General features: G+C 50.5%; 107 protein-coding genes (2 of these 107 running past the window's edge). 68 read left to right on the plus strand and 39 right to left on the minus strand.

What is annotated here, in order from left to right:
- The 3 genes from AC50Y3_RS09305 to AC50Y3_RS09315 all read left to right on the plus strand — a co-directional run.
- A protein-coding gene (locus AC50Y3_RS09305) for a carbohydrate ABC transporter permease (protein WP_494818475.1) crosses the window boundary here: on the plus strand, positions 1-84 show its 3' portion. 852 nt of this gene lie to the left of the window's left edge; only the last 84 of its 936 coding nucleotides appear in the window; its start codon lies beyond the left edge, outside the window; the stop codon is at positions 82-84.
- A gap of 8 nt (positions 85-92) precedes the next feature.
- The gene (locus AC50Y3_RS09310; RefSeq protein WP_494818476.1) at positions 93-1,142 is read left to right on the plus strand and encodes a carbohydrate ABC transporter permease; all 1,050 of its coding nucleotides are present in this window, start codon (positions 93-95) and stop codon (positions 1,140-1,142) included.
- A gap of 130 nt (positions 1,143-1,272) precedes the next feature.
- Positions 1,273-2,535 (plus strand): copper amine oxidase N-terminal domain-containing protein, encoded by a 1,263-nt coding sequence (locus tag AC50Y3_RS09315; RefSeq protein WP_494818477.1) that lies wholly within the window; start codon positions 1,273-1,275, stop codon positions 2,533-2,535.
- 78 nt (positions 2,536-2,613) lie between these two features.
- Here the strand turns inward: AC50Y3_RS09315 and cyoD are convergent, their stop codons facing one another.
- The 5 genes from cyoD to AC50Y3_RS09340 all read right to left on the minus strand — a co-directional run bounded on the left by cyoD (position 2,614) and on the right by AC50Y3_RS09340 (position 7,138).
- Positions 2,614-2,952: a cytochrome o ubiquinol oxidase subunit IV gene (gene cyoD / locus AC50Y3_RS09320; RefSeq protein ID WP_494818478.1), complete on the minus strand. Its 339-nt coding sequence runs from the start codon at positions 2,950-2,952 to the stop codon at positions 2,614-2,616.
- Positions 2,953-3,579: a cytochrome o ubiquinol oxidase subunit III gene (gene cyoC, locus AC50Y3_RS09325; RefSeq protein ID WP_494818479.1), complete on the minus strand. Its 627-nt coding sequence runs from the start codon at positions 3,577-3,579 to the stop codon at positions 2,953-2,955.
- On the minus strand, positions 3,579-5,549 hold the full coding sequence (locus AC50Y3_RS09330) for a cbb3-type cytochrome c oxidase subunit I (protein ID WP_494818480.1): 1,971 nt from the start codon (positions 5,547-5,549) through the stop codon (positions 3,579-3,581). Before AC50Y3_RS09330 ends, cyoC begins: the two co-directional genes overlap by 1 nt.
- 17 nt (positions 5,550-5,566) lie before the next feature.
- Positions 5,567-6,601 carry a ubiquinol oxidase subunit II gene (cyoA, locus tag AC50Y3_RS09335; RefSeq protein WP_494818481.1) on the minus strand — a complete coding sequence of 345 codons (1,035 nt, stop codon included), beginning with the start codon at positions 6,599-6,601 and terminating at the stop codon, positions 5,567-5,569.
- Positions 6,602-6,892: 291 nt separating this feature from the next.
- Positions 6,893-7,138: a hypothetical protein gene (locus AC50Y3_RS09340; RefSeq protein WP_494818482.1), complete on the minus strand. Its 246-nt coding sequence runs from the start codon at positions 7,136-7,138 to the stop codon at positions 6,893-6,895.
- A 442-nt stretch (positions 7,139-7,580) separates the two neighbouring features.
- Between AC50Y3_RS09340 and AC50Y3_RS09345 the strand changes: the two genes are divergently transcribed.
- Complete coding sequence (locus AC50Y3_RS09345) at positions 7,581-8,360, plus strand: SDR family oxidoreductase (protein WP_494818483.1); 780 nt, start codon at positions 7,581-7,583, stop codon at positions 8,358-8,360.
- 510 nt (positions 8,361-8,870) lie between these two features.
- On the opposite strand, the gene yhbH is transcribed toward AC50Y3_RS09345, so the two are convergent.
- From yhbH to AC50Y3_RS09360, 3 genes are all read right to left on the minus strand, one after another.
- Complete coding sequence (yhbH, locus tag AC50Y3_RS09350) at positions 8,871-10,031, minus strand: sporulation protein YhbH (RefSeq protein WP_090981871.1); 1,161 nt, start codon at positions 10,029-10,031, stop codon at positions 8,871-8,873.
- A gap of 206 nt (positions 10,032-10,237) precedes the next feature.
- Positions 10,238-10,771 (minus strand): GDYXXLXY domain-containing protein, encoded by a 534-nt coding sequence (locus AC50Y3_RS09355; RefSeq protein ID WP_494818484.1) that lies wholly within the window; start codon positions 10,769-10,771, stop codon positions 10,238-10,240.
- A complete protein-coding gene (locus tag AC50Y3_RS09360; RefSeq protein ID WP_494818485.1) occupies positions 10,764-11,999 on the minus strand; it encodes a DUF2157 domain-containing protein in 1,236 nt (411 codons plus the stop codon). The genes AC50Y3_RS09355 and AC50Y3_RS09360 overlap by 8 nt, the downstream gene beginning before the upstream one ends.
- A gap of 213 nt (positions 12,000-12,212) precedes the next feature.
- Here AC50Y3_RS09360 and AC50Y3_RS09365 point away from each other — a divergent pair, with 213 nt between their 5' ends.
- The 6 genes from AC50Y3_RS09365 to AC50Y3_RS09390 all read left to right on the plus strand — a co-directional run bounded on the left by AC50Y3_RS09365 (position 12,213) and on the right by AC50Y3_RS09390 (position 20,539).
- Positions 12,213-13,388, plus strand: a complete 1,176-nt coding sequence (locus AC50Y3_RS09365; RefSeq protein WP_494818486.1) for a GntR family transcriptional regulator — start codon at positions 12,213-12,215, stop codon at positions 13,386-13,388.
- 209 nt (positions 13,389-13,597) lie between these two features.
- A complete protein-coding gene (locus tag AC50Y3_RS09370; protein WP_494818487.1) occupies positions 13,598-15,013 on the plus strand; it encodes an extracellular solute-binding protein in 1,416 nt (471 codons plus the stop codon).
- Positions 15,010-15,966: a carbohydrate ABC transporter permease gene (locus AC50Y3_RS09375; RefSeq protein WP_494818488.1), complete on the plus strand. Its 957-nt coding sequence runs from the start codon at positions 15,010-15,012 to the stop codon at positions 15,964-15,966. Before AC50Y3_RS09370 ends, AC50Y3_RS09375 begins: the two co-directional genes overlap by 4 nt.
- Positions 15,967-15,983: 17 nt before the next feature.
- Positions 15,984-16,874, plus strand: coding sequence for a carbohydrate ABC transporter permease (locus tag AC50Y3_RS09380; RefSeq protein WP_494818489.1), 891 nt, complete (start codon positions 15,984-15,986; stop codon positions 16,872-16,874).
- A gap of 47 nt (positions 16,875-16,921) precedes the next feature.
- Positions 16,922-19,687, plus strand: coding sequence for a glycoside hydrolase family 38 N-terminal domain-containing protein (locus AC50Y3_RS09385; RefSeq protein ID WP_494818490.1), 2,766 nt, complete (start codon positions 16,922-16,924; stop codon positions 19,685-19,687).
- A gap of 63 nt (positions 19,688-19,750) precedes the next feature.
- Entirely contained in the window at positions 19,751-20,539 is a 789-nt protein-coding gene (locus tag AC50Y3_RS09390; RefSeq protein ID WP_494818491.1) for a phytanoyl-CoA dioxygenase family protein, read from the plus strand.
- A gap of 71 nt (positions 20,540-20,610) precedes the next feature.
- Here AC50Y3_RS09390 and AC50Y3_RS09395 read toward each other — a convergent pair whose 3' ends face one another.
- Positions 20,611-21,057 (minus strand): hypothetical protein, encoded by a 447-nt coding sequence (locus tag AC50Y3_RS09395; protein ID WP_494818492.1) that lies wholly within the window; start codon positions 21,055-21,057, stop codon positions 20,611-20,613.
- A gap of 80 nt (positions 21,058-21,137) precedes the next feature.
- Here AC50Y3_RS09395 and AC50Y3_RS09400 point away from each other — a divergent pair, with 80 nt between their 5' ends.
- Together AC50Y3_RS09400 and AC50Y3_RS09405 are read left to right on the plus strand one after the other, a co-directional pair.
- Positions 21,138-21,518: a DUF423 domain-containing protein gene (locus tag AC50Y3_RS09400; protein ID WP_494818493.1), complete on the plus strand. Its 381-nt coding sequence runs from the start codon at positions 21,138-21,140 to the stop codon at positions 21,516-21,518.
- Positions 21,519-22,074: 556 nt separating this feature from the next.
- Positions 22,075-23,979: a putative bifunctional diguanylate cyclase/phosphodiesterase gene (locus tag AC50Y3_RS09405; RefSeq protein ID WP_494818494.1), complete on the plus strand. Its 1,905-nt coding sequence runs from the start codon at positions 22,075-22,077 to the stop codon at positions 23,977-23,979.
- A 36-nt stretch (positions 23,980-24,015) separates the two neighbouring features.
- On the opposite strand, the gene AC50Y3_RS09410 is transcribed toward AC50Y3_RS09405, so the two are convergent.
- Positions 24,016-24,543 carry a hypothetical protein gene (locus AC50Y3_RS09410; protein WP_494818495.1) on the minus strand — a complete coding sequence of 176 codons (528 nt, stop codon included), beginning with the start codon at positions 24,541-24,543 and terminating at the stop codon, positions 24,016-24,018.
- A 207-nt stretch (positions 24,544-24,750) separates the two neighbouring features.
- Here AC50Y3_RS09410 and AC50Y3_RS09415 point away from each other — a divergent pair, with 207 nt between their 5' ends.
- Complete coding sequence (locus AC50Y3_RS09415; protein ID WP_475781982.1) at positions 24,751-25,056, plus strand: YunC family protein; 306 nt, start codon at positions 24,751-24,753, stop codon at positions 25,054-25,056.
- Positions 25,057-25,138: 82 nt separating this feature from the next.
- Here the strand turns inward: AC50Y3_RS09415 and mtnA are convergent, their stop codons facing one another.
- Positions 25,139-26,203 (minus strand): S-methyl-5-thioribose-1-phosphate isomerase, encoded by a 1,065-nt coding sequence (gene mtnA / locus AC50Y3_RS09420; RefSeq protein ID WP_494818496.1) that lies wholly within the window; start codon positions 26,201-26,203, stop codon positions 25,139-25,141.
- Between the two features lie 21 nt (positions 26,204-26,224).
- Positions 26,225-27,445 (minus strand): S-methyl-5-thioribose kinase, encoded by a 1,221-nt coding sequence (mtnK, locus tag AC50Y3_RS09425; protein WP_494818497.1) that lies wholly within the window; start codon positions 27,443-27,445, stop codon positions 26,225-26,227.
- 133 nt (positions 27,446-27,578) lie between these two features.
- Between mtnK and AC50Y3_RS09430 the strand changes: the two genes are divergently transcribed.
- The 6 genes from AC50Y3_RS09430 (at position 27,579) to sufB (ending at position 33,550) form a co-directional block, all read left to right on the plus strand.
- Positions 27,579-28,178, plus strand: coding sequence for a DUF1802 family protein (locus AC50Y3_RS09430; protein ID WP_494818498.1), 600 nt, complete (start codon positions 27,579-27,581; stop codon positions 28,176-28,178).
- Positions 28,179-28,374: 196 nt separating this feature from the next.
- Complete coding sequence (sufC, locus tag AC50Y3_RS09435) at positions 28,375-29,154, plus strand: Fe-S cluster assembly ATPase SufC (protein ID WP_494818499.1); 780 nt, start codon at positions 28,375-28,377, stop codon at positions 29,152-29,154.
- A gap of 20 nt (positions 29,155-29,174) precedes the next feature.
- Positions 29,175-30,482 carry a Fe-S cluster assembly protein SufD gene (gene sufD, locus AC50Y3_RS09440; protein WP_494818500.1) on the plus strand — a complete coding sequence of 436 codons (1,308 nt, stop codon included), beginning with the start codon at positions 29,175-29,177 and terminating at the stop codon, positions 30,480-30,482.
- Complete coding sequence (locus AC50Y3_RS09445) at positions 30,479-31,705, plus strand: cysteine desulfurase (RefSeq protein ID WP_494818501.1); 1,227 nt, start codon at positions 30,479-30,481, stop codon at positions 31,703-31,705. The genes sufD and AC50Y3_RS09445 overlap by 4 nt, the downstream gene beginning before the upstream one ends.
- Complete coding sequence (gene sufU, locus AC50Y3_RS09450; protein WP_475781975.1) at positions 31,692-32,117, plus strand: Fe-S cluster assembly sulfur transfer protein SufU; 426 nt, start codon at positions 31,692-31,694, stop codon at positions 32,115-32,117. Before AC50Y3_RS09445 ends, sufU begins: the two co-directional genes overlap by 14 nt.
- Positions 32,118-32,152: 35 nt before the next feature.
- A complete protein-coding gene (gene sufB, locus AC50Y3_RS09455) occupies positions 32,153-33,550 on the plus strand; it encodes a Fe-S cluster assembly protein SufB (RefSeq protein ID WP_494818502.1) in 1,398 nt (465 codons plus the stop codon).
- A 76-nt stretch (positions 33,551-33,626) separates the two neighbouring features.
- Here the strand turns inward: sufB and AC50Y3_RS09460 are convergent, their stop codons facing one another.
- Together AC50Y3_RS09460 and AC50Y3_RS09465 are read right to left on the minus strand one after the other, a co-directional pair.
- Complete coding sequence (locus AC50Y3_RS09460; RefSeq protein ID WP_494818503.1) at positions 33,627-34,679, minus strand: HD-GYP domain-containing protein; 1,053 nt, start codon at positions 34,677-34,679, stop codon at positions 33,627-33,629.
- Between the two features lie 154 nt (positions 34,680-34,833).
- Positions 34,834-35,568: a molybdenum cofactor biosynthesis protein gene (locus AC50Y3_RS09465; RefSeq protein ID WP_494818504.1), complete on the minus strand. Its 735-nt coding sequence runs from the start codon at positions 35,566-35,568 to the stop codon at positions 34,834-34,836.
- Positions 35,569-35,679: 111 nt separating this feature from the next.
- Between AC50Y3_RS09465 and moaA the strand changes: the two genes are divergently transcribed.
- The 12 genes from moaA to AC50Y3_RS09525 all read left to right on the plus strand — a co-directional run bounded on the left by moaA (position 35,680) and on the right by AC50Y3_RS09525 (position 47,060).
- Positions 35,680-36,681 carry a GTP 3',8-cyclase MoaA gene (moaA, locus tag AC50Y3_RS09470; RefSeq protein WP_494818505.1) on the plus strand — a complete coding sequence of 334 codons (1,002 nt, stop codon included), beginning with the start codon at positions 35,680-35,682 and terminating at the stop codon, positions 36,679-36,681.
- 31 nt (positions 36,682-36,712) lie between these two features.
- Positions 36,713-37,195, plus strand: coding sequence for a hypothetical protein (locus AC50Y3_RS09475; RefSeq protein WP_494818506.1), 483 nt, complete (start codon positions 36,713-36,715; stop codon positions 37,193-37,195).
- A gap of 22 nt (positions 37,196-37,217) precedes the next feature.
- Positions 37,218-38,660, plus strand: a complete 1,443-nt coding sequence (locus tag AC50Y3_RS09480) for a bifunctional metallophosphatase/5'-nucleotidase (protein ID WP_494818507.1) — start codon at positions 37,218-37,220, stop codon at positions 38,658-38,660.
- A 72-nt stretch (positions 38,661-38,732) separates the two neighbouring features.
- Positions 38,733-39,578, plus strand: coding sequence for an undecaprenyl-diphosphate phosphatase (locus AC50Y3_RS09485; RefSeq protein ID WP_494818508.1), 846 nt, complete (start codon positions 38,733-38,735; stop codon positions 39,576-39,578).
- A gap of 236 nt (positions 39,579-39,814) precedes the next feature.
- Complete coding sequence (locus AC50Y3_RS09490; protein WP_494818509.1) at positions 39,815-40,924, plus strand: HD-GYP domain-containing protein; 1,110 nt, start codon at positions 39,815-39,817, stop codon at positions 40,922-40,924.
- Positions 40,925-41,101: 177 nt separating this feature from the next.
- Positions 41,102-42,238, plus strand: a complete 1,137-nt coding sequence (gene yfkAB, locus AC50Y3_RS09495) for a radical SAM/CxCxxxxC motif protein YfkAB (RefSeq protein WP_494818510.1) — start codon at positions 41,102-41,104, stop codon at positions 42,236-42,238.
- Between the two features lie 46 nt (positions 42,239-42,284).
- Positions 42,285-43,631: a hemolysin family protein gene (locus AC50Y3_RS09500; protein WP_494818511.1), complete on the plus strand. Its 1,347-nt coding sequence runs from the start codon at positions 42,285-42,287 to the stop codon at positions 43,629-43,631.
- A 207-nt stretch (positions 43,632-43,838) separates the two neighbouring features.
- The gene (locus AC50Y3_RS09505) at positions 43,839-44,063 is read left to right on the plus strand and encodes a spore coat associated protein CotJA (RefSeq protein ID WP_494818620.1); all 225 of its coding nucleotides are present in this window, start codon (positions 43,839-43,841) and stop codon (positions 44,061-44,063) included.
- Positions 44,056-44,319, plus strand: a complete 264-nt coding sequence (locus AC50Y3_RS09510) for a spore coat protein CotJB (RefSeq protein ID WP_494818512.1) — start codon at positions 44,056-44,058, stop codon at positions 44,317-44,319. The genes AC50Y3_RS09505 and AC50Y3_RS09510 overlap by 8 nt, the downstream gene beginning before the upstream one ends.
- A gap of 40 nt (positions 44,320-44,359) precedes the next feature.
- Positions 44,360-44,929, plus strand: a complete 570-nt coding sequence (locus AC50Y3_RS09515; RefSeq protein WP_494818513.1) for a manganese catalase family protein — start codon at positions 44,360-44,362, stop codon at positions 44,927-44,929.
- Between the two features lie 235 nt (positions 44,930-45,164).
- The gene (locus tag AC50Y3_RS09520; protein ID WP_494818514.1) at positions 45,165-46,310 is read left to right on the plus strand and encodes a phosphodiester glycosidase family protein; all 1,146 of its coding nucleotides are present in this window, start codon (positions 45,165-45,167) and stop codon (positions 46,308-46,310) included.
- Between the two features lie 48 nt (positions 46,311-46,358).
- A complete protein-coding gene (locus tag AC50Y3_RS09525) occupies positions 46,359-47,060 on the plus strand; it encodes an HAD family hydrolase (RefSeq protein ID WP_494818515.1) in 702 nt (233 codons plus the stop codon).
- 369 nt (positions 47,061-47,429) lie between these two features.
- Here AC50Y3_RS09525 and AC50Y3_RS09530 read toward each other — a convergent pair whose 3' ends face one another.
- The 6 genes from AC50Y3_RS09530 to AC50Y3_RS09555 all read right to left on the minus strand — a co-directional run bounded on the left by AC50Y3_RS09530 (position 47,430) and on the right by AC50Y3_RS09555 (position 54,279).
- On the minus strand, positions 47,430-48,596 hold the full coding sequence (locus tag AC50Y3_RS09530) for a YheC/YheD family endospore coat-associated protein (RefSeq protein WP_494818516.1): 1,167 nt from the start codon (positions 48,594-48,596) through the stop codon (positions 47,430-47,432).
- Between the two features lie 121 nt (positions 48,597-48,717).
- On the minus strand, positions 48,718-49,167 hold the full coding sequence (locus AC50Y3_RS09535; RefSeq protein WP_494818517.1) for a GNAT family N-acetyltransferase: 450 nt from the start codon (positions 49,165-49,167) through the stop codon (positions 48,718-48,720).
- A 16-nt stretch (positions 49,168-49,183) separates the two neighbouring features.
- On the minus strand, positions 49,184-50,332 hold the full coding sequence (locus tag AC50Y3_RS09540; protein WP_494818518.1) for a YheC/YheD family endospore coat-associated protein: 1,149 nt from the start codon (positions 50,330-50,332) through the stop codon (positions 49,184-49,186).
- Positions 50,332-51,708, minus strand: a complete 1,377-nt coding sequence (locus AC50Y3_RS09545; protein WP_494818519.1) for a YheC/YheD family endospore coat-associated protein — start codon at positions 51,706-51,708, stop codon at positions 50,332-50,334. Before AC50Y3_RS09545 ends, AC50Y3_RS09540 begins: the two co-directional genes overlap by 1 nt.
- Positions 51,705-52,892, minus strand: coding sequence for a YheC/YheD family endospore coat-associated protein (locus AC50Y3_RS09550; RefSeq protein WP_494818520.1), 1,188 nt, complete (start codon positions 52,890-52,892; stop codon positions 51,705-51,707). Before AC50Y3_RS09550 ends, AC50Y3_RS09545 begins: the two co-directional genes overlap by 4 nt.
- A 19-nt stretch (positions 52,893-52,911) precedes the next feature.
- Positions 52,912-54,279: a YheC/YheD family endospore coat-associated protein gene (locus AC50Y3_RS09555; protein ID WP_494818521.1), complete on the minus strand. Its 1,368-nt coding sequence runs from the start codon at positions 54,277-54,279 to the stop codon at positions 52,912-52,914.
- A 254-nt stretch (positions 54,280-54,533) separates the two neighbouring features.
- Between AC50Y3_RS09555 and AC50Y3_RS09560 the strand changes: the two genes are divergently transcribed.
- On the plus strand, positions 54,534-55,877 hold the full coding sequence (locus tag AC50Y3_RS09560) for a DRTGG domain-containing protein (protein ID WP_494818621.1): 1,344 nt from the start codon (positions 54,534-54,536) through the stop codon (positions 55,875-55,877).
- Here AC50Y3_RS09560 and AC50Y3_RS09565 read toward each other — a convergent pair.
- From AC50Y3_RS09565 to AC50Y3_RS09575, 3 genes are all read right to left on the minus strand, one after another.
- Positions 55,874-56,170 (minus strand): YtpI family protein, encoded by a 297-nt coding sequence (locus AC50Y3_RS09565; protein WP_494818522.1) that lies wholly within the window; start codon positions 56,168-56,170, stop codon positions 55,874-55,876. The genes AC50Y3_RS09560 and AC50Y3_RS09565 overlap by 4 nt on opposite strands.
- A 100-nt stretch (positions 56,171-56,270) precedes the next feature.
- Entirely contained in the window at positions 56,271-56,780 is a 510-nt protein-coding gene (locus AC50Y3_RS09570; protein WP_494818523.1) for a sporulation membrane protein YtrI, read from the minus strand.
- Positions 56,781-56,783: 3 nt separating this feature from the next.
- Positions 56,784-57,110, minus strand: coding sequence for a YtrH family sporulation protein (locus AC50Y3_RS09575; RefSeq protein ID WP_494818524.1), 327 nt, complete (start codon positions 57,108-57,110; stop codon positions 56,784-56,786).
- A 133-nt stretch (positions 57,111-57,243) separates the two neighbouring features.
- Between AC50Y3_RS09575 and AC50Y3_RS09580 the strand changes: the two genes are divergently transcribed.
- The 8 genes from AC50Y3_RS09580 (at position 57,244) to AC50Y3_RS09615 (ending at position 66,997) form a co-directional block, all read left to right on the plus strand.
- Entirely contained in the window at positions 57,244-61,038 is a 3,795-nt protein-coding gene (locus AC50Y3_RS09580; RefSeq protein ID WP_494818525.1) for a DNA polymerase III subunit alpha, read from the plus strand.
- Positions 61,039-61,290: 252 nt separating this feature from the next.
- On the plus strand, positions 61,291-61,785 hold the full coding sequence (locus AC50Y3_RS09585; RefSeq protein WP_494818526.1) for a phosphatidylglycerophosphatase A family protein: 495 nt from the start codon (positions 61,291-61,293) through the stop codon (positions 61,783-61,785).
- Positions 61,786-61,963: 178 nt separating this feature from the next.
- Complete coding sequence (locus AC50Y3_RS09590; protein ID WP_090981787.1) at positions 61,964-62,158, plus strand: glutamate decarboxylase; 195 nt, start codon at positions 61,964-61,966, stop codon at positions 62,156-62,158.
- A 173-nt stretch (positions 62,159-62,331) separates the two neighbouring features.
- Positions 62,332-63,204 (plus strand): acetyl-CoA carboxylase, carboxyltransferase subunit beta, encoded by an 873-nt coding sequence (gene accD, locus AC50Y3_RS09595; protein ID WP_494818527.1) that lies wholly within the window; start codon positions 62,332-62,334, stop codon positions 63,202-63,204.
- Positions 63,194-64,198, plus strand: a complete 1,005-nt coding sequence (locus AC50Y3_RS09600; RefSeq protein WP_494818528.1) for an acetyl-CoA carboxylase carboxyltransferase subunit alpha — start codon at positions 63,194-63,196, stop codon at positions 64,196-64,198. The genes accD and AC50Y3_RS09600 overlap by 11 nt, the downstream gene beginning before the upstream one ends.
- A 49-nt stretch (positions 64,199-64,247) precedes the next feature.
- Positions 64,248-66,002 carry a pyruvate kinase gene (pyk, locus tag AC50Y3_RS09605; protein WP_091220766.1) on the plus strand — a complete coding sequence of 585 codons (1,755 nt, stop codon included), beginning with the start codon at positions 64,248-64,250 and terminating at the stop codon, positions 66,000-66,002.
- A gap of 82 nt (positions 66,003-66,084) precedes the next feature.
- Positions 66,085-66,603, plus strand: coding sequence for an acyl-CoA thioesterase (locus tag AC50Y3_RS09610; protein ID WP_494818529.1), 519 nt, complete (start codon positions 66,085-66,087; stop codon positions 66,601-66,603).
- A 1-nt stretch (position 66,604) separates the two neighbouring features.
- Positions 66,605-66,997 (plus strand): FxsA family protein, encoded by a 393-nt coding sequence (locus AC50Y3_RS09615; RefSeq protein WP_494818530.1) that lies wholly within the window; start codon positions 66,605-66,607, stop codon positions 66,995-66,997.
- A gap of 676 nt (positions 66,998-67,673) precedes the next feature.
- On the opposite strand, the gene ytvI is transcribed toward AC50Y3_RS09615, so the two are convergent.
- Complete coding sequence (gene ytvI / locus AC50Y3_RS09620) at positions 67,674-68,795, minus strand: sporulation integral membrane protein YtvI (protein ID WP_494818531.1); 1,122 nt, start codon at positions 68,793-68,795, stop codon at positions 67,674-67,676.
- A 200-nt stretch (positions 68,796-68,995) separates the two neighbouring features.
- Between ytvI and ppk1 the strand changes: the two genes are divergently transcribed.
- Entirely contained in the window at positions 68,996-71,059 is a 2,064-nt protein-coding gene (gene ppk1, locus AC50Y3_RS09625; protein ID WP_494818532.1) for a polyphosphate kinase 1, read from the plus strand.
- Here ppk1 and AC50Y3_RS09630 read toward each other — a convergent pair.
- Positions 71,050-72,579 carry a Ppx/GppA phosphatase family protein gene (locus tag AC50Y3_RS09630; protein ID WP_494818533.1) on the minus strand — a complete coding sequence of 510 codons (1,530 nt, stop codon included), beginning with the start codon at positions 72,577-72,579 and terminating at the stop codon, positions 71,050-71,052. The genes ppk1 and AC50Y3_RS09630 overlap by 10 nt on opposite strands.
- A 300-nt stretch (positions 72,580-72,879) precedes the next feature.
- Between AC50Y3_RS09630 and citZ the strand changes: the two genes are divergently transcribed.
- The 8 genes from citZ (at position 72,880) to AC50Y3_RS09670 (ending at position 82,284) form a co-directional block, all read left to right on the plus strand.
- The gene (gene citZ / locus AC50Y3_RS09635) at positions 72,880-73,992 is read left to right on the plus strand and encodes a citrate synthase (protein ID WP_494818534.1); all 1,113 of its coding nucleotides are present in this window, start codon (positions 72,880-72,882) and stop codon (positions 73,990-73,992) included.
- A 199-nt stretch (positions 73,993-74,191) separates the two neighbouring features.
- Positions 74,192-75,484, plus strand: coding sequence for an NADP-dependent isocitrate dehydrogenase (icd, locus tag AC50Y3_RS09640; protein WP_494818535.1), 1,293 nt, complete (start codon positions 74,192-74,194; stop codon positions 75,482-75,484).
- A gap of 140 nt (positions 75,485-75,624) precedes the next feature.
- Entirely contained in the window at positions 75,625-76,566 is a 942-nt protein-coding gene (gene mdh, locus AC50Y3_RS09645) for a malate dehydrogenase (RefSeq protein ID WP_091220745.1), read from the plus strand.
- 94 nt (positions 76,567-76,660) lie between these two features.
- Positions 76,661-78,895, plus strand: coding sequence for a DNA helicase RecQ (gene recQ / locus AC50Y3_RS09650; protein WP_494818536.1), 2,235 nt, complete (start codon positions 76,661-76,663; stop codon positions 78,893-78,895).
- A gap of 75 nt (positions 78,896-78,970) precedes the next feature.
- On the plus strand, positions 78,971-79,402 hold the full coding sequence (locus tag AC50Y3_RS09655) for a hypothetical protein (protein WP_494818537.1): 432 nt from the start codon (positions 78,971-78,973) through the stop codon (positions 79,400-79,402).
- Positions 79,403-79,423: 21 nt separating this feature from the next.
- Positions 79,424-80,380, plus strand: coding sequence for a sugar kinase (locus tag AC50Y3_RS09660; RefSeq protein WP_494818538.1), 957 nt, complete (start codon positions 79,424-79,426; stop codon positions 80,378-80,380).
- Positions 80,381-81,184, plus strand: coding sequence for a DeoR/GlpR family DNA-binding transcription regulator (locus AC50Y3_RS09665; protein ID WP_494818539.1), 804 nt, complete (start codon positions 80,381-80,383; stop codon positions 81,182-81,184). It begins immediately after the preceding gene.
- A gap of 167 nt (positions 81,185-81,351) precedes the next feature.
- The gene (locus AC50Y3_RS09670) at positions 81,352-82,284 is read left to right on the plus strand and encodes an NHL repeat-containing protein (RefSeq protein WP_494818540.1); all 933 of its coding nucleotides are present in this window, start codon (positions 81,352-81,354) and stop codon (positions 82,282-82,284) included.
- 102 nt (positions 82,285-82,386) lie between these two features.
- Here the strand turns inward: AC50Y3_RS09670 and nagA are convergent, their stop codons facing one another.
- Both nagA and nagB read right to left on the minus strand, forming a co-directional pair.
- Positions 82,387-83,568 carry an N-acetylglucosamine-6-phosphate deacetylase gene (gene nagA, locus AC50Y3_RS09675; RefSeq protein ID WP_494818541.1) on the minus strand — a complete coding sequence of 394 codons (1,182 nt, stop codon included), beginning with the start codon at positions 83,566-83,568 and terminating at the stop codon, positions 82,387-82,389.
- 3 nt (positions 83,569-83,571) lie between these two features.
- Positions 83,572-84,294, minus strand: coding sequence for a glucosamine-6-phosphate deaminase (gene nagB / locus AC50Y3_RS09680; protein WP_494818542.1), 723 nt, complete (start codon positions 84,292-84,294; stop codon positions 83,572-83,574).
- 195 nt (positions 84,295-84,489) lie between these two features.
- Here nagB and fni point away from each other — a divergent pair, with 195 nt between their 5' ends.
- The gene (fni, locus tag AC50Y3_RS09685) at positions 84,490-85,554 is read left to right on the plus strand and encodes a type 2 isopentenyl-diphosphate Delta-isomerase (RefSeq protein ID WP_494818543.1); all 1,065 of its coding nucleotides are present in this window, start codon (positions 84,490-84,492) and stop codon (positions 85,552-85,554) included.
- 38 nt (positions 85,555-85,592) lie between these two features.
- Here fni and AC50Y3_RS09690 read toward each other — a convergent pair whose 3' ends face one another.
- The 3 genes from AC50Y3_RS09690 to AC50Y3_RS09700 are packed head-to-tail and all read right to left on the minus strand — an operon-like array spanning position 85,593 to position 89,124.
- Positions 85,593-86,693: a Ger(x)C family spore germination protein gene (locus AC50Y3_RS09690; RefSeq protein ID WP_494818544.1), complete on the minus strand. Its 1,101-nt coding sequence runs from the start codon at positions 86,691-86,693 to the stop codon at positions 85,593-85,595.
- Positions 86,690-87,799, minus strand: a complete 1,110-nt coding sequence (locus AC50Y3_RS09695; RefSeq protein ID WP_494818545.1) for a GerAB/ArcD/ProY family transporter — start codon at positions 87,797-87,799, stop codon at positions 86,690-86,692. The genes AC50Y3_RS09690 and AC50Y3_RS09695 overlap by 4 nt, the downstream gene beginning before the upstream one ends.
- Positions 87,796-89,124, minus strand: coding sequence for a spore germination protein (locus AC50Y3_RS09700; protein ID WP_494818546.1), 1,329 nt, complete (start codon positions 89,122-89,124; stop codon positions 87,796-87,798). Before AC50Y3_RS09700 ends, AC50Y3_RS09695 begins: the two co-directional genes overlap by 4 nt.
- Positions 89,125-89,294: 170 nt before the next feature.
- Between AC50Y3_RS09700 and AC50Y3_RS09705 the strand changes: the two genes are divergently transcribed.
- The 4 genes from AC50Y3_RS09705 to AC50Y3_RS09720 all read left to right on the plus strand — a co-directional run bounded on the left by AC50Y3_RS09705 (position 89,295) and on the right by AC50Y3_RS09720 (position 93,190).
- A complete protein-coding gene (locus tag AC50Y3_RS09705) occupies positions 89,295-90,047 on the plus strand; it encodes a class I SAM-dependent methyltransferase (protein WP_494818547.1) in 753 nt (250 codons plus the stop codon).
- On the plus strand, positions 90,044-91,054 hold the full coding sequence (locus tag AC50Y3_RS09710; protein ID WP_494818548.1) for an MBL fold metallo-hydrolase: 1,011 nt from the start codon (positions 90,044-90,046) through the stop codon (positions 91,052-91,054). The genes AC50Y3_RS09705 and AC50Y3_RS09710 overlap by 4 nt, the downstream gene beginning before the upstream one ends.
- 79 nt (positions 91,055-91,133) lie before the next feature.
- Positions 91,134-92,450 carry a CapA family protein gene (locus tag AC50Y3_RS09715; RefSeq protein ID WP_494818549.1) on the plus strand — a complete coding sequence of 439 codons (1,317 nt, stop codon included), beginning with the start codon at positions 91,134-91,136 and terminating at the stop codon, positions 92,448-92,450.
- 5 nt (positions 92,451-92,455) lie between these two features.
- Positions 92,456-93,190 (plus strand): glycerophosphodiester phosphodiesterase, encoded by a 735-nt coding sequence (locus AC50Y3_RS09720; RefSeq protein ID WP_494818622.1) that lies wholly within the window; start codon positions 92,456-92,458, stop codon positions 93,188-93,190.
- Between the two features lie 56 nt (positions 93,191-93,246).
- On the opposite strand, the gene AC50Y3_RS09725 is transcribed toward AC50Y3_RS09720, so the two are convergent.
- Positions 93,247-94,404 carry an HD domain-containing phosphohydrolase gene (locus AC50Y3_RS09725; RefSeq protein WP_494818550.1) on the minus strand — a complete coding sequence of 386 codons (1,158 nt, stop codon included), beginning with the start codon at positions 94,402-94,404 and terminating at the stop codon, positions 93,247-93,249.
- A gap of 124 nt (positions 94,405-94,528) precedes the next feature.
- On the opposite strand from AC50Y3_RS09725, the gene AC50Y3_RS09730 reads away from it, so the two are divergent.
- The 6 genes from AC50Y3_RS09730 to ssuE all read left to right on the plus strand — a co-directional run bounded on the left by AC50Y3_RS09730 (position 94,529) and on the right by ssuE (position 101,885).
- Entirely contained in the window at positions 94,529-95,377 is an 849-nt protein-coding gene (locus AC50Y3_RS09730; RefSeq protein ID WP_494818623.1) for a DUF92 domain-containing protein, read from the plus strand.
- Between the two features lie 220 nt (positions 95,378-95,597).
- The gene (locus tag AC50Y3_RS09735; protein WP_494818551.1) at positions 95,598-96,320 is read left to right on the plus strand and encodes an ABC transporter ATP-binding protein; all 723 of its coding nucleotides are present in this window, start codon (positions 95,598-95,600) and stop codon (positions 96,318-96,320) included.
- A complete protein-coding gene (locus AC50Y3_RS09740) occupies positions 96,298-97,344 on the plus strand; it encodes an efflux RND transporter periplasmic adaptor subunit (protein WP_494818552.1) in 1,047 nt (348 codons plus the stop codon). Before AC50Y3_RS09735 ends, AC50Y3_RS09740 begins: the two co-directional genes overlap by 23 nt.
- A gap of 32 nt (positions 97,345-97,376) precedes the next feature.
- On the plus strand, positions 97,377-100,253 hold the full coding sequence (locus AC50Y3_RS09745) for an ABC transporter permease (protein WP_494818553.1): 2,877 nt from the start codon (positions 97,377-97,379) through the stop codon (positions 100,251-100,253).
- 3 nt (positions 100,254-100,256) lie between these two features.
- Positions 100,257-101,141 (plus strand): ABC transporter ATP-binding protein, encoded by an 885-nt coding sequence (locus tag AC50Y3_RS09750; protein WP_494818554.1) that lies wholly within the window; start codon positions 100,257-100,259, stop codon positions 101,139-101,141.
- Positions 101,142-101,324: 183 nt separating this feature from the next.
- Positions 101,325-101,885 (plus strand): NADPH-dependent FMN reductase, encoded by a 561-nt coding sequence (ssuE, locus tag AC50Y3_RS09755; protein WP_494818555.1) that lies wholly within the window; start codon positions 101,325-101,327, stop codon positions 101,883-101,885.
- 71 nt (positions 101,886-101,956) lie between these two features.
- Here the strand turns inward: ssuE and pepF are convergent, their stop codons facing one another.
- The 3 genes from pepF to AC50Y3_RS09770 all read right to left on the minus strand — a co-directional run bounded on the left by pepF (position 101,957) and on the right by AC50Y3_RS09770 (position 104,444).
- Positions 101,957-103,747 carry an oligoendopeptidase F gene (pepF, locus tag AC50Y3_RS09760; protein ID WP_494818556.1) on the minus strand — a complete coding sequence of 597 codons (1,791 nt, stop codon included), beginning with the start codon at positions 103,745-103,747 and terminating at the stop codon, positions 101,957-101,959.
- A 187-nt stretch (positions 103,748-103,934) separates the two neighbouring features.
- A complete protein-coding gene (locus AC50Y3_RS09765; RefSeq protein ID WP_494818557.1) occupies positions 103,935-104,114 on the minus strand; it encodes a hypothetical protein in 180 nt (59 codons plus the stop codon).
- A 96-nt stretch (positions 104,115-104,210) separates the two neighbouring features.
- On the minus strand, positions 104,211-104,444 hold the full coding sequence (locus tag AC50Y3_RS09770; protein ID WP_494818558.1) for a hypothetical protein: 234 nt from the start codon (positions 104,442-104,444) through the stop codon (positions 104,211-104,213).
- Positions 104,445-104,645: 201 nt separating this feature from the next.
- Here AC50Y3_RS09770 and AC50Y3_RS09775 point away from each other — a divergent pair, with 201 nt between their 5' ends.
- From AC50Y3_RS09775 to AC50Y3_RS09785, 3 genes are all read left to right on the plus strand, one after another.
- Positions 104,646-105,590, plus strand: a complete 945-nt coding sequence (locus tag AC50Y3_RS09775) for a methylenetetrahydrofolate reductase (protein WP_494818559.1) — start codon at positions 104,646-104,648, stop codon at positions 105,588-105,590.
- Between the two features lie 120 nt (positions 105,591-105,710).
- Entirely contained in the window at positions 105,711-105,908 is a 198-nt protein-coding gene (locus tag AC50Y3_RS09780; protein ID WP_090981718.1) for a cold shock domain-containing protein, read from the plus strand.
- A gap of 172 nt (positions 105,909-106,080) precedes the next feature.
- Positions 106,081-106,806 carry a YebC/PmpR family DNA-binding transcriptional regulator gene (locus AC50Y3_RS09785; protein WP_494818560.1) on the plus strand — a complete coding sequence of 242 codons (726 nt, stop codon included), beginning with the start codon at positions 106,081-106,083 and terminating at the stop codon, positions 106,804-106,806.
- 60 nt (positions 106,807-106,866) lie between these two features.
- Here the strand turns inward: AC50Y3_RS09785 and AC50Y3_RS09790 are convergent, their stop codons facing one another.
- Together AC50Y3_RS09790 and AC50Y3_RS09795 are read right to left on the minus strand one after the other, a co-directional pair.
- Entirely contained in the window at positions 106,867-108,081 is a 1,215-nt protein-coding gene (locus AC50Y3_RS09790) for an MFS transporter (RefSeq protein WP_494818561.1), read from the minus strand.
- 7 nt (positions 108,082-108,088) lie between these two features.
- A complete protein-coding gene (locus AC50Y3_RS09795; protein WP_494818562.1) occupies positions 108,089-109,417 on the minus strand; it encodes a multi antimicrobial extrusion protein MatE in 1,329 nt (442 codons plus the stop codon).
- A gap of 113 nt (positions 109,418-109,530) precedes the next feature.
- On the opposite strand from AC50Y3_RS09795, the gene AC50Y3_RS09800 reads away from it, so the two are divergent.
- From AC50Y3_RS09800 to AC50Y3_RS09820, 5 genes are all read left to right on the plus strand, one after another.
- The gene (locus tag AC50Y3_RS09800; protein WP_494818563.1) at positions 109,531-109,845 is read left to right on the plus strand and encodes a hypothetical protein; all 315 of its coding nucleotides are present in this window, start codon (positions 109,531-109,533) and stop codon (positions 109,843-109,845) included.
- A 32-nt stretch (positions 109,846-109,877) separates the two neighbouring features.
- Positions 109,878-110,960, plus strand: a complete 1,083-nt coding sequence (locus AC50Y3_RS09805) for a tetraprenyl-beta-curcumene synthase family protein (protein ID WP_494818564.1) — start codon at positions 109,878-109,880, stop codon at positions 110,958-110,960.
- A gap of 58 nt (positions 110,961-111,018) precedes the next feature.
- A complete protein-coding gene (gene pfkA / locus AC50Y3_RS09810; protein WP_494818565.1) occupies positions 111,019-111,987 on the plus strand; it encodes a 6-phosphofructokinase in 969 nt (322 codons plus the stop codon).
- 97 nt (positions 111,988-112,084) lie between these two features.
- Entirely contained in the window at positions 112,085-112,288 is a 204-nt protein-coding gene (locus AC50Y3_RS09815) for a DUF3906 family protein (RefSeq protein ID WP_494818566.1), read from the plus strand.
- A gap of 71 nt (positions 112,289-112,359) precedes the next feature.
- Positions 112,360-112,890 carry an NADPH-dependent FMN reductase gene (locus AC50Y3_RS09820; RefSeq protein WP_494818567.1) on the plus strand — a complete coding sequence of 177 codons (531 nt, stop codon included), beginning with the start codon at positions 112,360-112,362 and terminating at the stop codon, positions 112,888-112,890.
- 87 nt (positions 112,891-112,977) lie between these two features.
- Here AC50Y3_RS09820 and AC50Y3_RS09825 read toward each other — a convergent pair whose 3' ends face one another.
- The 3 genes from AC50Y3_RS09825 to AC50Y3_RS09835 form a co-directional block, all read right to left on the minus strand.
- Positions 112,978-114,216 carry a putative glycoside hydrolase gene (locus AC50Y3_RS09825; RefSeq protein WP_494818568.1) on the minus strand — a complete coding sequence of 413 codons (1,239 nt, stop codon included), beginning with the start codon at positions 114,214-114,216 and terminating at the stop codon, positions 112,978-112,980.
- A 173-nt stretch (positions 114,217-114,389) separates the two neighbouring features.
- Entirely contained in the window at positions 114,390-114,584 is a 195-nt protein-coding gene (locus tag AC50Y3_RS09830; protein WP_091220662.1) for a hypothetical protein, read from the minus strand.
- Between the two features lie 145 nt (positions 114,585-114,729).
- Positions 114,730-115,343, minus strand: partial view of a YitT family protein gene (locus AC50Y3_RS09835; RefSeq protein ID WP_494818624.1) — the 3' portion only. Its footprint extends 214 nt past the window's final position; only the last 614 of its 828 coding nucleotides appear in the window; its start codon lies beyond the right edge, outside the window; it ends in the stop codon at positions 114,730-114,732.

Here is a 115,343-nt window from a genome sequence, read left to right on the forward strand (position 1 = left end):
GGCTGGTTGTACAGCGTCATCATCTTGATCCCGATTATCTTGGTGCTGCTGGCTGCGAAACTTCAGAATAAAGGAAGAAGGTGACGACGAAGATGCCGAATCCCAATAGCGAGAAAAGCACCTTGAGTCCGAAAAGCAGTACAGCCGCATTTGAGAAACTGCAAGGTCAGCTCTCGGATTTGTTCGCCCCATGGACCGGAAGAGGGCTGCGTTACTTGAAGCGGGAACATAAGCTGGAGAGACTTCGTGTCTTTATCCTCGGCAGGCAGCTGACGGACGGAGTGATATTCAAGAGCTTGCTATACATTATCTTGACGAGCGTCGCGGTCATTTATTTGCAGCCCGTCTTCTACATGATATCGACCTCGCTCAAGACGCAGTCGGATCTGCTGGACCCTACGGTAAACTTCTTCCCGCGCGTATTGGATTGGGATAACTATGAGGTTGCTATACGGGGGCTTAAATATGTGCAGGCGCTGTGGCAAACGGCGTTAGTTGCCATATTGGCGGCGCTCTTCCAGACCGTCTCCTGCGCGCTGACGGGGTATGCTTTTGCGAGACTGTACATCCCGTTTAAAAATTTCTGGTTTGGCATCGTGCTGCTCACGTTCCTTATTCCGATTCAGACGATGTTTATCCCGATCTATGTGCTTTACGCCAAGCTGGGCTGGCTGAATACGCCGCTGCCTTTCTTGATTCCGGCTTTGTTCGGCCAAGGGCTGAAAGGCGCGCTGTTCGTCATGATCTTCCGGCAGTTCTTCGCGACGTTTCCGAAGGAGCTGGAGGAGAGTGCGCGTATGGACGGCTCCGGCGCATTTCGCACTTTCTACAAAATCATGCTGCCGCTCTCGCGTCCCGCCATGCTCGTTGTCGGCTTATTCTCCTTTGTGTGGCACTGGAACGATACCTTCGAGCCATCGATGTACTTAAAGGATGTCAGCTTGCTTATGATGGGCAATCAAATGGCGCAGATGCCGACGAACCTGCAGACCATTGCCGGGAATGCGCTGGTGCCGTTTGATCTCATTGAGACGCAGATGATGGCTGCGGCGTTTCTCGTCATCTTACCGCCTTTGCTGCTGTACGCCATGGCGCAGCGCTATTTTGTCGAAGGGATCGAGCGAACGGGGATTGTGGAGTAAAATAGGTGTTGAAGGAGCTGACCTTGCGGGGTCAGCTTTTTTGTGCGAACGTTTTGCGCAACTTTTCCCGGTTGAACTCGTCTTAGGAGGATAGAATTCATTGTGCGTTGGGAGTGCGAGGAGGCCGAAAATGAAACAGATTGAGCAAATGATACGGAATAAAACGAGGCAGGGGAGCTCTGGGAGGCTATTTGCCGGATGGCGTGCCGCTATGCTTGGCGCTGCGCTGTTTGCATTATTAACGCTTCCAGCGCTTGTGGCTGGGGACGGAGTAGTGCATGCAGACACTGCCTTACAAGTGTTGGACAGTAACAGCTTGGCTGAGAAGGCCAATGATTGCAAGCCGGAATTGATTATGCAGGTTTATTCGAGTTTAGGAGATAACACTTACATCCCATTGTTCGGAGCCCGCAAAGAGGATCAAAAGCCATTATCCGTGGTCTGCAGCATTTTGCAGCGAATCGCGACTAAAGGCAAGGCCGAAGCGGTGCCGGCACCTGAGGATGGGCATAATTTCCGGAATCAAATGGACATCCAATTTACGGACGGCGGCTACGTCACTGTTTATGAGGTTTGGAGCGGGAATTTGGCTATCGATCAAGGGAAGCAGCGTCTTGTCATACATGACCCACAGGCTTATAAAGACTTTATCGGACTTGAGGTTCTACCTGATAATTCGCCTGCTATAGCCCAATCGGTGCATTTTGGAGAACCGCTGCATGTCACGGGAAACAACGTAGCGAGTGAATCGTTCGAGATCCAAATTTTCTGGACAACTACATTGAACAATCGCAGCTCGGTCCTATCGGCTAAAGGCGTTCATTTTCCATCCAAATCGTCATTGCTGCTCTATTCGGGAGCGCACAAGTTTGGCCGTTACGACGTTACGTTTACAATGCCGGCTTACGGAGAAGCATTCGACGGTTCTCTACAGCCGCTTCTTCCGGGGGATGGCGTTCTTTCGATCGAAGCTGCAGTTGGAACAGGCTCAGTAACCGGAGGAGTAACGTCCGGGATTAAACTGCTTCCCGCGGCTAAAATTTTTCTCTCGGTCAATGGTGTTCCCGCAGTGGATCCGTCGCTAACGCCGCTGCTCGCAGACGGACATGCACTCGTTCCGGTACGCGCCATTGCGACGTTATCGAAGGAGAACGTTGTGTGGGACGCGGTAACTAAGAGCGTGCTAATCCGCACGAAGCAGGCAGCCGTGAGCGAAATCTCCAGCGATAGTCCTCAACTGTGGATGGATGGGATGAAGGCCGCCGCAGATTTGCAGCCAATTATCCATAATGGCAGAGCGTACGTGCCGATTCGCGCGGTCACAGCCGCATACGGACTGCCAGTCGTATGGGATGGCGGCACGCGGAGTGTTAATGTGACTGTTAGTGGTTAATGATTGAAGGTACAGTTCCGAAAATATAAAAGCAGTGCAGGGAAACCCTGCACTGCTTTTTGTGTGAACGTTTATAGATTACATCCCATTGTTCGTCATGATCCAGATGGAGCCGATTACGATCGTAATGACGACGACTAAGCCGAGAAGGAGCGTCATCAGATTATAACGAGGTCCATTCTCTTCACGCAGATGCATAAAGAACAGAAGCTGGAGCACAAATTGCAGGACCGCTGTGCCAATCAGCACGGCGACCGCAGCTTTTCCTTCCATCCAATGGTTTAAAACAATAAGCAGCGGAATGATCGTCAGAATAATGGAAAGGACGAAGCCTGTGACATATTCCTTCAGTGAGCCATGGCCGCCTGTACTAGCATGAGCGTGTTCACCATGCAAATCCTTGCCGTGCTGCGCCATTTACAACACCCCCATCAAGTAGACGATCGTGAATACGAAGATCCATACCACATCCAGAAAGTGCCAGTACAGGCTCGTAATCGTTACTTTGCGTGTAGTGACCGGCGTAATACCGTGCCGCGTAAGCTGAATAATGACGCCTGTAATCCAGAAGATACCTACAGTTACATGTAGTCCGTGAGTGCCGACGAGCGTGAAGAAAGCGGACAAGAATGCACTTGTGCTAATGGTATGCCCCTCATGAACAAGCTTAACAAATTCGGTCAATTCAAGCCCGATAAAGCAGGCGCCGAGCAGAACCGTAACCACGAGCCAGCCGATCAATCCTTTGCGGTTGCCTGCATTCATAGCCAGCACCGCCAGACCGCTTGTAAAACTGCTCGTTAAGAGGATGAAGGTTTCGACGATAACGCCGGGCATTTCGAAAATTTCTTTAGCATCCGGTCCGCCGGCCGTGCTATGGTGCAGGACTAGATAAGTAGCAAATAAAACAGAAAACAGAATACAGTCGGTAATAAGGAAAATCCAGAAACCGAATTTTCGAAGCTCTTCCAGATCATGATGTCCATCATGACCTGCCTCGTGGGCAAGAGCCTGCGAATGCGGATGGTTCACATGATTAGTCATTACACAGTCCCCCTTGCCGCAGCTTCCGTGCGTTTGATTTCATCCACTTCGATATAATAATCCGTCTTGTAATTGAATGAGTGCGCGAACATGGTTATAGCGACACCTGCGAATCCTGGGATAGCAATCCAAAGCCAATGGAAAACTAAACCGAAACCGATCATAAACCAGAAGATCGATTGAATGAACGGGATTGCCGAGTTGCGCGGCATGTGAATCGGCTCCAGTGCCGGTTTTGCTTGCGGTGCATGGCCTGCAGCGATACGTTCTTTCTCTTCCCACCATTCGTCTCTATCCGAAACCTGCGGTGTAGTTGCAAAGTTATATAGCGGCGCCGGTGAAGGAATGGACCACTCCAACGTACGAGCGTTCCACGGATCGCCGGTTGTATCCTTCTCCATAAACTTAATGCTGTGCGCGATTTGCCACACTTGGAAGAGGAAGCCGAGACCCATCAGGAAACCGCCGATGGTTGACGTAAAGTTGAGCGGCCACCAGCCGCTGTCCCAGGTGTAGGCGTTGACTCGGCGAGTCATTCCGTCAAGACCAAGGAAGTACTGAGGCATAAAGCAGACATAGAAACCGATGTTCCAAATCCAAAACGCCCATTTCCCGATTTTCTCATTCAGCTTGAAGCCGAACATTTTCGGCCACCAGTAGTAAAGACCGGCGAAGTATCCGAAGGCAACCCCGCCAATAAAGACTTGGTGGAAGTGGGCGATCAGGAAGTAGCTGTTATGGAACTGGAAATCTGCCGGGGCTACGGAAAGCATGACCCCTGTCATCCCGCCTGCAATGAAGCAGGGAATAAATGCGATGGTCCACAGCATCGGCGTACTGAATCTAATCCGGCCGCGGAACATGGTAAACAGCCAGTTGAAGATTTTTACACCCGTCGGAATCGCGATAATCATGGTCGTTATGGCAAAGAAGATATTTACGTTCGCGCCCGATCCCATCGTGAAGAAGTGATGGAGCCAAGTGAAGAACGACATAAGACTGATGCTCATCATTGCAAAAACCATCGAGGCGTAACCGAATAACCGTTTCTTCGAGAATGTCGCTACAATTTCGGAGAATATCCCGAATGCAGGCAGAATGACGATATAAACCTCCGGATGGCCCCACATCCAGATTAAGTTAATGTACATCATGGCGTTCCCGCCACCGTCCATCGTGAAGAAATGTGCGCCTAAGAACCGATCCAGGAACAGGAGCGCAAGTGTTACAGTCAATACAGGGAATGCAAGAATGATCGTGATGCAGCTTGAAAGCACGGACCAGGTGAATATAGGTACCTTCGACCAAGTCATGCCGGGAGCACGCATTTTGACAATCGTAACGATGAAGTTGATCCCCGTCATCAGTGAACCGATACCGGAAATCTGAATGCCCCAGATGTAGAAGTCTTGCCCTACGCCGGGACTGCCGGTCATCTCTGATAGTGGCGGATAGGACAGCCACCCCGCATTCGGAGAACCGCCGATTACAAATGACATATTGAACAGCATGGCTCCCATGAAGAACAACCAGAAGCTAAGTGAATTTAAGAATGGAAAAGCTACGTCGCGAGCGCCCAATTGCAGCGGAACCGCGATATTGAATAGACCGAACATGAGCGGCATCGCCATGAAGAGAACCATGATAACGCCGTGTGTTGTGAACACCTCGTTATAATGTTCCGGCGTTAAAAATTTCATTTCCGGAAAAGCGAGCTGGGTCCGCATCATTAAGGCATCGACACCGCCGCGGAACAGCATGAGCAGTGAGGCAATGATATACATAATACCGACTTTTTTATGATCGACAGTAGTCAGCCATTCGCGCCAGAGCCAAGTCCACTTCTTGAAATAAGTTAATACGAATACAATCGAAAGCGCAGTTAACGTGATTGCGATATCCGCTCCGTAAATCAGCGGGTCACCTGTAACGAAGAACCACGAAACGAATGATTTTATTTTTTCAAACATAGTACTGCCTCCTTTCATTACTTGGTCATGTCCATACCGGACATGTCATGGTCGGAATGATTATTGTGCGGCGCATTATCGGTTGAAGGAGCTTCCTCGGTTGAGGGATCAACATCAGTTGAAGGTTCATCCTCAGAGCCAAGAGCATGCTCATCGCTAAGCGTTTGTGCTTTCTGGCCCAAACCGGCTGGTGCGCCGCGATTCATGGAATAATCGTGTACGATCCGATGGTAAAGACCTGAAGGAATCGAGGCGTACGTGACCTTTCCGGAAGTACCGGGCTTCGCGAGCTTCTGGTAACCTTCCTCGGTCAGCGCATTGCCGCTTGCTGCGGCTTCTTTTTCCCATTTAGCGAAATCGTCCTGTGAAACCGATTTAACCGTAAAGGACATCTTTGCAAATTCACGGCCTGAGAAGTTAGCACCGCTTCCCAAAAATTCACCTAATTCGTCAGCCTGCAGGTGCAAAGTCGTTGACATGCCGGACATGGTGTAGATCATGCCGCCGAGCTGCGGGACCCAGAACGAATTCATCGGGCCGTCAGAGGTTAACTCGAACTTTATTGGCGTATCTTCCGGTATGACCAGATAATTGACAGTCGCAATGCCTTGCTCCGGATATTGGAACAGCCACTTCCAGTCCAGCGACGTGACTTGAATGGTGATCGGCTTGACCTCGGATTCAATCGGCTTAGCCGGATCCAGGTTGTACGTGTAGCGTGCCGTTACGATGCCCAGCACCACAATAATAATAATCGGAATGCCCCACCAAATGGTTTCCAGCTTTGTGCTGTGTTCCCACTTTGGCTGATAAGCAGCTGTGTTATCCTTCTTGTCGCGGTAGCGCCATACAATCCATGCTGCAAGCAGCAGCACAGGCACCAACACGATTAGGCAAAGCAGCATGGTGAAGTAAATCAAGTCGCGCTGCTGGGCTCCAATTGGGCCCTTAGGGTCGAAGACGGCCATCGATTGACAGCCTGAGGTCATTACGGCAATGCCCGCCAATGTAGCCAATCCAGCGAACCTTCGTAAGATCTTTGCAAATTTCATTTTTCTCATCTCCCAACTTACCTTTATGCTCACCGAGATTCTCGTTAGCGAATATGATTGTGATTTCATTCACTACCTTTGCAAAAAGATAGTATCACGTTCGGTGCGCCATGTGTGTGGTGTTAACAAAGGCGTCAAGATAACGACTTATTTCTGTAATAATCTGTTCAACGGATCGACTTAATTGGACAAATAAGAAGAGGACTGCTCCCAGTTGGCTGGAAACAGTCCTCTTATTTGGTGTTGCTGAACGATAATTCCATTCGGCAACTAGATGTTGTTCTGCATGTCTTACTCTGATTCAGAGCTGCGCTTGTGCACTAGACTCATCGCCGTACCAATAATATAGATAAACACGCTGCCTACCATGAAGCCTACACCAGACATCAAGGTCGCATTGCTGTCGCTAAAATCATTAATATTGTACAGACACAGAACCAATCCAACACAAAGTGCCGTCCATGCAGCGATTTTCATTGCGAAAAACAACGACTTTCCGTCCCGCTCTGTCTGCTGCTTTACTACCACATTAGCCATCGTATTATTCACTTCCTCGGAGAGAATGAATGGATCAATAATTAGTTAACTTCAATATAACACAATTTTCTTCGTTTGTTCATACTTTGTTCAATATTTTATCAAAAATCGGACACTTTTATTGAAAGGCAGGATATAAATTGGAAGGGAGTGTATTGGAGGAGGCATGGCATATCACTCCTGTAACGCCTTCCACAACCTTTTATTATCCCAATACTAGATTTGACATTGAATAGAGTTGGAACCCGTAGCGAATTTTCAAGATTAAGTATTGAACCCCGTCCTATAATTGTAGGACACCGGAATTCGTTGCAGAGCAAAACGCCTGGCAAGTTGCAGGATAATTCCACCAAAGTGATGAATAGGTAAGAACAGCTAACGAACGGAAGTGGCGCTGTCAGCTTGCACGATACTCATACAAGGAAAGGTTAGGTGAAGCCGTATGAAAATGAGCGGAAACACGGTTCTAATTACGGGAGGCACATCAGGTATAGGCTTTGAATTTGCAGCTCAGCTGCTAAAGCTAGGGAATACCGTCATTATAACGGGGCGGGATCAAGCGAGGTTGGTTGAGGCGAAGAAGATGCTGCCGAACGTACATACGATTCAAAGCGATGCGGGGGATCCTCAAGCCATTGCTGTTCTGTACGCAACAGTGGTGAAGCAATTCCCTAAACTCAATGTCCTGATCAACAATGCAGGACTCATGCGCAGAATTAATCTACATGATTCGGAAGTCGATCTGGAAGATCTCAACCGCGAGATCGCAACGAATTTAAGCGGGCCCATCCGGATGGCGAAACAATTCCTGTCTCATCTGAAATCGCAAGAGTCGGCAGCGATTGTAAATGTCTCCTCAGGCTTGGCGTTTGTGCCGCTGCCGATCTCGCCCGTGTATTGTGCGGCAAAAGCAGGGCTCCATTCTTATACCCAATCACTAAGGGTGCAGCTCAAGAATACGAAAGTAAAAGTATTTGAACTGGCGCCTCCACTAACAGAGACTCCGCTATTAGACTCATTCGATTCGGTAGATATGGCGGGATCGAAAGCAATGAGCGTTTCTCAATTGGTTGGGACCGCAATTCGAGGGATGGAACAAGAAAAGTTCGAAATTCGGCCTGGGCAGAGCAATGCGTTAAAGCTCATGAACCGGATCGCGCCGAAGTTTATTTTTAGTCAGCTCAGCAAGTCCGTAGACAACATGCTGAAGGCATCAAAGTAAAAAAATGGTGATTAATCGTTCATAAATAAGAAAACGACACAGTTAATGTGTCGTCAGGCTGTCGAGAACGTCTCGACGGCCATTTTTACTATAAATTACATGCGTCACCGCGTTAATGTAGTGTGGTGGATTCCATCTCATCTCGCACTCCGTAAAAATCTAACGAATCATAGAGGCCTTATTTGGTCGAATTTCGGGGTTTCGAAAATCTAACGAATTCTAGAGGTCTTATTTAGTGCAATGGGGCTTCTTGATACCCGAAAACCGTCAAATAGAGCCGCTACGTTTCGTTAGAATTATTTCGGAGCTATTATTGGGCAAATAAGCCCCGTACGATTCGTTAGAGTAATCCAATGTGCAGTTAGCGATTCCGGGGAACGTTTGGCCTCTTATTAGTAATCTGCTGGGGCGCGGAATACGACCTGAAGAGGCAGCGGGCAGTACGAGGTAGCTGTCCCACTAGAAAAGGCTGCCGCAAAAGCGAGAATGCACTTTTGCGGCAGCCCATATTTATACGACCAATTCCCGTTTACGGAAGAACGACTTCAACGCGTTATACACTTCGCCTTTCTCGCGGATAACGTAGTGCATGAAGTTTGGCAAATTGATATGCTTATACGCCGACATGAGCGTACTGGAGCGATTGTACTGGTTAACCTCACCATAGCCGAATAGGTTCGCCCGCTTGAGCAGCTCGCCGATCAATTTCACGCAGCGTTCGTTGTCGCTGGTTAGATTGTCGCCGTCTGAGAAGTGGAACGGATATATATTGTAGAGCGTCGGAGGGAAGCGGCTGTCGATAATATCGATCGCTTTAATATAAGCGGAAGAACAGATCGTACCGCCGCTCTCGCCGCGGGTGAAGAACTCTTCTTCCGTGACTTCTTTGGCTTCGGTGTGATGCGCGATAAACACGATTTCTACATTCTCATATTGATGACGCAGGAAGCGGGTCATCCAGAAGAAGAAACTGCGGGCAACATATTTCTCGAAGGAACCCATCGATCCGCTCGTGTCCATCATGGCCAAGATGACCGCATTAGACTGCGGCTTGATGATTTCTTCCCACGTCTTGTAGCGCAGGTCATCCGGCGAAATGCCGTGAATGCCCGGCACACCGCTCGTCGCATTCCGTTTCAGGTTCTCTAGGATCGTCCGTTTCTTGTCGATGTTGGACATGATCCCTTTCTTACGTATATCGTTGAAGCGGATTTCTTTGGTCTCCAGCTGATCGCGATCCTTCTGCTTCAGGAACGGCAGCTCCAGCTCCTCGAAGAGCATCGTTTCTAGCTCGGCGAGGCTGATCTCGGCCTCTACGATGTCATCCCCCGGCTGGTCGCCGGCATTCTCGCCTTTGCCGCCTTTCTGGGCGGAAGCAGGATCAACGCCGAGCACGTCGCCGACTTGGCTGTCGCCATCGCCTTGGCCTACATGCTTATTTTTGTTGAAATTATAGACGAAGCGATATTCATCAAGGCTGCGAATCGGAACTTTGATGACATGCTTCCCGTCGGACATGACAATGTTTTCTTCCGAGACGAGGTCGGGTAAATTTTGCTTTATGGCTTCGCGCACTTTCTGCTGGTGCCGTGCTTGATCCTGATGTCCTTTGCGATGCAGTGACCAGTCTTCACGAGACACGGTGTAAAGCGTACCTTCATTTTCAGCCATGCCTGGGCACCTCCCCATACCGATTGAGCTTGAAATATCAGCAAGGATAACGTAATGGTATCCTTTTCTGATATTTTGAAGTGAAGAAACGTATCGCGCCTCCCGAGCGGATGGCGGAAGCCATTTCTTCTTATTGTTATTCATTCTATTCAAGTCTCGCACGGTTATGTGAAGCAAAATTGGCCCAATTCTAGCAATCTGGCAGTCTAAGTCTGAATTCTTTCAATGATAGCACTGCCCCAAGGAGCTACTTTTACATGGACGATAAGCTTGCCGGCGCGCTCCTCCAGCTCTTTGCCCGTGTTCTCTTCCACATAATATTGCTCCAGTCCATAAGTGATCCGAAGCGAGTCATCGGTGGTGTACTGCACGCGGCCTTTCAGCACGACCTCACCTGTACCGCGAGCCGGCTTACTGTCGTACACGCCTTTTATTTCGTAAGTTGAAGTGTCTTCATCGCGGGCAAGCAGCACATAAACCGTATCGCCGCCCTCAGCCTTGTCGCCGGTTTCTTTCCAAGCAGACCAAGAGGCATTGTTAATCGCATAATTGAGCTGCACATAATCGCCATACAGCTGATCGCGAGGATCAACCGGAACGGTACGAAGCGTGATTTCCTTGCCAACCCAGAGTGCTGAATAATGGAAGCCGGCGATGCCGCCAAGGAAGAGAAGCTGAACCGCGACGAGAATAATCAGCCAAACATTGCGGCGGGGTTTGATCATGGTTTGGTCATTCATGTGGCTTCTCCTCCTCCTCATGGAGCTCGACCAGAAACTGTTTCTTTCGGCGATTCAAGAACCAGCTCAGAGCAAGCAGGATGATCCCGCCAAGGATGAAAAAGATGGATTTGTCCATAAAATCCCACGCGAGCTTACCGTAAGCCGCCATCGTACTCGTAAGGAACAGCAGCGTGCCAAGGTTGATTTTGACGGCCCATTCTTCTGCGTAACCTCTCCACAGCAAGTACAGGGAGAAAGCGAACAATACGATCAAATAAGCAGCATCCGCGCCGTGAGACAAGTAGAAGAAGGGGAGGGCCAGCAGCCAATCCGGGCTCGACATGAGGCGGTGATTCCGATATTTTCCCGCTAGCGAAAGTGCAAACAATACGACAAGCGCGAGGCCGAACCATAAAGGCTGTGCCGACAGATCCTTTAAGAAGGATGAATCGTTGCTATCGTTCCAGAACAGGACGATAAACAGATTGTGGACAAACGCCGCAACGAGCGGGATCGCTTGAAACGGATAGACGGATTTACGTTCTCGGGTCCAATCCATTAAGCTATACAGCAGCCAGATCGGGATGAAGAACCAGGAGAAAGCCCAGTCATTCACGGTGACAAGAAGGATGCTCTGAATCGTAAAGCTGGCAGCGAGACACCAAGCCAGCAGGGTGCTGGGACGTTTCAGCCAGTAATAGCCTAGTCCAAGCATCATAATCGCAAGAGCCACATAACTAAAATGATTGAATTCTGTCGAATTGTACCATTGCAGTCCACTGAAAATTAGCAAGCTTAGCAGGAACAGGTAGCGGCTCTTGATGAGATAAGTGAGCAGCACCCCGACCGTTCCCCAAACGATAAACGAGGTCACATCGTACGCTTGCAAATGAAACATTTGACCGGTGAGCACGATGCCAGCTCCGAAGGTAAGGAGCCCAAGCCCAATGAGAGCTGTACCTAGCTTCTCATGATCTCTCCTGCGGAAGGCTTCTCCGGCTCCATAAAATCCTACCATAATGACCGCGATAATAATGAGCCGCATAAGCTGCGGGATTTGTCCCCAGTTCGCCGCAACGAAGCTGAGAATCCCTAGGCCGACCAAAATGCTTCCTAATATAGGGATGATCCCGATGGCGCGCTTCTGCTCCGGATAACAAGCGAGAATGCGTTGTAATTGTTCGGGGGTGATGATACCTTGCCGAGTCCAGGAAGGACCCTGTTGCTGCAGCCATTTTCTGCTCATCTGCCGCACCTCTTTCTCTCTTCTTACTTTCAGTATAGTCAACAATATTTCAAAACATAGTACTAACTTTACCTGGTACCGGCGAGTAGCCTTGGTTGGGATATGAACCTAATGTCATGGATGGAAACCCTATTGCATAATATGTTATATTGGTTATAATACAACTATACAAGTTAGTAGGGTGATTGATCCGATCAGATTGGAGGTTTTCATATGCAAGACGGAAGGATTCCGATCTATCAAGTCATACAAGATTTTATTAAGAATCAAATTCAGACAGGCGTTTGGAGCCCGGGCGATAAAATCTTTACGGAGAAGGAGCTCATGGAGAGGTTTGAGGTGAGCCGAATTACAGTATCCAATGCGCTGACGGGACTAACCAAGGAAGGCTGGCTGAACCGGATCCAAGGCAAGGGCAGCTATGTGCACGATATGGCGTTGTCGCTGCGGAACTCGGCGCAATCCGGTACCGGTAGCGCCATGTCCCCGCCTGCAGAACAAGAAGAAAGCCGTAACGTGATCGGACTGATTTTGCCTAACATAAGTGATTTCTTCTCCATGAGAATGAATAAAGGCATTTCCAAGGCATTGAAACAATCCGGCTACAATTTCGTGCTTATGCTGTCGGAAAACTCCAAGGACCGTGAGGCCGCAGCAATCCGAGAGCTGCTGTACATGGGCGCTTCCGGCTTAATTATCTTCCCAGTCGATGCAGAAACCTATAATGAAGAGATCTTAAGGCTGAAGCTCGAGCGGTTTCCACTCGTTATCATTGACCGGTATTTAACCGGCATCGAGACCCATTTCATCGGCTCTGACGGGGTAGAAGCATCTAGACTGGCTGTCAATCATCTCTATGAGCTCGGCCACCGGGATATTGCCATTTGTTCAGATGTTCCGCTGTCTACGACGACCATTGAGCAGCGACTGTCCGGCTATATGAAGGCGCTCAAAGAACTCGGGGAAATGATCAATCCGGCCATGATGCTGACCGATTTCTATGTCGATTACGAGCGTGAGGAGCTCGACGAGCAGCATCCGCTCTTCCGTTACGTCAAGAATGGACTTGCAACGGCGTATATTACGCTGAACGGTACGATAGCGCTACATTTGTACCGGATCGTCCGCCATCTCGGACTCGAAGTGCCGAAGGATATCTCCATTGTGACGTTCGATAATTTATCGCCGAGCCGTGAGTTCAACTTCTTCACCTATATCGATCAGCACGAGGAAACCGTAGGGAGAGTGGCAGCGGAGCAGCTGCTTGAACTCTTGGATGATACGGGGAAGATGAACCAACAGGAGACAAAATATCGGAAACTGCTGATCGAACCTCACCTCGTTTCGAGCGTTTCAACGGCAGCCTGCACGGTTCGCGCCAAACAATAAACGCCTTCAGAACTCTTCCTGCGGAAGAGTTCTTTTTTATGGCGGTTTTCGACAAAAGAAGCCGTTGACAATAAACTTTCTTTGGGAGTAATATATCGACATATCATATAATACATATGTAGGGAGGTGCGGCAGAAAGTCCGCTGACATCATGATTTGAAATTGGTTTGGTCCACAAGCAATTTAAGAGACGAGAGGAGTTTGGGTCAATGAAGGGGAGCAAATGGGTTTCTTCGATCTTGTCCATTTTCGTGGTGTTGACACTCGTTTTATCAGCTTGTTCCGACAATTCAGGCAATAAAAATGAAAGCGGTAACAAAAATAACGCAGCAGCTACAACAAACAACACGACCAGTTCAGATACGGCTTCGACGTCGACAGAGTCGGAGGATGACGGCAGTAATGACACTGCAGCTGCTCCGGCAGCCGAACCGTTCGAGTTAACGGTTTGGAGCCATAATGTTGCCAATGCCATGCCGGAAGCCAACGATCCGACAGCGACGAAGATTTATGACTTCATTCAGAAGAAGATGGAAGAGAAATTTCCGGGCATTACGATTAAATATATCGACAAAGGCTGGGCAGATACACTTCGTCAAGCGATCATGGTTGCCGTAATGGGCGGGAATCCGCCGGATGTAGCAGACGGCGAAGACTTCATTCCGGAATTTGCGCGTATCGGTGCTCTTCTGGAGGTTCCGCAGGATGTAGCCGCTCAGCTTGCTCCCGGTCCAATGAAAGCAGCTATGCATGACGGCAAGCCGTACGCGGTTGCACAGATGACAGGCGTATTCAGCCTTGTCTATAACAAGGATGTTATGGCGAAAGTCGGGCTTGATCCGAATACACCGCCGAAAACATGGGATGAATGGCTCGATATGTCCAAGAAAGCGACTGCGGCAGGCAAAGGTGAATACTTCGGCTCGATCGTTCAGAACATGGGTCTGGGCGGAGCATTCCGACTTGCGCCGTTCATGCGCCAAGTAGGCGGAGACTTCACGAATGCGGATTGGTCGCAGGTGACCTTCGATTCGCCGGAGAACCTCAAAGCGCTGACATTCCTGCGTGAGCTTGCCAAAACAGCGCCTCCGGGCTCTACGTCCATGACGGATGAAGGCCAATTCTTCAACCTGCTGAACAGCGGGAAGGTGGCCTTTGCCGTTAATGGTCCTTGGCATATCGCATGGGGCAAATCCATGGGCTGCACAAACTGCGGCTTTGCACCGCTGCCGGTGCCGGAAGCCGGTAAAACCGGCAACGTCATTGTAGGGAACACGCTCTTCTATGCGCTCAAGCAATCGAAGCACCCTGAGGCTGCGATTGAGTTCCTGACGATTCTGGCGAGCAAAGAATATCAAGAGCTTGAAGCAAATGCTACGGGCCGACTTCCAGCCAATATGGAAGCAGGCAAGAACGCTGACTTGCTCAAAGCCTATCCGGAGCTTCAAGTGTTCAACGATATCGTAGCGAACGAGCAAAGCGCTCCGCTGCCGGTCTATCCGAAGAACGGTCCGCAAATCTGGGAAGCGTGGTATAAAGCGCAGGATATTACGCTGACAACAGATAAACCGATCGAAGACGCATTGAAGGATGCACAGAAAACAGCTGAGGAACAGTTGAAATGAGTACGGTTGAGATCAAGAAGGAGACTCCCCGGGCGATGCCCGGGGAGAATTCCTCGTCCATCCTGCAGCGGCTGAGACCTTTCTATAATCGCCACCGTGACGGTGTGATCGGTTATTCCTTACTTGCGCCTATGTTTGTTTTTTTCGCTGTTTTCTCCTTATTCCCGGTGCTATTCGTTATTTATTTGTCCTTTACGGAATGGAATGGCGTACTTGGGTTGCCGAAATGGGTGGCGCTTGACAATTTTCACCGCTTCTTTACGACCGGCGATTATTTAGTTACCCTGCTGCATGCAGGTTTATATGGGTTGTTAATTCTGGTTGGCTGTATGTCGATCGGCTTCTTCATCGCACTGCTGCTAAATCAGAAGGTGAAGGCGGTTGGCCTGTACCGTACGCTTTGGTATTTGCCTGTCCTCGTATCCTTTGCGGTCGTCGCTCAAATTGCGAACGCGGTTCTTGATCCGGTTACCGGCTTAGCGCGCAAAGTGATGGAACGGTTCGGAATGGAGCCGATTATATTCCAACAAAGCGTCTTCTGGATGACCTTCTGGCTCATTCTCATTTCCATTTGGAAGGGAATCGGCGGCACGGTCATTATCTATTTGGCCGGGTTACAAGGGATTGATACGACGCTTTATGAAGCGGCAAAGGTTGACGGGGCTACGCGGTTCAAAATTATGCTCTACGTGACGCTGCCTTCGCTCCGACCAATCACGATGTATATCGCCATTATGGGTATTATCGCAAGCTTTCAGATCTTCGAGCCGGTGCAGCTCCTGACTCATGGCGGCCCTCAGGGCCATACCAATATTATTTTGCACCGGATCTATCAGGATGCCTTCCAGTCCTTCAATATGGGGATGGCCAGTGCCTCTTCCGTCATGGTGCTGCTGTTCACTTTCACGTTAACGATGATTCAATACCGCATTTCGCAGCGAAACCAAACCTAAGGGAGGAACGCCAAGACATGGTTAATGAACGAGGCAAGCTTGAAAGTTTCGCGGTTTACTTGCTGCTCATTGTCGGAAGTGCCGTCATGTTCTACCCGTTCCTCTTTCAGGTGATGGCTTCCATCGGCTCGAACAAAGATTATTACGATTCGATTCTGCTGCCAATTCCGACTGAAATTAATTTGGACCGCTACGTTCATCTCTTTCAAAACTCGCTGATTTTCCGCTATTTCGTCAACACGGCTCTAAGAAGTATTTACTACATCGCGGTTACCTGTTTTGTGTCGCTCATCGCGTCTTATGTGTTTACCAAGCTTCGGTTTAAAGGACGCGACACGGTGTTCGTCATCTTCCTGACTTCGATGATGATCCCGGGTCAAGTGACGCTGATTCCGACGTATCTGCTGTTCGCTCGTTTTCCTCTGTTAGGCGGCAATGATTGGCTCGGTCAAGGCGGTCACGGCATGATTGATACGTGGGGAGCGCTGCTGCTTGGAAGCGGGATTGTGAACATTGCAGCTATATTTCTAGTGAAGCAAACGATGGAGTCGATTCCGTTCGAATATGAGGAGGCAGCCCGAATTGACGGTGCCGGCGTATTCTGGACGATATTCGGCATCTATTTTCCGATGGTTCGCGCTGTCCTTGCAGTCATTGTCATTACGACGTTTATTGCGATTTGGAATGATTATTTGTGGCCTCTTGTGGCCATTAACAACCCCAATATTCAGGTCATCAATACAGGCGTTACCAGCTTGCTCACGACGATGATGCAAAGCGGCCAAGTGCCGGAATATCCCGATTTCTTTGCTCTGACTGCCATTGTCGTGCTGCCGCCGATTCTGGTGTATTTGCTGCTCCAACGTAATTTCATTCAAGGCTATGCGATGGCGGGGATAAAAGGGTAAGAGCGCCCTGCGGAATAACGCCTATTTGGTCTGTTTAGGAGGAACTCATGACGAAGTTATCTTCCATTAAAACGGTTTATGTCGTATCCCATACGCACTGGGATCGGGAATGGTATCAGGACTATCAAGGGTTTCGCACAAGACTAGTCTATATGATCGACGAGCTGCTGGATACGATGGAAGCCAATCCGGATTATCGTTATTTTCTGATGGATGGCCAGACGATTGTCATTGACGATTATTTGGAAATCCGCCCGGAGCGCAGGGAGCAGCTGACGCAATATATTCGGGAGTCCCGCATTGGAGTAGGGCCTTGGTATGTGATGCCGGATGAATTTCTGGTCAGCGGGGAGTCGCTCATTCGTAATTTGCAGACAGGCTTCCGCGAATCGCGCAAGCTTGGCACAGAGCCGGTCAAATCGGGGTACATCCCTGATATTTTCGGCCATAACAGTCAGTTTCCGCAGCTGCTGCGCGGGTTTGGCATCGATAATGCGGTGCTGTTCCGCGGCTTCCACGGCGACTGCGATCCGGCCGAGATGGAGTGGGAAGGGGCAGACGGAAGCCGGGTGCTCGGTCTGAAGCTGGATGAAGACCGAGCTTACGGCGACTTCTACTTCTTCCTCCGCTGGCCGTTCGTTGACCGGGAATTCCGTTACGAGGAGCCGGAACTTATCGAACGAGCCCGGTCGATGCTGGCTTATAAGAACAAGCGAGCAACGACAGATATCATGATGGGCATGGACGGCGTGGATCATATTGAAATCGAGCCTCGTCTGCCATGGTTGCTGCAAACGCTGAATGAATCGGAATCGCTGGAAGGCGTCAAATTTATGCATGCCACGCTGGAGCAATACTTGGAGGCACTACGAGGCAAAGTCAGCAATTTGAAGCTGTATCAAGGCGAGCAGCGAACCAATGGCTATAACGGCATCAATAACTGGGTGCTGGTGAATGTACTGTCCTCCCGCATCCACTTGAAGCAGCGGAATCAGCAGTGTGAGCTTCTGCTTGAGAAATGGGCCGAGCCATGGGCGGTCTTCGCCATGCTGGAGGGAAGGGCTTATCCGCGCGTCTTTCTGGAGAAGGCTTGGCAGTTTCTGCTGCAAAATCATCCGCATGATTCCATCTGCGGCTGTTCCATCGATCAGGTCCATCAGGACATGATCTATCGGTTTGATCAAAGCCGCCTCATTGCGCAGCAGATGAACCATGAGCAGCTGCACTATTTTGCTAACCATATTGATCCGAGCGGGCTAGTCGGCACCGATATTCTCGTTGTGTACAATCCGATTCAGGATGCCGAAGAAGGCGTCATCATCGTAGATGCGGAGCTCCTGCATGACAGCGCCGGCGGGTTGAAATCTATTGTGCTTGGCGGCAATTTCCTTCAACTGCGCGATGGGAGCGGTCAATTGCTGGATTGCCAGATCGTGGAGATCGCGCGCAATAAAGTGAGACGTGTCCGCAAATATCGCGATATTCCTAGCGGGGAGACAGTGGATCGCCTCAAGCTGGCTTTCAAGGGGAACATTCCCTCCTGCGGGTATGCGGCATTTTCGATTGAGAAAGTAGTCATTCCGGTGCCGGCTTTCGGGGAGTACAGTATGACGTCGCTCGTGCAGCCTCGTCGTCTTCTGGGGACAATGAAGGTCAACGAGACGACATGGAATAACGGCCGAATCGAAATGCGCGTGAATGAGAACGGCACGATTCGAGTGACGGATGTGCAAAGCGGCAAGGCACACGATGGTCTGCTGTTGTTTGAAGATGCGGCTGATATCGGCGAGGGCTGGAATTATGTGGCGCCGGCTAACAATGCGATCTTTCATTCCGCCGGCTGCCGCGCTGTGATTTCAACGGTCACAGACGGGCCGCTGGTCAGCATCGCATGCGTGGAAATCACCTTCATGGTGCCTGCCGGCATTACGCATGATGATACAAGCCGCCGCGACGACAAGGTCGGTTTAGTGATTCGTACCTACCTGGAGCTTCGCAAAGATGATCCCGTGCTGCGCTGCAAAACGATCGTGAACAATACGGCGCGCAATCACCGGTTGAAACTGCTCTTCCCATCTGGGATTCAAACCGACCATTACTATGCGAGCACGCCGTTTGATCTTGTTAAGCGCCTGATAAAGCAGATCGACGCTGCGGCCCACTTGGAAACTGCCCGAGGGGATGCGCCCTATAACGGCGTTGTTGCTTTGCGGGATGATACAACGGGATTAGCGCTGTACTCGAAGGGGCTCTATGAGATGGCGATGAAAGAAGACGAGGCGCGCACGGCCGCGCTAACGTTATATCGCAGCACGGATAAGGAAGTGCTGTGCGACGGCGGGGATGGCGGTCAGCTCCTCCGCGAGATGACCTTCGAGTATGCCATCCGGCCATTCGAGGCACAGACGGTGTCGCTGCCAGCTTTATGGGCGGAGCGCGAGCAGTTTGCCGCCGGCTTGCAGTCGTTAACGGTGCGTAGAGATGACATTCGTTATGAATCGCTGCAGCGGCGAGAGCGCAGTCTGCCGTCCGTCCATTCCTATGTCCAAGTGGACAATGGCTCAATCCGTATAAGTGCGCTTCAGCAAGCGGAGCGGCTGACGAATGGCGTTAATCTTCGTTTGTTCAATGCGTCGGAGAACGCGGAAGCGGCGGTTGTCCGGTTTGACCGTCCTATTGAGTTTGCAGAAGCCGTCTCGCTCGATGAGCAGCCGATTGCCGGCTTCACGGACCTGCATGTGAAGAATGGGGCCATCTCGATTGCCCTTGGCGCCAAACGCATTCAGACGATCCGGCTGACATTCGGCTCGTAGGACTAGCATATAGTTGTTAAAGTAGTATTCCATTTCTAAACTTACAGAAGGAGCGATAGCTCAATGTTAAATCCGGTAGTGTCACCAGGCGAATTAACAGAAATCGATCGTTTTATTTTTGAATCATGGGGATATTTTATCATTCCGGATGTGATGAACGCAGAAGAGGTGAAAGCATGCCTGGAAGCTTCGGAGCGTGTTCATAGAGCAGCAGGGACGGAAGGTTTCGGTCAAGTAGGGCGAGGTTATGAGACAGAGCCGGCGCTCGAGCAATTGATGGATCACCCTGCAGTGCTTCCGAAGATCAGAGGCCTATACGGAGATCGATTCATCATGCAGTCCGGCTGGAATACGAAACAGCCGGCCTTTGGCGGGATGGGCGGATGGCATCAGGACGGCTCGGGCGCTTATGATTTCAAGAAGCTGAGCTTCCCGCAAATTCCGTTGGTGCAGCTGCGGGCTTCGTTCCTTCTCACTGATCAAACGCAGCCTCGAATGGGGAATATGGAACTGATCCCGGGCAGTCACCGCAGCCTGGTTCCGATGCCGGATGCGCTGCGCAAGGAGAAGGGCGATGTTTCGATCGGCCACGTCATTTGTGCTCCGGCAGGCTCCGTTCTGGTATTCCACAACGCGGTTTGGCATCGCACCTATGCGCACGACGGTGACTATGATCGCTATACGATGCACTACATCTATAGTCCGCCATGGGTGAGAGCATCCGACAGGCTGCAAAATTCGAAGGCGTTTCTTGAGCAAACGACACCGCTCCGTCGCGCGTTGATGGGAGAATTCCATCGTCCTGATGCGCCGTTTGGAAGCGGGTATGAGGTTCCGCCATTCGAGGGTTAAATGAAAAAAGAGGAAGAGCCGCGTCGATCGCGCTCTTCCTCTTTGCTTTTCAAGTACCTGTGTTCAAACCGTTAGCCGCCCATTGCAAGACCGATCAGGAATAAACCGATAAATCCGATAGGGAGCAGTCCGTTTGTAACGATTCCAATAATAGAGAAGGCTTTACGTTTATTCTTGGCGCAGACGCCGACGATGCCTAGGATCAGCCCTACAATGCTGGCTCCCATCGAGCAGATAATCAGCAAGCCGGCCCCTATAATTGGCGCGTAAGTTTCGATATCTGCCATATTCGCCTCAATTTCCTGCTGAAGAGTGTTGCTGTCTGCAAAGTTGTGGTTCATAATAAATGATGTTGCAAGAATAATGGCGACGATAAAGCCGATAATGCTGATGAGTCCAATGATAAATGAAGCTATGCCAAGCTTGGATTGCGTTTTGGGCGGCTGTTCCTCATAAGCTGCCGGTATTGGAGTAAAACCGTCTTGCGGGAACTGAGTCTCGCTGCCGTTTTCATTCATTGACTAGATCTCCTTTATCAATCATTTGCTATCGTACAGTTTAACGTATTTTACAGCCATTGGAAAGGATGGAGAATGGGATGTTTAACAAATATGGCGCTTACGGAGCGATCCATGCGTTGCTCGCCGTTGCGTTCGGCGCATTCGGAGCTCACGCCTTGAAAGACCGGCTTACCGATGAAATGCTGAATGTATTTGAAACCGGCGTCCGCTATCATATGTACCACGCCATCGGGCTATTCCTGATTGCGCTGGCCGCGGAAAGAATCGGACAGGGCAAGGGAATCCGCTGGGCGGCCCGATTGATGCATATCGGTATTTTCCTGTTTTCCGGAAGCTTATATGCGCTCAGTCTGTCGAACATAAAGCCGCTGGGCATCATCACGCCTTTCGGCGGACTTGCCTTTATCGTGGCTTGGGCTGTGGCTGCCTATTCCATCTGGAAAGCTAAGAGCAGCTAGATTTGGTTTAATAGGTTATGGAATCGTGAGGCAACTTTCGCGTCTGGCTGCTGTAAAGGCATCCGGGCGCTGAGGTTGCCTCTTTTCATTGCACAAAATCTGCTAGTTAAGCTCTTATGTAGACCTCTGTGTGAGCTTCATTGGCTCATTCCCGCCGTGCATTGGCACAGTATAGCTCCCAGAACCACACTTCATGCAATTCCACAGAAATTTTCCTAATGTATTGCTCTGAGAGCTACTCTTAACTCAATCTCGCCGAGCCTCGCCGAAAGTGTTGCTCCCAGAGCCACACTGACTCGAATTCTATCTCTTTTCGCCGAATGTATTGCTCTGAGAGCAACTCTTCGCACAACCTTATCTCGCCTCGTCGAACGTATTGCTCCCAGAGCCACTCATCATCCATCTTCGCCAAAATTCGACAACGCACGCTTCGGGCTTTCTCTTCTCGCGCACAAAGCCAGTAAATATAGGAAAAAGCTGTATCCAGGTTTGACCAAAATCGTTTATAATAAACGAATGTGACGAATCATGCCGTCGAATGGAAGGAAGATGAAGTGTGCTCGTAAAGGCGGAGACATCTCCGATTCGGCCCAAGCCATCAAGGCGACTTGGAAGCGTTCGCAGCCCGTTATGGATGGCATGCCTATGTACGTTCGTTGGCATACTCATAGGCGGCGTGTGGCGTGATGACTGGGCGATTTGGCTGAAAATTGTAGCAGTGGCGGGCGTGTTCTTTATCGCAATCCGTTTTATGCAAATGAACTTCGCGCGTAAACGCGACGATCACGTTCAATCGATCCATACGCCAATTGTTGAATCTTTGCTTGCGTATAGTCCGATTGCTCTTGCTGTCATTGACCGGCAGGGGCACTTTGTGGAGATGAACGCTGCATCAAGCAGACTGCTTGGCTATGAAGCGGAAGAGTTGCTTGGCCGATCATTTTTTCCGCTGATTGACTCATCTAACCAAGAAGCCACCTCAGCTGCTTTTGAGCAGATACTCGAAGGCCATCTTAAGGATTTGACTATCGATATTAAGCATGCTAACGGCTACACACTCAAACTAAATATTATTACAGCACCCGTTATGCGCAGTGGCAGCTGCATCGGTGTGTTAATTATTAGCCAGGATGTTAGTGACCGCAACCGAGTCCAGGAACGTATCCGCTATATGGCGAATTATGACGACATGACCGGTTTGCCGAACCGGCATTCCTTTATGCGGCTTTTGGATGACCGGCTGACGGATGCTAGGATCCGCAGTGAAGGTGGACAGCTAGCGATTTTCCAGCTGGATGTTGACCGCTTCAAGCTGATCAATGCCTCTTTCGGCCGCGAGTTTGGCGATATGCTGCTGCTTCAGGTAGCCGAGCGGCTGACCCGAGGATTGACAGAGATGGATGCGGCGGCTCGCATGGAAGGCGATGAATTCGCGATTCTATATGCCCATGCCGGAGACGAGCAGGTGCTGGATCGGAAAGCGAAAGAGCTCAAGCTGCTGCTGGATGAGCCGTTCGAGCTGCAAGGCTTTCCGCTACATATCACAGCGAGCATCGGTATTGCCGTTAATCATGCGCTAGACGATGATGCCAGTCTCCTTGTGAAGAAGGCCGATCTGGCACTGGCCAAAGTGAAAGATAGCGGTAAGAACGACTATCTGTTTTATTCCGAGGAATGGGATGACAGCTCGCGAGAGCGTCTGGCGCTTGAGCATGATTTGAAGATTGCGCTCCAGAAGGAGCAGTTTGTTCTCCATTATCAGCCCCAGTACCACCTCGGTACCGGCGAAATGGTCGGCGTAGAAGCACTCGTGCGTTGGGAGCATCCGGAACGCGGGCTTGTACCGCCGGGACAATTCATCCCGCTTGCCGAAGAAAATGGCTTGATCGTACAGATCGGAGATTGGGTGCTGCGAGAGGCATGCCGGCAAAATAAAGCATGGCAGGATGCCGGGCTTCGCCAAATTCCCGTCTCCGTCAATTTATCCATCCGCCAATTTATGCAGCAGAATCTGCATCAGAAAGTTGCGGATATTTTGCGCGAGACAGGGCTTGATGCCAGTTATCTCGATCTGGAAATTACGGAAACGATGACGATGGATGTCACGCATGCCTCACGCTGCCTGCTAGAGCTCACGAAACTCGGCGTAACGATTAGCATCGATGATTTCGGGACGGGATATAGCTCCTTCCACTACCTCAAGAACTTGCCGATCGGCAGGCTGAAGATTGACCGTTCGTTCGTTAGGGATATCCAGCAAGATCCGAGCGATGCCGCGATCGTGGCGGCTATTATCGCGATGGCTCATAACTTGAATTTACAAGTGATTGCCGAAGGGGTAGAGACGGAGGAGCAGAAGCGGTTTCTGCAGGAGCATAGCTGCGATGAAATGCAGGGTTTCTTATGGAGTCCGCCGGTACGCGGCGCTGCGATCATCGATATTTTGAAACAAGCCATATAAAGCAAAAAGGAGCTCTCCGCGAAGGGCTCCTTTTTCTTATATAAACTCGTCAATTTCGTAAAGTTTAAAGGAATAAACCTGCTTCTCATCGACATGATAGACCGTTAACATTTGGGAGGATTCATCCAGATTAATAATTCGGCAAGGGATGTTCAGCTTCACGCCAAAGCCCTTGTTCACCATTAAACGAATCAAGCGATTCTCAGCTATGCACGCTTTAATGCGGTCCGTTACGAAAGTTAAATCGAGTTCAGCCGAAACAGCGACAGCGGCTTGCTTTGGTGCATCAGGCTGCGAGGCGGGCGCGGCTGGATCTGTTTTGGAAACATTTCTTGGCGGCTTCGTTTCTTTGTCCTTCTGCTTGCCGGCGGGACCGGCTTCCAATGCTTCAATGAGACGTCCCAATTCAATGCCGGATTTAATTCGGAAGTCGGCAAAACCCGATTGATTGAGCGCATGAAGCAGCCGCTCCATTGCAATTGCGTTGGTTTCACCTTCTACGAGAATGTCGACATTAAACAGGTGGGAGGACTGTTTCGCTGTAAGTTTATCTGTTAGGTTCATTATGCCACTCCATGTCGTCATAAAGTACTATAACTATATCATTAAAGGATTGATAAATGTAGTGTTTGCCAGAGCAATTTTACCGGAAAAAGGAGAATGTCCAATAGGCATTCCGTTAACACTTCGCGCCACCCGAAAGCATATAGTGAAGAAGTAATTCTGCATGAGGTTGTCTGCGATCTGCTAGGGTGGAAGGAGGTGGTTCGGATGATGCGAATGGTTCCCATTACGCTCGAAGGGGGCGCGACAGCGCTTGGAGTTGAGGTGCTTCTGCCTAAAACAACACTGCTTGCTGTGACGACGGATAAAGGCTATATCATGTGTGGAGCGCTTGATGTCGGACTTCTGAACGAACGGTTAAAAGATAGAGGCATCATTGCAGGCCGTGCGGTAGGTGTAAAGACATTGGAAGAACTGATGGCTGCGCCGCTGGAGTCTATAACGGAAGGTGCGGAGGCGCTCGGGATAACGGTTGGCATGAAAGGCGCGGATGCGCTTCTCTTGATGGTATAGATTAATAATGACAAAAGAAAGGTTGCCTCAGGCAGCGTGCTTACGCTGACCTTTAGGCAACCTTTTTCGTCGTTAATAACGATTATTCGGCTTGAAACAGCTTCTTCAGGTTGACGTTATACGGAGGCTTAATGATGCCTTTCTCCGTAATAATCGCCGTTACATAGTCGTTTGGCGTAATGTCGAATGCCGGATTGTAGACTTTCACGCCGACCGGGGCTGTGCGCTTGCCGAAGCCTTCGGTAATCTCATTCTCATGGCGCTCCTCGATTGGAATTTCAGCGCCGGATGGCGTATTCAAATCGATTGTGGACAATGGGCAAGCCACATAGAACGGAATGCCATGTGCTTTAGCAAGAACAGCAACGCTGTATGTGCCGATTTTGTTCGCGACGTCGCCGTTCGCCGCAACACGGTCCGTACCGACGATGACGGCATCGATCCAGCCTTTGCTCATCACCATACCAGCCATGTTATCGCAGATAAGGGTAACGTCTACGCCTGCTTGCTGAAGCTCGAATGCAGTAAGACGCGCGCCTTGCAGAACAGGGCGGGTTTCATCTGCAAATACCCGGAGCTTGATGCCTTGCTCAAGGGCTAGGTAGAAAGGAGCCAGTGCAGTACCGTATTTGGCTGTAGCGAGACCGCCGGCATTACAGTGCGTAAGGACGCCCATACCATCTTGGAACAACGTTAGTGCGTGTTCACCGATAAGGCGATTCGTTTCTTCGTCCTCGCTTTGAATCGTGATCGCTTCTTGAAGCAGCGACTCCTTGCAGGAGGACAGGTCCGCGCCGCTTGCAGCAAGCGCTTCTGCGCGTGCTGTCATACGATCGAGCGCCCAGAACAAGTTTACTGCTGTCGGACGCGATGTCGCAAGATGAGCAGCAGAGGATTTCACGACTTGCAGCCATTCCGCGATTCCATCTGTTACATCGCGGCTGCCAAGTACAACACCATATGCGGCTGCGATGCCGATTGCAGGAGCGCCACGAACTTTAAGATGACGAATGGCTTCCCACACGTCTTCTGTTGTAACTAGCGGCAAATAGACAATTTCTTCAGGCAATAGCCGTTGATCGAGCAGGTCAAGCTGAGTTCCGACCCAGATGACGGATTGCAAAGCTTGATTGGTTGTAGATTCCATATGAATAATCGTTTCCTTTCGTTATGCCTTAACAGCTGCGTTCGCTGTTTGAACGGCATCTATAAGCTGGTTAATCGAAGTAAAGCTGCGGTTTGAAGTGATAAGCGTTTTGCCGATGCGAAGCGCTAGGCGCTGTGCTCTTTCCCGAACAGCGGCATCTTGGATCTTATCGATATCGGCGACATGGGCAAGACCCACAATGCGGCGAACCATTTTGCAGCCTGCGAATCCGATTGTATCTTGAAGCAAACGCTGCATATAGTTTTCCTTGTAGCCTGGAGCAGAGGCAGCCAAGCGGTCAACACCTCGTTCGTTCCAGAGGGCTAGGAATTTCGCTTCGAATTTCGTCAAAACGTCCGTTACGGTTTGCAGCAAGTAAGCTTGGTACTCCTCGCGTTCTGCTGTTGTCCGATCCCATCCTTCACGGGAAGCAAAGTTTAGGAGCAGGTTCGCGACGACAGCGCCGATATCAAATCCCATTGGTCCATAATAAGCGAATTCCGGGTCGATGACTTTCGTAGATTCCGGGGTGATGAAGATACTGCCCGTGTGCAAGTCTCCGTGCAGCAGCGCTTGCGAATGCGTAAGGAATTTCTCGCGAAGCAGGGCAACTTCAAGGTGAAGCTTGCCGTCGTTCCACAGTGCTTGGGCTTCGTCACGAATTGCCGGATCGAAGTTATTCGTATCGGCATCCGTATAAGGATGATCGAAGATAAGATCCTCCGTTATTTTGCACAGCTCCGGATTAATAAAGCTGCTGGTGCGCAGCTTCTTCTCTTGCTGATTATGCCCGAGATCTGAAGTGAAGAATAACGTTTGTGCAAGGAACGTGGAGATATGCTCGGCGAACAACGGATAACGACCGCTGTTCATGAGCCCTTGGCGCATAATGACGTGATCGCTCAGATCCTCCATGATCGTAAGAGCGAGGTCTTTGTCATACAGATAGACATTCGGTACCAGCCCGGGAGCAAGCTGGCCTTCCAGAATGAGCGCTTCGCTCTCGATGCGTGCACGGTCAAGGGTAAGCGGCCAAGATTCACCGACAACCTTAGCGTACGGCAGCGCCTGTTTCATGATAATGCTGCGGCCTGTAGCCGGATTCGAGATATGAAAAACTAAGTTCAAATTGCCATCGCCGATTTCACGGCTGATCAGCTCCGCACCCGGTTCAAAAACACCTTTAACTGTTCGCGCTATTTCAATAGCTTCTGCTTCACTCAATGGATGATATGTAGACATCAATAGCCCACCTCCGGAATGTAGTTGATGTTTCCTATGCCCAAATAAATATAGTATAGCGAAATTTTTTTCGCGTTGGAATACCTTGCTTTGCTATAATACATGTAATTGTTAAGGAACGAGGGTGATGAAAATGTTAATGAAGACCGATCAATTGCAGCCGATCGCGCTCAAAGAATGGGCGGTTGCGGTAAAAGCATTGACCGAAGGCAAGCAAATTATGGTGCTGCGCAAGGGCGGAATTGCGGAGGAAACGAGAGATTTTCAGCTGAAAGCGCCTCGTTTTTACTTCATGCCCGCATTTGAGCATCAAAGACCTGAGCTCTTGAAGGAGCCATTCCGGAACGACGTTCGCCAAATTATGGAGGAATGGAAACCCGGCGCGGCCACGATCGAGATCAACGCAGTGGCTGAAGCCGTCGAGGATATTGAGATCTTCGATCAGGAAACGCTGAACAAATTAGAGCATTTCCATATTTGGACCGAAACATTTGCCGAAGATAGGTTGAAGTGGAAACGAAACAAGCCGCTTCATCTATTATTGCTGCGTGTAAGTAAGCTTGCGAATCCGCTTACACTTCCTATGCAGGATCAATACACGGGTTGTAAATCTTGGGTGAATCTTCCGGACGATCTGTCTGCCATCGAGGCACAGCCGGTATTGACGGATGCCGAATTTAATCAGAGAATAAGTCAAATTCGTGAGGCACTTGGCCTATCGGGTACAAGCTAGGCTAGGTTATAGGCGCAGTAACATTGATTTAAGTTGAAAACTATACTAAAATATAATTGAGAATCACTGAGAATCAATTTAGAATAATTCTAAAAGAGGAATTGTTTCAATAAGTACAAAACAGTTTCGCCGTCTTAGAGCAGGCAATCTCGTTTTGTGCAGAAACGTCCGAACCATCTGGAGGGAGCAGTTTACCATGGCAACACAATTCAAAATCGATGGGCTTAAAGCAGCCATCGAAGGCAAAGAAATATTGAAGGGCATCAACCTTGAAATAAAAGGTGGAGAAGTTCATGCCATCATGGGTCCGAACGGTACAGGTAAAAGTACGCTGGCTTCGGCTCTCATGGGTCATCCTAAATATGAAGTAACAGAAGGCGCAGTTGAATTGAACGGCGAGAACCTTCTGGAAATGGGCGTAGATGAGCGCGCACGCGCAGGTCTGTTCCTTGCTATGCAATATCCAAGCGAAATCAGTGGCGTAACAAACTCCGACTTCCTTCGCAGCGCGATTAACGCACGCCGTGAAGAGGGGAAAGAAATCTCTCTGATCAAATTCATCCGCCAAATGGAAGGCAAGATGAAAGAGCTTGAAATGAATCCGGAATTCATGCACCGTTACCTGAACGAAGGCTTCTCCGGCGGGGAGAAGAAACGGAACGAAATTTTGCAAATGATGATGCTGGATCCGAAAATCGTCGTTCTTGACGAAATCGACTCCGGTTTGGATATCGATGCGCTCAAAATCGTAGCTAACGGCGTGAACACCATGCGTTCCGAAGAGCGCGGTTTCTTGATCATCACTCACTACCAACGTCTTCTCAACTACATTACGCCTGACTTCGTTCACGTTATGATGCAAGGCCGTATCGTTAAATCCGGTGGCCCTGAGCTTGCTGAGCGTCTGGAAAACGAAGGCTATGACTGGGTTAAAGAAGAACTTGGCATCGTAGACGAAACCGTCGGACAGGTTTAATCGGAGGAGGAGCAAGTGAAATGAGTACACAATTATCAACTCCGGTTAACCGCCAGACAGTTTCTGCTTTATCGAAAAGCAAAGGCGAGCCGGCATGGCTTGAGGAATCAAGAATTAAAGGTGCTGAACTGGCGGAAACGCTGGAATGGCCCACTCCGGAAAAAGTCCGTATCAGCCGTTGGAATCTAGCGGCGATCGGTAACCATAAATTGCAAGCTGCCATCACCTCTGTAAGCGAGCTTCCGGGCTCCATTGGAGAATTGGTCGCAGGTGCACAAGCCGGTCTGGTTGTTCAGCGCAACAGCACAAGCGTGCTTCAACAGCTGTCGGCAGAGCTTGCTGCTAAAGGCGTTATTTTCACAGATCTGGAAACAGCAGCACGTGAGCACAGCAGCTTGGTTCAACAGTATTTGTATAGCGTTGTCCCGCAGGATGAGAACAAGCTGACGGCACTTCAATCCACGATTTGGAACGGCGGCGTTTTCCTGTACGTTCCGAAGAACGTTGAAGTCGAGCTTCCTTTGCAAGCTCTATTCTTCAGTGATGATGCAGGTGCAACTTTTGCTCCGCGTGTTCTTGTAGTAGCTGACAGCCATAGCCGTGTAACTTATGTAGATAACGTAGTTAGCGCATACGGTGAAAGCGCGGAATCTGTTGCCAAACAATCCATTATTGAAGTTATCGTGAAGCCCGGCGCGCATGTGCGTTACGCAACGGTTCATCATATGTCTGCGAATGTAATCGATTTGACGATTCGCCGTGCCGTTGTTGAGAATGACGGCAATATCGAATGGGTCATCGGTGATCTGCATGACGGCCACACGCTTTCGGACACGCAATCGCTGCTTAAAGGCAATGGTTCGAACTCCGACGCTAAAGTGATCAGCATTGGTACAAACTCGCAGCAGATGAGCCTAACTACCGGAGCGGTTCATTTCGGACGCAATACGGAGAGCAACATGGTTACTCGTGCCGTGATGAAGGATTCAGCGACAGCCATCATCAACGGCATTACGAAGATCGAGAAGGGTGCAACAAAGTCTAACGGCGTGCAGCAAGAGAAAGTACTGATGCTAAGCCCGAAAGCGCGCGGCGATGCAAACCCGATTCTGCTGATTGACGAAGACGATGTTAAAGCCGGTCATGCGGCGAGCGTCGGGCAAGTGAATCCGGAGCAGGTGTACTACTTGATGTCCCGCGGTATTTCGAAGAAAGATGCGGAGCGTTTGATCATTCATGGTTTCTTGGCCCCTGTCGTTTCGGAGATTCCGATTGATGCGGTCAGAGAACAGCTCCAGCGTCTGCTGGAAAGGAAGCTGGAAGGATGAATGTAAAAGCGATCAGAGAGCAATTTCCGATCCTTCATCAACAAATAAACGGCCATCCGCTCGTTTACTTGGACAGTGCGGCGACTTCACAGAAGCCGCGTTCTGTTATTGATGCTGTAAGCCGGTATTATGAGATGGACAACGCCAATGTGCACCGCGGCGTTCATACACTCGGCTCCCGCGCTACAGACGCATACGAAGGCGCACGCGAGAAGGTTGCGGCGTTTCTGAATGCGGCAAGTACACAGGAAATTATTTTCACCCGCGGTACGACTACGGCCCTTAATTTAGTAGCTTCGAGCTATGCCAGAGCCGTTTGCGGCGAAGGCGATGAAATTGTCATCACGCAAATGGAGCATCACTCCAATCTGATTCCTTGGCAGCAGGTGGCGAAAGCAACCGGCGCGACGCTCAAATATATTCCGCTTGAGAAAGACGGATCCATCACGCTCGCAAATGCGGAAGCGACCATTACGGATCGGACGAAAATCGTCTCGATCATGTATGTGTCGAACGTACTCGGCGTTATTAATCCAATCAAAGAAATCACCGCTATTGCTCATCGTCATGGCGCTAAGATGGTTGTCGACGGCGCGCAAAGCACGCCTCATATGAAGGTTGATGTACGGGATCTGGATTGTGACTTCTACGCGTTCTCCGGTCATAAGATGTGTGCGCCGACAGGTATTGGTGCACTCTATGGCAAGAAGGCGCTGCTTGAAGAGATGGAGCCGATCGAATTCGGCGGTGAAATGATCGATCATGTGGATCTGCATGATTCCACTTGGAAGGAGCTGCCTTGGAAGTTTGAAGGCGGCACACCGATTATTGCCGGTGCAGTCGGACTTGGCGCAGCGATTGATTTCCTAACTGAAATCGGTTTGGATGAAATCGAGAAGCACGAGCATAAGCTTGCTGCTTACGCGTACGAGCGTCTCAGTACCATCGATGGCATATCGATATTCGGACCTGTCGATAATCGTGCGGGTCTAGTCACATTTAATTTGAATGATGTCCATCCCCATGACGTAGCGACTGTGCTTGATACGAAGGGGATTGCGGTTCGCGCAGGCCACCATTGCTGCCAGCCGTTGATGCGTTATTTGAATGTTTCTTCTACAGCCAGAGCAAGCTTTTATCTATACAATACCGAAGAGGACGTTGACAGGCTTGTTGACGGCCTCCAGCAGACAAAGGAGTTCTTCGGTTATGGAATTGGATGATTTATACCGCCGTGTCATTATGGATCATTACAAAAACCCGCGTAACCGCGGCACCTTGGACGAAGATTCGCTTACGATTAACCTGAACAATCCAACGTGCGGCGACCGCATCACATTACAGCTTCAAGTGGAAGACGGCATTGTGAAGCAAGCGAAGTTTACCGGAGAAGGCTGCTCGATCAGCATGTCCTCGGCATCGATGATGACCGAAGCTGTGACAGGCAGAACGACGGAAGAAGCACTTGCACTTGCGGAGCGATTCTCGACCTTTATCAAAGGCGGGGAGGCTGAGTTTGAAGAGCTGGAAGATATCGAAGCTCTGTCGGGCGTCAGCAAATTCCCTGCTCGTATTAAATGCGCAACGCTCTCATGGAATGCCCTGCGTAAAGGAATTGAACATCAGAAACAATAAAGCGCGGTTACCGCGTATGGTAGGAGGCTATTACGATGGCTAAAGAAATGCCTGATTTAGAAGATTATAAATATGGCTTTCGCGATGAACATAAAGCGATTTTCCAATCCGGTAAAGGACTAACCCCTGAAATCGTCCGTACGATTTCAGAAATCAAGAACGAGCCGGAATGGATGCTTGAGTTCCGTTTGAAGGCGCTGGAGCAGTTTTACAAAATGCCAATGCCTAAGTGGGGCGGCAACATGGATGATCTGGATTTCGACGATATCCAGTACTATGTTCGTCCTTCCGAGAAGCAAGGCAAAACGTGGGAAGAGGTTCCTACGGAAATTAAAGAAACCTTCGATAAGCTCGGTATTCCTGAAGCAGAGCAGAAGTTCCTTGCTGGGGTATCCGCTCAGTACGAATCCGAGGTTGTTTACCACAGCATGCAAGAAGATCTGGAGAAGCAAGGTGTTATCTTCACGGATACGGATACAGCTCTTCGCGAATATCCAGAGATCTTCAGACAATATTTCGGCACGATCATTCCTCCGGCAGATAACAAATTTGCAGCACTGAACAGTGCGGTATGGTCGGGCGGCAGCTTCATCTATGTTCCAAAAGGCGTGAAATGCGAAATTCCGCTTCAAGCGTACTTCCGTATCAACTCCGAGAACATGGGGCAATTCGAGCGTACACTGATCGTAGCGGACGAAGACAGCTTCGTACATTACGTTGAAGGGTGTACAGCACCGATCTACAGCACGAACTCGCTTCACAGCGCAGTAGTGGAAATTCTTGTTCTGAAGAACGCTCGCTGCCGTTATACGACGATTCAGAACTGGGCTCCGAATATCTACAACCTTGTTACTAAACGTGCCGTTGCCGAAGAAAACGCGACAATGGAATGGGTTGACGGAAATATCGGCTCCAAGCTGACCATGAAATACCCTGCAGTCGTTCTGAAAGGCCGTGGCGCTAAAGGCATGGTACTTTCAATCGCAGTTGCAGGTAAAGGCCAGCATCAGGATGCAGGTGCGAAAATGACTCACCTGGCGCCGGATACGACTTCGACGATCGTTTCCAAGTCGATCAGTAAACACGGCGGTAAAGTAACGTACCGCGGATTGGCTTCCTTTGGCCGTAACTCCGAAGGCTCCAAGGCTAATATCAAATGCGATACGTTGATCTTGGATAATGAATCGACGTCGGATACTATTCCGTACAACGAAATCATGAACGACAACATTACGCTTGAGCATGAAGCTACGGTATCTAAAGTTTCCGAGGATCAGCTGTTCTACCTGATGAGCCGCGGACTTACTGAAGCAGAAGCTACGCAAATGATCGTAATGGGCTTCATCGAACCGTTCACGAAAGAGCTGCCGATGGAATATGCGGTAGAAATGAACCGTCTCATCAAGTTTGAGATGGAAGGCTCGATCGGTTAATACGGGTTAATAGCAAATAAAAACTCCGAATCCTCTTGAAGAGGTTCGGAGTTTTTTTTGTTTGATTCTATAGAAATTACATGTAGACTTGTTTAACTTCAAGATTGCGGGTGACGGTAAGATCGATGAAGCGATCTTCAATGCGAACCAATGGACGGAAAAATTCGGAAGGATGAGTCATAATGATGGTTCCTTTCTCGCCGGATACGAGCTCTACCTGTTTACCGATGAAATTCGGAATCATATGTTTGATAAAGGTATGTGCCGTATAGGCATCCAGCTCGGTGAAGCTCATCCGGTAGAGTTCCTTCAGCACGAAGAGCAGATCGCGCTTCTTCTGGTACACGCGTGAGGAGATCATCGCGCTGTATACATCGGCAACAGCAACGATTTTGGAGACGGGATGGAGATCATCGCCCTTCAGGCGATTCGGATAACCTGTGCCGTCAATTCGCTCGTGATGCTGCAAAGCTACCGTTGCGGCAAGCGACTCGCCGAACGAATCTCGAATGATTTGATGCCCGTAGATCGTATGTTTCTTTATCGATTCAAACTCGTCATCAGAGAGTTTACCCGGTTTATTCAGGATTCCGTCTGTGATCTGGCATTTGCCGATATCATGGAGGAATCCGGCTTGTCCGACCTTAACCGCTTCTTTCTCGGAATAACCGAGCCAAGAGGATAAGTAGTAAGAAAGCATTCCAACTTGAACGGAATGCTGATAAGTGTAATCATCCTTAGTATTAAGCAGAAGCAGCATGGATACGACGTCGCGTTCCATTCTGAAGTTGTCCACTAACGGCTGAAAGGTATGTATAACGTCATCCTCGATAATTTTACCGTTCTGCATCGCCTCAAGAAACAACTGTTCGTAACCGTTTACAGCATCCTGGTAGATGGGCTGTACAGTAGGTATCCACTTGGGGTTGATTCCTGATTCTATCGTTCTAGCCGATTCCTCTTGTTTCCTTGAGATAATATCGACATATTCAATTTGATGCTGAAACAGCTTCGAAATTTCTCTGGCATATAATTCAGTACCTTTAGAGAGTACATGTAATCCGTAGCCGTTGAATGTATCGTTACTTAATTTATCTCCGTCTCTAAGCTCCGTCACATGGATCCGCATACATTCACCTCGAATGACTTATCAATTAGGCTAAGCAATGATAAGACCATGGTAGCAATAAAATGCAGAATTGGCAATGAGAGCACAAAAAAAACAGTACTATATACCCTATTTTGATTACCTAAATTCTTACTTTAAAGCTAGAAAAAACCTCTTATAGTGGCGCGACAGGGTTCCAGGGACCTAGCTGATGACCTTTCCATTCTGAACCGTCTTCCCAAATCTCACGTTTCCATATTGGAACGATCTGTTTCAGTCGCTCGATGGCGTATCGGCTTGCCTCGTAACAGTCACCGCGATGTGGGGCAGAGACGGCAATGACGACACTAATTTCAGCGATTTCAACAACACCGATCCGGTGCGCGATTGCGACAATGGCCCCGGGCCAGCGAGCTTCAATTTCATCGCCGATTTGCTCCAAGGTCTTAACAGCCATGGGGACGTACGCTTCATATTCCAGGCGTACGGTTCGTGCGCCATGCGTCCATTCCCGAGTTGTGCCGGTGAATGTAAGGGCAGCACCGTTGTTCGGAACGATAACCATAGCTGTCATTGCTTCTACGGACAGCGGTTGGTCGGTCACGACAAAGCGGCTAACTTGCGCTGCATCAGTGCCGATTGCAGCTTGTTCCGCTTCTCCGCCTGATACAGGAGGGAGCAACGCGAGCTCATCGTTGGCCTGCAGAAGCTGCTCGTCTGCGGCATAGGTCTGATTGCAGGCCATGAAAGAAATCGTAATCAACGAAGCATCAGCAGGGTAGCGCGTGATGAGCTCCTGCTTCAATTGGTGCACGGAGAGCTCGGCTTGATTCAGCTCAAGCGTAATGACATTCGCTCCAAAACGCTCGGACAGACCGGCAAATAGGTGGATATTCCATTTTACAGACATGTGTTTAACCTCTCGCTATCGTAATGTTAATGGTCTCCATAGCATACCATAATGAGTCCAAAAATGTTATGCTAGAGGCAGAGTCTGGAGAACCGAGGAGGTGCGCGGTGAATGACCGCATTAACAGATCGATTTGGACGCGTTCATGATTATTTGCGCATATCCGTTACGGATCGTTGCAATTTACGCTGCTTGTACTGCATGCCTGAGGAAGGTGTACAGTTCGAGCCTGCGGAGAACTTGCTTAGTTATGATCAAATCACAGAGGTCGTGCGCGCTGGCGCAAGCTTGGGCATTTCCAAGCTGCGAATTACCGGTGGAGAGCCCCTCGTCCGCCCGGGTCTTGCAGATTTAGTGCGTCAGCTTGCAGCCATTCCGGGTATTAAAGATATCTCGATGACAACGAATGGCGTTCTGCTCGCCGATCAAGCAGAGGCACTTCGCGAGGCCGGCGTGAATCGTGTAAATATCAGTTTGGACACGCTCGATCCCGCTCGTTTTCAATTCATTGCAAGGCGCGGCGATTTGAAGAGAGTGTTGAAGGGCATAGAGGTCGCGGCTCAAGTCGGTTTTGCTCCGATCAAGCTTAATTGCGTGCTGCTTAAAGGCGTCAACGAAGATGAGATCGCTGCATTTCTAAGAATGGCCCACGATCAACCGCTTCATGTGCGATTTATTGAATATATGCCTATCGGACATGCCGATGACAATTGGAGAAATCATTATTTGCCCCTTACGCGCGTTCTGGAGATCGCACACGAGAATGGCTTGAATATTTCTCAGATTCACGATGTGCAGGGGAATGGGCCATCCGATGATTACCGGATTGAAGGCGGCAAAGGCTCCTTCGGGCTGATCCATCCTGTTAGTGATCAGTTTTGCTCGCGCTGCAATCGACTTCGGTTGACTGCCGACGGCCATATTCATCCTTGCTTATATTGGGTAGATGAATTAAACGTGAAGCCTGCCCTTGGCGACGCGGAGAAGATGGTGGAGCTGTTTAGCAAAGCGATGGCGATTAAACCGCTTAATCATGAAATGGCCGCGAAGCTTTCGAATGAAGCGCAAAGCCATGAGCCTACCGGAAGACGAATGTCTCAGATCGGCGGATAATATTTTTTTCGGGGAAAAGAGAGGGATTGGCATGACCGTTCAATCGGGAAACACTTCGATTTTAATCGCTTATACAGGACAAGAGCCAGTTAGCATGACAGCAGATGAAATGGCCAAACTGGCAGGCGCGAGCTTCCCATTATCCAATCGGATCGCCGGCGGAGCGGGAGAAGCATTCGATTTCGGAGCATGGTTCGAAGCCTGGCGCAGCAGGCAAGGGATTGCTGCTGATGCCCCGCTGCCTACTCATATGAAAGTAGAAGCCGTCGATACCTTCGAGGCTCTTATTCCTTGGGAGCAGCTAAAGGAAGCTGCTGTGCAATATGCCATCGATGGAGCGCCGCTGCCTAAAGGCGGACCGATTCGACTGTATGTGCCCCATGGTTCAAGCGAATGCTTAAATGTAAAAAGCGTCGTCGTATGCAAGTTCATCCATGACGAAGAGAAACGCGGGGAAGTATCCTACGGCTTCAAGCAAACCTTCTCAGCGGAAGAGATGCGTTTAAAGCGGTAGTCCTTGCAACCGGGAGGCAAGCATGAAAGATATGGCAACGGATGCGCCAGATGTCGTTTTACTACATAGTAATGACATTCACAGTCGTTTGGAGCAAGCAGCCAAGATGGCTGCATACATCGAGGAGACACGGCAAGTCTACGGGGCTGAGCATGTATTGGCCTTGGACATCGGCGATCATATGGATCGTATGCGTGTGGAAACGGAAGCAAGCGACGGCCTGGCTAACATTGATTTACTGAATGCTGCAGGCTATGAGGTTGTTACGATTGGCAACAACGAAGGGCTGACTTTTACACCGGAGCAGTTGGCTGAAGCTTACGCAACGCGAGCATCCTTCAAGACGATTTGCGCCAACTTCTATCAGCTTGAGGATGGTAAACGTCCTTCCTGGCTGCTTCCGAACACGATTATTCGTAAGGGAAAGCTGCGCATCGGTCTAATTGGGGTGACGGCTGCTTTCTCTGAGTTTTATAAGCTTCTGGGGTGGAATGCCACTAACCCATTACAGGCAGTGACGGAGCAAGTTACAGTGCTGCGGCCTCAGGTGGATGTATTAGTGGTCATGTCGCATGTCGGCATTACATTGGATCGTCAAATGGCTGCTGAAATTGCAGGCATCGACCTTATCTTGGGCGGCCACACGCATCATTTATTTGAAGTGCCGGAAGTGATTGGCAAGACTTCACTTTGCGCGGCAGGTAAATTCGGCGAATATTTGGGGCATGTGGAGATTAGGATGGAGGCTGCAACGAATCGTCCGATTATCCATGCGAAGATTGTACCGATGGAGTCGCGCAGCGAGCAGCCTGAGGCGGCAGCGCTAATCAGCGGCTTTCAAGTTGACAGCCGGCAACGTCTCAGCCGAGTCATAACTGTGCTGGAACAACCCATGACTGCAAGCAGCGAGCATGAAACATCGCTCAGCAATTTGCTCGCCGCCGGACTGCGCCGCAAAGCCGATGCCGAGATTGGCATCGTCAATACGGGGCAGCTGCTCAGCGGCCTCGCCGCAGGAGAAGTGACGGCAGGCGACTTGCATGCCCTCTGCCCATCACCGATAAATCCATGCCGGATGAAACTAACCGGAACTGAAATTCGCTTGTCGCTTGAAGAAGCGCTTCAACGCGAATTCGTGGATAAACCGATCCGCGGTTTCGGTTTCCGCGGCCTGGTCCTCGGTACGCTAGCCGTCGACGGACTCGAAATCCACTATGCGCCGGAGCGAACGAACTACAACAGAATCTCGTCCATTGTAGTTAATGGCCAACCATTACGGGACGATGGAGTCTATATTGTTGGGACAATCGATATGTTTACCTTTGGAGTCGGTTATGAGAAAATCAAATACGGCACCGACGTTACGTATTATTTGCCTGAATTTATACGCGATGTGCTGGAGCATGAACTGCTTGATAAAGCTGCAATTGCCGAGAGTTATCGGCAGCGTTGGATTGTAGGCTAATGCAGCGACAATGAAATGCCAAGTTAACGAATACGAAGAAGCGTTACTGCATAAACGCCTTAGGAGGATCATATGGGAGACATTATTCACGCGATTATTTTAGGTATTGTAGAAGGATTAACCGAATTTCTGCCCGTATCATCGTCGGGGCATATGATTTTGACCAATAAATTGCTTGGGATTGCATCGGATGATCAGGCGATTGTTACGTTTGAAATTGTCATTCAGCTGGGTGCAATATTAGCGATGGCCATTGTTTATTGGGATCGTATTCTGGATCTGTTTGGTCTGTCGCGCAAAGCGCAATCGCTTGGCACGCTTTCTTCGGGAAGACGTAAAGCGCGCAAATTGAACTTGATCCATGTTGCGCTCGGTATCGTGCCTGCGATGCTGCTTGCTTTTCTGCTGAAGGATATTATCAAAGGTGAGGGCTTCAATCAGACACCGGTCTTATTTTCCCTCGTGGTCGGCGGGATCTATATGATCGCTGCTGAGCGGCTGCAGAAGACTCGTCGAATCAAAGTGGTATCCGAAACGATGGACGATATTTCATACAAGCAGGCTTTCGGTATCGGCTTGCTGCAATGTTTGTCGCTTTGGCCGGGTTTCTCTCGTTCGGGCTCTACAATTGCCGGCGGCATGCTAACAGGGACAAGCTATAAAGCTGCAGCAGACTTCTCGTTCCTGATGGCAATTCCTATCATGGTGGCGGCTACCGGCTATGAAATGCTCGACAACTACAAGTATATTGAAGGCGACAATTTGATGTTCTTTATTGTAGGGTTCCTCGTCTCCTTTGTTGTTGCTTGGCTTGTCATTGTCTTGTTCCTGCGCTTTATCCAGAAGGTAAGACTGACGCATTTCGCTATTTACCGTTTTGTATTGGCGGCTTTGTTCTGGCTGTTTGTGATGAGCTAAGAAAAATAACACGAATATGTCGATATTTGGCGAATCGGTTATTGCTCTTTTTTCTCAAATCCCTTACAGTAACATTACGAGGTTTTTATAAAATACTAGAAAGTATTGGTATTTGAGCGATACTTCACTAGCATTTTCAGGGAAGAAACTTACCACGCCGACACCGTACGGCATAGCATTTCTTCTTACCTAGCCTACAAATTTAGGAAAATAGATGCAAGGCAGGGGTCGATACGATGCGATTATTGCCCACACAGATGTGCCGGCCGGGCATGAGACTAGCTAAAAAGATTTATTCCGAGGATGGACTGGTCCTACTTGGCGAGAATGTCGAATTATCGACAAGATTGATTACCCGCCTTTACGAGTGCGGGGTTCATTTTGTCTATATTCAAGATCCGCGAACGGCCGATTTGGTCATTCCCGATATCATAAGCGAAGAGACAAGACATAGGGCGCTTAGCGAGATTAGGACGAATTTCCGGGATTTAATGGATCGTCCTAATCGGAAGAGCGGCGTAACTTATCCATATATAGCGAAATCGTTCAAACAAATAATGACGATGGTAATCGACGATTTGACGGATCAGAAGGATGCTATGATTATGCTCATGAACATGGGCATCGTGGATGATTATTTGTTCCAGCATTCGCTGAATGTATCGGTCTATACGACTTTGCTCGGCATTGCGAACGGCTACTCCAGGGACGAGCTGATGACGCTTGGTCTCGGCGCCATGCTGCATGACATTGGCAAGACGCAGATCAATATGAACATTCTCAAGAAGCAAGGCTCGCTATCGAGGGATGAGTATGAAGAAATGAAGCGGCACGCGGAACGCGGTTATTATCTGTTGAAGGATGAGCCGAATATTCCATTGCTAGCTGCCCATTGCGCCTACCAGCATCATGAGCGGCTGGATGGGAGCGGTTATCCGCGAGGCATAAAAGGCAATGAAATTCACGAGTATGCGAAGTGGATTGGACTCGTCGATTCTTATGATGCGATGACGACAACTCGTATTTACCGTAATCCGCTGCTGCCCCATGAAGCGGTAGAGTCGCTATATGCCGGTACCGGTACATTATACGAGCAGAGAATGCTTCAGCTGTTCCGAGATAAAGTAGCCATTTACCCGCTTGGCATTACCGTAAAGTTTCATTCCGGCGAGAGCGGCGTCGTAGTAGATATCAATGCTTCTTGCCCGCACAGGCCTGTCGTTCGAATTCTGAACAACGAGCAGGGCGAAGAGCTGAAGGTGCCTTACGAGGTTGACCTATCCAAGCAATTGACGACAATGATTGTAGGCGTGAATGAGGATCAATCATTTGCTGAGGCTTACTGAGGAGTAGGATTGAACGGCTCCAGCAGCCCAATCCAATATGGTAGTCCGGGGAGCCGAGCAGGCTCCTTTTCGTATTTTTGCACCATTCTGTTTGCAACGAGCGACTTCGGACATTACAATAAAAGAAAGCTATTTAAGAGCGTGCGTATATCATGACAAAGTAAGGTGCTGAAACAAATGCAGAATGCTATACCTTTTGTACAACCGAATTCAAAGCTATTATTCACGCCCGCGAACGATCCGTGGGATCCCATTCTTTCCTTGCGCGAGCATGGTCAGCATGTGCTGACAAGTGTTGAGATGACACTATCCAACTTATGCAACATGCGCTGCGAGCATTGTGCCGTTGGTGACACATTAGTGATGGCAGAACCTGCGAAGCTGCCGCTCGATACGTTATTGCGCAGATTAGATGAAGTTGAACATCTGAAGACGATTAGTATTACCGGCGGAGAACCTACATTCTCAGCGAAAGCAGTGCGAGAGTATATGATTCCGCTGCTGAAGTACGCGCGCGGTAGAGGCGTATCCTCACAAATTAACTCCAATGTCACATTGGACTATGGCAGGTACGAGGAGATCGCGCCTTACCTGGATGTGATGCACATTTCATTCAATTACACGAGCAGCGAGGATTTTCACCAAATAGGCTTTGCCAAAAGCGGGCATCCTGTTTCGAAGGAAACAGCAGCGCGTATGTATGACCGCATGATTGAGAATGCAAGACGACTAAGTGACGGCGGACTGTTCGTTTCGGCAGAATCGATGATTAATTTCCGGACTTATAATAAAATGCCGGAGATTCACAAGCTGATTCTGGAAATGGGCTGTAAGCGCCATGAGGTCCATCCGATGTATCCTAGCGCATTTGCAGCGGATTTGCCGGTTATTTCGAAGCAGCAGATGCGAGATGCCATTACTTCCTTGCTGGACAGCCGGGACCCTTCTGTATGGATGCTCTTCGGCACTTTGCCGTTCTACCACTGTAATGAACAAAAGGAAGACCGCGAGCTGCTTGCGAGATTGGCTTCAGCACCGCTTGTGACGGTGCGTAACGATCCGGATGGACGCAATCGTTTGAATGTGAATTTATTTACAGGCGATGTGTTCGTCACCGATTTCTCCGATGTTCCGGCGTTCGGCAACATCGGCTCAGATCGGTTAGACGATCTGTTCGGCCGATGGCTTGCGCATCCGCTGGCTCGCAGCGTTGATTGTCATTGCCCGGCTGCTTCCTGCTGCGGACCGAACCTGCTCGTGAAAGACATGTATTACCGGGATGTCGACTTTGGAACTCGTCAAGCCATCCTATAATATAGATAGAGCGGCGATATGCCGATGAGAGGAGCGGACGAAGCCTTTGCATGAATTTGAAGCAGGCCGAATTCTGTTAAATTTATGTGTAGTCCTTATACTTGTTTTGTTGAACGGTTTTTTCGTAGCGGCGGAGTTCTCCTTAGTGAAGGTTCGTTCATCGAGGTTGACGCAGCTGTCCAATGAAGGACATAAGAGGGCGAAGTACGCGCTGACCGTAAACAAGAAGCTGGATGCTTACTTGTCAGCCACGCAATTCGGTATTACGTTAGCTTCTCTTGGTCTAGGCTGGGTAGGGGAGCCGGCCATTTCTGATCTCATCGTCGAACCGTTGTTTTTCAAGTTCGGTTTAACGGATGAGACGCTCGTACATACGGTTTCGATCATTATCGGATTTCTCGTCATTACCTTTCTACACATCGTACTTGGAGAGCTCGCGCCTAAATCGCTGGCGATTCAGAAATCAGAAGCGACTTCTTTATGGCTGTCGATGCCGCTGCTCTTCTTCTACAAAATGTTTCTGCCTGTCATCTGGCTGCTCAACGGATCAGCCAATCGCTTACTGCGATTGTTTGGCGTTCAGCCGGCCAGCGAGCATGATTCGGCACATACGGAGGAAGAAATTCGCATTCTGATGAATCAGAGCGCCAAGAGCGGCATTATCGATAAGGATGAGCTTCGTCTGTTTGACAATATTTTCGAATTCAGTGACAGGCTTGCTCGCGAGGTTATGCTGCCAAGGACAGACATGGACTGTCTCTATGCGGAGCATTCTTACGAGGAGAATATGAAGATCGTTTACGCGACCAAACATACTCGCTATCCGGTTTGTGTGGAGGATAAGGATCAGCTCATCGGATTTGTGCATATTACGGATTTACTCACATCCGATCCGGATGAGGAGCAATCCATCCAAAAATATCTCCGCCCGATTCTCAATGTGCCGGAGTCGATGGAAATCAGCCATGTTTTAAAGCTGATGCAGCGCAAGCACTCACAGCTGGCTATCGTTGTGGATGAGTATGGAGGGACTGCCGGGATGCTGACAACTGAGAGTATTCTGGAGGAAATTGTCGGCGAAATTCATGATGAATTCGATAATCAGCAGCCAAACATTGTCGTGAAAGGCGATGTCACCTCAGTAGACGGTCGAACGCTGATCGAAGAAATCAACGATATGTTTAACTTGGATATTGAAGATGAGGACGTCGATACAATCGGCGGCTGGCTTTTCACACAGCTCGAGGGCAATCCGGATAAAGGCAAGAAGATTGTAGTTGATGACTATGCTTTTGAAGTAGCGGAAAGCGAACGGCTGCGAGTGCTGCGTGTGTCTATCTACCGCGTGAAGCAGCAGCCGGAAGAAACAGAGCAGCTGGATGAAACGGAATAAAGAAGTTGAGGCTGGCGCTTCGATCATCATAGATGATTGAGGCGTCAGCTTTTTTGATGCATGTACACTATTCCCCGGGAAATCAAAATGGAATATTCACGTAATCTACAGGAACATTTACTGGGCGAATGTCATATGATTAGAAATGGATTTTTGTTACTACTCCGGTCCGATTCGAATATTAGGAGGAGAATACAGGTGAATGCGATGAAGCCGACACGAGATTGGTATCCGTTCATAGGTCCGTTCGATCCTTGCCCGCCTAAATACGTGAAATCCTACTACGTACCGCCGAATGAATTTATGCCCTATCAGCCGATGAATTTACCGCAATTCTCACTTGCAGATGCACTCAAATTAGGGACGCTTTGGCCCGCATTATATGGTCCTTATGAGGCGAAAAGCTCGATGAGGGGGCAGCAAGATGAATAAGCAGCTGGACGAAAAATATTATCAGAAGCTGCTTGAACTGCAGCAGCTGGATTTTGCCTTGGTAGAGCTAACGCTGTATCTCGATACGCATCCTAATGATCTGCAGGCGCTGCAGCAATTCAACCAGTTGGCACAGCAGCGGCAGCAGTGTGCCATGCAATTCGAAATGGAGTACGGACCGCTTATGCAATTCGGACGCAGTTACTCCAAATATCCATGGCAGTGGGTCGAGTGCCCTTGGCCGTGGCAAGTATAAGAGCTGACTTGCAGGTGGAGAAAGGAGAGGAGGAGATTCCATGTGGATTTATGAGAAGAAGCTCCAGTACCCTGTGCGGGTCAGCAAATGCGATCCCAGGGTTGCCGGTTATCTGATCGAACAATACGGTGGAGCCGATGGCGAATTGTCAGCGGCGCTCAGGTATTTAAATCAGCGGTACTCGATTCCTAACAAGGTCATTGGTTTGCTTACGGATATCGGTACGGAGGAATTTGCCCATTTGGAAATGATCGCTACCATGATCTATAAGCTTACGAAAGATGCGACACCGAAGCAGCTTGAAGAAGCGGGGCTCGCTCCGAATTATGTAAATCACGATAACGGCATATTTTACAACAACGCTTCAGGGGTACCGTGGACGGCGGCCTATATTGGAACGAAAGGCGATCCGCTCGCAGATTTGTATGAGGATATTGCGGCCGAGGAGAAGGCGCGTGCGACGTACCAATGGATTATCGATATGACCGACGACGTGGATTTGCAGGATGGTCTGAAATTTCTGCGTGAGCGTGAAATCGTCCATGCCATGCGTTTCAAGGAAGCGGTCGAGATGATAAAAGCCGATCAGAGCACGAAGAAAGTGTTCTAATTTCGTGGTCAATCTCATGTACGAGTACGAAGCTGGCCCTCGCGCGGAGCCGGCTTTTTTGGTGATTTTATAAGCGATTTTTGGCGAAATTTAACTAGTTTTGTCAAATTCTTCATTCGACTGAAACTTTTATATTCCGCACCGCGTTTACTAGTTACAATGTGTTTGAAGTCTGGGAAAAGCGAGGCGGAGGATGGACATACAATCGAATGTACCGACACCGAGAGAGGCATCTATGAAACGTACCGACACTCCACTACAGCACCAAGCGACGATCACCAATGGATTCAGAAGACGATGGAAACGAATGGTTCGCATCATGACCATCAGCGGGATCGTCTTGCTGATGCTTGGCATTACGGGAATCGGATGGCTGCTGTTGACACCGTCCGGCAGCAACTTTCGCTATCTGATGGCGGATACGCTCATTACAACACAGCATAGGCATTGGGCGAAGTACATCATCGGACAGCATGAGCTCGATGTGCGAGTACAGCAATACCAGCAGCGCTTTAATGCGATGGGAGAAGAACGAGATACACATGAAATACATCCGCAGCTGCAGCCGCAGCCGGTTAATGCAGCCGTACCTGCCATCACAGAGCCGGAGGAGAAGCCGCTCGTCGAAATCGAGGAGATTTCCGGAACAGGCTACAGCGGGTATGTCATGACGGTTAATGATCCGACGAAAATCCGTATCGGCGTTCCGGCGAAACAAGGCCGCGGTGAGCGCGTGCGGAGCATGGTAGAGCGGACCGGAGCAATAGCGGGAGTCAATGGCGGCGGGTTTGCCGATCCGAATTGGCAAGGGAATGGGTTTCAGCCGATTGGCATCGTCATGTCTGGCGGGAAGCTGTTCTATGATGATTTGGGCAAATCGAAATCAACGCAAGTCGTAGGACTGGATCGCGACGGCAAAATGGTAGCGGGCCGCTATACACTCTCAGAGCTGGAGCAGATGGGGGTGCAGGAAGCGGTGACGTTCCAGCCTCGCATTATCGTGAACGGCAAGGGACTTATAAAGAATGCGGCAGATGGCTGGGGAATCGCTCCCAGGACGGCGATGGGACAGCGAGAGGATGGTGCCATTCTCTTCGTCGTTATCGACGGCAGACAGCCCGGACATAGCATTGGTGCGAATCTGTACGATGTGCAGCAGATTATGCTGGAGCGCGGGGCAGTCATCGCAGCCAATTTAGATGGCGGATCGTCCACTGTTCTGGTCAATGATGGTCAAGTCATCAACAAACCGTCGACTAAGAGCAGCGAAGGCAGATATTTGCCAACAGCCTTCCTGGTGTTCGAGCATCCGGAGCAGGCGAACATTTCGAATGTATGGGATGGGCTAGGACCGAAAGATATTGATCCCGGCAAATGGTAAATGCAGGTTGCGCGGCGGTCTTCTTTTCCAGTATGATAAAGGGCAATAATGCGAAAAGGGGATTTCTTCTTGCAGAGCAACGTTACATTGCCACGGCCTGAGGCCATTATATTTGATATGGATGGTACATTGTTTGAAACGGATACGCTGCTCATCCACGTGCATGAGCGTATCTTCGAAACGCTGCGGGCAGAGGGTTTGTATATGAAGCCCACTCCGCCGGTAGAGAAGCTGCTGAGCTGTCTTGGGATGCTGCTGGAGGACATCTGGCGCAAGGTGATGCCGGACGGTACAGAGGCGGCTCAGAGACGGGCTGACGAGCTGCTGCTCCAATATGAGCTCGAAGGCTTGGAAGCTGGCGAGGGCGAGCTATATCCGCATGTAGCCGAGACGCTGCAGTCGCTTAAGGAGCAAGGATTCAGGTTGTTTGTTGCCAGCAACGGTTTGGAGCGGTATGTGAAAGAGGTTGCCCGTTACAAGGGAATCGCTCCATTGTTCGATGGTTTGTATAGTGCAGGGGAGTATGGGACTGCGTCGAAAATCCATCTTGTAGCGCGGCTCATGGAAGACCATGGTGTGAAGTCCGCCTGGATGGTGGGGGACCGTTCTTCCGATGTAGAAGCTGGCAAGAGCAATGGGCTTGGCGTCGTTGGCTGCGCTTATGCCGTGTACGGTCGGAAGGAAGAGCTGCAAGGAGCGGATGCCCTTATCTCCGACTTCCGCGAGCTGCTCGCGTTGACGCAAGTGTAGAATGTATAGGCTGTCTCAAAAGTGTGCATGGCGACTTTTGAGGCGGCCTTCTTTGTTTGGTTAGTGAGTGAGGTGAGCGGTAGTGAGGAGGGGGATGCGAGCGCAGCGTTGATGGAGCGCGAAGAGAGGTAGTGGGTACTGCTCTTTTGTGGGAAAGCGAGGATGGAGCGCGAAGAGAGGTATTGGGTACTGCTCATTGGTGAGAAGTGTGAACGGAGAGCGAAGAGAGGTCGCACGTAGGCGGAAAAGCGAGGATGATGCGCGAAGAGAGGTACCTCGTACCTCTCCTTGATTGAAATAGCCGTATGTAGTCCTAAGAGAGGTACCCAGTACCTCTCTTAGCAATAGAATGATGCGGCCTTGTAGGACTTAATCCAGTGAAGGCACATGCTTCTCCTGTTTATCCTGTTTATCTTGTTTATCAAGCTTCTCTTTGCGCCGCTTCTTCTGATCATAGAGCCAGACGGCATACTCCAGCGGCCGAATGATCGCTTGCTTGTAGGTCTCGCGCTCTCCGGCTTGCACGAATACTTCGCGGGCCGGCTTCGGGTTCACCTCGAGCAGCCAGATCTGTCCTCTCCGGTCGATAGCCAGATCAAGCGCGAGCTCACATAAGCGCCCATAAGACTCCTCGAGATAAGCAGCTACTTTTACGCCGAAATCCTCGGCTTTCTGACGAATATCCGTAGCCGTATCCTCGTTTCGAATCCAGTCGCTAAGCAGCGATTGCATCTTGATGGCTTGACCGCCGCCGTGCAGGTTGGAGGTAATGCTGCCAGAAGCGCCGATTCGTCCGGCGCAGCCGGTCACTTCCCATTCCCCGTTGCCGTTCTTCTGCACGAGCATCCGATAATCATGCACGCGGCCGTTCGGCAGTTTCAGCTGGATACCTTGCTGCACGAGATAATGGTTCCCTTTCAAATCCCACGAGGCCAGTCGGCCGTGAATGCCAGAGAGGGAAGCGCGCTGTGGACGAACGATGCGCCGATCTTGATCTCTGCCCTGGATTAAATAATCGCCGCCCTGCTGCTTCTCAATGCGCAGAATGCCTCTGCCTCCGGTACCGTTGATCGGCTTCAAATAAATGAGCGGATATTTACGGACCATTTCCGTTAGATCGCTGGGATTCTCGTATAGCCTTGTCATAGGAAGATGGGGGACGAACTCATTTTCTTTGCGCATCGTCCGGTACACTGTCCACTTGTTGCGAAGCACTCGGTTTAAGAAGGTCAAGTGGCCGTATTTTTTGCGAAAATGACTGAGCTGAACGAACCGATGGCTGCGCTGAATGCGGCAGCGATCATAGATCATATGGGGAAAAGACCGCCATTTGCGCGTCCAGCTTTGCGATGAAGTGTCATAGATATGGGCATGAATCCGATTATCTGAATAGTTGACGTCCGCCGGTGTGAACACAAATACTTCAAGACCGAGCTTCTTGCCGGCCAACGTCATGCGTTGATAGATCGGTTTCTCCTCGAGCAATCCATTGTCGTTCAGATAGAGCGTTAGGATGCCGAGAACCGGCTGAACCATAAGGACTCCTCCTCAAAGATTTTGCGGTGAAGAACCGATGGAAATCGATAGTGCACAAACTAACATCGGAATCGGAAGCGTAAACGTAAAGTTTTGCGATGAGGCACCGCTCAGTCTTAACTTAGCTCTCAAAACGCAGTGTCGGCTTGCCGGTTGGACCGGTATGCAAGCTAACAGCCCTCATGCCGGCACGGAAACACATCGCCATGCTGGAGGGATTATCCGAGGCTACGGAGCAGGTAAGCGAGCCCATGCGCTGACTGAGCGCCTTTAGCAGCGCGCTTCCGGCGCCTTGGCCGCGGAACTCCGGGGAAACGACGACGAAGCATGCGCGTTCGCCGCCTTCAGCGGCAAATGCACATGCAGCCAGCTTGCCGCTGCTTGAAATCGCCAGCGCAATAGCGGCAGAAGCTTCACCGGAACGGCTGCAGGCCAGCTGCGCCGCGGGGAGTTCCCGCAGCTCAACCAAGGCTGCATTCGTGATGCGATCGTCGCCATACCGGTATAAGAAGCGGGTTACCTTCTCCTTCGCAGATGCCCATTGGGACGGTGTTAGCAGCTTTACCTGCACGGCAAATCACTCCTCGCTATAGACCCTTCAGCTTGAGCAAATATTGGCTGTAGTGAAAGATACGCTCAAGCGAACGTTTGCGAATATCCGGCTCGTCGAATTTCATCGGCTTCGCGTTGGCCTCGAAGAACCAAATACCTCCAAACTGGTCCACGCCAAGATCCATCGACATTTCCGCCAAGCGGCGGCCGGATCCGCGCTCGATTTGACGAGCAATAATTAACGCAGCGTTGCGGGCCTTTACTAGCAGTTTACGTGCCTCATCTTGACCAAATACGCTGACAAGCAGCTTCTCGGGGTCTTCGATGCTGCCGCCGCGCGGCACATGTGTCGTAATGCTGTACGTTCCGGCGACACGTGCGCCAATGCCGGAGATGTCCCATTGTCCGCGCCGGTTCTTCTGCACGAGTGCACGAAGATCGAAGGAGCGCTCATTGAAGGCAGCGAGCTGAATGCCCTGCTGGGCAATATAACGTTCGCCGCTGCTTTCTTTGATAATGCGCGTCCACAGCTTCCCGATCGTGCCGCAATTGTAGGTCGTGCTTCCGCGATCCCCTTGGATCTTCAATCGATAGGGAAGCGGTTTTTCCTGCTGCAGCTGGATGGTCATGATCCCTTTACCGGCTTTGCCGCTGACAGGCTTGAGATACAAATATTTATGCTTCAGCATCATCTTGCCGAGTCCGCTGATCGTTAGCAGACGGCGTGTCGCCGGAATGAACGGCTGAGTCGTGCGCGACTGCTTCAGCCATTTGAACAGGCTCCACTTGTTGAAGAAAGCAGGATTGAAGAGCTGTATGCGGGGATGTTTGACGCATGCCGCAATTTTTCGTTTCACTTCCGGCTGCAGCTCATCCTCGCGAAGCGGAATGCGATTGTAGATAAGGTCAGGCAGCGGGAATTTCTGCATCTCCCAGCTCTCCGTAGCCGTATTGAAGGTAAAGCCGTCAAGCAGCTTGCGCTGAAGCTTCAGCTGCTTGACGGTTAGCACATAAACCAGAAACCCGAACTCGGTGCCCATAGCAATGATATCTGCGAAGTTTCCCCGATTGCCTCGAAATAGCTGGATCTCATCCTCAATCGTCAAGATAGCGAGTACCGGCTGCTTACGCTGAATGGAGGCGGCTTCATCCACCGCCGTATCCTCGTGAATAACGAGTGCCATTAAGCTTCGCCTCCTTGCCCCGTGAACCTGCTTAAATACATGCAATGATCCAGAATATGAGTAACGGAATCACGTCCTTGCGCACGCAGCGCAGGATGGCTGAAGATCGACCGGCCCGGCTTGGCATTGGCTTCGAACATCCAAACCTCGCCATCCTTGTCGATGCCGATATCAAGTCCGAGTTCACCCAGCGTATGAGGGAAATTGCGTTCAATCGCTTCCGACAGTTTAACCGAGACATCCTTGGCTTTCGTCAAGATTTCATCGGAGCGATCTCCGAACGCCCGGCTAAGCGCCTGCTCCGGCGTAAGCAGCGAGCCGCCGTTCTTGATATGCGTGGTAACGCTGCCGCGTCCGGCTTTCTTCGCGCCGATGCCCACAGGAACCCACTTGTTGCTGCCATTCTTATGCATATGGAAACGGAAGTCGATCGGACATCCGTCAATTTCGATCAATCGCACGCCTTGCTGACTGACATAACGACCAAGTCCGCTGCCATGTCTGGTTTCCAGCATCCTCATCAGACTGCTGAAGCTCGTGAAACGCAGCAGCACATTCGTATCTCCTCTGCGGTATCTGGCAAAATAACCGCGTTTGGGGTGATACGTCAGCCGATAGATCCCGATACCGAGACTTCCGGCAGAAGGTTTGTAATAGATAAATTGATGTTTCTCAAGCATTTCTTTAATTTTATCGGCACGCGGGTTATTCACCGATTCCGGCAAATGCTCCAGCGCCTCGACATCCTTATCGAGCAGCTTATAGACATCGGATTTATTGAAGAAGCTCCAGTTGAAGAACGGAACCCCTTTACGGATAAACTTCTCCCGCAGCGACATGATCGTAGCCGTCGTCTCGGCGATGCGGCTTGGGAGGCGGTTATAAACGACATCCGGGAGCGGAACGACTTTGCGGTACCAGCTTCCCGTACTGTTCAGGAAATACCCATTGATCGTCCCTTGATTCCAGTTCACATCACGCGGAGTGAAGGCGAAGAAGTAGGCTTTGCGTTCCCCTGTACGAAGCAGCTGCCGGATATAACCCGAACGTGCGCCGAAAGGGGAATCGGCAGATCGGCTGCCATCGGTCAGCACGCCGATGAGGGGTCCGATTTGAACCTCATTTTCGCTGCCTTGGATATAAGAAATGCTGCCTGCCTTCGGAACCCGGATGGATTGGCGAACGCCTGCGGAGAGGTAGAGGTGATGGCCTTGCCGATCGATCGGCTTTACGGCAGCAGTTATGCTTTCATGACCAAGCTTTAGTTGAATGGTTTTTTTGCCGGCGAGCTTCAGCGATTTAAGGAGTGAGCCCGACAGGTAAACGATTCGATCGCTTGATGGTGAGAAGTGTACATGACAAGATGTCAAACTCATGGATGAACCTCCTGGATGTATCTCCTTTGATTTCGTCCAAACTGATAAACCGGCTGCCTGTGCGCGGCGAGCTTCATGGCATAACGGATTGGTCGTTCAACGGCCAGCCTCGCAGCGCTCTCGTCGCCTTCCAGCGCCTTCCGTCCGGGTTTGGCATTCGCTTCGAGCAGCCATATCCGGCCGCCTTGCTCGATGCCGTAGTCAATGCCAAGTTCGGCGAGCCTGCCAAAATGATTCTCCAGCGCCGCCGCCGCCCGTTCGCTGATCCAGCGAATTCGTCCGAGCAGCCGTCCAGCGGTTTCGCTGTCGAACTGTTCCGTCAATGCTTCCAGCGCGCTTTGGGCTGAGCCGCCGCCATGTAAGTTGGCGGTAACGCTCCCTTGCTGCCCGGTCCGGACAGCTGCCCCTGTGAACGACCATTTGCCTGTTTCGTCCTTCTGGATCAATACGCGGACATCATACGATCGGCCATCTTTACCGGTGAGGGGCAAGTAAGGCTGAACGATATACGTCGTGGATGCAACGAAGCCATTGATCCAACGGCATACATCCTGCCAATTGTCGCGTAGGATCGTGAGGGGGCGATTCTTTCGATCGCGGCCGTCAATATGCCAGCCGTCCTCGCTCCGTAGCAGGCGAATGGCACCTTTGCCATGGCTGCCTGCAGTTGGTTTGAGAAATAAGCCTTCGGGATATTGCTTCATCAGCTGCGTGAGTACGGAAGCTCCTTCATACTTGTAGGTTGAAGGCAGCCACGGCGACAGCTGCGAATCCCGTTCGAGCTCCCGATAAACGTCTAGTTTGCCGGGAAGTGCGCCATTCAGCAGTATATACGGCTTCAGGCGTTTCAGTTCCGCAAGTGCATGGCTTGCAGCTCTATATTGGGCATTTGTCTTTGGAAGCGAACGGTCATAGAGAACATTGGGAAGCGGGAAGCTTCCTTGCTGCCATTGGCCGTGTTTCAGCACGAAGCCCTTGATCAATCGAGATGAGCCTCCCGTGACTTGGGAAGCGCAGAATAAATAGACGAATAGGCCAAGTGACTGCCCAATCCGAGATAAACGACGGCAAAATAGATCCTCAGGCATCACCGGAGGGGGATCATCTGCGCCGGGACTTGAGGAGGGGACACGAAGTTCGCTAATCATAATGCCGAGGACGCTGCTGTACGGATGCTCAGCCATCACCGCTTCCTCCTTTTCGTTAAAATTCGGCCAAATGTCTTGCATAGCGCACCATATTTCGAACGGAAGGACGGATTTTATTATCCTGAAGCGGTGTATTGTCGTTCTTGGATGGCTTGGAGTTCACTTCGAGCAGCCATACTCGGCCGCTGGCATCAAGCGCCAAGTCGATACCCAGCTCGCCGAAGTGGGCGGGAATGTGTGTGTCAATCCCTTTGGCGATTTCAAGCGCCGCCCGCTGCAGCTTCCCTGGTGCATCCTGACCGTTTGCGCTGGACAAATTGGATTTGTTGACCGCTTCTCTCACCGTGCTGAGCGTACCGCCTCGTGCCAAGTTCGACACGAAATGATGGGTGCCTGCCGTTCGTGCCACTATGGAAGTAAGCGCCCATTTACCGGTTTCGTTCTTCTGCACGAGCGCTCGGAAATCGACAGGTCTACCCATGATGTCGATGAGATGCAGCCCTTGCTGGATTTGATAGCGCACCGTCTTCATTTTGCCTGAGAGGGAAGCATAGAGCTTATCGATCCCGCCGAAATGCTGCCTGCGTGTGCCTGTAGTCGTAGCATACTGAGCGGAATAGGAGTCGGTATCTAATCTGGAAATGCGAATGATGCCTTTGCCCAAGCTGCCGCGTACCGGCTTCAAGAAGACGGTATTATGCTTTAAGCACATCGACTTCAACACCTGAAAGCTGCGAAGCACATGGGATTCGGGCAGATAACGAACGAGCGAAGGATCCTTCACAAGAGCATCAAACACTTCGGCTTTATCGAGAAACTTCTCATTGAACACGACACTGTTATGACGATGTTTGGTTTCTTTGATGAAGAGCTGTACATTTGGTCGGTTTTCAAGCTTGCGAGAGGTCAGACGATTGTTGACCACATCCGGTGCAGGAACAGGTACTTTCCGCCAGCCATCGGAATAGACCCAAGCCTCGAGTGTGTTGAAATTGTCTGAAATATGATCCGGTGTGAAGAAATAAACATGAGCGCCTTGTGCTTCACAGGCGTCTACGAGTTCCTTGCAGAACATAGTGATGGTACCAAACGGCCGATCCCTGGCTTCAGGATCATCTCGGCTGATAAGTACGCCGATCAGCGGACCTATCGCGAGTGTGGCATTATCCTGCCGGTAACGGATTCGCAGTGTGGTGCTTGAGATCAGCCCCATTTTGCGGGCTAAGCTTTGCCCAATACGCATACCGTCAAACCGCTCGACCGGGACGACTTTTACATAGTGGCGGAATGCACCGAATTTCAGCATAATGGGCTGCCCTTGCGGTATTTTCCACTGTCTCAAATAAGCATCACCGAGCATAATGGCATCATCCGGCAAGATGCCTGGGCTGATCACCTGAACGGCGACTTTCGATTTCAGCATCGACGGATCTCCTTCCAAGCTGGAGGATGACGACGTGCAGCTTGCGGTCTATGGGATTTTCACACGAATTACTTTCATCATATGAGGACATCTACCCCTTGGTGATTAGCGGACATCATGAAAAACATGGGGGAAAGGCCCTTTTTCCGAGATACTTGACCTCTCAGCAGATATGCCAGCAGGAAGAGCATCTGCTAATATAGAACTAGAACAAGCCGACCAATTGGTTGAAATAAGTAAGGGGGGCCACTGTGATAACAGGAGAAAAAGGACTTGAATCGCAGACAAAACATGAGCGACTCATGCAGTATATCCAGCAGCTCGAAATTGGTACGAAACTTTCTGTACGCACGATGGCCGAAGAGCTGGAAGTCAGTGAAGGCACTGCCTATAAAGCGATTAAAGAAGCGGAATCGACCGGGCTCGTCAGCACCAAAGAGCGGATCGGCACGGTCCGCATACAGCGGAAGAACCGGGAATCGCTAGACCGTTTAACGTTCGGAGAAGTGCTTGATATCGTGCAAGGTGAGCTGATCGGCGGAGCGGCAGGACTTGTGAAAACACTGCATAAATTCGTCATTGGCGCGATGGAGCTTGATGCGATGGTCCGTTACATCGATGCAGGCAGTCTGTTGATTGTCGGTAACAGGCAAGGTGCGCACGGCTGCGCGCTTGAGCAGGGAGCAGGCGTGTTAATTACAGGGGGATTCGGCACCAGCGAGGATATGAAGCGGCTTGCAGATGAGAAAGGCTTGCCGATAATCTCATCCAAGTATGATACGTTTACCGTCGCTTCGATGATTAACCGCGCCATGTTTGACCGCTTGATCCGTCAGAAAATCATGCTTGTCGAGGATATCGTTACTTACAGCCGTCCGGTTGAAACGATGAGACTCGGGGAGACGAAGGCGGATTACGTTTCGCTTGCGAGCCGTGTCGGCGGGACGCGTTTCCCGGTGCTGGACGATCGAGGCAGAGTTGTCGGTATCATGACGGCTAAGGATGCTGAAGGAGCACAGGAAACTCAACTGGTTGAACGGTTGATGACGCGAAGCCCGATTACGGCTGCGCCGAACATTCCGATTGCTTCTGCGGCGCATACGATGGCAGCCGAAGGGATCGACCTGCTGCCGATCGTCGATAAGAATCGTAAATTGCTGGCGGCGCTTAGCCGAAGTGAAGTGCTGGAAGCGATGCGGTATGCCGGGAAACAGAAGGAATCAGGCGAAACCTTCGATGAGTTGATCGGAGCGGGTTTTGAGAAGAAAGAGAGCGAGCATAGTGGAGAATGGCTGTACGAGGGACGAATTACGCCGCAAATGTCGGGCACGTTCGGTACAATCTCGGAAGGCGTATTGGTTACGCTCATGAATCAGGCGGCACGGGGATTAATTCGGGAGTTGGGGAAGCGGGATTATGTCATTGAAAGCATGACGACATACTTCGTAAGACCTGTCCAACTGGAGAGCGAAGTGGTCATCATGCCGAGTTTGCTGGAGATGAGCCGCAAGAGCGCCAAGCTCGAAATCGAGTTGAAAGACCCCGGCGGCCTTGCTGCCAAAGCGCTGCTGACAGCGCAGCTGATTGATCCGTATTAACCCTTCATCGAGCGGTATACGCTGCCATTGCGCAGTCCTGCGAACAGGTTGAACAGTCCCAGCACGATAAACAGAGCGCCGATAATAACTTTTATCGTGGAGCCGCTGTAAGCTAGCATCATAAACAAAGCGATGAAGATTAGCATGATGCCCATGCTCATGTTCATCCGCGCTGCGTTTAGACCACGTACACGGGTGTCCGCAGAGCGGCGTGCCTGGAAGCTGAAATAAACCGAGAGCAGCGATGTGCCGCAAATAATAATGACGATCGCCCAATGTAATGCGTTGACCATAGTGAAACAAGCATCTCCTTTAAGCTGTGCAGCTTTCAATATGTGCCTTATTGTACCATGAATTACAGCTGCAAGTGAAACGGCCGGCACCGATGCAGAATCAATTAATCTGTCGTTGATTGAGCGCAGCTTTGAACCACACTTGAAGCACGTTGTCTACGACAAGCATCGTCCGAATTTGCACGATAAACTCTTTCCCTTCCACGGTATAAATTTTGCGGTCCAGCAGGTCCCAGGAAAGCTCGGCGTTGGAATTGATTTTGTAAATACTGGTACCTACGAAGACGGACAAGTCGGTCTTAAGCTTTGATTTGAGTGCCAGCTTGACTTGTTCATTCGTGATGGCAGCCCCGTCACTCCCTTTATTATCCAGCATAATCGGCTGAATGCTCTGAATAACGGTATGCTGGTCCTTGAATTTATTTAGTTTCTCGATTCGATCCTCGTATTCGATCAGCTTATCCTCAAGCGCCGTGTTGCTGTCGCGAAGCGCATTGAAGTTCATAAAGAAGACGGCGTGATACAACATCGCGCCTAATATCGACCCCAGCACGACATAAGCAGCCGCTTGCATGAACCTCGTAAACCGTTCAAAAGGCGGTACCCTCATCGGTCAGACCGCCCCTCTGCATAACCACCGGACAAGCTCAGTTCCCATATGCGCACCGAGAAAAGCACACAGGATATACGCGATTTGCAGCACAACCGGCGAGAGATGTCCTTCGATCATGTTGCTCTCAATGACGCGCATCGGGTCGATCGTTCCGCCGACGGCCGCTACGAGCGCCCATATTTTCAGCCTTGTCGCGGTTTCCAGCATTACGGCTGCCGGGGCAGCCAATACGAAGACAGATCCGATGCCCGCCAGCATGGAGCCGCCGAATACAACGCCGAAGGCAATGAAGAAATCGATCGTCGCTTTGGATAAGAAGGAGTCCATTTATACGTTCACCCTTCCTGTGGAATGAGAGGACGTCATGCTCGTCCCCTAGTCCATTCTATGGGCGAGGAGGGCTTCAATATGATAAACTAGTATAAAATGATGCTTCGATAGAAAGAAAGAAGGAATAGCGATGAGCGGCGGACAAGACTTTGTACATTTACACGTTCATAGCGAATTCAGCCTGCTCGATGGGGCTGCAAGAATCCGAGATCTTGTGGATCAAGCTTCCGCGCTTGGCATGAAGGCGCTGGCACTTACGGACCACGGCGTCATGTATGGCGCCGTTCCGTTCTATAAAGCCTGCAGGGCACAAGGAATCAAACCTATTATCGGCTGCGAGGTTTATTTAACGACGGGCTCGCGTTTCGAGAAAGGCGCCCGCAAAGATAATCCGATTTATCATCTCATCCTGCTCGCCAAGAATGAGACCGGCTACCGTAATTTGATGAAGCTGAGCTCAATCGGGCATTTGGAGGGCTTCCATTACAAGCCGCGTATCGACTTTGAATCACTCTCGCAGCATGCGGAGGGTCTTATTTGTCTTAGCTCCTGTTTGGGGAGCGAGATCGCCCAGCATTTATTGCATGACCGAACCGAGCATGCGCTGCGATCGGCGAATCGGTACCGTGATATTTTCGGCGACGACTTTTACTTGGAGCTGCAAGATCACGGCATGCTGGAGCAGAAGAAAGTGCTGCAGGCGACGCTTGCACTTGCCAAGGAAACAGGCATTAAGACCGTTGCTACGAACGACGTCCATTACTTGAAATCGGCGGATGCGGCGGTGCAGGATGTGCTGATCTGTATTGGCACGGGCAAAACAATCGAAGATGATGATCGGCTGCAAATGCTGACGGACCAGATGTATTTGAAGAGCGCCGATGAAATGACGGTGCTGTTCCGGCAAGCGCCGGATGCGGTTGCGCGCACGGTTGAAATTGCGGAGAAATGCAACTTGGAGCTTACATTCGGCCGAGCGCTGCTTCCATCGTTCAGTCCGATTCCGACCGGAATGACGTCTTCGGCTTACTTGGCAGCCTTATGCCACGAAGGACTCGAAGCACGATATGCCGGGAATTCGGATTGGGCCGAGGACTCCAATGCGAAGGTACAAGCGGTGACCAGACTGGAGTATGAGCTCGGCGTCATTGACAAAATGGGCTTCAGCGACTATTTCCTCATCGTTTGGGATTTCATCCGTTTTGCCCATGAACAGGGCATTCGTACGGGCCCGGGACGGGGTTCCTCTGCGGGCAGCTTGGTCGCGTATACGCTGAATATTACCGACGTAGATCCGATCAGATACAAGCTATTGTTCGAGCGGTTCCTTAACCCGGAACGGATCTCCATGCCCGATATCGATATCGACTTTAACGACGAGCGCCGCGATGAGGTTATCAGTTATGTTTCTGCCAAATACGGCGAAGAGCATGTGGCCCAAATCATTACGTTCGGTACGATGGCGGCAAAAGCCGCAGTACGTGACGTCGGCCGCGCGATGGCTGTTCCTTTCGCCGAGGTGGATCGGGCAGCGAAGCTCATCCCCAACCAGCTTGGCATCTCGCTGGAGGAAGCGCTGCGCATGAGTGCGGAGCTTCGCGAGGCGACGGAACGCCAGCCGAAGACAGGCGATCTGCTGCGGATGGCCTTGAAGGTGGAAGGCATGCCGCGCCATGCTTCGACCCACGCTGCAGGGGTTGTCATTTCCGGCGAGCCGTTGACGCATTATGTCCCACTGCAAGCTGGCAGCGAGCGTACGGCGCTGACCCAGTATTCGATGGAACATCTGGAATCGGTCGGTTTGCTTAAAATGGACTTTCTCGGACTGCGTACGCTGTCTATTCTTGAGCGGACGCTTAACTGGGTCAAGGAACAGCAAGGGATAACCGTCGATTTTCGATTTATTTCGGATCAAGACCCTGCGACTTACGCGATGTTGACGCGCGGTGAAACGACGGGCATTTTCCAATTGGAGTCAGCCGGTGTTCGCCGCGTGCTCAAAGAGCTGAAGCCGACTCAATTCGAAGACATCGTCTCCGTACTGGCGCTTTACCGTCCGGGTCCGATGGAGTTTATACCTAAATTCATACAAGGCAAGCATGGACATGTGGAGGTGGAATATCCGCATCCTTCGCTGGAGCCGATTCTAGCTGATACGTATGGCATCATCGTTTATCAAGAGCAAATCATGCAAATTGCCTCCTCCATGGCAGGTTTCTCGCTGGGCGAAGCGGATCTGCTGCGCCGCGCCGTATCCAAGAAGAAACGCGAAGTGCTGGACGAACAGCGTGCACACTTCGTGGAGGGCAGCTTAACGCAGGGCTATGAGAAGTCGGACGCCAATGCGGTCTACGATATGATTGTCCGTTTCGCCGACTATGGTTTCCCGCGCGCGCATGCCGCCGCCTATGGCGTATTGGCGTTCCAAACGGCATGGCTGAAGGCGAATCATCCCGTTCCGTTCATGGCTTCGATGCTGGCCTCTGTGACGGGAAGCCAGCGCAAGACGGCTGAATATGTGGATGAATGCCGCCGCATGGGCATTGCCGTGCTGCCGCCTGATGTGAACGAGAGCAGCGTGACGTTCACGCCGGTTAACGGGGCGGTACGTTTCGGCTTGGCATCGATCAAGAATGTCGGCACGCAGGCGATAGATTCGCTGCTGAAGGAGCGTGCGGAGCGTCCGTTTGAAAGCTTGCTTGATCTGTGCCGAAGAGTCGACCTGCGCGTCGTGAACAAACGGGTGCTGGAGTCGTTGATTCAAGCAGGGGCTTGCGATTCATTGGCCGGTCACCGCGCACAGCTGATAGCGGTGCTGGACGAAACGGTCGATGCCGCGCTCAAATGGCGTAAGGAACGTGAAGAATTGCAAATCGAACTGTTCGGCTTCGACGAAGTGCAGAACTGGGATATCGAGATGCCGGAGGTTCGTCCGTTTACGACGGGACAGCTGCTTGCCTTGGAGCGGGAGCTGCTCGGCATGTATTTGTCCGGTCATCCCCTTGACGACCATAAGACATTGCTTGAGGAATTGCCGCTCGATCGCCTTGTTGATTTATCCGAAGCGCCGGAAGGCTCTTTCGCTGTCATAGCCGCCATGGTGGTGTCGTTGAAGCCGTTTACGACGCGCAAAGGACAAGCGATGGCCTTTCTGGAAATTGAGGACCGCATTATGCGCGTGGAAGCCGTTGCTTTTCCGACGATTTGGCAGCGGCACTCGGGGCTGCTCGATCCCGGCAGCTTGGTTCTCGTCCTCGCGAATGTGCAGCATCAGGACGAGGATTATAAGCTGCTGATCGAGGATGTTGCTTTGCTCGGAGATGGCGGCGGGCCGGGTCAGGATGCCGCCTCGCAGGTGCAGCGCCTGCTGCGGCAAGCGCGCAGCAAGGCCGCGCGGACTGCCGGCGGCGCTTCGGCGGGAGCGGCGGATCGCAGCAAAGGCGGCGCAGGCGGTGGCAGCGCGCAGGCTGGATCGCAGCCGGCGTCGTCGCAGCCTGTGAAGACGGCGGGCTCAAGTGCCGCGGCGCCACAGGCGCAGGCGAAGCCCGCTGTGGCAGCATCGGCAAGTGCAGCGGCGCCGGGAGCCGAGAAACCGGCGGTTTCCGCGAAGAACCATGCAGCGGCGGATCACGCTCCGGCTAATGGCTCTTCCGCAGCGCAAGCCGTCTCGGCTAAGTCATCGGCGCCGGCAAAACGTCCGCAGCGGCTCTATATCAAGATCGCTGCGGGACGCGAAGATTCTGCGGCGCTTGAGAAGCTGAAGGCACTGCTCGGAGGCAGCGCCGGCACCTATGAGACGGTGCTGTTCTATGAGCGAGAAGGCCGCACTGTCGCTCTGAATGACGCATTTCGAATTAAACCCTCGCCGCAGCTGCTGCAGCAGATCGAGTCGATTTTTGGTAAAGGCTCGGCGGTCGTGAAATAATAAAAGATAACCCAAGCGAGTGTCAGAATAGAGTCGATTGTTGCTGAACTCGCTCTAACCAGCACGATTAATCGTTTTTGTAAAGCCAGGCACAAGTTGTAACATGCCCGCATACATTTAGGAGACACAGAGCGCTATTAATTTGGCTCTGCATTTCGCCGCTTGTGCGGACTGACGTTTGTCAGCTGACGATGGTTGTTGGCCGCTGGCGCTCCGCCCGATTCGTACAAGCAGATGCGGGGGGAATGAACAGTGTCGTCCGACATGGAAAAATGGCTAAACAGGCGTGGTGTATCAGTCGGTGATGTTGCGGATATCGTATTTTCGCTGCAGCGTCCTTATAATCCGGATCTCACTTACCAAGAATGCGAAGAGAGTGTGCATACGGTTCTTAATAAACGCGAGGTGCAATATGTGCTGTTTACAGGCATTGCCCTCGATGAGTTAGCGGAGCGCAAGCTGCTGCCTGAGCCGCTTCAGGCGATTATGGAGGCAGATGAATCCCTCTATGGAGTGGATGAAACGCTGGCTCTTGGCATCACCAATGTATACGGCATGATCGGCCTCACTAGCTTTGGCTATTTGGACAAAGTAAAGCCGGGCATCATTCGCAAATTGAACGAGAAAGGCCAGCATGTGCATGTTTTTCTGGATGATCTGGTAGCCGGGCTGGCTGCTGCGGCATCCGCGCGCATTGCACATCAGGATCCAAAGGCCAACCGCTATGAAATCGAGGATCGTCCTTAGACGTAAGGAGCAGCACTTGGGGTTCAAATTCGCTTCCAGCCTTGTGGCGTTGCGGTGAAAACTAAACATATGGTATCATTATGACATCATATGCCCAGATAACGTGTGTTTATATTGCGGCCAATGCGTTTACAAGTACGCGCAGATGATCTTTTATCAATGCTCAGGAGGTTCCTTCATGTGGACGGTTATCTACATCGCGCCGACGGCAAAAATTGCGGAGAGCATTAAAAACCGGCTGACCCAAGAAGGGTTTCTCGTAAAGATCAGACCGATTAATGTTTCCAAGCAACAGTACGAAATATTGGTCCCATCTGGCGAACTGGAAGAAGTGCAGGAAGTGTTAAATAACATTCTCAACTCGCAACGTTAATTCCAATTACGATGTACCCGCGCGCGGGCGATGTAAAAAAAACTATTGCGTACCTAACGCGCAGCGTGTAAATTCAGAACTGTTGCGTTTACAGAGGTACATTCCAAACTACTGCGTACTCACAAGCGCAACGAAGTATATTAAAACTTTGCGCCCCCAAAGAGGTGTCTTTTGTGTTCAAGGACTTATTTCATAAAAAGAAATATGCCACAATTCCTTCGGGCCAGCCGAGAACGAAGCCGGATATTCCGGAAGGCTTAATGTCCAAATGTCCGAAGTGCGGCAATATTCAATTCAGCAAAGAAGTCGAGAAAAACTTAAAAGTATGCCCGGGCTGCGGCCATCATTTCCGGCTGAACGCTTGGGAACGAATCGCCATTACGCTCGATGAAGGGCGTTTGGTTGAGTATGATGCGGATCTGGAGTCGGTTGATCCGCTTCCTTTCCCGGGTTATGCAAACAAGCTGGAAGCTCAGAAGAAGAGCTCCGGTCTTAAAGATGCGGTTGTTACAGGAGAGGGGACGATCGGCGGATTGCCGGTCGTCGCCGCTTTCATGAGCTTTGATTTCTTTGCAGGAAGCATGGGTTCGGTTGTCGGCGAGAAAATCACGCGAGCTATCGAACAAGCCCATGCGAAGAAGCTGCCGCTTCTCATTTTCTCTACTTCCAGCGGCGCGCGGATGCAAGAAAGCATTCTCAGCTTGATGCAAATGGCCAAAACAAGCGCGGCACTTGCAAAGTTCCAAGGCGACGGCGGTCTGTATATTTCCGTTATGACAGATCCTACAACAGGCGGCGTCTCCGCAAGCTTTGCGATGCTTGGCGACTTTAATTTGGCCGAGCCGGGTGCCCTCGTCGGATTTGCCGGCCGGGTGGTTATCGAGCAGACGATTCGTCAGAAGCTGCCGGACAATTTCCAGACAGCGGAATTCAATTTACAGCATGGCCAGCTTGATAAAGTGGTTCATCGCAAAGAAATGAAAGCAACACTAGCTAAATTGCTTGATATGCATTCGGTAAAGGGGGAAATTATCAATGGCGGGTGAGCTGCCGTTTGAGAAGCCGCTTAACGAGCTGCAGAAGAAGATCGAAGAGCTGAAGAAATTCGGCCAAGAGTCCGGCATTGATTTCAGCGATGAAATCAGCCGACTGGAGGACCGTTGTAAACAGTTGCAGGAAGAGCTGTACAATGAATTGACGCCGGCGCAGAAAATGCACTTGGCGCGTCATCATGGCCGCCCTACCTCCCTGGATTACATAGGGATGATTTTCACCGATTTCATCGAGCTTCACGGTGATCGTCTATTTGCAGATGATCTTGCTATTGTGGGAGGACTTGCTAAGCTGAACGGCGTGCCGGTTACGGTAATCGGCCATCAGCGCGGGAAAGATACGAAGGATAACATTGCTCGTTTCTTCGGCAGTCCGCATCCGGAAGGATTCCGTAAAGCATTGAGACTCATGCAGCAGGCGAATAAATTCGGACGTCCTATTGTAACGTTTATCGATACGAAAGGCGCATATCCCGGGAATACGGCGGAGGAGCGCGGCCAGTCCGAGGCGATCGCTCGTAATCTCCGCGAAATGGCCATGTTCGGTGTGCCGATTATTTGCGTGGTCATCGGGGAAGGCGGCAGCGGCGGTGCTTTGGCACTTGGTGTCGGCAATCGCGTGCTCATGCTGGAGAATGCGATTTACTCGGTTATTTCGCCGAACGGTGCGGCATCCATCCTATGGAAAGATGCTTCCCGTGCAGATGAAGCGGCTGCGGTTATGAGAATTACAGCCGGCGATCTGCTTGAGTTCGGCATCGTGGAAGAAATTATTGAGGAGCCGCAAGGCGGGGCGCATCGCGACCTGGCTGTGCAGTCCGAAACCATTAAAGAAGCGATCTGGCGCCATCTTGGCGAGCTGTCCAAGCTTTCCTCAGAGGAGCTTGTCTTAGATCGTTACAATAAATTCCGTAAGATCGGTCGATTCCACTCCCCTGAGCCGGAATCCGAGCTGATTTTGGACGAGATCGAATCAGCGCAAGTGTAAAGAATGTAACTTAAATGTGAACGTATCAGACGGAGGATGGAATTTACTTATGCGTAAAACGAAAATCGTATGTACGATCGGCCCATCCAGCGAATCGCTGGAAAATACTAAGAAACTAATCAATGCCGGCATGAATGTCGCGCGTCTTAACTTCTCGCACGGCGACTTCGAAGAGCACGGCAACCGAATCAAGAACATCCGTCAAGCTTGTTCCGAGCTTGGCAAAACCGTTGCGATCCTGCTTGATACGAAAGGTCCGGAAATTCGTCTGGGCAAACTGAAAGAAGAGCCGATTGAACTGAATCAAGGCGAAACAATCACCCTTACTACAGAAGAAATTCTTGGTGACAAGAACCGTATCCCTGTAACTTACGCGAACCTTCCTGCAGATGTTGAAGTGGGTTCCACCATTCTAATCGATGACGGTTTGATCGGTCTTACGGTTGAAGAAGTGCAAGGCACTGAAATTCTTTGCCGTATCGTGAACAGCGGTCCGATTAAGAGCAAGAAAGGCGTTAACGTTCCGGGCGTACATATTTCCTTGCCCGGTATTACGGAGAAAGACGCTAACGATATCGTATTCGGTATCGAGCAAGGCATTGATTTCATTGCCGCTTCTTTCGTTCGTAAGGCGACTGACGTGCTTGAAATTCGCGAATTGCTTGAGAAGCATGGTGCGAGCCACATCCAAATTATTTCGAAAATCGAGAACCAGCAAGGCGTGGACAACCTCGATGAAATTCTTGAAGTATCCGATGGCCTAATGGTTGCCCGCGGCGACCTTGGCGTTGAAATTCCGGCTGAAGAAGTACCGTTGGTTCAGAAGCAAATGATTCAGAAGTGTAACCGTGCAGGTAAACCGGTAATCACAGCTACACAAATGCTGGATTCCATGCAGCGCAATCCGCGTCCGACTCGTGCGGAAGCGAGTGACGTAGCGAATGCGATTTTTGACGGTACGGATGCAATCATGCTTTCCGGTGAGACAGCTGCTGGTAAATACCCGGTAGAATCGGTTCAAACCATGTCCCGTATCGCAATGCGTGCGGAGTCGGCGCTTGATTACCGTGAAATCTTCACGAAGCAAGCAAGAGCACAACAAACAACTGTAACGGAAGCAATCAGCCAAGCCGTTGCCAACTCGGCTCTTGATCTGGATGCAAAAGCGATCATTACTTCCACAGAGAGCGGTTATACGGCACGTATGGTTTCCAAATACCGTCCGAAATCGCCAATCGTGGCAGTAACGCCACAAGAGCAAGTAATGCGCCGTCTGGCACTCATCTGGGGCATTATCCCGGTTCTTGGCACACCTGCTGAAACAACAGATGAAATGTTCGATATCGCGGTACAAGGCGGAATCAACTCCGGTATCGTGAAGCTTGGCGATACGGTTATCATTACAGCTGGCGTTCCGGTTGGACGCTCCGGTTCGACGAACCTGATCAAGATCCACACAATCGGTGAAATGATTGCTAAAGGTCAAGGGATCGGCAGCCAAAGCGCTACTGGTAAAGTGGTTGTAGCACGTACTCCGCAAGAGGCGATTGCTAAGACAACCGAAGGCTCCATTCTAGTGACAGTCTCGACTGACAGAGAATATATGCCTGCGATTCAGAAGGCAGCTGCAGTCATTACAGAACAAGGCGGCATCACTAGCCACGCGGCGATTGTTGCGCTTAACCTTGGTATCCCTGTAGTATTAGGCGTTCAGAACGCGCTTGAGCTTCTGCAAGACGGTTCGGAAGTAACGGTTTACGCTGAAGTTGGCGTTATCTACTCCGGTCAAGCTAAAGTCATGTAATGCATGTTTTGTAAAATGAAGCGATGGTGCGCAAGCACCGTCGCTTTTTGGCTATACAGTGTTGGAAAGGATTGATCAAAGCATGACAGAAGCAGACAAAGAGACCGTTCTCTGGCATTTGCATCCCCTTCGCGTTCGTTATCAGGAAACGGATCAGATGGGCGTAGTGTTTCATGGGAACTATGTGACATGGTTTGAAATTGGCCGTACGGAGCTCGTTCGGGCTTTGGGGATGACCTATGAAACGGTCGAGAAGCAGGGGTTACTGCTGCCTGTCGTTGATTTGGATTGTGCCTATGTATCACCGGCTCGGTATGATAATAACGTCATCATTTGTACGAGATTGGAACAATTCTCGCCGATTCGGGTATCGTTTCGGTCGGAGATTCGCCTGACTGATGATATGGACCACCAAACGCTAGGTTGGTTTCAAGGTGCCGAACCGCCCGGAAAGCTGCTTGTACGGGGCGGCACCCGGCATGTGTGGGTCAACCGGGATTGGCGGCCTTCACGACTAGACAAGCAGCTTCCTGAGCTTTACAGCATGATGCAGGCTGTATCAGAAGGAAATGTGCCGAATAAGCAAGAGGGAGGCAGTTAATATGCTGAAATGGATTATTGCGGCAATTATTATCGTTCCCGCAATCGAGATGTGGGGCATTATCAAAATGGGCCACATTATCGGCGGCTGGTCAACCTTTGGACTCATTCTTATAACGGGCTTCGCCGGCGCGCAGCTCGCAAGAAGCGAAGGGCGTAAAGCATTCATGGATGTCCAAGCCCAAATCCAAAGCGGCAGACCACCTGGCCACGCCATGTTAAATGGCGTCTGCGTACTCATAGGCGGCTTGCTCCTACTGATGCCCGGCTTCTTCACCGACATCATCGGCGTCACTTTGCTGCTTCCATTCACTCGCCCCTTCTATCGATTACTCATGCTTCGCTGGCTGGAAAAGAAGCTCCGCAACGGATCACTAACGATTCGCAGAAGGTAAGGTAGGGTAAGCCTGTTTTGGAGCTTTGTCTGTTGTTGAAGGCCCTAAAAGAAATGCAAACGTCTTCGCATTGAAACACATAAAGATCACCTTGACCAGCCTGCTTGGACAGGTGGTTGGCGATCTATTTTATGTGCTGGCAGTGAGCCGTCATCAGTTCTTGAAACAGCATCTTTTTTCCGAGAAACCGGCAAAAGCGATGTCCGTGGAGCTCTTTGGCATCAGTGAGACATCGCTCTGACGGTTTTCTAACGAATCGTAGGGGCTCTATTTGGCGGTTTTAGAGTAGTTGGAAGTCGATTATTCCCAAATAAGGCCTGTACGGTTCGTTAGAATCTCGAAGCCTCGAAATTCGGCCCAATAACGCCCCTACGGTTCGTTAGATTTTCGCGGCATGCAAGATGAGGCGAGCGAGATGAGCTTTGTACCATTTTAATGAAGTGATATGTTAATTATAAAGATTTATCGACAACTTGAAGAAGCTTGGCCAAAGGCCAAGCTTCTTTTCCATCTGGAGCGCCAAAACCAAAAGGTGTCCCGAAGGGCCGAAAGCGAGTACTGGGCATGCAGTATCTATGGAGCTGCTCGGCAGCTCCCTTGCCAACCTTCCGGGTGTCCAGAGGGACGGGGCCCTCGGGGTCCCCCCTCTAGGGGGATGCCTAGGGGGATACTCCCCCTACTTCGGCTTTGGCCCACGTACCACAAACCAATACAAATCCCGAAACACATTCGCTCTATGTATCGCCGTTAAGATAACGAGTGACACCGGTCCGATGATTAGTCCGAGCACACCGAACAGCTTAAGGCCAACGAACATCGCGATGAGTGTCGGCAATGGTTCCAGACCAACGCTGGTAGCAAGCACCTTCGGCTCAATCATTTGCCTTGCAACGAGGATGACGCCGTATAGAATCGATAAACTGATTCCGAGCGATACGTCTCCATAAATAAAGGTATAGGCGATCCAAGGCACCATAGCGGCTCCGACACCGAGATAAGGGAGCAGGTCGACAAGCCCGATCAGCATCCCGATCGTGACCGCATAGTCGACTCCGATGATGAGCAGACCGACGGTTACGACAATTGCGGTAATGGAGATCATAATAAACTGCGCACGTACATAACCGAACAAGGCTTTTTGTAAATCGACCCACACCATGGACGTAGACTTGCGAAGTTCAGCTGGAAACCAAAGGGTCATGCGTCTGACATGCTGACTCCAGTCCTTGCTTATAAAAAAGGCTGCAAGCAGTACGACGACCATGATGGTGGCTACATTCGGCAACGAAGTAATGATGCTAACGATCCCATTTAAGAAATAGGTTATAATATTGGTACTTGTTTGCGCCAATAAATTGGCGGTGTCGTTGATTTTGGCATTGATCGTCTCATGATAATTGGGGTTATCCTGATAGAAGGCATTGAGCTTCTCGATCAGGTTCTGAATCTCCGGCGAAGCGACAACGATTTCGAACTGATCGCGCCACCAGTCAATAGAGCTGCTGAGCGATTTGGACAAATGAATGATTTCCACCACTATTCGTGTCACCAGTGCGGAAACGATAGTCACCATTGCGGCAACGAAAACCAAGAGCGTGAACGTAACGCCGATCCAGCGCGGTACCTTTAATCTCCTTTGCAATAGATTAACAATTGGATTTATGGCGTATGCAAGCAGCCAGCCGAGCAGAAACGGATAAACAAGCGGAGTTACATATACGACAGCAAGTACGAATGCTACTAATCCGGCGATGAGCAGCAATGTGCGCCAGATACGTTTCCATATGACACGGTCCATACAGCGATCACTCCTTCAAATGTGAAACAGGAAAAACTTTCCCCTACTTATTGTATAATTGTAGCATAGGCGATATTTCGATGTTTATCAAAAAAAATTAGTCATAAAGGCTCGTCTTTACATCCCATTAACAATAGTTTAATAAGGAACAAACAAATAAACGACATAATTGGGATAATCGACTGGCAGGAGGATCCGGAATGAATAAAACGATATCACCGTATGTAAACCGCGACTTAAGCTGGGTCGAATTTAATCGCAGAGTGCTGGAAGAAGCGCAGGATCCTGATAATCCGCTGCTCGAGCGGGCCAAATTTCTGGCGATCGTCTCAAGCAATTTGGATGAATTTATGAGTGTGCGCGTCGCAGGCATTCAAGATCAAATGAAAGCAGGCTATACGAAGCGGGATTTCACAGGCTACACACCTGCTGGTTTGTGGAAACGATTAATGAAACGCACGAATCAAATGGTTGCGGATCAGTATCGCACGTATCGTGAAGTACTGCGCGGTTTGGCCAAGGAAGGCATTTGCTTCCGTCCCATTGAAGAATTAAATGCACAGCAGCTCAAGGCTGTTGATGAATATTTTTATGATATCGTGTTTCCGGTACTGACGCCAATGGCGGTGGATCAAAGCCGTCCGTTCCCGCTGCTGCATACGAAGGAGCTTTATTTGTCCGTTATTTTGGGCCGTGAGAATATGCCGGAGGAAGAGGAGCCTTTCTTTGCGATCGTCCAAGTGCCTTCGATTCTGCAGCGGTTTATTTCTGTGCCGGGCCGGGTTAACAGCAAGAAGAACGAATTTATACTGCTTGAGGAACTGATCGAACGACATATAAACACCCTGTTTAACGGTTATACGACGATTGCGGTAGATCCGTTTCGTTTAACGCGCAATGCGGATCTTACGCTGAATGAAGAAGGCGCCGAGGATTTGCTCGAAGAGATTGAGAAGGAGCTTCGCCGCCGCAGATGGGGACTTCCGGTTCGTTTGGAGTATGGGAAGGGTATACACCCTTATGCGCTTCAAATGCTGAAGGAAGAGCTGGAACAGGGGGAAAATGTATTTGAAATCGACGGTCCGCTCGATCTTAGTTTTCTGATGCGTTTTGCCAATTCACTGTCGCACTATGAATCGCTCTTGTTTGAACGAATTGAGCCGGTTTATCCGCAGGAATTCGAACAATCGGATGATATGTTTGCGGTTATTCGGCAGGAGGATGTGCTCCTTTACCATCCCTATGAGTCGTTTGAGGCGGTAAGCGATTTTGTAGCCGAGGCAGCAGAGGACCCCGATGTGCTTGCTATCAAAATGACGTTATACCGGGTCAGTGGCCAATCTGCGCTCGTTCAGGCACTTGCCATGGCAGCAGAGTCCGGGAAACAGGTTACAGTGGTTGTGGAGCTTAAAGCGAGGTTTGATGAAGAGCGAAATATCGCATGGGCGAGGCAGCTTGAGAAAGCAGGCTGTCATGTCGTTTACGGTCTCGTTGGGTTGAAAACACATGCCAAGATCACCCTTGTAGTGCGCAGGGAACAAGGCATGCTGCGTCGCTACGTGCACGTCGGTACTGGTAACTACAATGACAGTACGGCCAAACTATATACAGACATCGGTCTGTTTACGTCTCATCCGATTATCGGAGCCGATGCATCGGCTTTGTTTAACGAGGTGACAGGGTATTCGTCTCCTTATGAGTGGAAAGCATTCGGTGTCGCTCCATCTGACCTGAAAGAGAAGCTGTTCGGCTTGATTGAGCGCGAGATCGCTCATGCCGCGGCAGGCAAACCGGCTCATATCATTGCAAAAATGAACAGCCTATCCCATCAAGAAATGATCGATAAGCTGTATGAGGCGTCCCAGGCCGGGGTGAAGATCGAGCTGATTATCCGCGGTGTATGCTGCTTAAGACCAGGTGTACCGAACCAAAGCAGTAATATTCGAGTCATAAGCATCGTAGACCGGTTCTTGGAGCATTCGAGGATTATTTATTTCCACAATGGAGGCGAAGAGGAGCTGTATTTATCCAGTGCCGACTGGATGACACGCAACCTTACCCGCCGTATTGAATTGATGTGTCCTGTATTCGATCCAAGATTGCGCAAAAATCTATTCAACGTACTTCGGCTGAATTTGGATGATAACAAAAAGGCCCGCGAGCTCCAGTCAAGCGGAAATTACGAGCCTGTCCAAAATGATCTTCCGGTTCTGCGGAGTCAATTTCAAGCGAAAAATATTCGCAGATGGAAGACTTATCGGTGATCCGGTGTATGAAGGACGGGAATTAGTCCCCATACCTTCTTGAAGTCGCCTGCAAGCGCGTCGACCTCTTTCCGTTCGACGGAGAGCAAGCCCTCGGCGCGAATCGCACGCAGATGGAGCTTTCCTCCGGCAATCTCGATATGGAGTTTTCCGATAGCTTGGGTTTCACTGCGGTCAAGCGCAATGGCGAGCTGAAGCAAAGTGCCCATCTGGCAAATGTTATTCACATCTTCTTCGCTGAGCATCGGCTTATAGGCTGCAGCAATTTGCTTGACGCGATTCTTTCCTTTGAAAGAAGCAATGGATGCGCATTGGAGCAGCTCTAGGTGCGAAAGTCCATTAATATGCGAATTGATCATCAAGTAAAAGGTATGCTTGCGATAATCATAGTAATCGATACTCGCGCCGATTCGGTGAAGTATCGAGGCTACATCGATTAGCTGCCTGGCTTGGACCGGATTTCGCAGCTGCGATTGCAGCGCATCCATCAAGCTAAGCACGATGCGATTCACCTGTGAGGTGTGCTGCATCGGTGCTTCCGGATGCAAGGCAGCCAAATTATTTACGCTGTACGTAAGGACGTCATCGAGTCGTGGACGCTCTGGAAACCGAGTGGCGTAGAACAGGCCGTCGCGCAGACCTGCCGCACAAACGATGTAATGCGATGCGCCAATAAGTTTATAAATCGTACGCAGGATGGCGATACCGGGGACGATGATATCGACCCTGTCCTTCGACAGGCCTGGCATTTTACTGCGCTTATCGAGCGGTTCCTTACGCAGCAGTTCAAATAATACGTCAGTCGACTGGCCCAATAAGGGGTAGTTGTTCGTGCTTTCGAAGGGATACTTCGTATGAGCCTGGTGTACCTTGCCAAGTGCACGTACAGTGCCCCCAACCCCAATTAACGGAAGTCCCGGTGTCAATTTAAGCCATGCCTCGCGCTCAACCCATTCGGTAACGTGCTGCTCCAGCTCGCGCAGCTGCAGGTCAGATAACATGCCTCCCTTTGCAAAACGGCGAGTCATGCTGACGCAGCCGAACGGGAACGAAACGGCTTGCACAAGCGTGCGATCCTTAAACAGCGATACTTCCGTGCTTCCGCCGCCGATGTCGATGAGGAAGCCGTCTTGGATATCCATGGAATTAATCATGCCCAGAAAACCGTACCCGGCTTCTTCTTCGCCTGAGAGCAATTCAATGGGAAGGCCTGTTTTCGCCTCGATCCGGTGCAGCACTTCGCTTCGGTTCGACGCATTGCGGATGGCCGCTGTCGCGACAGCACGAATGAGTCCTGTTCGATGATGTGCGCAAATTAATCGGAAGTGATTAATCATATCTACAAGCTCTTCGATCGTTGCGGAAGGCAATGCTCCTTCATCATTCAACTGTTCGCTGAGGCGGGCTGCACGTTTGCTTCCGTCGATGACGCGATGAGCGCCGCCGGAGGTCCGTTCATAGATAACAAGCCGGATCGAGTTGGAGCCAATGTCGATGATGCCAATACGCTGTTCCGTCATAAGTAAGCCCCTTTCGCTGATGCTGCAAGTCCTAATTCTATTATCACATCTTACCATTTCCGCAGCAGCGCAATAAAGTGCTTATTTGTGAGGGTAAAAGCACAGGAAATTGGGAAAAATCATTGCAGGAAAGGTGAAGAAAAAACCTTTATGGTGCCGATAAATCAATTTTATGTCCGATTTTGTTCACTTCGTGGTCAAAATCCGATATGATTAAAGCGACGATACGGAACTCGAATCCAATTATTGTTAATTGTTACTCCATTTTTTAAATAAAAAGAGGTCAAAGGAGAGAGAAACATGACAGCAACCAAAGGTCTAGAAGGCATTGTCGCAACGACATCCTCGATCAGCTCGATCATCGATGGCGTACTGACATATCGCGGAATCGACATCGATGATCTTGCGGAGCACGCTTCTTTTGAAGAAGTGGCTTACTTACTCTGGTACGGCAAGCTGCCAAACCAATCCGAACTGGACGAGTTGCTTGGACAACTTAGCGAGTACGCGGCTGTACCGGCAGGGGTGCTGGAACAATTGAAGCTCTACCCTAAAAATACAAATTCGATGGCGGCTCTTCGTACAGCGGTTTCAAGTCTTGCCCTGTTTGACGAATCGGCTAACGATATGTCGCAAGAGGCGAATATCAAGAAAGCCATCAAGATCCAAGCTCAAATCCCTACGCTCGTTGCGGCATTTGCGCGCATCCGCCAAGGTCAAGAGCCGGTAGCACCGAAGAGCGGCGTTTCCATTGCTTACAACTTCCTCTACATGCTAACAGGACAAGAGCCGGATCAAGTGGCTGTTAAAGCACTGGATCAAGCGCTTGTATTGCATGCAGACCACGAGCTTAACGCTTCTACATTTGCTGCACGCGTTACGGTTGCAACGCTGTCGGACATCTATTCCGGCGTTACATCCGCAATCGGCGCATTGAAAGGTCCTCTTCACGGCGGTGCGAACGAAGCCGTTATGGTGATGCTGGAAGAGATCGGTTCTTTCTCGAATGTAGAATCCTATATTAACGCGAAACTTGCGAACAAAGAGAAAATCATGGGCTTTGGTCACCGCGTTTACAAAAACGGCGATCCTCGCGCAAAGCATCTTCAGAAGATGTCCCATGAGCTTGGCAAATTGACAGGCAACATGGAGCTTTACGAAATGTCTGTTAAAATCGAAGAGCTGGTAACCGGTCAAAAAGGTCTGAAGCCAAACGTCGACTTCTACTCCGCATCGGTTTACACGACGCTTGAAATTCCGCGCGACCTCTTCACGCCGATCTTTGCCATCAGCCGTGCATCCGGATGGACAGCGCACATTCTTGAGCAATACGAGAATAACCGCCTGATCCGCCCGCGTGCTGAGTACACAGGTCCGGTTGACCAGAAGGTAACGCCAATTACACAGCGTTAAGCAATAGGAAGCTGTTAAGAGCGCCAGCAGGCCATCGCCTGATGGCGCCTTGCATGCGACGGGGTGCCGATGCACGACCGCTAGGTTGTGTGGCCGGCTCCCCGTCAAGTTATGTATATCGATGGTCATTCATTAACCAAGCGTGCGCTTTGAGTCATGCACTCGTAGAGCAACGCATAATCTTAGGAGGAATTCATTCATGCAACTCGAAAAGTTCGCACTACCAACTGAAGGCGACAAAATTACAATCGATAACGGCGTACTTCAGGTTCCTAACAACCCAATCATTCCTTTCATCGAAGGCGACGGCACAGGCCGTGACATCTGGAAAGCGTCCAAGCGTGTTCTGGATGCAGCTGTTGAGAAAGCATATGGCGGCGAGAAGAAAATCGCATGGTACGAAGTGTTTGCCGGCGAGAAAGCATTCAACGCTTATGGCGAATGGCTTCCAGCTGATACACTGACTGCAATCCGCGAATACATCGTAGCCATCAAAGGACCTTTGACTACGCCAATCGGCGGCGGTATCCGTTCCCTGAACGTAGCGCTTCGTCAAGAGCTTGACCTTTATGTTTGCTTGCGTCCGGTTCGTTACTTCGACGGCGTACCTTCCCCGGTTAAACGTCCTGAGCTTGTAAACATGGTCATCTTCCGTGAAAACACAGAAGATATCTACGCTGGTATCGAGTACCAAGAAGGTTCCGATGCCGTTAAGAAAGTGATCTCCTTCTTGCAAAACGAGATGGGCGTTAACAAAATCCGTTTCCCTGAAACTTCCGGTATCGGTATTAAGCCGGTTTCCGCCGAAGGCTCCAAACGTCTTGCACGTGCTGCGATCGAATACGCGCTGAAACACGGCCGTAAATCGCTGACACTGGTTCATAAAGGAAACATCATGAAATTTACAGAGGGCGCGTTCAAGAACTGGGGCTACGAAGTGGCTGAGCAAGAGTTCGCAGACCAAACCTTCACTTGGGGTCAATACGACCGCATCAAAGAAGCAGAAGGCGCTGACGCAGCTAACAAAGCACAAAAAGATGCAGAAGCAGCTGGCAAGCTGATCGTAAAAGACGCAATTGCTGATATCGCATTGCAACAAGTACTGACACGTCCTACAGACTTCGACGTAATCGCAACGCTTAACCTGAACGGCGACTACCTGTCTGATGCACTGGCTGCACAAGTTGGCGGTATCGGTATCGCTCCTGGCGCTAACATCAACTACCTGACTGGACATGCAATCTTCGAAGCAACTCACGGTACAGCTCCTAAGTATGCTGACCTTGATGTTGTAAACCCAGGTTCGGTTATCCTTTCCGGCGTAATGCTTCTTGAGCACCTCGGCTGGCAAGAAGCGGCTGATTCCATCTACAAAGGTCTGGAAACAGCAATCAACAACAAAACGGTTACTTATGATTTTGCACGTCTGATGGAAGGCGCAACTGAAGTTAAATGTTCCGCATTCGCTGACGAAATCATCAAAAACCTGTAATTCACCCATACTAAGCACTTCACCTTGGGGTCTTTCTCATCATGAGGAGGACCCCAAGGGCTTATCCTCTGGAATCCCAGCCGGCTCGTGACGGATTTAGACAGGCGTATATTACATTTGTTTAAGGGAGGCCGTTTGTTATGGCGATTAAACGGAATAAAATCACAGTTGTGGGAGCGGGTTTTACCGGTGCTACAACAGCTTTGATGCTTGCACAGAAAGAGCTTGGCGATGTTGTGTTGGTCGATATTCCGCAGCTTGAGAACCCGACTAAAGGCAAGGCGCTGGATATGCTGGAATCGACACCGGTTCTTGGCGTCGACTCCAAAATTACAGGTACTTCCGACTATGCAGATACAGCTGGTTCATCTGTAGTAATCATTACAGCCGGAATCGCTCGTAAACCGGGCATGAGCCGTGACGACTTGGTTAACACCAATGCCGGCATTGTGAAATCGGTTTGCGAAAACATTAAAACGACCAGCCCGGATGCTTATGTAATCATTCTTTCTAATCCGGTTGATGCAATGACTTACGCCGCGTATAACACGCTTGGGTTCCCTAAGAACCGAGTCATCGGCCAATCCGGCGTACTCGATACAGCGCGGTATTGCACGTTCATCGCACAAGAGCTTAACGTATCCACGGAAGATGTTCGCGGCTTCGTTCTCGGCGGCCACGGCGACGATATGGTGCCGCTTGTTCGTTACTCGAACGTTGGCGGTATTCCAATCGAGAAGCTCATTCCGGCTGATCGCATTGAAGCCATCGTGCAGCGTGCACGTGTTGGCGGCGGTGAGATCGTCAATCTGCTGGGGAACGGCTCCGCTTACTATGCTCCTGCTGCTTCGCTTGTTCAGATGACAGAGGCGATTCTGAAGGACAAGAAACGCATCCTTCCGGTTATCGCACTGCTTGAAGGAGAATACGGCTACAACAATCTATTCATGGGTGTACCGGTTATTCTGGGCGGTGACGGCATCGAGAAAGTATTCGAGCTGGAGCTTACTGAAGATGAGAAAGCGGCACTTGAGAAGTCCGCTAACTCCGTTCGCAACGTAATCGCGGTTGTGAACGGCTAATAGAGCAAGACGCAGCTCATGAAGCACATGAGACCCTGACATATTCCTCGTCAGGGTTTTGCTGTTTTTAATTTTAAGAAGGAGGTGGCTGCCCATGCATACTGAAGCACAGCAAATGCTGAAGCAAGTTTACGGCTACGACAGCTTCCGCAAAGGACAAAGCGATATTATCGAAGGCGTGCTGGCGGGTAAAGATACACTTGCGATCCTGCCCACAGGCGGAGGGAAGTCCATCTGTTATCAGCTGCCGGCGATGCTGCTGCCCGGAACGACGATTGTAGTCTCACCGCTCATCTCGCTAATGAAGGACCAGGTGGATGCTTTAAACCGATTAGGCGTACCCGCAGCTTATTTAAACAGCTCGCTTGATGCGGCTGCTTATCGCGATGTTGTAAGGCAGACGGCAGAAGGTGTATACAAGCTGCTCTATGTTGCGCCAGAGCGACTGGACAGCAACATGTTCGATTCCTTGTCGAGTCAGATGCACATCCCGCTCATCGCGATCGATGAGGCGCACTGCGTGTCCCAGTGGGGACATGACTTCCGACCGAGCTACAGACAGCTTGCAGGCTGGATCGGAAGGCTGGAGAACCGGCCGCCGGTTGCGGCGTTTACAGCGACAGCGACGCCGGAAGTTGCAGACGACATCGCGGCGATGCTCGGGCTGCGCAAGCCGAATATTTTCATAACCGGCTTTGCTCGGACGAACTTAACGCTCTCTGTCGTGACGGGAACGGATAAACGGAAATTTCTTCGCGACTTCGTTTCGCAGCGGCCTGATCAATCGGGTATTGTCTACACGGCAACGCGCAAGGAAGCGGAGGAAGTGAGTGAGGATCTAACGCGGCTCGGGATTGCGGTTGGCAAATACCACGGCGGCTTGGGCGATGAGGAACGTGCGGATGCGCAGGAGAAGTTCAGATTCGACGATTACCGTGTGATGGTTGCGACGAACGCATTTGGTATGGGGATCGATAAGCCGAACGTTCGCTATGTCGTTCACTATCAGATGCCCGGCGATGTCGAGTCGTACTATCAGGAAGCGGGACGTGCGGGCCGAGACGGGGAAGAGAGTGATTGCGTCCTCTTATTCGAACCTCAGGACGTGCAAGTGCAGCGGTTCTTGATCGACAGAAGTACCGGCGATCCGGAGCGGAAGACGGTTCAGCTTAATAAGCTTTATACGATGATGCATTACAGCAGGTCGGAGAAATGTTTGCTGCAGTATATCGTGAAATATTTTGGCGAGTCGGATGTGCCGGAATGTGGGAAATGCAGCAATTGCCTTGATCAGAGTGCGTTGATCGATACGACCGAGGATGCGCGTAAGGCGTTATCTTGCGTGGGAAGGCTCAAGGGCAGATTCGGGATTTCACTTGCGGCAAAGGTGCTGAAAGGCTCAAGAGAGAAACGGATTATCGAGTTTGGTCTAGACCGGCTGTCGACGTATGGGCTCATGAGAAGCTGGGTTGAGAAGGAGATTACGGATCTGCTGTACTGGCTTGTAGCAGAAGGTTACTTGCGAATCAGTGAAGGCGAATATCCGACGGTATCCCTTACAGCGGAAGCTCTTCCGGTGCTCGAAGGGAAAGTGACGGTTCATCGCAGGCAAAGCGCAGCAGCCAAAAGAAGAGCATCCGAAAGCACCGCAGTCGCATCGGCGAACACGCCGCTGTTCGAAGCGCTTCGGGAATGGCGCCGAGTTACGGCGGCCAGAGAGCATGTCCCGCCGTTTATGCTGTTTTTTGACGCGGCGCTTCGTGAAATTGCAGATCGGCAGCCGGTGAATACCGAGCAGCTGCTCGGCGTGAAGGGGATCGGGGCTGCCAAGGCGAACAAATACGGCAGCGAAGTGATTGCCATCGTTAGATCGTTTAAAGGCGATGCTGCGGCAGAGGCAGGCAGTGAGCCGTTCTCACAGCCTTCACAGCCGCAAACAGAGTCTTACTCGTCTGCACCTCTTCCAATGCGTGAGAAGCCCTCTGAAGCGCTCACAGGTGCGCTCCAAGCGGAGCTGGAGGGGTTATCGAGCCATATGCAGTCGTTGACGCTTCTTGGCATGGGACATTCGATCGCTGACATCGCATCGATACGCGGTATGGGCAGAGTGACAATCGAGAACCATTTGCTGCGATGTGCGCAAGAGGGCGAGGAGCTGGACTGGGATGTTTTTATCCCGAAGCAATACGAAGCTCAGATTGTGGAAGCGATCAATCAAGTAGGGGCAGATAAGCTCAAGCCGATCAAGGAAGCGCTCCCGGATGATGTCGAATATTTTGCAATCAAAGCTGTTATGGTCAAGCATCGATTGTCATCTGCCGCGGAATAAACGGGTTTCTTTGAATTGCCGCGCTGATTTTAGTATACTTGTAAAGATCATAATACAATTTAGGAGGACGTACGGATGTTGAATTTCATGTTGTTTTTGCACGTACTCGGTGCTGCCGGAATGGGGTTTTACCTCGTTTTGCCGCTGATGGTCGGACGCGCATCCAAGCTTGACGGCGCCGGACAAGCAGGCCTTGCCGAAGGTCTTGTTTCCGCAAACCGAATTGCCCAATATTTTCTCGTCCTGCAGCTGCTGACAGGCGGTTACTTGATGTCGCAAGGTGAGTATAAAGTGATTTGGATGATTATTGTTACATTGCTGTTCCTAGCTATTGCCGCACTGGGGGGAATTGTGACGAAACCGCTGAAGCGGATCGCAGCTGAGATTCAGAGCGGTCAAAGCGCAACGGCCCACATTGGTAAAGCCCGTGTGCTGAGCCTGATCATTCTTGTTATTTATGTTGTAATTCTTTACTTCATGAAATATCCGATTATCAAAACGATGTAAGTCACATTGGAGGGATAACCGTTGACGAAAGCAGTGCCGGATTTATTAACCTTCGGGGAAACGATGGCGTTGTTTATGCCGCAGGAATATAAGAGCATTGAGAATGCCTCAACGCTTGACGTAAGCTTCGGCGGAGCGGAGAGCAATGTTGCGATCGGCGTTGCCAGACTCGGTGCTTCGGCAGGCTGGTTCGGCGCGCTTGGTGATGATCCGTTCGGCAGAGCCATTCTGAAGCGCATTCGCGGTGAAGGAGTCGACGTGTCACGTGCGAGCTTGGTTGAACAAGCTCAAACGGGCATGATGTTCCGCGAGATGGTAGCAGGGAAGCTGGCCGTTCATTACTACCGCAAAAATTCCGCCGCCAGTCAGATGCTGCCGGATCAGCTTGATTTGGATTACATCCGCGGCTGCAAGATTTTGCATATCTCCGGCATTACGCCGGCGCTTAGCAAGAGCTGCCGTGAAACGATCTTCGCGGTCGTTGCTGCTGCAAAGGAAGCGGGCGTACGTATTTCCTTCGACCCGAATTTGCGCCTAAAGCTGTGGACGATCGAGGAAGCACGTGAAGTGGTGATGCCGCTTGCAGAGCAAGCTGATTATTTCTTACCTGGCTGGGATGAGCTGCGATTACTGTATAACAACGATGACTTTGAAGCTGTGAAAGAAGAGCTGTCGAAGCTATCGGCCATCAGCATCATCAAAGGTGTCGGTGACACGACAGTTGTGCTAGAGGAAGGACAAGCGGTAGAGGTGCCATTCTATCCGGTTGATCGAGTAATCGATACGGTAGGAGCCGGCGACGCGTTCTGCTCCGGTTTCCTGGCGGGACTTCTTAAAGGCATGAGTGCGCTTGAGGCTGTTCGTCTTGGCAGCATCAGCGGCGCATTGGTGGTTCAGATGCGCGGTGACTGGGAAGCGCTTCCTGATTGGGCGAGCGTTGAGCGCAGATTATCGGACAAAGGCTGGGTGGAACGCTAAATGGCGGATGTACAATCGTCGAAAGGACAGCGGCGGCGGGAGCAGATCATGAATGTGCTGAAGCGGCAAGGACGAATTACGATCCAAGAGGTCGTAGAACGATTTGGCATTTCGGAAGCGACGGCACGCCGCGATTTGGAGCTGATGGAGAAGTCAGAGCCGGTCATTCGGACGATTGGCGGAGCGATGTATGATGGTATGAATGCGGTTAGAGAGCTTCCCTTTGCAGAGAAGGAAGGGTTGTCTTTCCTCGAGAAGGAACGGATTGCGGCGGCAGCTGCAGGGCTGATCTTCGAAGGCGATGTCGTAGGGCTCTCCGGCGGCACAACCAACTATTACTTAGCTAAGCTGCTCAAAACGCGCCGAGGCATTACTGTTGTGACGAATACAGTCAATGTTGCAATGGAGCTGGCAGGCAGCGATATCAACGTTGTCGTGACAGGCGGGATGATGCGGCATAACAGCTTTGAATTATGCGGTCCGCTTGGCGAAGGCATGATCAGTCAGCTGCACATCGGCAAAATGTTCCTCGGCGTCGACGGTGTTTCCTCAACCGGAGGCATTACCACCTATTCCGAGCAAGAGGCGCAAATCGCCAAAGCGATGATTCGCAGATCACAAGCAACCTATGCGATGTTCGATCATACGAAGATTGGCCGTACCTCGCTATTCTCCATTGCGCCGCTCACCGAGCTGCAAGCCTTTATAACGGACAGGCCGCTTCCACAGCAGCTGGCGTCCATCGCCAATGCACATGGCATTCAGACCGTCATAGCAAGCGAAGAGCAGGAAGCTTCGATCTAACATAAATGAGCCCGTTATCACAGCTACATATAGAGCGAGAAGGAAGCAATATCGTAATGGATGAGAATCCATGCAGATATTGCTTTTTTGTTAAAATATTACTTTTGCTTTTTCCCGATTTTGGTATACTTGGGATTGTACGAAAACTTGAAAGGAGAAATGTGAACGTGTCTGAAAAATTGATTATTGGTAACGAATCTCACTCCTATGAAGTTGCAGAAGGCTGGGGTAAGCTTCCGGAAGGAATCGCTTACGGCTATACACATGGTATTGTCGTCGATGAAAATGATAACGTTTACGTACATAACACGAGCAAAGATTCCGTTGTCGTTTTTGACAAAGAGGGAAATTTCAAAACCTCGTGGGGCGCGGAATTTGAGGGAGGCGCTCACGGCTTCTACCTGCACCGTGACGCGGATGGCATCGAATATTTGTATTTCGCAGATACCAATCGCGCGCTCGTTGTGAAAACAACGCTATCCGGTGACGTGCTGCTCGAAATTGGCGGACCTGAACGTCCGGATCTGTACGATGCAGAACGCCGCTACGTTCCGACTGATGTGTGCGTAGCACCAAACGGAGACATTTACGTTTCCGACGGCTACGGACAATTCTATATCCATCACTATGATGCCAAAGGCAACTATATCCGCACATGGGGCGGCCGTGGTTCCGAGCCCGGCAAAGTCAAAGAACCGCACGGGATCTCCATTAACCTGCGCGGCGATGAGCCGGAAATTTACGTCGCGGACCGCAGAAACAGCCGCATTCAAGTGTTTACGCTTGAGGGCGAGCATAAGCGTTTCGTCGATCATAATCTGGATCTGCCGTGCAGCTTCTATTTCTTCGGTGATGAGGTTTATATCCCGGATCTGGACAGCCGCATTACCGTGCTGGATAAGAATGATCGCCTCATTACGCATCTCGGCGAAGATCAGCAGGCTTATAAGCAGCAGGGCTGGCCGAATCTGCCGAAATCCTATTACCGTCCTGATAAATTCAGCTCGCCGCATGGCGTTTGCGTAGATTCGCAAGGCAATGTCTATGTAGCGGAATGGATCTTCGACGGCCGCATTACGAAGCTCATCAGACAGAAATAAACACGCACTCCTTGCACGCTTCCTAACTAAAAAGGGTTATGCAGCAAGCGGCCTCCGTTACGGTGGCGGCCAAAGCTGCATAACCCTTTATTTGTGTTCACCTTAATTGCTGTGTACGAGGCGGCCATTCACCCAAGTATGGCTAACTTCGGTAAACGACGCATCCGTCAGAACCAGATCGGCATATTTCCCGACCGTAATGGAGCCCGTCACTTCAGCCAGACCCAATTGACGCGCTGGATTGCCGCTTGCCATTCGGCTTACCTCAATAGGGCTCAGTTCCGTATGTGTGAGCATGAAGCGGAACGCATCGATCATGTTCAGCGTGCTGCCTGCCAAGCTGCCGCCTTCGCGGAGACGGGCTACACCTTGTTTGACATCGACAATGAGTCCGCCGAGATCATAGTCTCCGTCGCCGAGACCGGCAGCCGACATCGCGTCTGTGATCAGTACGACTTTGTCGACCGGCTTCGCGCCTACAAGCAGTCGGATTGCGGCAGGGTGGACATGATGCCCATCTGCGATAATTTCCCCTGAGATGCGATGATCGGTCAGCACAGCGCCTACCGTTCCGGGCTCGCGATGGTGGAGACCGCGCATCGCATTAAACGTGTGAACCGCTTGCGTTAAGCCGGCGTCAGCTGCAGCGGTAACCTGCGCATAAGTAGCGTCCGTGTGGCCACAGGCTGCGACGATACCGTTATCTGCGAGATAGGCAATCAGCTCGCAAGCCTGTTCTTTCTCCGGCGCCAAGGTGAGCTGCTTGATAAGCCCCGGATACTGTTCATTCCACGATTTCACCCAGTCCACGCGAGGAGGGGAAATAAAGGCCGGGTTCTGAGCGCCTGGCCATAGCTCGCTGATGAACGGGCCTTCCAGATGAACGCCGCCAAGCGCTGCATAGGCCATTTCACCGTTCACGTAGTCTTTGGCAGCTGCCAGCACCGCTTCAATGGCTTCTTTGGATGACGTAACGGTAGTCGCAAGCATGCGAGTTGTGCCTTTAGCAGCATGATAACGCGTGATCGTGTCGTAGGCTTCGCGATTTGCATCCATGAAATCAGCTCCGAAGCCGCCATGAACATGCATGTCGATAAATCCCGGCAGGAGCCAGCTGCCGTTCCCATCAATGGTACGATGCTGCTCGTTCTCGGCTGGAAGGAACTGACCCTCAATAATAGCTGTAATAATCCCGTTCTCTACGATAATGCTGCCTTCCACAACGGTATCTTGCACGATTGCTTTGACATTGGTGATGAACCAATTGTTATCCGCGGCTTTCATCCTCTACAACAACCTCCCTGCCTCTCGATCGACCAACACGATCACTTTCTTATGCGTTTGCAGCAGCGATGCCGGAACTTCTGTCGTAATCGGTCCGTGAAGCGCTTGTTTGACGATATTCGCTTTATCGGCACCTTTGACGACCAGAACGATTGAGTCTGCTTTCAGAATGGAGCCAACGCCCATTGTAATGGCTTTCGTAGGTACTTCATCCGGCGAGTCGAAAAATCTTGCATTTGCCGCCCGAGTTGCTTCCTCGAGCTCAACGACATGCGTACCGCCTTGCAGCTCTTGATCCGGCTCGTTGAAGCCGATGTGGCCATTATGGCCAAGGCCAAGCAGTTGAACGTCGATGGGCTGTTCGGCCAGCATGCGATCATACGACAGACATTCCGCCTTCAAATCACTTACCAGGCCGCTCGGCAAATGGGCTTGCTGCTTCGGCAAATCGATGTGGTCAAACAAGTGCTGTTTCATAAATTGGGCATAGCTTTGTTCATGGTTTGGCGAAAGTCCAACATATTCGTCCAAGTTGAACGTGGTGGCATCCTTGAAGGAAACCTCGCCGTTATTGTACATCTCTATCATTTTTCCATAAATTCCGATAGGTGTCGAGCCGGTTGCCAGCCCAAGCGTTGCGTGAGGATTATGTTTAATCGTGTCTGCGAAAATTTGAGCAGCATAACGGTCAAGTTCGTTAACGTTGTCGAAGCATTTCAATTCCATAATGAGGTGCCTCCTAAGGTTCGTTATGCTTTTATTATAAATGATATTGTCAGAACCGACAATAAAAATGATTAAAAAAGTCATTATTAAGAAATTAATAATCAAAAATGAAGTGAATCCCTGCAAACTTGATCTTGAGGCCGCGCATATGCCATGATGATTGAAGCAAATTAGAAGACATAGGGGGTTATGACAATGATGGACAGGCAAGAAGAGGAGCATGTCCAGACGGCGAAGAGAAAAGGCGAGCATATCCGGATCTGTTTGCAGGAAGAGGTGCAAAGCGTCGGCACGGAGCCGGGTTTTGACCAATATCGGTTTCGGCATCAAGCACTTCCGGAGATCGCCTTCGAGGAAATTGACATCGCTTCATCGTTTCTGGGCAAGCCGATTGCCGCACCGCTGCTTATTAGTTCGATGACCGGGGGAACGGAGGAGACAGGTGCTATTAATGAAAGGCTTGCCGAAGCAGCGCAGGCAAAGGGCTGGGTAATGGCGCTAGGCTCTATGCGTGCTGCTATAGAAAAAGAGTCGCTCGCCTCGACATTCCAAATGCGCAAGCAGGCGCCGACCATTCCGATTATCGCTAATTTAGGCGCTGTTCAGCTCAATTACGGCTATGGCGTCGATGAATGCAGGCTAGCCGTGGAGCTTGCCGAAGCAGACGCACTGGTCCTGCATCTTAACAGCTTGCAAGAGGTATTTCAGCCGGAGGGGAACACGAACTTCCGCGGATTGCTCCAGCGCATCGCTGAGGTATGCCGCAAGCTGCATGTACCGGTTGGCGTGAAGGAAGTCGGCTGGGGTATCGATGCTGAGACAGCAATCAGACTGCATGATATCGGCGTTGCCTTCATTGATGTCGCCGGAGCGGGAGGCACCTCCTGGAGCCAGGTTGAGAAATACCGCTCACGCGATCCGCTGCGCGCCGAGGCCGCGTCTGCATTTGCAGGCTGGGGTACGCCTACAGCGGCATGTGTGCGCGACGTCCGGGCTGCGCTGCCCGGCATGGCTCTAGTCGCAAGCGGCGGCCTGAACACAGGCGTGGATGCCGCGAAAGCAATCGCGCTAGGCGCAGACTTGGCCGGTTACGGCCGTTCGCTGCTAGCCGGTGCAGTAGAGCCCCAATCCTCGAACGGCAGCGAAACGGTGCAGCGCCAAATGCAGCGCATCGAGTTCGAGCTGCGTACGGCCATGTTCGGCATTGGTGCCGCCAACTTACAAGAGCTGCGTCGCACGAATCGCTTAATACAATTGTGATGAACAACGCTGCGATTAAGGCAAGAGGCCGTTAACGATTAGCGCGTTAAACCAGAGCCTTCAATGACAACATCCGCTTTAACCTCGAATTTCAAAGTGGGATAAATAGACTCCCACTCTTTCCACGTCCTTGGCGAGCCTGCATGTGTCGCACGATACCGAAGTCCAAATCCGAACGGATCAACGCCTGCTCTCTGTACTTTCTCAAGCAGGCGCTTGGCTTCATCGGCCACCTGCGTATTGAAGGCTTGCTCAAGTTCCTTCCAATTCTGATCATAAATGCCGCCGGGTGCTTCCTCGAATATACCTCCTATGTTCAACTTCATCTTCAACACATAACCATCCTGCTCTTTGACGATTCTGTAATGGGAATGAAGCTTGTCGATCGAGATAACCAAAGTATCACCTTTAATCTTTGCCGTTACTGTCGATTTCTTATATTGATTGCGAATTTGGTTGTACATTTCCGTTTCGCGCGGGTTAAGCGTCAAGACGAGTTTATGCTTGTCGAGCAGTCCCAGCTTCGATACGACGTACCCATTCTTCTCTTGACGCATGATCGGCATGATCGGATCCATCCCGCGTTCATCGACGCGCCTCATGAAATCAAACATATAGACACTAACGATGTAAGAGGACTGGGTTCCGTCTTTTCCATAGAGCAGGAAGATTGTATTGCCGGGGAATCGCTCAGCGGGCGGATTGATGTTCAGAATCGTTTTCGCGTCAGGCTTGCCAATAGCCATAAAGGCGATATTCGATACATCGCGGCGCCGCGAAATCCACTGAAGCGTTCCGGTATAATCCGTTTTCGCAAGCCCTTCTCCGAGCAGATAGAGCTTGCAATGCCCGAAATCCAGTTCCTTATCGACATGGGATTTCAGTAAACGGAGCGCTTCGGCAATGGTGGTAGCGTGAATGGTTTCCACTTGTGTTTGGGCTGCCCCTGGCTCTACTTTGGGAGAGGGAATGGCAAGTCGAAGCGTGATATTGTAGCCTGTCTTGCCTTCCTCAGGGGAGTCGATTCCCATGGCGAGTACGAAGAAGCGTTTATCGATATCTTTGAACCCGCAGCCCCCCAGCAGGACTGTGATTAGCACGATTAAGGTTAGTTTTACAGCTATACGTGTTACTTTCATGTTTTCATCTTCTTTCGACGCGCGATCACACTCAGTACGAAGAAGAACAGGACTGTAGCCGTTTCGGAAAATAACCGGATCATCAGCCAGCCTCTTGTAATGTACAAGCTCTGTTTTTCATTAAAGACGGTGAACGACAACATCGTTACGACAGCAAAGATCGAAACGATTACATAATTCGAAACAGCTGTGCGCGCGGGGTCGATATGCGGCTTTGCTTTGGGCAAACAGCTCTTCAACATCTCCATCGCAATGTGCCAACCGGTCGTTGTATAGAGAAGTGTAAGGTTTAAATACAATAACAGAAACAAGAAAATGACGCGCTCAATGAACCCGTAACCAAGCACCATGGAATCGGAGGTTACCGTCCAAACGTACAAATAGGAGCCAACCGCTTCCGTCCCATGAAAGCCGATCGGAACGAAGAACGAGAGCAATAATATCAAGGTACATACGATTGGCAGTGCCCAGCGAAGGCGAAATTTGAAATTCGGCGGGTTGAGACGATTGAATATGGCATAGTTGGTATATCCCGTAAATACAAATGTCGCGGCCGCGAAAGGTTCAAGCTTTGGCGGGACACGCCAATATTGGGCGACGGTTTGGATAGCATCCCAATCCAGATACGGATTGGTTGATGCTTTAAACAGGATGAAGCACACAATCGGAAGATTGATGAGCAAAGTCATTTCCATAATCAGAACCACGGTTAAAGTAGAGCGTGTCGCCGTGTAAATGCAAGCTCCTACAAGAATGAGCAGCACGAGCATGGAGCTTGTATCCGGGTTGAAAAAACGGTTGATGAGCACCGCATAAGCGATTATGGCGATCGAAGCAGCCAAGTACCACATGACAGATAAGAATATCAATATGGGGATATTGATAAACTTGGGGAAGAAGAGCGCCAATATTTCCGGAATCCCCTTCCCGGGAAAGGTTTTCATGACATGGGTAAAGATTAAAGCTAAGAAGCTGCCGAAGAAAGCCGCGCAAATCATAGAGGAAACCGAACCCGTATAACGGTCATTAAGGAGCATATACGGAACAAACAGCATGAGATTCAGAATGCTGACGAGAATGATATTGTAATAAAAGTAACGGTTCATTCATTGTTCACCTGCCCAATATCACCGTTTGATGAGGCTGTTTTACTGATGATGCGGAAGTACGGCTTTCCAAAGCTCCGCATATCGGCCAAATAAACCAAATAACAGAACAACCCGATGGTCACCCCGGATATACCGAAGAAGATCGCAGGGACGATAAGCGGGTATTTCAGAAACCGAATTGACCCTGACATATTGTTGACGGGGATCACAAAATTGGAAATCGCTACAACGGAGGTAACGATAATCATAATGCTGCTGACGAGACCGGCCTGCTGCGCGGCTTGGCCCAGAATGAGGCCGCCAACGGTCGTCGCAGTCGAGCCTATATATTTGGGCAGCCTGACGCTGGCCTCAATGAGTGATTCGATCATAAACAGCATAATAAACACTTCAATAAATGAAGGATAAGGCACAGCGGATCGACTGCCTGCAATGGAGAAGGTCAATTGGACGCGAAAGAGCTCCGGATTATAGGAGACGATAGCTACATAGAGCGCTGGCAATGCGATGGTTAGAATAACGGCAAGATACCGGAGCGCCAGCAGGCAGCGCGTCATCCAGAAGGAGTCGTAATGATCATCTACGGCGTTCATAAAGTCAAAGAAGGTAGCGGGTAAAATAAGCGCAAACATCGAGCCTTGGATAAGCAGGATGATTTTGCCTCCTTGAATGCCTGTACATACCCGGTCAGGTCGTTCTGTAAGCATCATGGTCGGAAACAACCGATACCGATCGCCGAGCGCTCGGGCTAATTCCCCGGTCGCCGAAATCATGGGCAAAGAAACCCGGTCCAGCTTCTCTCTAACCGAAGTCACGATGGTGGGATCTACACGCCGTTTATCAAAAATCAACAGAACACGGGTCTTGGACATGGTACCGACTGTGCGTTCCTCCACGGCGAGCTCCGGGCTGGGATAGCGGCTGCGAATGATATTGACCGAGTCTATCAAATCTTCGCTTAACGCGATTTGCGGTCCGGTGATGACCGTTTCGACCATCGTTTGCGGATTTTCATTCCGGATAATACGCGCTGCATCAAGCTGATAGATGTTTCCGTTTAGTTGCAGCAGCACGAAGCCATGCAGAATCGTATCTGCCCATTTGGCAGGGTCGTCAAGGCGCTTAAAAACGGGATTGGTTAAAACCAGCTCATCGAAGGGATGCTCCTGCTTCGTAAATGGGACAAGAATGAAATCGCTGACTTTACTTTCATCGCAAAGCGTCGCGATATAAGCGATTTCGATCGAAAGCGTATCATTCTGCAAGCGATTCATCGTTAAGTCGCGCGACTCCGCAAACAGCGTGTTGATTCGATTCAGCATGATGGCTTCCCCTTCCTGGAACATGTGCAGCCGGAAATATAACAACTTGGCATAGTATGGATAATTAGGATGAAAATTATGCCGCTGCAACTGTGTTTTGCCAGAATAGCGGAGGGTGAAGTACAATAAGAGTCATAAAAAAAGAGATCGTGTTGAGAGGGGAAGCGCGTATGACGAATTGGTATGAGCGCAGTTTCGGCTCTGATTATATGGTTGTGTATCGGCACCGCAATTGGGAGCAGGCGGCGCGTGAAGTGGAAACCATGGCAGGGTGGCTGGAGCTTGCGCCCGGTGCCTCCGTACTCGATATCGGATGCGGAATGGGACGGCATGCTCTTGCCTTAGCGCAGCTGGGCTACAATGTCACCGGCATCGACTTGTCGGAATCCTTGCTTCAGAAAGCGCGCGAATGCAATGAGCAAGGCCATATTCATGCACTCATCCAAGGCGATATGAGAGAGCTGCCGTTCGCGGACAACAGCTTTGATGCGACCGTTAATTTGTTCACGTCCTTCGGTTATTTCGATATCGAATCGGACAACCAGCGTGTCATCCGAGAGATTCGCAGAGTGCTGAAGCCGCAGGGGACTTTCTTAATCGATTTCATGAACCCGTCCTATGTGGCTGCTAATCTGGTACCGCATTCCGAGCGTGCCGATGAAGAGACAGGGCTGCACATTAGCGAACAGCGGGCCATAGCAGACGGCTGGGTGTTAAAGCAAATACATATCACGTCACAAGAGGGGGCCGAGGCTTCCCGCTGTTATGAGGAGCGGGTTCGTTTGTTCCCATTGTCTTGGTTTGAACAAGCACTCCGGGAAGCGGGATTGGTACTGGAGCAGCGTTATGGGGATTATGAAGGACGACCGTACGATGAGAAACATTCACCGCGGATGATTATGAAAGGCAGGGCGTTATCGTGAATGAAGGGGCAAAATCGATGGTGACACAGTGGCAAGGCGGAATTGTACAGGTTAAAGTTCCGCTGCCGTTCTCGCTGAGATGGGTGAACAGCTATTTGATCCCGGACACCGCAGGTTACACGCTGATTGACCCGGGATTACATACGGAAGTGGCGGTTCAGGCCTGGTCCGAGGCATTGCTTGAGCTATCGATTCCTTTCGAGGCGATTCATACCATCATTCTGACACATCAGCATCCTGACCATTACGGATTGGCAGGGTGGTTCCAAGCGCGGACAGGTGCTCCTGTTTATATTTCTGAGCTCTCGTATGCCTATACGCAGCGCTTATGGGGAGCCGACCTTGGTGCGGAATTTGCTGCCTCGCTGACGAAGCTATACGCCGAGCAGGGAATGCCGGAATCCGTCGTAGCGGAAATTACGCCGCATCTTGAAAGCTTCATAGAGAGAGTTACGCCGCAGCCGAACGTTACCTTTCTGAAAGCAGGCCGGACGATGACAATTGGCGATTCAGAGTGGCAAATGATCGACTGCCCGGGACATGCGCGGGGCCAGTTGTGTTTCTATGAGCCGCTTCAGAAACGTATGTTATGCGGCGATCAAGTGCTGCCGGATATTACTCCGAACATCAGCGTCGTACCAGGTGAAAACCATGATCAGTTGCAGCAGTTTCTGGATAGCCTGGAGGCGCTGAAGGGGTATGAGGTTGAGCTCGCTTTTCCGGGGCATCGGGATCCCTTCGCGAACTTCAGTGAACGGATTGTTCAACTGGCATCCCACCATGAACGGAGGCTGCTCCAAATTCGCGAGCTGATTCAAGCGGAGCCGATGACGGGTTATACGCTTTGCATGCGGCTCTTCGGCGAACGGATTGCCGGCAATACACATAATTTGAGGTTTGCCATGTCGGAGACGCTCGCCCATTTATTCCACTTAGAGCGCCATGGATATGTTACCGGAACTAAGCAAAATGATCAGCTGTATTATTCGGTGAAGCCGGATTCTTAAATGAAAAAGCTTCCAATAGCGTTCGGAATATGGTGTATAATGAATGGGTCATCGTTTGAAGAAAAGGAGCTCACCTACTATGCCTATTTCCCGCTCTGAATCTCGTCAACATGCGAAACAACAACGTTCCCGCAGAATGAAACGCCTGTTTGCGATTAACCTTATCCTCCTGCTGATTATCGGTACACTTGCGGTCGTTTATGTCGTGCAGCGACAGAATGGCAATGAGAAGCTCAATACGGAGGCTAATGAGCCAAATGCGCCTGCCGGCAGCAATAACGCTGCGGCTGACAAACCATCTGCAGATGATTCGAATACGACTACAAATACGCCGGAGACGGATGATCCGTCATCGGGTACAGAAGGACATACCATCTTTGAGCCGATTGATGATCAACCCGCAGCCGATAATGAAGCGGCAGTAGGCGGCGCAGGTTCCGCAGAGGCCGGAGGTCAAGTGAATTTATCTTTCACGGGTGACGTTTTACTGGCGGCTTCCGTTGAGAAGCTGATGCTTCAGAACGGCTATGACTACCCCTATGCGAAAGTATTGCATGAATTGAAAACACCGGACCTCATGGCGGTCAATTTGGAGACGCCCGTTACATTGCGCGGTACGCCTGCCGAGAATAAACAATATGTCTACAAATCTTCGCCGGACGCACTGCCAGCCTTGAAGGCAGCCGGAATTGATGTTGTCAATTTAGCCAACAATCATACGCTGGACCAAGGCGAAGAAGGACTGCTCGATACGATTGACCATCTCGATGAAGCCGGCATTCCGAATATGGGTGCCGGGCGGGATGAACTGGAAGCGTTCAAGCCCGTATTGCTGGAAGCTAAAGGGATCAGTATTGCTTATCTGGGATTAACGCGAGTCATACCTGTCGGTTCCTGGAAGGCTACGAAGGATCATGCCGGCCTGGCGGAAACCTATGACTCTACGCGCGCGGTTGCGGCCATTAAACAGGCTAAGAAGCAAGCCGATATTGTCGTGATCATGGTGCACTGGGGAATCGAACGCGAAGATTTACCAAATAACGATCAGAAAAGATTAGCACATGAATATATTGATGCAGGGGCAGATTTAGTCATCGGCAGTCATCCTCATGTTCTTCAGGGCTTTGAATCGTACAAAGGGAAATGGATTGCATACAGCTTAGGCAATTTTATATTCAGTGGCATGACGCCGGATAAAACGAAAGACACCGGAGTCCTCAATGCAGCTTGTAATGTGAAAGGCGATTGCTCGTTGAACTTTAATCCGATGCGTGCGGTGCAGTCACAGCCAGCGCCTCTGGCAGGCGAAGAGGGAGCGGCATTGCTCAAGCGCTTATCGGGTATTTCCTTCCATGCAACTGTGGATAAGGCAGGGAACATTCAGCCGAAGGAGTGAGGATGATGTTGAATCCGTGTGTTGCCCACCGCGGAGCTTCAGGACTTGCGCCGGAGAATACGATGGCCGCTTTTCGGGAGGCGCTTAGTTTTCCGTTCGTGCAGTGGATCGAGCTCGATGTGCAGGTATCAAAGGACGGCATCCCCGTTGTGATCCACGACGACTCGCTTAGACGGACGGCGAGGGTTGCAGGGCGTGTTCATGATTTTACGGCGGAGCAGCTTGGCAAGATGGACGCAGGCAGCTGGTTCGATAAGTCTTACGCAGGTGAAGGTATTCCAACGCTGCAGCAGGTGATAGACGCAACGGTCGGCCGCTGCAGGCTAAACGTGGAGCTCAAAACTTACGGAGGCCGCTATCCCGGCATGGAGAAGAAGGTTGTTGAGCTGCTGTACAAGAACGGACTGCAGCATGATGCGGTCATCACCTCCTTTGACCGTGAGGCGCTGCGAACGGTGCGTGAGCTGACCAAAGAAGTCCGGACCGGACTTATCCTAGATGCGTCACCTTGGACGCTGACAACGGATTTGGAGCGCTTAGGCGCGAATTTCTTATCCGTCGGCTATACGCGAGTATCGGAGCAGCTGCTGGCTTCTATGCGGGCTGCGCGAGTTGACGTCATGGCCTGGACCGTGAATGATGTGCCCATGATCAAACGTCTCGCCGCGCTCGACAGCGCGTTAATGATTTGTACGAATTATCCGGATCGTTTTGCACAGGCGAAGAATGAAAGCCAATAACGAAAATGGTGGTGCAGAGTTAGGTCTCTGCACCACCATTTATTTTGACATAAAGGTTATAAATCACGGAACCGATCGCGAATATCAAGAATCGCAGGGAGCTGCTCCATCAGGATATCTACTAATTTCGGATCGAAATGGTTACCGCGTTCCTCTTGGAATAACTGCAGAATCCGTTCCAGCTCCCAAGCCTTCTTGTACACACGGTCGCTGCCCAGCGCGTCGAATACGTCTGCTATGGCCGTAATCCGTCCGTAAAGGTGAATCTCTTCGCCGCTAAGTCCTCTTGGGTATCCTTTGCCGTTCCATTTCTCATGATGCTGATAGGCGACGATTGCCGCTGTTTTGAGCAGCTCGCGGCTTGACGCTTTGAGCAAATTGTAGCCGATATCGGTGTGCAGCTTCATCTGGTCGAACTCTTCCTCGGTCAGCTTACCTGGCTTGAGCAGGACGGAGTCGGGAATGGCTACCTTGCCGATATCATGCATAGGTGAAACCATCTTGAGCAATTCGGCTTCTTCTGCCGATAAGCCGTACCCGATTGCGAGTATGTAGGAATATTCAGCTACCCGTTTCACGTGGTTGCCGGTTTCTTTGGAACGGCTTTCGCCTATCTCCCCCATTACGGTTATGATTTCGCGCTGCGTTGCGACGATCTCCTCATGGAGGATGACCGATTCCAGCGATTTGCCTGCGTAGGAGGCGGCCAGCTTCAAATGTTCGAGGTCACGCTGCGTAAAGGCGGCTTGCGGCGTCAGCTTGTTAATGGCTTGATAAGCGCCGATTATCGTTCCGTCATTGCCAACGAATGGCACCGTGATGACCGACTTGGTGCGATAGCCGGTGCGCCGGTCGTTCTCGTCATTATGACGATGATCGTTGTAGGCGTCGTCGATTAATAAATAATCGCCGGTTTCGATGGAATGGCCAACGAAGCCGGTGCCGAGCGGAATTCGGATTTCATTGACGCCATGGGCGATGGTCGTGAACAGTTCTTCACGGGCATGATCGATGAGCCACACCGTGCACCGGTCTGCCAAAATCATCTCGCGGCCCATGTTGGCCATGAGGAGGAGCACGCTCTTTAGGTTTCGCTCTCCTCCGATTTTGGCGGTATAATCAAATATGATACGAAGCAGCTCTTCCGGCGTCCGTTCGTTTGCGGTGTCAGCGTGTGGGAGAATTTCATCATGACGTTTATGACGATCATACATATGCAATCGAACGCTCCTTAATTGACAAAAAAGTATATTCTTCGACACTATCAATTCAACATAACTTTAACGAATCCTGCTTAAGGATATGTAAAAAATGGGAGTATGGGGCGTGAACGAAACGATGAGCGAGATTTGGAGTTCGGACATAAGCCGGCTGGTAGCCGGAATAATAGGAAGCGGCGTTATCGCACTAGCCGCCTATCGGCTTCGCTCCTTATCGGGCAGCGGGGCTGTTTCGGCTGCCATTATGGGGACAGGCTATGTGGCTCTAGGCGGGCCGCTCTGGTTCGGCACGCTGCTGGCATTCTTCTTGTCTTCTTCGCTGTGGTCCAAGTGGAAGCGAAGACATGCTGCCAAGCAGGCCGCCGAGGCGAAATACGCCAAGAGCGGCCGCCGTGATGCCGCTCAGGTGTGGGCCAATGGCGGCTTGGGGCTGTTGCTGTGCGCCGGACATGCGCTATGGCCCGCGGCAGCTTGGGTGTACGCATTCGTCGGCGTCATGGCCGCCGTGAACGCGGATACATGGGCCACGGAGATCGGCGCGCTCAGCCGCCGCGCTCCGCGTGCCCTGCTTAGCGGGCGCCACGTTGCGCCCGGCACAAGCGGCGGGGTCACGCCGCTTGGCAGCTTCGCCGCGCTCGCCGGCGCCGCTTTCATCGGCGCAGCCGCGGCGCTGCTGCACGCTGCGCCGCCAGCGCCTGCGGGCGTCGCGCCGGGCGCGCTGCTCGCCGCCGCGGCTTGCGCCGGCACGGCCGGCGCCTTCGCCGATTCGCTGCTCGGTGCGACCGTGCAAGTGATGTATCGCTGCCAAGTATGCGGCAGCGAAACCGAACGCGCCGAGCACTGCGGCAGCCCTAACGCCGTGCAGCGAATCCGCGGCTTCGCCGGGATGACCAATGACGCGGTGAATTTCGCGTCCTCGGCGCTGGCCGGCTTGCTGGCGTTAATCATAGGCTGCGCCTTTTCCTAGAATCTCCCTGAATTGAAAGCATTCAATTAAGACTATCCCTATGGATGTCGACGCGTTATAATCAACCTAATGTTCACGTTTTTGGATGCAATTGTGCATAAATCTAATGGTTTCTCGGGTTGACAGCCTAGGTATCGCCTAGTATCCTAACTCTAATAGAAAATTTTTACAGAAGTAAATGTAAACGAATTCATAGATTCGGGAAGGAGAATGGCCGCACGTGAAGATTCATACGGCGGAATCGCCGATTGCCAGCAACCTTCCGCTGCTCCAAGCGGATAATGTGAAACGCGTATTCGGCCGCGGTGACAATTCTGTAACCGCTGTCAAGAATATTAATCTGACGATCAACAAGGGCTCAATGATTGCGCTTAAAGGCCGTTCCGGCTCCGGCAAGACAACGCTGCTGAATTTACTTGCAGCGCTGGATCAGCCGACAGAAGGCGACGTTTATTTTAACGGTCAAATTATTTCCCGATTGCCGGAGAAGCAGCGCAGCACATGGCGCAGAACGAATTTGGGCCTGGTGTTCCAAGCCTTCGGCCTCATCCCGCTTATGTCCGCGTACGAGAATGTGGAGTTTGGCCTGCGCATCGCAGGCAGCGATTCGAAGCTGCATAAGGAGCGCGCCGAACAAGCGCTGGAATGGGTGGGCATGAAATCCCGCATGAAGCACCGCCCGCCCGAGCTCTCGGGGGGAGAACAGCAGCGCGTTGCGATCGCCAGAGCGATTGCGCATAGACCCGTCCTGCTGCTGGCGGACGAGCCTACAGCCGAGCTTGACAGCAGGATGGGGCTGCAGGTAATTAAAGTGTTCCGTGACCTTGTAGAGAATCTGGGAATGACCGTCGTTATGACGACACATGATCCCGGGATTATGGAAATCGTCGATCATGTTATTGCATTGGAGGATGGAGAGATTGTCTCAGAACCTAACGCGTAAACATCGCCGCAGATTGTTCGTCAAGGAGGCTGCTGCAGTAATGGTTGTGGCCTCGCTGCTTTCCGGCTGTTCGCTTCTGCCGCAGAAGCAAGTCGTCCTGCAGCCGCCGCTTGTGCAGCCTGCTGCGGAGAAGGTAGATGCTATCGAAGTGAAGAAGGCGACCATTGAGCGGAGCTTCTCTGGCGCGGCTGTAGTCGCATCGAGCAAGAATGTACCGCTCTTCTATAAGGAAAGCGGCAGACTGAAGGAGCTCCACGTGAAGCTGGGCGATGCAGTGAAAGCAGGACAGCTGGTAGCTGAGCTGGACATGGGCGATTTGGACCTTCGTGTGAAGCTGCAGAAGCTGAGTCTGGAACGTGCTCAAATTGAGTATTTCCGAGTGAAGCAGAGCGGTGTGACCGGCAATGATCTGCGGATGAAGGAGATCGATTTGGAGCGGGAGCAGCTCATGCTTAATGCGATGAACGAGCAGTTTGAGTCCGCGAAGCTAACGACACCGATCAGTGGAATCGTATCTTATTTGGATACGAAGTCGCCGGGCGATGGACTGAACGGCTATACGCCGCTTGTTACGGTTGCGGACCCTACACAGCTGTATCTGATCTACACAGCTGAGGATGCGAAGCAAATTGCCGGCGTACAACGCGACATGGCTGTCCAGATCAAGGTGGGCGATAAGAAGTTTGACGGCAAAGTGCTGCAATCTCCTTCGGATGCGCCGATTACGTTAAACAAGGAAATCGATGATCGCAACACAAGGCTGCTTTATATTGCCATCAACAAACCGGACAAGACCTTCGAGCTCGGCCGAACGGCCGATATTCATATCGTGCTTGAGAAACGTGACGATGTCGTAGTCATTCCGCGCAGCGGCCTGCGTACCTACTTGGGACGTACCTACGTGCAGGCGCTCGACGGCGACCGCCGCAAAGAGATCGACGTTCAACCGGGGATTATGACCTCAACGGATGTGGAGATCGTCAAGGGATTAGATCCGGGCATGAAAGTGATTCTGAATAACTAATTTCAGCTCATGAGAAGAGAAGAGGTGAACCAATGGCAATCTGGACGATGATTTTTCGTAAAATGGCGAAGAATCGTTGGCTGCAGCTTAACTTATGGTTTGGGCTTACGATCTGCGTAGCACTGTTCAGCTCCATGCCGCTATACTCGCATGCGATTTTGCAGCGCACGTTATATAAAGAGCTTCAACAGCTTCAGAAGGATCAGAACGTCTATCCGGGCTCGCTAAGAGCCTCTACTTCGGTTTCCGGCACAAGATCCTTTGACGAGATCAGAAGTCTCATTGGCAAAGCGGATCGGTATATGTACAATGCACCGCAGCGCCTTGGACTGGATTCGCAGTCGTATATCATGTCGAGGGCGACACAGTCGTTCAAGATTTTACCTGTGGATGCCTCCGAGCGCGAGAAGAAAGAAATGAGCGTGACGGGAAGCCTTCGTACCGTCTCGGATATCGAGAAGCGGGTGCATCTGCTCGACGGACGGATGCCGGATGCGAACCGCAGCGATGGTGTCTATGAAGCGCTTGTCACGCAGAAGTTTATTATTGATCTCAAGCGTGATCTCGATCATGAGTTCGTTTATACGAACAAGGATACCGGTCAGCAGCTGCACATTATTCCGGTAGGGATCGTGGAGTCGAAGCAGGACAATGCGTACGACCAGTTCAATGTGGAATCGTATAATACATCCTTCTATATTCCCTTTAAGCAATTCAACCATGATTTCATTGAGAATCAAGGCTTGTTGAAAATATCGGTGCTGTCCTGGCAGTATTCGCTTAACTATGAGCAGATGAATATCGACCATATCGATACGTATTTGGGTCAATTTACAGCCATGAACAATTACTTCAACATGCGTCTTGGCATTTCGTCGGTAGATATGCCGGCTAAGAATCCGATCGCTACGTATACGGTGAAGAAAGACAAGCTCGACATTATGCTCTGGTCCTTATATTCGCCGGTAATGTTCATGCTTGCATTCTACTTGTATATGGCAGCTAATCTGATTATTGATCGTCAGAAGACAGAGATATCCGTATTGCGCAGCCGCGGTGCAAGCCGTATGCAAATTATGCTCGTGTTTCTGGTCGAGAGCCTGCTGCTTGGTCTATTAGCCCTTGCGGTCGGCCCATTCATAGGCGTTTATTTCACCAAAATTTTAGGTGCTTCAAGCGGGTTCCTGGAGTTCGTGCAGCGCTCCTCGCTGGATGTCGTGCTCAATAGCACATCGTATAAAATTGCCGGTGCTGCCGTTATCGGCTCCATCATTCTCATTCTGGTTCCGGCATTCTTGGCTACACGGATTTCAATTGTAGGTCATAAACAGCAGATGGCGCGCTCCAACAAAATGTCTTTCTGGCACAAAACAGGCATAGACATTGTTTTACTTGGGATTGCGATCTATATGCTTTATGGTTTTAACAAACGGATGGCCGATTTGAAGGCACTCGCACTGGACCCGAATGCGATCCAAGTGGATCCGCTGCTGTTCTTCATGCCGGCACTGTTCAGCTTGGGAACGGGACTCTTCATCCTTCGCATCTATCCGTGGCTGATTAAGCTGGTGTTCTGGATCGGCCGAAGATGGTGGACGCCTGCGCTGTATTCCACATTGCTGCAGATCAGCCGTTCCTCATCGCAATATTTAACGATTAAGGTATTCCTGATTATGACTGTGGCAATGGGGCTCTTCAGCGCCAATGCGGCACGTACAATCAACGGGAATATGGAAGATAAGATTCAGTACACGACAGGCTCGGATATTCAATTGTCCGTGCATTGGGATAATGACAAGCCGCCTCCGGCGCCGGCAGGCATGCCGGCCATGGTCAATGCGGATGACGCAGGAGCGGTTCAAGCTCCGAAGGTTGTTACCTATACGGAGCCTTCGTTCATGACGATGACCGAGCTTGCCGGCGTGGATACTGCAGCGCGGGTATTCCGCAAGGATGATGCCAATTTCTCCGCTAACGGGCAGAATGGCGGTACATCCCTATACGGGATCGATACGTTTGAGTTCGGCAAAGTAGCTTGGATGCGCGGCGGACTGCTGGAGTATCCGATCAACAGCTACTTGAACCTGATTGCGAGTAACCCGAAGGCGGTGCTCATCTCGAGATCCATCGCTGACAAGTTCAAGGTAAAGGCAGGTGACCCGATCTCAGCCAAATGGGCAGGGCTCGACAGTGCGAACTTCATCGTTTACGGCATTATCGATTATTGGCCGGGATGGAATCCGCTGCCGCAGTCCGGCAACCAGGATGATCCGAATGTAAGGCTGCCGAATTTGATTGTCGGTCATCTGTCGTATATTCAGAACCATCTTGCACTTGAACCGTACGAAGTATGGATTAAGCTGAAAGAAGGCGCAACGAGCTCGGTCATATACGCAGACCTGGAGAAGAAAGAAATACCGGTGGAGAAGCTTGTGGATGCCAATCAGCTGCTGATTCGCTCGAAGAACGATCCGTTCCGACTGGCGATTAACGGTGTGATGACGCTCGGCTTTGTCATATCGATGATGATCAGCTTCTTCGGTTTCCTATTGTTCTGGGTGCTTACGTTATCGGGCAGGACGCTGCAATTCGGTATTTTACGAGCGATGGGGATCTCGTTTATGCAGATTATCGGTATGCTGCTAAGCGAGCAGCTGTTAACTTCAGCGGCAGCAATCCTATTCGGGGTACTGATCGGAAATGCGGTGAGCAATCAGTTCGTTCCGCTGTTCCAGCTGTCCTTCAACGCTTCGGATCAAGTGCCGCCATTTGAAATTGTCCGTCAGCTAAGCGATTATGTGCAGCTGTACAGCGTCGTAGGCGTTATGCTGACAATTGGGCTAGCCGTGCTCGGCATTCGGGTTTCGCGTATGAAAATTACGCAAGCGCTGAAGCTTGGGGAGGAATAAGACATGATTCATTGCGACGGGCTTGTCAAAATTTATAAGACGGATGACTTGGAGGTCGTAGCTCTGCAAGGACTGGACCTTCATGTCGAAGCCGGTGAGCTGATGGCGATTATCGGAAACAGCGGAAGCGGTAAATCGACGCTGCTGAACATGCTGGGAGGGCTTGATCGCCCTTCTGCCGGTAAGCTGCTTGTAGACGGTAAGGATTTGCTTAAATTTACGGAACGCGATCTGGTCAAATACAAACGGGAGACGGTTGGGTTCGTATGGCAGAGCAACGCGCGCAACCTCATTCCGTATTTGACTGCACTGGAGAACGTGGAGCTGCCGATTCTGCTGAAAGGCCGAGGCAAACGGCTGCGGGCGCTCGAGCTGCTGGAGGCGGTCGGGTTAAGCCACCGCATTAAGAACCGGCTGAGCGAGCTCTCCGGAGGTGAGCAGCAGCGGGTAGCCATCGCGATTGCGCTTGCGAACGAGCCGAAGCTGCTGCTAGCGGATGAACCAACCGGTTCACTCGACACGCGCATGTCCAATCAAATTCTGGACTTGTTCCGGGAACTGAACAGCAGAATGGGCATTACGATCGTTATCGTTACGCATGATCCGCTGTTAGCGCGTAAGGTTGACCGCGTTGTAGCGATCCGCGACGGCAAAACATCTTCGGAGATTATTAGAAGGCAATCGTATGCGGAGGAGCTTGCTGCTCTTGCAAACGGCAGCATCTTCGATTCCGAAGAGAGCCATGTGGAGTATGCCGTTATCGACAAAGCAGGGCGTCTCCAGATACCTGCTTCGTATTTGCAGGCGGAAGAATTCAAAGAGAAGAATAAAGTGCGGGTAGAGATGGAAGAGGGAAGAATTATTTTGTACCCGCCTGAAGCGAAATAAATGGAACAATCGAAATAAAGGTTCGGTCCGGGAAGACTGCCTCTAGGTAGGGGCAAGTCTCCCGGATTATTTTTATACTATTCATAGTTTACATATCGGAATTCTGTTAGTATACTAATTCCATAAGATGGATTGCCTGTGCAAGCAAGTTAAATGTAGCGTAAAACGGGAGCGTGAGTTGAAATGCCAAAGGTAGTTATAATTTCAGGAAGTCCGAATCCGATTTCTCGTTTGAACGGTTTGACCGATTACGCAGAAGCTAAGCTTCTGGGGCTTGGATGGGAAGTGAGCACACTGCATGTGGCTTCGCTTCCGGCAGAGGATCTCATATTGGCTCGTTGGGACAGCCCAGCCATTAAAGATGCGAATAAGCAGATTGCAGATGCGGATGCTGTGATCGTAGCAAGTCCGGTGTACAAAGCCTCCTTCACCGGCGTGCTTAAGACTTATCTGGATTTGCTGCCGCAGACCGGTCTGGAAGGGAAAGTTGTGCTGCCATTGTTCATTGGCGGAACGATTGCTCATTTGCTCACGATTGATTATGCGCTAAAACCGGTGCTTTCGGCGCTGTATGCGCGTCATGTCTCCGCCGGCGTTTATGCAGTAGATTCACAAATTAAGAAGACGGAAGCAGGCGGACTGCAGCTGGATGAGGAGCTCCTACAACGCCTCGAAGGCGCGGTGTCTTCGTTCGCCGAAGCGACCGAATTGTTTGCCTCGCTGCGGACGCCGTCCCAGCCGTAATTACCGCGCAACGAGAAAGAGCAGCCCGGTTGGGCTGCTCTTTCTCGTTATCGGGCTATTCGCAACAGAGCTTAAGAAGTCAGCTGCTCCATTTGCTCGATCAATTGTTCGAACACGCTCATCGCTTGCTCGATCGGTTCCGGAGTCGACATATCGACGCCGGCTTTCTTCAAGATATTGATGGAGTAATCGCTGCCGCCGCTCTTCAGGAAGCCAAGGTAACGCTCAACCGCCGGAGCGCCTTCCTCGAGAATCTGCTTGGAGAAGCTGGTTGCTGCGGAGAAGCCCGTTGCGTATTTGTACACATAGAAGCTGGTGTAGAAATGCGGGATACGAGCCCATTCCATCTCGATGTCTTTATCAATGACCATGCCTTCGCCATAGTAAAGCTTGTTCAGGTCGTAGTAGATTTTGCTGAACTCCTGCGGCGTTAAGGAATCGCCTTCCTCGGCACGCTCGTGAATGATTTTCTCGAATTCCGCGAACATCGTCTGACGGAATACCGTTGTGCGGAACTGGTCGGCGTAGTAAGTCAGCAGGTACATTTTTTCTTTCGGATCGGTCGACTTCTTCAGCATGTAATCCATGAGCAGCGCTTCATTGAGCGTCGAGGCCACTTCGGCCAAGAAGATCGTGTATTGCGCGTCACGGTAATCCTGATTGTTGTCGGAATAATAGGAATGAAGCGCATGGCCCATCTCGTGCGTCAAGGTGAACATGCTGTTCAGGTTGTCCTTGTGGTTGAGCAGCACGTAAGGATGTGTGCCGTAAGCGCCCCAGCTATAAGCGCCGCTGCGTTTGCCTTCGTTCTCGTATACGTCGATCCAGCCTTTATCGAATCCATCCTGCAGCACAGACAAATAATCGCTGCCCAGCGGCTTCAAGCTTTCGCTGACGGTTTTCTTCGCATCCTCGAAGGTGATGTCCATTTTGAACTCGTCAACAAGCGGTGCGAATAAGTCGTACATATGGAGCTCATCAACCTTCAGCAGCTTCTTGCGCAGCTCCATGTAGCGGTGCATGAGCGGAAGATACTTATGAATGGTGCCGATGAGATTCGTATACACCTCTTTCGGAATGTTGTCTCCATAGAGCGACATTTCGAGCGTAGAAGGGTACTTGCGAGCGCGAGAATAGAACAAGTTCTTCGTTACATTCGCACTAAGCGTCGAAGCGAGCGTGTTTTTGAGTTTGCCGTACGTGTCGTACATCGCTTTAAAAGCACCTTCGCGCACTTCACGGTTCTTGCTCTCAAGAAACTGTATGTAACGGCCATGGGACAATTCCACTTCTTCGCCATTCTCGTCTTTCACTTTCGGGAATTTCAAGTCGGCGTTGTTCAGCATGCTGAAGATAGTGCCAGGTGCTTGGCTAATGTTACCGACCTGAGCGAGCAGTGCTTCTTCGGATTTGGAGAGTACGTGGGCCTTCTGACGGCTCATCTCTTCTAACGTATGGCGATACTTTGCGAGATCGGCATTATTAATCATGCTTTGAAGTGCTTCATCGGAGAGACTTAGCACCTCAGGGGTAATGAAGGAGAGCGCTTCGCCTGTTTCGACGCTCAGCTTCTTCGATTTGTCGGAGAGTGCTTGGAAGCCCGGCTCTGCCGTGTCCTCATGATGCTTCATGTTTGCATACACATAGAGTCGCTCTACTTTGAGCGAAAGCTCGTCCTCAAGCTCGAAGCAAGCTTTGAGCTGCGCAGGGTCTGCCAGTTTGCCTTGATAAGCTTCTACTTTCTTCATCTGCTCTTTCGCTTGTGCATATTCCTTGTCCCATGCGGATTGATCCGCGAAAATGTCCTCCAGCTGCCAGCGGTGCTCAGCTGCGGTTTCGGAGCGTTTTGGTACTTGGTTCATGGGAACCCTCCTCGCATGATGGTTGGTAGATGTGGCGGAAACAGCAGAATGGGGTGCTTCACGCTGCAGGACGTTAGCTTGACCGGTTTGCAGCAGTGAGAGCGATAATAGGATCGGCAGCCATTTCACGCTAGAAGTCACGCTCCCTGAAAGGTTGTGCCTCTAGTTTGGCCCGGCAGTCGATTCCTTATGTCCCCATCGTTGTCAAATTGTACACGATCAGGAAAAAGGCAAATGCAATAAATACGATCGCTGCGATGGCAAGTCCTCTGCGCATGCTGGCCGGAATATTATTCCGCTGCATGATGATGACAATTCCAAGTGAAAAAGCGGCAATGATGAATATAATCGTAGATGTCTTATCCACTTATATGTAGCTCCCCTCCGCACAACCTATGCAGGTTGGTACATGGTTATGTTCGATAAACAGGATGAATTTTCCTCCTGCTTGCGAGTCTGGATTTTAGACGGATCTGAAGGCTTCCATAATGGCTTCGAGTTCTTCTTCGCGGCCTGCAAAATCGGACGGACGGAAGCGGTTCTCAGCCCAATGCAGCATTTCCGGGCGGCTTACGAACGTATGGCATTCTTCGCCCCATTGATCGTTGATCTCGCGAACAATCAGTGTTTTGCCTTGTACTTCAACATTTAGCATATTGTATTTATCTGTTTTATAAATTTGAACCTTTTTAAACATAAGGACCATCCCTCTCTGTAAATAGCTTGATGCTTCATACAATGATAGCCATAAAATAGGGTAGAAATCAAATATTTCATGGTCGCATACTGTCAAATTCAGCGGCTTTCGGGGGAGAAAAGGATAAACGGATTTCGTTCGCGAATTACTATGAGGTCGAAAGAACAACTAGTGAATTATATAGTCGAAGGAAGTGGAGAAGTGGATAGCTTGCTTAGAGAACGAATTCTCAGAAAAGAACCGGGCATCATTACATATGGCATGACACCGCCTAAGGAATCGCATCCGCCGGATAAAATCGCCGAAATTGCGCAGAAGCAAATGGAGCGGCTGGCCGGTTTACAAATAGATGGCTTAATCTTGTACGATGTACAGGAGGAGAGCGATCGAATCGATCAGGATCGGCCGTTTCCGTTTCTCCGGACAGTTGATCCCACGTTATACAGCAATGAGTATTTGCGGCAATTAGCGGTTCCCAAAATCATTTACCGCTGCGTAGGCAACTATTCTGCGAATCAGTTCTCGGAATGGCTGCAGGCGGAATCGGATCAAGATCGCTTCTCGGTATATGTGGGAGCCTCTTCAAGCAAGCAGGCAACGAGTATGCGTCTTCCGGAGGCTTATAACTTAAGTCAGCGGATGGATCCAAACTTAACCTTCGGCGGTGTCGTTATACCGGAAAGACATACGATGAAGAACGATGAGCATCTCCGGGTGGTCCAGAAAATGAACAGCGGCTGCCAATTCTTCATCTCGCAGGCCACGTACAATATTGAAGCGACTAAGAATTTCCTATCGGATTATTATTATTACTGCAGAGATCAGGAAATCGACATGGTTCCGATCCTGATTAATCTTGCGCCTTGCGGGTCGCCGAAGACGCTGGAATTTATGAAATGGCTTGGCATCAGCATTCCGAAATGGCTGGAGAATGATTTGAAGCATTCCAATGACATATTAGATAAATCCGTTATGCTCTCACACCGCATGTTTGAAGAAATCTTCGATTTCGGATTGGAGAAAGGGATTCCGCTCGGCTGCAGCGTAGAAAGCGTATCGACGAGAAAAGTGGAAATTGATGCTTCCGTGGCCCTTCTGAATGAAATCAGAGCGACCATCGCGAAGAAACTGGTCAAGCAACTATAGTTTCCGATAGCACAACTTGTCCTTTTTGTCAATGTTTAATTGCAAATAACTGCCATCGAGTGTATAATAAAGCAAGTCGCCCGGTTTTACGGTCGCGCTCATTTTTAGGAGGTTGTTCATTTGAAAGGAACAGTTAAATGGTTTAACGCAGAAAAAGGCTATGGTTTCATTCAAGTAGAGAATGGCGAGGACGTGTTCGTTCATTATTCCGCAATTCAAGGCGAAGGCTTCAAGTCGCTGGATGAAGGTCAATCCGTAGAGTTCGATATTACACAAGGCAATCGCGGGCCGCAGGCGGCAAACGTTACCAAACTGTAAGCTATGCAGCTTCCGCTGGGAAGCTTCTCATAAGGAAATGCTATAGATGAACCCGACATTTCGATGTTGGGTTTTTTTTATTTGTTTGCGTGCCTTTGACCGCAACATGGACAAGATGATAAACTGAGGATTGGAATTTATATTACCTCTGCTAAGGAGCGAAAAAGAGCTTATGAAATTCAAATTGTTTAAGGACCGTAAAGGGAAGGCCGATCAGGCTAAAAATAATAAATTCGTTAAGCTCGCGAGAGAGCTTTACGTTCATGCACGCAAAGGCGGACCGAATCCGGAGTCGAACTTTGCACTGAAGAATACAATTGCGGCAGCCCGTGCCGAGCAAATGCCGACAGACAGCATTGAACGTGCTATCAAAAAGGCTGCGGGAGCCAACGATAATGTAGAGTATGAAGAAATCATGTACGAAGGCTACGGCCCGGGCGGCACTGCGATCATGGTCCGCTGTTTGACGGACAACCGTAACCGTACGGCTGCCGATGTTCGCTCGATCTTCAATAAACGCGGCGGTAACATGGGTGAGAGTGGCTGTGTATCCTATATGTTCGATCAGAAGGGACTGCTCGTCATTAATCGTGAAGAGCTGGACACTGATGAGGATACGATGATGATGCAGGCGCTCGAAGGCGGAGCAGAGGACGTTATCGTCAATGAGGAAAGCTTTGAAGTCATCACGCATCCGCACGAGTTCGAAGCGGTAAAGACTGAGCTCGAGAAGCTCGGACATAAGTTTGAATCAGCAAGCGTTCAATGGCTGCCGCAAAACACGGTTGCAGCTGAAGGCGAAAATGCTGAGAAGCTGCAGAAGATGATGGATGCTTTCGAGGATAACGAGGATGTCCAAGACGTTTACGTCAATTTCGAACTGTCGGACGAAGAATAGACTTCAATACAAAGCCCCATTGCAGCTTGGCTGCGATGGGGCTTATTTTTTTGGAAACAATCAAGCATCTCGGTCAATGTAATGTTTTACGAGGAATGCAACAGCTGCGACCAGTGCAAGCGCCATGGCCAGGTGGAAGAAAGCCGCCCTGCCGAACTGCTCGAAAATTGCGCCGCCGGCCGTCCCGCTTATTGCACCGGCAAAGCCGCTCCAGACGATCGCATAAACGGCCTGCCCGGAGGAGCGGAACTCATCCGGAATAATCGATGATAAATAACGCAGCGCCGTAACCATGTAAATACCGAATGTAATGCTGTGCATCGCCTGAATCGGAATAATCCAGATCGGCTCTGAAATTTCGCTGATGAGCCAGAAGCGCAGCGCGTACATCAGACTGGCGATGGCCAGCAGGGGAAGCTCTTTGAATTTATGGCCGTACTTGCCGAGCAGGAAGAGGACAGGGATTTCGCTGATAGCCGAAATCATCCACGCAATGCCGACAAGGGAGTTATCCGCACCCATTTCCCGCATCGTCACGGCTAAGAACCCTTCATACATCCGATGCGCTATGGAAACGACGAGAACGATGGCGAAATAGCTTAGGATGCTGGGCTTGCGAATGAGTTTAAGGAATCCGCCAAATTCGATTTTTCGCTTTGTTCCCTGATAATCCTTAAGCGAAAAGGAGAGCAGCAGGGCAAGCGTGATCGAGCCTACAGCCAGTGGAATAGTCGCCGAAGTTCCTGTTACTTTGAGCAGCTGTCCGACTAGAAAAGCCGAGAACGCAAAGCCCAGCGAACCGAACACTCGAATGAGCGCGTAGGGCTTAGACGTAAACTGGCTGGATAACAGAATCAGGCTATCACTGAGCGGATTGACCGGTGTCTGAAAGAAATAGAAAGCCAGCATAATGAAACAGACAATGACGAAGGCATCTGTCGTAAATAACAGCGAAACCATGACAAGCTGTCCGAACATGAGAAGCGACATTATTTTCTTAATGGTACGATAACGATCGCTTGCAGTGCCGAAGATGATGTTTGCAAAGATCGAAACGAACGGGCCGATTGAATAGATAATGCCGATTTGACCTGCCGTATACCCGCGATCCATGAAGTATAGCGGGAAGTAGGAGACAACAAGGGCTTGCGTGGTGTAGATAATGTACATAAAGAATCGAAGCATGAACACTTCTCGCGACACCGAGCCCGCTTTGGAAACGGCTTGCGCATTATCGGCGGAAGAGCTGTTTAGGTTTGAACGTATTGAGCCCAAGATGACTTCACTCCAAATCTGTTGCTTGCCTGGACATCGTTTTGTCCGCATGTCCGACTCGCCTGATCGCAACAGCAATGAACAGACATTCTGCTGCTGCCCCAATCGATTGTGCCCATGCTCCGATCGACCCATTCCAGCCGGGTGTGAATAGGATGCACAGGACTGAGGTTGATACCGTGAACAATAGATTCACGGATTGTGATCCTAGGATGATGCGTGTCTGTCCCCGCACCATGATAAGACCATTGCCGACATCCAGCCACGGCAGCGCCAGAGCGAGAAGAATGAAGGGCTGCATGGCACGGATCGTTTCCGACTTCAGCTTTCCTTCAACGCCCATGACATGGCCGACGATGAACTCACCTGCCGGCGTGAATGCGAGAAGCGTGACGAGCAGCGTTGGGATGAAACCAAGCAGCAGCGTAAATTTACGGACGGCTTTCGGATCGATTTTATAGAAGTTAAGTACGATTTGATGAAAATAAGTAAAGAAGCTTAAGGTGAGCTGTACGAGACTAGCAGCAAGCGCGAAGGAGGCAATGGACAATGCCGCGTCGCTCGTCTTGCCAAGCAGGATATTAATAGAAGGCCCGATCCAAACTGCAATTAACGTGGAGAGCAGCAGCGGGCGGTAGAAGGAGAATACTTGCCTGAAATTCTGAACGGCATGTTTCTCTACTTTCTCCGGCATTTGTTTGACCAAAGAAGATCCTTCCAAATAGCTTACCAAAGCTTCGATCATCATCCCGGCCAGGAAAATTACTGCGCCAACCGTACCGCTGGTAACTCCTTTATTCATATAATACAAGGAAATGCCGTACATCCCGACCAGACGCAGCGCCATGCCGATCGTTAACCACTTGGTGCGTAAATTATAAATAATGACACCGTGATATAAACAGCGGATGCCTGAGAAAATACTAACGAACATGAGAATTTGATAGACATCGAGAATATGCGGAACGAGCTCATCATCTGCACCAAATAAGCCTCCGAATATCCACGTCCCAAGCGGCGAATAGCAGATCATCATCCCGAGTACGAGAATGGATGCGAAAACAAGCTGGCCGACCAGCAGCATCGCGCGGAAGGATTGCTTATCGCGCACCAGTGCCGAGCATGTCTGGCGAAGCAAGACGGCGGGTCTTTCCGTAATAATCAGCAGACTCATGGCGATTGCATAACTTGCGATGACGACTTTCTGATTGGCTGCATGTGCCAGCGTACTATTGATAATGACATGTGAAATAGTTACGAGAGAGGCTGAAATTCCTAGCGGCAAAAAAAAACGCCATAGCTGTCTCATCGACACGGAGCCTGGCTGTTTCCCCATAGTTCGTTCTCCTTGCAAGCGATATGTACCCAAGTATAGCATATGGCGAACAAGTTTTCGCGCTGGATTTGTACTCTATGAAATGGTACATTATTTGATGGAGGTTTTGAGACGTGAACCAATTTTTTAGTTGGAATGACCGGCTTGGAATCCCGCTTCCGACCCTCCATCAGGAGTGGGACATGTACAGTGAGAGGGAACGCACGTTCATTGTGACAGAATGGGAGATTATTCGCGGGACGATTCCTGATCGCGTCATGGCATTTGAAGCGATAATTAACGTAAAGCAGATTCAGCTGTTTGAGGAAGAGAACTTTGAGCGTTCATGTACCATTAACTCCGATATTGCCGAATTGGCCAGCCGGATTAATGATTTACATATCTGGTACCGCATGAATCAAGAAATTGAAAATAAGCGCCATTCCTAACAAGCGGAGTGGAAAAAGGAGGGCGCATATCGATGCAACTTTCAGCTTTGGCCCGCCAAATGCCGCAAACACCGATTCGATTAATGTACCGGGTTTACAAATACGTATTGCCGGAAGTTAGAGCCGAGCTTGCAAGATTGCGTTCGATTGCCGAGCAAATTCCCGATGATGAACTGCGAACACAAGCTATTGCCAGTATGACAAGCAAGCAGTTTCACTGCGAAGGAGGAGGCATTTACGCCGCCGCCAACTTGCAACGCAGGGATGTACTCGTGCCGCTAATCGTTGCTTTGCAGACGATCAGTGATTATTTGGACAACTTGTGTGACCGAAGTACTTCGCTGGATGCGGATGATTTCCGGTTGCTTCATCAATCGATGCTGGATGCCGTAGACCCGAGCGCGCCGCTGCGTGATTATTATGCATTGCGGACAGAACGCGAAGACGGGGGTTATTTGCATGAGCTGGTGCGTACATGTCAAGCCTGTATAAGGAAACTGCCGTCTTATTCGGCCGTGCAGCCTTATGTAACAGAGCTTGTTGGACTATATGGTGACCTGCAAGTTCACAAACATATTGTCAAAGAGAAACGCGAGCCGGCATTGCTTGCATGGTGGGAGCGGCATCGCCAGCTTGCTCCGCATTTCAAGTGGAACGAGTTTGGCGCGGCAACAGGTTCTACACTTGGCATGTTTATGTTGTTTCTTGCCGCTTCAGATGAAGGATGCGGCAGCGAAGAAGCGCTTCAAGTTCGTAACGGCTACTTCCCCCATGTTTGCGGTCTTCATATTATGCTAGATTATTTGATCGACCAAGAAGAGGATCGGATTGGCGGAGACTTGAATTTCTGCAATTACTATGCCAATCAGAGCGAGCTGGTGTCACGAATCGGCGACATAGTCGAAGGTGCGCGCCAAGATGTGAGCGGGCTGCCTGCTCCGAGGTTTCACCGTATGGTAATCGAAGGTTTGCTCGCGTTATATCTGTCGGATCCCAAAGTACGGGGTCAGAAGGACGTGCAGCTCGTTTCGAAACGACTCATGAGGAAGAGCCCGCTCACGCGGTTGTTCTTCTGGGGAAACAGCGTTGTTATTCGATTGCGTCAATTTAAATAATGAAATAAGGCTATGAACAAGGAAAGCACAGATAAAGAGTATAGAGGAGTGGATTGCAATGTCAGCAGTAAAATCAATTGCCGTTCTAACTAGTGGTGGAGATTCGCAAGGTATGAACGCGGCGGTACGCGCTGTCGTCCGTAGTGCTTTATATCATGGACTTGAAGTTTACGGTGTACAACGCGGCTACCAAGGCCTGCTTAATAATGATCTTCGTCAAATGGATCTTCGCAGTGTAGGGGATATCATTCAGCGTGGAGGCACCATTCTCCAAACAGCTCGCTGTAAAGAGTTTCTGACGCCGGAAGGCCAGCAGAAAGGTGCGGAAGTACTGCGCGAGCGCGGAATTGACGGGCTCGTCGTCATCGGTGGAGACGGTTCCTACCAAGGTGCCAACAAGCTTTGCAAGCTGGGCATCAAAACAATGGGATTGCCGGGAACGATCGACAACGATATTCCGTTTACCGATTACACCATCGGATTTGATACTTCGGTTAGCATCGTTGTTGATGCAATCAACAAGCTGCGCGATACGATGACGTCGCATGAACGTTCTTCGATCGTAGAGGTTATGGGCCGTCATTGCGGCGATATCGCTCTGTATGCTGGTTTGGCGAGCGGTGCAGAAACGATTATTGTACCGGAAGTACCGTTCGATCTGGATCAAGTAGCAAACCGCATGAAAGAAAACTTCGCTTCCGGCAAACGTCACAGTATCATCGTTGTTGCTGAAGGCGCGGCAAGCGGCGAAGATATTGGTAAAGGCATCACGGAGCGTTGTGGAATGGAGCCTCGCGTTACGGTTCTGGGTCATATTCAGCGTGGCGGAACGCCAACGCACAACGACCGAATTCTTGCCAGCCAGCTTGGCGACTTTGCTGTGCGCAAGCTGATGGAAGGCGACTCCGGCAAAGGCTGCGGCATTATCCGCGGTGAGCTGGTCGTGACAGACATCGATAAAGTAGTAAACACGAAGAAACCGTTCAACATGGATCTCTACAACCTGGCTCTTCGTTTATCACAATAAATGAACTTAAAGCCTTATATGAGCAGCTGCCGGGGAGAATGGACCCGAATGTCTGCCCGTATAAGGCTTTTCTATTAATCATGAGGAGGATGGACTAATGTTCTTGTACAAGATCGAAATCGAAATGGAAGATACCTCGGCGCATCTGATTCTGCTCGCGGATACGGATGAGAAAGCATTCTCGTTCGTAGAGAGCCATGTTGCGCGTCATTATATCAAAATGCCTGTCCTGAAGTCGGTTGCCATCGTGGAGAAGAAACGGACCGAAATCGGTTCAGGTTACCTCATTCCCCAATCGTAAATTCCTTTATTGACCAAATATACAAAACATACTATTATGTATGTAAAGTAGAATTTGGAAGGGGAATATTTATGCGCATTACGATTATCGCGGGAAGCAATCGTCCGGAATCGACAAGCACGAAATTATCTCGATATATTGGGAAGTTTATGGAATCGGAAGGCCATGAGGTTACTGTATTTGACCTGCATAAGCAGCCGCTGCCGTTCTACGGCACACACGAGGATTCGAATACGAACCTCGCGGCATTGCGCGAATCCGCGTTCCACAGCGATGCTATTGTGCTCAGCACGCCTGAATATCATGGAAGCATCTCCGGCGTATTGAAGAATGCTCTTGATTTCCTCGGCGGCGATCATTTCGACAGCAAAGCCGTTCTGTCAGTCTGCTCTGCCGGCGGTGCAGTCGGGGTAAGCTCGCTTACCCAGATGCAAGCCATGGTCCGTAACATGCATGGAATCAACTGCCCGGAATGGATCTCCATCGGCGGTGCGGCACGCCAATTTGAAGCTGACGGGACACCGTCGTCCGTAGATGTGGTAGCCCGTGTTCATCGTACGGTGCCTTATTTCTTACAACTGGCAGCGAAGCTGCGCAAATAGGTTCAATCGTGAGCTGAGCATGCAAAAAACGCTCTGCAGCCATGCCGGAATTTGTTCCGAGTGTGGCTTGCAGAGCGTTTTTAGTTGTTAGAACTTAGCGTCCGCCGTATAACGATTGTTCGCGTTCCATAATAAATATTCATGAATGCCGGAATCTTGCAATGCTTTAATCTGCGCGTCCACTTCGGCCTTACCGTATTTAATATAATGCCCTTTGCCTAGCCAGCTTGCGGTAAAGTCTTGAATCCAAGGTCTGATGATCGGTTTGTAGGAGCCGATCGGGTCTAGCTTCTTGTGTGTATCTGCCATGGCGCCTTTGATGGTTGCATAGGGATCCTTATCCGGATCTTTTACTTTGAACCAGCCTGTGCTGTAATGGCTTGGATAAATCATCGGCGCGATAACATCCACGTATTTCGAGATTTTCACGAAATCTTGTCCGATGCCTTCTGCAGCCGGTACAGAAGCTGCGTATCCGAATATATCCACCGAGACACGTACGCCAAGCGGCTCAAGCTGGGACTTCGCATATTTTACGAACGCAGCGATCGTATCCACCCGCGTATCCTTGTTCTTCTCGAACTTCAGGGAGTCGGCTTTCTTCTCGAAGCCTTCCGGGAAGCGGACATAATCGAACTGAATTTCTTTGAACCCAAGCTTCACAGCTTCCTTCGCGATGGCAATGTTGTAATCCCAAACTTCCTTCATATATGGGTTTACGAAGCTGTCGCCTTTGCCATTCTCCCAAATCGATCCGTCCTTGCGCAAGAAGGAAAGCTCAGGATGGCTTCTGGCCAATACCGTATCTTTAAATACTACGATTCGTCCGATTGGGTAGACATCATGTTTCTTCAGACGCTCCATCGTTTGACTGATATTGCTGATGTACTTCTTTGGTTTGCCGAGCTTAAGCAGCTCCGGATTGGTGGTGGGATAGGTAATGTAGCCGTTATCATCTTTCAAATCAATGACCATGCTGTTTAACGGGGTATCATCGAGCAGCTTCAGCAGCGATTCCATTCTAGCGCCGCCGGCACTGTGAGCCGTTACATAAATACCCTTTACTTCAGGGGCATTCGGCTGCGGGTCATGCTTCACGAATTCGGTGCCTGCGTTTGAACCTGAACCATCAGGCGTTGTTGCACCTGTGCCCGAGTTCGTTCCCGGCTGGGTCGTGCCTCCGGGGCCATTCGGCTGCTGTGAGTTCGGAGCAGCAAGAATTGTGGCGAGCAGTTGGTGGGTAGATGCGGATTGCGCACCTGCTTGCGTATCCGATCCGGTTAAGACATGAAACAACAATAACAATGTAGAAACTATAACATCCATTTCAGTTCTCTCCCCATCTGCCAAGTCAGTAAAATTATAATTCAGTTTGGGATGGAGGCACAGAGGTATTTTGTAGGAATTTGCTAGAAATTGCAGAGGAGGGAGGATGTAGCCCCTTTGTTGAAGCAAAAAAAAGAACGAGAACCGATTTCTCGTTTCTCGTTCGGGTGTATCTATTGCAAAAGCACTTCTCTTTGATGCTCACAAATGCTTTGCTGCACAATCTCCATCGCGTCCTCAGGTTCCAGCAATGCCAGTCCATCCCGCAGCACGATATTCAAATTCAATTCCCGCTCCGTGAGGAAAGGCACTAATTCCGGTGCTAGCTTTTCCACAATCTGTAATAGTCTGACCGTTTCCATATCCATGAAGCATCACCCTTTCATCGTAATGGAGGGTAAAACGTATGGCACGAAACAAATACAACGGGATAACTATATTATAACAGCAGCGAATTCAAAAACCTAGTGTTGAGCAAAGAATTTCCATATTAGCCGATGCCCGTTTTGCAAATTAAAGGGAAGGCTTGCGGAATTCACCCATTACGCCGACCGTTTCTACAATATTGACGAAAGCACGCGGGTCAGTGTCTTGAATGATTTTGCGCAGCTGGTTCAATTCGAAGCGAGTGGTCACCGTCATCAGCATGTCATTCTCTGCATTCGTGTAAGCCCCGCGTGTTTTGATAACCGTAACGCCACGGATAAGGGGAATCATGGCTGTACGCATTTCTTCTGTTTTCTTTGTTACAATAAAGACCGTAATTTTCACATGACTTATATGAATAAGGTCGATGATTTTACCTGTTGTAAAGATCGACAGCAAGGAGAATAACGCGATATCCCAGTCTTTGGTCAGCATTCCGAGTGCGGCAATAACAGTCCCGTTCAGGACGAAGATCAGCATGCCGACCGATAAGTCACGTTTGCGAGTAATAATGGCCGCTATAATATCGAAGCCTCCGGAGGAGGAGCCTACGCGAAGAGCCAGTCCGCTTCCGAAACCGATCACGACGCCGCCGAAGACTGCGCCAAGCGTTAAATCCTCAACCATCGCGTTAACCGGAACAAGCTGCATGAAGAGCGTTGTTGCGGCAACCGAGAACGCGCTCCAGCCAACAAATCGCA

The organism is Paenibacillus sp. J22R98 (assembly GCF_059383835.1).

Excerpts from the sequence above, each read along its gene's own strand:
- AC50Y3_RS09310 (WP_494818476.1), top strand. The coding sequence starts at position 93 with ATGCCGAATCCCAATAGCGAGAAAAGCACCTTGAGTCCGAAAAGCAGT.
- AC50Y3_RS09315 (WP_494818477.1), top strand. The coding sequence starts at position 1,273 with ATGAAACAGATTGAGCAAATGATACGGAATAAAACGAGGCAGGGGAGC.
- cyoD (WP_494818478.1), bottom strand. The coding sequence starts at position 2,952 with ATGGCGCAGCACGGCAAGGATTTGCATGGTGAACACGCTCATGCTAGT.
- cyoC (WP_494818479.1), bottom strand. The coding sequence starts at position 3,579 with ATGACTAATCATGTGAACCATCCGCATTCGCAGGCTCTTGCCCACGAG.
- AC50Y3_RS09330 (WP_494818480.1), bottom strand. The coding sequence starts at position 5,549 with ATGTTTGAAAAAATAAAATCATTCGTTTCGTGGTTCTTCGTTACAGGT.
- cyoA (WP_494818481.1), bottom strand. The coding sequence starts at position 6,601 with ATGAAATTTGCAAAGATCTTACGAAGGTTCGCTGGATTGGCTACATTG.
- AC50Y3_RS09340 (WP_494818482.1), bottom strand. The coding sequence starts at position 7,138 with ATGGCTAATGTGGTAGTAAAGCAGCAGACAGAGCGGGACGGAAAGTCG.
- AC50Y3_RS09345 (WP_494818483.1), top strand. The coding sequence starts at position 7,581 with ATGAAAATGAGCGGAAACACGGTTCTAATTACGGGAGGCACATCAGGT.
- yhbH (WP_090981871.1), bottom strand. The coding sequence starts at position 10,031 with ATGGCTGAAAATGAAGGTACGCTTTACACCGTGTCTCGTGAAGACTGG.
- AC50Y3_RS09355 (WP_494818484.1), bottom strand. The coding sequence starts at position 10,771 with ATGAATGACCAAACCATGATCAAACCCCGCCGCAATGTTTGGCTGATT.
- AC50Y3_RS09360 (WP_494818485.1), bottom strand. The coding sequence starts at position 11,999 with ATGAGCAGAAAATGGCTGCAGCAACAGGGTCCTTCCTGGACTCGGCAA.
- AC50Y3_RS09365 (WP_494818486.1), top strand. The coding sequence starts at position 12,213 with ATGCAAGACGGAAGGATTCCGATCTATCAAGTCATACAAGATTTTATT.
- AC50Y3_RS09370 (WP_494818487.1), top strand. The coding sequence starts at position 13,598 with ATGAAGGGGAGCAAATGGGTTTCTTCGATCTTGTCCATTTTCGTGGTG.
- AC50Y3_RS09375 (WP_494818488.1), top strand. The coding sequence starts at position 15,010 with ATGAGTACGGTTGAGATCAAGAAGGAGACTCCCCGGGCGATGCCCGGG.
- AC50Y3_RS09380 (WP_494818489.1), top strand. The coding sequence starts at position 15,984 with ATGGTTAATGAACGAGGCAAGCTTGAAAGTTTCGCGGTTTACTTGCTG.
- AC50Y3_RS09385 (WP_494818490.1), top strand. The coding sequence starts at position 16,922 with ATGACGAAGTTATCTTCCATTAAAACGGTTTATGTCGTATCCCATACG.
- AC50Y3_RS09390 (WP_494818491.1), top strand. The coding sequence starts at position 19,751 with ATGTTAAATCCGGTAGTGTCACCAGGCGAATTAACAGAAATCGATCGT.
- AC50Y3_RS09395 (WP_494818492.1), bottom strand. The coding sequence starts at position 21,057 with ATGAATGAAAACGGCAGCGAGACTCAGTTCCCGCAAGACGGTTTTACT.
- AC50Y3_RS09400 (WP_494818493.1), top strand. The coding sequence starts at position 21,138 with ATGTTTAACAAATATGGCGCTTACGGAGCGATCCATGCGTTGCTCGCC.
- AC50Y3_RS09410 (WP_494818495.1), bottom strand. The coding sequence starts at position 24,543 with ATGAACCTAACAGATAAACTTACAGCGAAACAGTCCTCCCACCTGTTT.
- AC50Y3_RS09415 (WP_475781982.1), top strand. The coding sequence starts at position 24,751 with ATGATGCGAATGGTTCCCATTACGCTCGAAGGGGGCGCGACAGCGCTT.
- mtnA (WP_494818496.1), bottom strand. The coding sequence starts at position 26,203 with ATGGAATCTACAACCAATCAAGCTTTGCAATCCGTCATCTGGGTCGGA.
- mtnK (WP_494818497.1), bottom strand. The coding sequence starts at position 27,445 with ATGTCTACATATCATCCATTGAGTGAAGCAGAAGCTATTGAAATAGCG.
- AC50Y3_RS09430 (WP_494818498.1), top strand. The coding sequence starts at position 27,579 with ATGTTAATGAAGACCGATCAATTGCAGCCGATCGCGCTCAAAGAATGG.
- sufC (WP_494818499.1), top strand. The coding sequence starts at position 28,375 with ATGGCAACACAATTCAAAATCGATGGGCTTAAAGCAGCCATCGAAGGC.
- sufD (WP_494818500.1), top strand. The coding sequence starts at position 29,175 with ATGAGTACACAATTATCAACTCCGGTTAACCGCCAGACAGTTTCTGCT.
- AC50Y3_RS09445 (WP_494818501.1), top strand. The coding sequence starts at position 30,479 with ATGAATGTAAAAGCGATCAGAGAGCAATTTCCGATCCTTCATCAACAA.
- sufU (WP_475781975.1), top strand. The coding sequence starts at position 31,692 with ATGGAATTGGATGATTTATACCGCCGTGTCATTATGGATCATTACAAA.
- sufB (WP_494818502.1), top strand. The coding sequence starts at position 32,153 with ATGGCTAAAGAAATGCCTGATTTAGAAGATTATAAATATGGCTTTCGC.
- AC50Y3_RS09460 (WP_494818503.1), bottom strand. The coding sequence starts at position 34,679 with ATGCGGATCCATGTGACGGAGCTTAGAGACGGAGATAAATTAAGTAAC.
- AC50Y3_RS09465 (WP_494818504.1), bottom strand. The coding sequence starts at position 35,568 with ATGTCTGTAAAATGGAATATCCACCTATTTGCCGGTCTGTCCGAGCGT.
- moaA (WP_494818505.1), top strand. The coding sequence starts at position 35,680 with ATGACCGCATTAACAGATCGATTTGGACGCGTTCATGATTATTTGCGC.
- AC50Y3_RS09475 (WP_494818506.1), top strand. The coding sequence starts at position 36,713 with ATGACCGTTCAATCGGGAAACACTTCGATTTTAATCGCTTATACAGGA.
- AC50Y3_RS09480 (WP_494818507.1), top strand. The coding sequence starts at position 37,218 with ATGAAAGATATGGCAACGGATGCGCCAGATGTCGTTTTACTACATAGT.
- AC50Y3_RS09485 (WP_494818508.1), top strand. The coding sequence starts at position 38,733 with ATGGGAGACATTATTCACGCGATTATTTTAGGTATTGTAGAAGGATTA.
- AC50Y3_RS09490 (WP_494818509.1), top strand. The coding sequence starts at position 39,815 with ATGCGATTATTGCCCACACAGATGTGCCGGCCGGGCATGAGACTAGCT.
- yfkAB (WP_494818510.1), top strand. The coding sequence starts at position 41,102 with ATGCAGAATGCTATACCTTTTGTACAACCGAATTCAAAGCTATTATTC.
- AC50Y3_RS09505 (WP_494818620.1), top strand. The coding sequence starts at position 43,839 with ATGAAGCCGACACGAGATTGGTATCCGTTCATAGGTCCGTTCGATCCT.
- AC50Y3_RS09510 (WP_494818512.1), top strand. The coding sequence starts at position 44,056 with ATGAATAAGCAGCTGGACGAAAAATATTATCAGAAGCTGCTTGAACTG.
- AC50Y3_RS09515 (WP_494818513.1), top strand. The coding sequence starts at position 44,360 with ATGTGGATTTATGAGAAGAAGCTCCAGTACCCTGTGCGGGTCAGCAAA.
- AC50Y3_RS09520 (WP_494818514.1), top strand. The coding sequence starts at position 45,165 with ATGAAACGTACCGACACTCCACTACAGCACCAAGCGACGATCACCAAT.
- AC50Y3_RS09525 (WP_494818515.1), top strand. The coding sequence starts at position 46,359 with ATGCGAAAAGGGGATTTCTTCTTGCAGAGCAACGTTACATTGCCACGG.
- AC50Y3_RS09530 (WP_494818516.1), bottom strand. The coding sequence starts at position 48,596 with ATGGTTCAGCCGGTTCTCGGCATCCTAACGCTCTATCTGAACGACAAT.
- AC50Y3_RS09540 (WP_494818518.1), bottom strand. The coding sequence starts at position 50,332 with ATGGCACTCGTTATTCACGAGGATACGGCGGTGGATGAAGCCGCCTCC.
- AC50Y3_RS09545 (WP_494818519.1), bottom strand. The coding sequence starts at position 51,708 with ATGAGTTTGACATCTTGTCATGTACACTTCTCACCATCAAGCGATCGA.
- AC50Y3_RS09550 (WP_494818520.1), bottom strand. The coding sequence starts at position 52,892 with ATGGCTGAGCATCCGTACAGCAGCGTCCTCGGCATTATGATTAGCGAA.
- AC50Y3_RS09555 (WP_494818521.1), bottom strand. The coding sequence starts at position 54,279 with ATGCTGAAATCGAAAGTCGCCGTTCAGGTGATCAGCCCAGGCATCTTG.
- AC50Y3_RS09565 (WP_494818522.1), bottom strand. The coding sequence starts at position 56,170 with ATGGTCAACGCATTACATTGGGCGATCGTCATTATTATTTGCGGCACA.
- AC50Y3_RS09570 (WP_494818523.1), bottom strand. The coding sequence starts at position 56,780 with ATGAGGGTACCGCCTTTTGAACGGTTTACGAGGTTCATGCAAGCGGCT.
- AC50Y3_RS09575 (WP_494818524.1), bottom strand. The coding sequence starts at position 57,110 with ATGGACTCCTTCTTATCCAAAGCGACGATCGATTTCTTCATTGCCTTC.
- AC50Y3_RS09580 (WP_494818525.1), top strand. The coding sequence starts at position 57,244 with ATGAGCGGCGGACAAGACTTTGTACATTTACACGTTCATAGCGAATTC.
- AC50Y3_RS09590 (WP_090981787.1), top strand. The coding sequence starts at position 61,964 with ATGTGGACGGTTATCTACATCGCGCCGACGGCAAAAATTGCGGAGAGC.
- AC50Y3_RS09600 (WP_494818528.1), top strand. The coding sequence starts at position 63,194 with ATGGCGGGTGAGCTGCCGTTTGAGAAGCCGCTTAACGAGCTGCAGAAG.
- pyk (WP_091220766.1), top strand. The coding sequence starts at position 64,248 with ATGCGTAAAACGAAAATCGTATGTACGATCGGCCCATCCAGCGAATCG.
- AC50Y3_RS09610 (WP_494818529.1), top strand. The coding sequence starts at position 66,085 with ATGACAGAAGCAGACAAAGAGACCGTTCTCTGGCATTTGCATCCCCTT.
- AC50Y3_RS09615 (WP_494818530.1), top strand. The coding sequence starts at position 66,605 with ATGCTGAAATGGATTATTGCGGCAATTATTATCGTTCCCGCAATCGAG.
- ytvI (WP_494818531.1), bottom strand. The coding sequence starts at position 68,795 with ATGGACCGTGTCATATGGAAACGTATCTGGCGCACATTGCTGCTCATC.
- ppk1 (WP_494818532.1), top strand. The coding sequence starts at position 68,996 with ATGAATAAAACGATATCACCGTATGTAAACCGCGACTTAAGCTGGGTC.
- AC50Y3_RS09630 (WP_494818533.1), bottom strand. The coding sequence starts at position 72,579 with ATGACGGAACAGCGTATTGGCATCATCGACATTGGCTCCAACTCGATC.
- citZ (WP_494818534.1), top strand. The coding sequence starts at position 72,880 with ATGACAGCAACCAAAGGTCTAGAAGGCATTGTCGCAACGACATCCTCG.
- icd (WP_494818535.1), top strand. The coding sequence starts at position 74,192 with ATGCAACTCGAAAAGTTCGCACTACCAACTGAAGGCGACAAAATTACA.
- mdh (WP_091220745.1), top strand. The coding sequence starts at position 75,625 with ATGGCGATTAAACGGAATAAAATCACAGTTGTGGGAGCGGGTTTTACC.
- recQ (WP_494818536.1), top strand. The coding sequence starts at position 76,661 with ATGCATACTGAAGCACAGCAAATGCTGAAGCAAGTTTACGGCTACGAC.
- AC50Y3_RS09655 (WP_494818537.1), top strand. The coding sequence starts at position 78,971 with ATGTTGAATTTCATGTTGTTTTTGCACGTACTCGGTGCTGCCGGAATG.
- AC50Y3_RS09665 (WP_494818539.1), top strand. The coding sequence starts at position 80,381 with ATGGCGGATGTACAATCGTCGAAAGGACAGCGGCGGCGGGAGCAGATC.
- nagA (WP_494818541.1), bottom strand. The coding sequence starts at position 83,568 with ATGAAAGCCGCGGATAACAATTGGTTCATCACCAATGTCAAAGCAATC.
- nagB (WP_494818542.1), bottom strand. The coding sequence starts at position 84,294 with ATGGAATTGAAATGCTTCGACAACGTTAACGAACTTGACCGTTATGCT.
- fni (WP_494818543.1), top strand. The coding sequence starts at position 84,490 with ATGATGGACAGGCAAGAAGAGGAGCATGTCCAGACGGCGAAGAGAAAA.
- AC50Y3_RS09690 (WP_494818544.1), bottom strand. The coding sequence starts at position 86,693 with ATGAAAGTAACACGTATAGCTGTAAAACTAACCTTAATCGTGCTAATC.
- AC50Y3_RS09695 (WP_494818545.1), bottom strand. The coding sequence starts at position 87,799 with ATGAACCGTTACTTTTATTACAATATCATTCTCGTCAGCATTCTGAAT.
- AC50Y3_RS09700 (WP_494818546.1), bottom strand. The coding sequence starts at position 89,124 with ATGCTGAATCGAATCAACACGCTGTTTGCGGAGTCGCGCGACTTAACG.
- AC50Y3_RS09705 (WP_494818547.1), top strand. The coding sequence starts at position 89,295 with ATGACGAATTGGTATGAGCGCAGTTTCGGCTCTGATTATATGGTTGTG.
- AC50Y3_RS09715 (WP_494818549.1), top strand. The coding sequence starts at position 91,134 with ATGCCTATTTCCCGCTCTGAATCTCGTCAACATGCGAAACAACAACGT.
- AC50Y3_RS09720 (WP_494818622.1), top strand. The coding sequence starts at position 92,456 with ATGTTGAATCCGTGTGTTGCCCACCGCGGAGCTTCAGGACTTGCGCCG.
- AC50Y3_RS09725 (WP_494818550.1), bottom strand. The coding sequence starts at position 94,404 with ATGTATGATCGTCATAAACGTCATGATGAAATTCTCCCACACGCTGAC.
- AC50Y3_RS09730 (WP_494818623.1), top strand. The coding sequence starts at position 94,529 with ATGAGCGAGATTTGGAGTTCGGACATAAGCCGGCTGGTAGCCGGAATA.
- AC50Y3_RS09745 (WP_494818553.1), top strand. The coding sequence starts at position 97,377 with ATGGCAATCTGGACGATGATTTTTCGTAAAATGGCGAAGAATCGTTGG.
- AC50Y3_RS09750 (WP_494818554.1), top strand. The coding sequence starts at position 100,257 with ATGATTCATTGCGACGGGCTTGTCAAAATTTATAAGACGGATGACTTG.
- ssuE (WP_494818555.1), top strand. The coding sequence starts at position 101,325 with ATGCCAAAGGTAGTTATAATTTCAGGAAGTCCGAATCCGATTTCTCGT.
- pepF (WP_494818556.1), bottom strand. The coding sequence starts at position 103,747 with ATGAACCAAGTACCAAAACGCTCCGAAACCGCAGCTGAGCACCGCTGG.
- AC50Y3_RS09770 (WP_494818558.1), bottom strand. The coding sequence starts at position 104,444 with ATGTTTAAAAAGGTTCAAATTTATAAAACAGATAAATACAATATGCTA.
- AC50Y3_RS09785 (WP_494818560.1), top strand. The coding sequence starts at position 106,081 with ATGAAATTCAAATTGTTTAAGGACCGTAAAGGGAAGGCCGATCAGGCT.
- AC50Y3_RS09795 (WP_494818562.1), bottom strand. The coding sequence starts at position 109,417 with ATGGGGAAACAGCCAGGCTCCGTGTCGATGAGACAGCTATGGCGTTTT.
- AC50Y3_RS09805 (WP_494818564.1), top strand. The coding sequence starts at position 109,878 with ATGCAACTTTCAGCTTTGGCCCGCCAAATGCCGCAAACACCGATTCGA.
- pfkA (WP_494818565.1), top strand. The coding sequence starts at position 111,019 with ATGTCAGCAGTAAAATCAATTGCCGTTCTAACTAGTGGTGGAGATTCG.
- AC50Y3_RS09815 (WP_494818566.1), top strand. The coding sequence starts at position 112,085 with ATGTTCTTGTACAAGATCGAAATCGAAATGGAAGATACCTCGGCGCAT.
- AC50Y3_RS09820 (WP_494818567.1), top strand. The coding sequence starts at position 112,360 with ATGCGCATTACGATTATCGCGGGAAGCAATCGTCCGGAATCGACAAGC.
- AC50Y3_RS09825 (WP_494818568.1), bottom strand. The coding sequence starts at position 114,216 with ATGGATGTTATAGTTTCTACATTGTTATTGTTGTTTCATGTCTTAACC.
- AC50Y3_RS09830 (WP_091220662.1), bottom strand. The coding sequence starts at position 114,584 with ATGGATATGGAAACGGTCAGACTATTACAGATTGTGGAAAAGCTAGCA.